Source organism: Nocardia bovistercoris, assembly GCF_015674855.1.
Classification (GTDB): Bacteria; Actinomycetota; Actinomycetes; order Mycobacteriales; family Mycobacteriaceae; genus Nocardia; species Nocardia bovistercoris.
In genome coordinates this window covers 302,193-417,535 of the sequence record NZ_JADMLG010000001.1, presented here as the reverse complement: position 1 = coordinate 417,535, position 115,343 = coordinate 302,193, and the positions used below count along the sequence as shown (strand labels likewise).

Sequence of the window (115,343 nt, the reverse complement as noted above, 5' to 3'; positions counted from 1 at the left end):
GACATCGGTATCGCAGGCGGCCAGGCTGATCACCGGCGGCATCGAGCCGGGTGGGATCGCTTCGGCGACGAGTGTTTCCGCGTCGACCTCGCGGACTGCGCCGTTCTCGTCCTCGAGCAGCAGGTAACCGGGCTTGGCGTGGCCGGACAGGTGCAGCACGTGCGCGGGAGCCTGGGCCAGTTCTGCCCTGATGGCCGCAGTGGTGGCGAACTCGACGATGCGGACTTCGGCGTCGCGGTGGCGGGCGCCTCGTACCGCTGACATCACGTTGCGCAGTTCCCGCTCGTAGTCCAAGAGCGGGCCGCCATCGTTGTCCGGAGCCGCGATCGCCACCAGTATCCGTATCGGGGCCGGGATGCTGCGCGCAGGTGGGGCGGGCAGCCGCCGATAGACCGTGATCAGCGGATGCAGAGCGAGCGACTGTCCAGTGACGGGATCGGGTAGAGCCTCCCAAGGCAGTTCGGGGAACGGTCCCGTGTCGATCCCGAACTTGACCGGTACATGCGCGGCCACCGCGTCGGTGACGATCCGGGTGAGAGCCGCGGCCACCGGCGCGGGCAGGAAGGAATGCGCGATCAGTTCGCCCGCACGCCGCAGCGACGCCGAATGCGCTCCGGTCCGCGACGTCGCGTTCGCGAACTCGCCCCGCGTGATCGCCGAAGACCGCAGCCGTGTTCGTTCGCTGCGCACGTCGGCGATCGCGTTCAGTAGCCCGGGACGCACTCCGGTGTGTGCGGCGGATACGTCTGTACCGTTGCTACGCAACCGCACCCGATCGTCGGTGACCGTCAGCACCACGTCCGCGGCGCTGGTCGGCGAAGGTGGCCTGACGACGGCGATCTCGCTCGGCTCGCCGAGCAACGACCGCAGATCTTCGATTCGCGCTGTCCAGACACTGTCTCGACCCCACCCGTCCGCGGCGTTGTAGCGCTGCGACACGACCCCGATCACGACATCGTCGGACAGTCGCCGCACCGGCGCGCCGCTCATCCCTCGCATCACCGAGGAAGAAACGAAACGTCCCAGCGGGATCTCGTTGTCTCGAGTGGTGCCGCCACCCCAGTATCCCGGCGCGTCCAGGTAACGATGGACGTGCTCGTCGTGGAACACCGAGACTCCGGTCACCACAGCGGGGACCATCAGTTCGATCTGATCGGTCGCGGCCCATCCCGCGACCGATTCCGGCAACCGACCTCGGGAGTGCAGCACGGCCAGATCATGTAGTGCGTCCGTGTGTGCGACCGTGGCCTCGAACGTTGCGATCCCACCCGCCAACGCGTCGATCCGTACGGGCGAGCCTTGCCGGCTCGCGCCGATATCGTCGAGTATGTGAAGGGCGGTGGCAAGCACGCCCGGCGTAACCTGGAAACAGGATCCGACCGGTTCGTCTCCGTCCAGGATTCGCCCCAGGTAGCGCGGTACCCGCGGATCCGGCGCCGCCATCGGAACTGTACTCAATCCCCGGCGCCGAGTGCCGAAAAGGCTTCGGTCACAGGCACTCCGGCGCGTCGACCATCGGCCCACCTGCCACTGCAGACACCTCTAACAAGAACGCGAGAATCTCTCCGCCTGCCGCTGTCGGGCAAGGTCGGTGTCCGATCCGACGGACACCACACTGTACACAGTTTCGACCGGACCGTGCAGCGCGACGGCCTCGGATCGTCGACTTGCACAACATCTTTCTCCGGCGGAGACCGGCGCCCTCGGCTTGCCATGTCACGGTTGCGCTTTCGTGTCCGCCTCGGATGGGTGAGACCATATCGTGCGCGCGGGGCGGCATCACCCGATGCCACACCTCGTGTGGGGTGGGGGATTCGCCGAGCCGGCCTTCGCGTTCGGCCTCGATGACGCGGGCTTCGAGGTTGTCGTGGACCTCTTCGAGCCGTCTCCGGCGGGATTCGTGATCCGTTATTCCGAACACTACGTGGGAATCGAGTTGCTGCTGCCGGACGGCTCACTGTGGTACCACGACCCTTTCGCCCAGAGCGCCTCGCCGCCGTCATCATCGAATAAGGCCGTAACCGGCATAGGTTGGTGCCGCAGCCTTCTCTGAACCAACCTGGCCATACCCAACCCGGTTCCCCGAACGGGGGCTGCGGCACGATCAGGTGACAGTGGTGACCTATCCGTGCAGCAGCCCCATCGGGCCATGAGGAGGCGGGGATATCGCAACTACTGGGCCGCCGGGTTCAGACTTGTTGTCGTTTCATTGCGGAATGGCGTCGTGCCAGACCGCAGCCACCACGCCCACCCTTGGTATGGGGTATGTGACGGTGCGTCCCACTGCGCCAGGCGTCAGACTCCTGCCATCTTGTTTGGCAACCAGGGCTAGAGCCAAGCCTTCGATGTCGTCCGATGCCCCGTCGGTTACGTCGTATGTTGAGACGGATAATTCCAAGTTAGGGTCGCCGCCGAAGCGCTTCGTGAGCATGGTGGCCATATTCCGACTTGCGACCTGATTCGTTGTCTACCAGCATATTTGCACTACTTTTCGGAACGTGGTTGACATCGGCGTCGCGTTGGGTGAAGATTGGTGCAGCGCCAGAGCTGTGCCCGAAGCATTCGAAAGGCCTCGGAGAGAGAACATCTGGCGAACATTTCCCTTTGACGACTCATCCAGTCGGACCAATCTTCGAGTAGGACTGTGGCTTCGGCACCCGAGCGGGTGCCGAAGCCACAGTCGTTCCGGGGGCGGGTCGACCCACACACCTGCGACAGGATCCGGCGCGTCCGGAAACGGCGGATGCGGCCGGCTGGGCGGTTGTCCGCGGCGAGTTCTCTTCTCGCGCATCGGAAACGACACCGAACGATCAGAACCTATGGATGGTTGACTATGTCTTTCGAAGACGTGCGCGATGGCGTGCAGTTCATACGTTTCGCCGACGGCGGCGAGGTGGAGGAAGGACGCCGACCGAGTTGGGACGACGGGATGCTCGCGATGTCACGCTCGGGTTCGCTCGCTCCGTTCCTCCAATGGTCAACCGTGGCCGCTACCGGTGGTTCGATGCTGGGGAAAGCCCTGCGAGGAAAGGCGTTCGCCGCCGGAGGCGAAGTGGAAGAAGAACACGGCCCGAGCGATGACGGCGGCTTCCTTTCCACGGATCGGTCGGGATCGCTGTTCCCATTCCTGCAGTGGCACAACTGGTACAGCATCTACCGCAATACCCGAGAACAGATCGGGGAGGCGGGTGTCGAAGCCGCGATGACGGCGCTGGCAGGCGCGGTGACCGGGCCTGCGGGCGCGGCTGCCGCCGCTGCCTCGACCGCGTTGACCACCGTGGTCGGAAACGTGGTTCAACAGTTCTCGAACCAGGCCGAATCGCTGCGTCGAACCGCTCCGTTGCCCCGAGCGTCGCAACCACGGTTGCGCAGCCTCGAAGGACGGATGAGCGGTCCGGAGATCGACCGGTCGACCACCATCAACGTGATCGAATCCAGGGGCTACGGCCCGGCGGCGCCGAACAACGCGTTGCGTGATCGCGCACTGACCTACCTCTCACACGTGCACTGATCCCCGACCTGACCCGAGTCCGGGGGAGTGCCGTAGCGGCCGTTCCGGGCCGGAAATCAGAAAGGGGGTGAAATATGCACACCGTCTTCGCGGACATCGCCGAATCGATTCCGCTGCCACTGTTCGGACCGTGATCCGTGCAGTGCCGGAGCAGGGTTCGCGGGGCGGATACGCCGATGTGCCGCGTATCCCTGGAAATCCGACCGCCCTCACCTCGAGGCGCGGGCCAATACCCGAACGTATTCGCTACCACGGAGTTTCCGTGAACCCGACTTGGAGAATATCGTGCCAACCTCCGATGAATCCCTCGGCCTCGCCGAACAGATCGTCACGGACACTCAGGCCGTGGTCGCCCGTCTGGCGACGCTGAAGGCGGATATCGACGTCCTGTCGAATCTCGCGCAGGGTCTCGCCATGACCGTCGTCGCGGCTGTTCCGACGCCCGCACCGACCGAAGAGGGCCTCGACGCGACCGTTTCGCTCGGCTCGGCCCCGGAAGTGGTGTGATGCCTGCCTATCCCGTGGCGGGGGAGTTCCCTGATTTCGAACAGTTCATGCTCGATCTGCTCACCCCGGTCGCCACTACCGTCACCACATTGCCCGCCACCTCGGCGGCGCTGCAATCGGCGCTTCCGCTGATCTGGGTCCGCAATTCCGGTGGCACACTGGATATCAACGCGATCACCTACAAGGCGAAGGTCACTGTCGTCGCCTTCGGCACCACACGTGCCCAAGCGCAGCTACTGGCCGTCCAGATTCGCGCCGCGATGCTGGACGCACCGGCCAGCCGCGTCAATGGCGTGCTCGTCGACTACGTCGAGGAGATCGAGGCCGACGAGCCGAAATTCCATGCTCCGATCCTGCGCCGTAGCCGCGGTCTGACCGAGGTACCCGACCTCGACCCCCTCAACCAGATGGTCGAAGTCGCCTTCGCGATCGAAGCCCGCCGCCAGTAGTAGGCGCTCGAAAACCCGCCCCGAATGGGGCTTTTTCACCGACATCGAACCGATGTCGGTGCGTTGACCGTGCCCGCGTGTCGCGGGCGCTCGAATGGAGACACATGCCTTCCACCAACCTCACGGCGCTCAAGTCCGCGCAGCGGTCGCTGCTGCTCAAGCCGCTGGATGCCGCCGTGTTCATCGCCCCGTGGTACACCCCGGCGCCCGCGGCGTTCACCGACAGCTCCGGCAATCTGCAGTCGCTGCCTTCGGCGTTCCAGCCGGTCGGCCTGATCGACAAGAAGACCGGTGTGGCCTTCGCTCGTGGCATCACCGCCGCGCCGATCGAGGCATACGGCGAACTGCAGCCGGTGCGCAACGATGTCACCAGCGATATCACCACCATCGAATTCCAGCCGCAGCAGACCAACGCGCTCACGCTGAAGCTCGCGACCAGCGCCAACCTGGCGCAGGTCAAGGCCGATGCCGCCTCCGGTGAGGTGTTCTTCCCTCAGCCCGCCTCGGAGGAGATCACCTACTACTCGGCGATCATCATCGGCAAGGACGGCAACGACGCCAACCCGATCTACATCTACAAGGTGCTGCCCAAGGTCGCGGTCAGCAAATTCGGCGGGGAGCAGTGGAACCCGACCGAGGTGCTCGCCCAGAAACTGACCATGGTCGCGTTCAAGGACGACACCGCGGGCTACGCGGTGGCCCACGGCTTCGGTGGCCAGGGCTGGAAGAAGCTGGTCGCGCAGTCGGGCCTGAACTACAACGCCACGCTCAGTGTCGCTCCGGCCACCCTGACGGTGGCCACGGGCGCCACCTCCGCTCCGCTGGTCGTGACCGACCAGTTCGGTGGGGTCATCGCGAATTCCGCGGTCACCTTCACCTCCTCGGTGCCCGCGAAGGCGACCGTCGCCGCGAGTGGCGCCATCACCGGCGTCTCGGCGGGCGCGACCGTCATCACGGCCTCCTTCACCCCGCCCGGCGGAACCGCGGCCACCGCGACCTGTGCGGTCACCGTCAGCTGAGGCACTCGAACTCCCGGGGCCAAGACCCGGGCGTGGGGCGTGTCATGTGTCTCCGGTCATGACACGCCCCACAATCTCCCATCCGTTCTTCCGGAGCAGAAAGCGGGTCCAAGTGTCCGCCATTCCCACCCAGTACCCCGTCACGATGACCGACGGCGACAACGACTACGTCGTGTCCAACGCCTCGGAATACGTCAACGCCGTCTACAAGCTCGGACACGAGCCCAAGATCGAAGCCGCGGTCGTCGCAGACGCCGCACAAGGCGCGTCGAAGTCCAAGTAGCACAACATATCCGGAGACAACCATGACCAACTCATCCGATGCTCCCGTCGGGGGCGAAGTCGGCGGCCGCTTCCACGAGCTGCAGGCCGAACTCGCTCCGCGCCGCCGCGCTCCCTACCGCCTGACCGACGAGATCTCCATCGCGCCGGTCACCCGCGGCCAACTTCTGGCCCTGCGGCGCACACACAACGACGACGAGCAGATGGCCGTCGTCCTCGGCGACCAGTACGACGCCGTAGAGGCTCTGTTCGCCGAACGGCCCCTGGATGAGTGGTACGCCTTCCAGAAGGATCTCTACGCCCACCTCTTCGGCCAGGGCTCCTCGGAGCTGCCGGGGGGATCGCAGGGCTCGTAGAGTTCTGGGAACGCTTCGGTGCCGCGCTCGACTACGACTTGCTCGAGCGCGGCATCGACGTCCGGGACTGCTTCGGGCCCGACACTCTGCGCACCCGCGACTGGCGGACGATCTGGGCATTCAAGGACAGACTGCCCCACGGCTCCCAGTACCGGTCGGCGCTGGCCATGGACCGCGAACTCGCGGAACAGATCCTCGCCGCCGAACAAGCCGAGGTCGATCTCGACCTCTACGAGGAGACCGACGAATCAGCCGGTCCGACACCCGAGGGCTACACCGTCGACAGCTATCTACTGCTGTCGATCATCGACGCCCTGCAAGGGGTTCAGGTCGCGGTGATCGCCGCCGCGGGCGGTGACCCGCCGACGATCACACCGATGCCCCGCCCGGTCAGCGCCGTCGATCTGGCGCGGGACCGGCGCCGCGACGAGTCGCTGCGAAACCTCATCGACCAGTTCACCGCACCCGCCTGGGAGGGCTGATGATCTACACCGCCGTACTGCCCGCACAGGCCGCCGCGGGCGCCGACGTCACAGCGTTGGCCGGTGTCTACGCACCGGTCTTCTACAGCGGCGACACCGTCACCGATATCGAAATCGTCGCGCCACCAGCGTATTCCACGGTCACCGGCGCGACCACCAACAATGTCACCATCTCGGTGCGCCAGGTGCGCGCGGGCGCGGTGATCCAAACCTTCGGGTCGGTGACGACGACCTCCGGCGTGAATCTCGTCGCGGAAGTACCGATTTCGGCGCCGATCACCGCGCAACCGGTGTTCCTGCCCGGCGATGTCATCGACGTGCACATGCATCAGAACGGCGCAGGACAAGCGATCGGCGCCGGGTTGTGGGTGTGCGTCTACGTGAGTTGAGCCCCGATGCCCGCACTGCGTTTCGCGGGCGACTCGATCGCGGTCACCGGTGGATGGGGCGGCAGGCGAACCAGCCGTCGAAGACCCCGCTCTCGGCGTGACGCGGCCGGGAGATCGGTACCGTTATCCATCGCCGCAGGTCACGTGAATCCGAAGGATATCGACCGAACCATCGTTGATTCGGGCGAGCTGAGATTCTGTCAGCTTCGACTCGTCATGTGCATTGTCTATTCCTTTGTCTACCGAGACATGGCAATTGTTCGGTGCGTCCCCATAGGCTACCCAAGAGGAGTGATAGCGGGTATTCGCGCTCCCATCCGGCTGCGCTTGTCGATCGGCGGCAGGTGCGGGAGGATCACCGAGCGACAATCCCGGCGCCGTAATTATGCCGCGTACATCGCTGACCGGCTGTCCGATGTATAGAGCTTCAGCCCAAGGTCCGGCTCCGCTGACTTCTCTGACCCGAGAAATCTCGGTGTAGCCGGCGACGTCGATATCGTCCAGGTAGCGGTTCGCGGGATTTCCGAATTCTTGGCATGCGGTCAGTCCGCTGACGGCCACAGTCATCCCGGCCAACGCGGTAACGATCATCGGTATGCGATAGCGGAGATTGATTTGTCGACTCAAGGTCTTCCTTCGGGAAAAGCGCAGGCAGTGCTTGACGGTCTTGCTTCGCAAGCCTAGCCGATCCGCCATTGGATCGACAATTGTCATTTCGTCAGAAGGGGCTATTATGACCGATTACTCGGCGACGTGGCGCAGTCCAGCGCCCAAGTTCAATCGAAATCCTAAGGTCCAGGGGGTGCCGGAGGATGTCGATCCCAAGGTGTTCCGATGGCTCGAGTCCTCGGTCCGGCACGGTGCGGAAGCCGGGATAGATCCGCGTCTGGTCATGGCGATCGTCCTCAACGAAGGTGCGGACTCGAATCTCACCTGGGACGGTAAGCAAGGGGAATTGAAGGATTGGCTGCGCGAGAAGACCTCGCCGCTCCGCGAGGGCAAAGACGGGTATTCCAACTCGCTCGGGCTCACGAATATGAAGAAAGAAACTTTCAACCGGATAAAGGATGAGTACCCTCATGTCTTTGCCGGCCGAGAGTGGTCCGATCTCGCGGACGATCAAGATCTTGCGATTCAGGCTGCCGCGTACAACCTTGCTTGGATAAAGAGAAAATGGACCGACAAAATTCCATCGGACATGAAATCGCGCTACAGCTTGAATGAAGTCCTGGCGGCGGGATACAATGCCGAAGGTTTCTTCGGAGACTACGTGAAACAAGGGGAACTCGGCCATAAGGCCACGATGTACTCCAAGATGTCGCGAAATTCTTTCTATCGTGCCCAGGGGCTGATGGAGAAGGCGTATTCATGGGAGGATGTGGTCGATCCGGGCATGCGCCCCTGGCCGGTCGACCCGGGTCTCGACATCGTTGATATACCGCCATTCGGCGGCTATCCGGAGAAGAAAGAGCCCGGTTTCATAACCGGTCCGGGTAGGACTCTCGACCTGTTCGGCGCCGGAGTGGCTGGGGCGAGTTTTCTTTCTCGGATAATTGGAGAGAACGCACGTGCGTCGCTCGACGTCGGAAATCATATCGGCGCGCAGTCCGGTCGCATTCGAAATTCTGGTGTCGAATTGGCGGACGGCGGAGACGTACGAGGCGCCGGATCGTCCATCGGTGACAAGATCCCGGCCTGGTTGTCGGACGGCGAGTTCGTGATGAACGCCCGTACCACCGCTGTGAACCGACCCTTCCTGCAGGCGCTCAACGCCGATCCGCAGTTCTTGCAGAAGATGCTGGCATCGCAGGCCGATCGAGGTCGGCGTGGTTCCGGGAACGCGTACGCACCGCCTCCGCCGCCGGGCCAGCCCGCGACGGTGAATATTTCGATGTCGAGCGGCGAAGACATCATCAGCAGGTTGAAAGTGCTTGCCATCCAATGGGAATTGTCCCGTTCGTGATGGTGGGTCGACGAATGGATTGAGGTGAATCTGTGGCACCGAATGCCGCGATGATCACGGTGACCGGGGTGGATGGTTCGATATGGACGATCGCCGGTCAGGGTCGTGGTCGAGAGGGCGTGGAATTGGCGACCTCACCGAGCGGTCTGTACGACGCTCCGGTGACGACCATCTGGAATCAGTCGGCCTTTCAGGTCGGCTCGTCGTTCGGGGGATACCGGACCAACAAACGCGATGTCGTGTTCGCGCTCAACATCTCCGAGGCGGCGGGACGGTCGTGGGAGGCGGTGGATTCGGCCTGGCGCAAAGCGTGGGCCTACGACCGGGATTCGACATTGACGATCACCACCGACTTCGGCACGCGATCGTTGAAACTGCGCATGTCGGAGCAGCCGGATTTCAAGCCGGACAAGGATCCGCATCTGAAGCGGTGGGGCAAGGTCGTCATGACCTGTACCGCGGGCAATCCGTGGTGGGTGGAGTCCGATGTCACCGGAGTGTGGACCTCGACCATCTCCACCACCGCCCCGAATACCAGCCAGAGCGGCACCTTGCGTATCGCCAATCCGACCGATCAGCCGATGTGGCTGAAATGGGTGTGTTCCGCGCCGGGCAAGTGGACCCTGCCGGACTACTCGTGGGGCGCTGATTCCGGTGACGCGGCCCGCACCATCATCCTCCCGGTCACCACGACCGGCCAGGACCTGACCATCGACACCGATCCCATGGAGGAGATGATCGTCGCGGCGGACCGGTCGCAGATCTGGGCGTTGATGAACGGCGTCAGCTTTCTGTACCCGGTGCCGCCCTACACCGCGGCCACCGATGTCACCGTGTCGGTGACCGGCGCGCCGCTCGGCGCCTCCGTACTGGTGGTGCAGCCACGCAACTGGTCGCGCCCGTGGGGGCTGCAGTGACCACCGCGGCCGATCTGCCCGCGATCTACGCGGATGCGCGACAGGCCAGGGTGACTCGCAAGCAGCAGCGCTACGGTCGCCCGCTGGTGCGACTGTGGGACGGCGACTGGAATCTGCGCGGCATCTGCGGCGCCGAGATCGACGCGGACTTCCGCTGGGTGCTCAACCAGTCCGGCACCGGCGTGCTCGTGCTGCCCTACGACTACTACCTGGCCGCGTGGGCGGTCGACATCAACGGACGCGCGACGCAGAACGTGCACATCACCGTCGACAAAGACGGTGCGCGCTGGGACGGCAGGCTGGAGAAGGCGGTCATCAAGACCGACGAGCGCGGTGTCACCACGGTGGAACTGCTGTTCATGCACTCCTATCAGGAACTCAAACACATCTACTGCTGGTCGAATCCGTTCCTGCCCGCGGCCGTGCAGTTCCCCCGCGAGTTCATGCTCGCAGGGCCGAGCGTCTGGGTGCTCAAGACCGCGCTGCACTTGAATTTGCTGCGACTGGAATCCGCGCTGTCGGCGCCATTGCCCGATGATCCGATCGACGCGGGCCAGTGGGGCGGGCTCGATCAGTCCAACTGGGCCGTCGTGGTGAAACCCGGTGAGTTCGACTCCGACACCTCGATGTGGACGATCTTCGGTTCCCGATTCCGGAACTTCCACGAAGCCGCCTCCGGCGCCTTGGAATCCGCGCAGCTGGCGGTGATCACCCGCCGCTGGTTGCGCGGCGATCCGCCGCCGTGGCCGGGCGCCGACCTGCGCCACGGCTGCCTGGTCGTCGATATCGTGGACAAGTCCGGATTCTGGACCGGCACCAGCACCGGCGGCGATGTGTGGGACGGGCTCCAGCACACCGTGCAGGTCCTCGACAACACCCTGCTCGACTACAGCCCGGACGTCCTCCCGGATCAGAACGCCCCCGCGCTGTACAAGAATCCGGGATGGATGGGTACGTTGCCGTCCAATCCGTGGGTGGTGTACCGCCAGAACGACCACACCGGAATCCAGACCTCCCAGTTCGTGATCAACCCGTCCTCGGCCACCCAGATTCTCACCGGCGGCCATTCGATGCCGGGCGTGAACGAAGCGATCTCCTCGGCGATCCAGTTCATCGGCATGGTCACCGCGGGCGCGCTCGGCGAGGTGCCCTATGTCGGTCCCATCCTCGCGGGTGTCGCCAACGGCACGACCGCGGTGGTGAACACCATCGCCACCGCGTTGCTCTCGGATACGCTGCTGGCCTGGATGCAGTTCAGTTCGCCACAGCGCGAAGCGAATTCGGGATGGTCGCACTACTACGAGCATTTCGAGAACAGCGCCGACCGCGCCTACACCCTCGGCTCGCTGCTGACCCTCGGCGAAGGGCTGTGGAAGACACGGCGGCACTTCACCCACAAGTTCACCGTCGCGAACGGCGAACCGTACCTGATCGGTGACCAGGGTCAGGGCCACTTCTTCCTGGGTGACCGTGTCGGTTCCACCGTCAAAGGCATGCCGGCGGGCTCGGTCTACGTCGACCAGGTGACCGAGCTCGAACTCGCCTGGTCACGCACGGCCGCCCCCGCCTGGCAGATCACCGTCGGCTCGGACCGCGATCACGACATGCCGTTCGCCAAGTCGATGCGGGTTGTCGCCGACATCGTCGACGACATCCATTCGCTGGCCGTCCAGATGTGATCCGTCCGAGCCTGTCATCCATTCTTCTATTCGTCGGAGAGAACTATGCCCATTCCTTTGCATGAGGACTGCGACCCTGACGACCCGTACGAAGCCTTCGTCTGGGCGCTGGTCGGTTTGCCGGGGCCGCGGAACTCACCGCTTCTCGTGCATCCCGATGTGCTTCGGCAGTGGTCGAAACATCTGTGGGACCTCGGATTCCGTCACTACCCGGACGAACAGACCAAACAATTCCACCCACCCGCCCGCGGTGTCACGCACTGGCTCAACGGCGCGGGACAGTGGGCCGAGATGGGCGCGCAGCGGCCACCGGAGACCACGGCCCCCGATGTCACCCAGCTGACACCGGACGAGCGAGCGTACCTGGTGCGGCAGTTGCGCGAATCCGGTGAGCTGAAGCACCTGGTCGATGCTCGCGATCTCGACTCCGACCACGCGCGGGTCGGCAGTGCCCGAACGTCGCAGGCGGAGGTGACCGATGACGAGCCCCGATAGGAGCGTCCCCTCCGGCGCGTACACCGGAGGATCGATCCGCAGCTTGCAGAGCGTCACCTGGGCCGCGGCGCAGCAATCGATCCTGTCCAGCGTCATGGGGTCCTTCGCGGGCGTCGACGCGGTCGGATCGAACCTGAACTCGGTCACGAACCGTGCTCTGAGCGCGGCGAATTCGGCGCAGGTCGGCGCCTCGGACGCGCGGACGACGGCGACCGCCGCGCAGAACACCTCCGCGTCCAACGCGTCGGCGATCGCGAACCTGCAAACCGGTCAGACCCAGAACGACGTCGGCGGCGCAGCGGTCACCGATGTCTTCGAAATCTGGGACACCACCAAATGGGATGTCGTCAAATGGAACAACGGCGCGACCGCGGTTCCCGACATGGTCATCGTCGACAACCAGGCGGGTATCGCCAAGGGCGGCAACACCGGTACCGGCGGCGATTTCGCACTGTACAAGACGCCGTTGATGACCGACGCGCAGTCGGTGTCGCTGGTGCTCGGCCGTGCCAACCAGGCGGGCTCCTTCACCGGCAGCGGCCTACTCATCCGCGCGGCCGCCGACCTGTCCACGTTCGTCATTGTCCAGATCGGGACGACGAAGGTGTTGTTGCAGCGCGGCACGCTGGTGGGTGGGACCATGACCATCACGAACTGGGCCGAGAAGACGGGGCTGACACTCAGCACGGGGGATACCGTCACGGTCGCCGCGACGGGCTCGGCCTACGAGGTCCTGGTCAACGGCGTCAACCGACTCGGCTACACCGACACCGCGGTCACGTCCCCGGTCGGCGCGAACAACCGCTGTGTCGGGTTCTTCAGCGCCTTCTACGCCGAAACCGGCTGGGGTGGCACGACCATGTATTACGGATTCGATGCCGAATCCTTCGCCGCGGCCGACACCACCTCACCACCCGTGGTCGGAACCGGCTGGTCGCTGTATCGACAGAGCGCCACCGCCGTGACCCAGGGCGCGGGCAGCAATCGGTACGGCACGATCTTCGACACCGTCCGCCAAGCGAACAAGGTCAATGTCCTCGACCTCGCCTCCGGTCAGATCCAGATCACCAAAGCAGGCTGGTACGTCATGAACGTCAGCGCGCAATGGAACCAGCCGTGCGGAACCGGCTACCTCTACAACGTATCCCTTTGGAGCGCACCGAATCCGGGCGGACTGTGGAAACTCGTCCGCGGCGGTGGTGAGACCGAAGGATCCGTGGTCTACCGCTCGGCAGGCACCTTCGTCGTCTTCGCGGGCGAGGGGACCGTCTGGGCGCCGGGCTACTACATCGCGGGTTCGAACGGAATGTTCGGCGATACGTCCGGCACCCGAACCTATTTCGACGGCACGCTCTGCTCCTTCTCCTGACACCCGAACTCATGAAAGGAACCCTGTGACCACATCGAACGATCCCGGATATCTGGGGTATCAGCCGACACTCGAACCGTTGAAGCTGACCACGGGCGCGGGCTTCGTACAAACGATCCAACCATCCGACGGAGCCGTATTCCCTTCAGGCACGACGGTATCCATCGTCCTGACCACACCCGGCGGCGGTGCGCTCGGCACCTGGGCGGCCACCGTCACCTCGACCGCGGCGACCTGGAACGTGGCAGCCGCGACGTGCAACGACATCCCCGCCAATTCGCGCTACACGATGCTAGTGACCTACCCGACCGCACCGGTCACCACCTACGCCTGGTTCGCGGGCGTCGTCGTCAGAACCTAGTACACCACCACGTCCCTCGCGCCTGCGGGGACAGCGAAACAACCTTCCACACAACATCTCTCGAGGAGCCACCATGGCCATCGCCGTCACCTCAACCAAGAACGCCCTGTGCACCGCCTACGCCAACATCGCCACCACCGTCTACGTCTCGGTCCACACCGCCGATCCCGGCACCACCGGCACCAACGAGGCATCCGGCGGATCGCCCGCCTACGCGCGGGTCGCCACCACCTGGTCCGCCCCGGCCAGCGGACAGATCACCGGCAGCCAGGTCACCATCAACCTGCCCGCGGGCACCTACACCCACGCCGGACTGTGGAGCGCCGCCACCGGCGGCACGTTCATCGACAAGGTCGCCATCGCCTCCACCACCCTCGGCGCACAGGGCACCCTGCTCGTCACCCCCACCTTCAGCATGAGCTGAGTGGTAAGTGGTCGCCCTGGAAGATCGGGGCACAACCGAATAGGGAGGCACTATGACAGCGCCGCAACGGCTGCTGGTGGCGAGGCTGCCCACACCGCCGACCGTGGCTCCGGTGTTCCCCGGTCCGTCGACAACGGAGGGAACGGCGCCATCGTCGCCGGTCGCCCACGTCGACGGGAGCCGCGTCCCGGTCATCCCCGCCTTCGTCTCGGCATATTTCTCGGGGACAGCCACACCGACAGTACTGTTCGCACCGTCGGTGCCAACGGCCGTGACCGCGGGCGGTACCGGCCTGCTGACCGTGACCGCGCGGTACGCACAGTCCTTCGCCTCGAATTTCGGTGACACCGGGTTCACGTCGGCACGTGTGACGGGCGGCGCGGGCAGCGGGATCGTGGTGTCCGCGTCGTTCGGCGCGGACACCCGTGCGGTCGGTGCCGATGCCGCCCTCGTCGGTTTCGGCACGCTCTCCGCGACGGCGGCGGGGCACGCCGGTGCGCTGCCCGCGTACTCCGCCCGTGGCACGGCCACGGCATCGGTCAGCAGTTCCGGTCCGTGATCGGCTCACGCACTCCGATCGCTCGTGGCCGGACTTCGGCGTTCGAAACCGCACGGCGCCGCGCGCGACATGTCGTCGGGCGCGGCGCCGACGCGGTGTCGGGCAGGCGTCGTCCGCAGCCGGGGCGTATCGATCGGTCTGTATCGAAAATCTATACGCGATAATATCTTTGGAGGATTCCGCATGGCAGATACCGCGTGGAGTACGGCGAGGCTGCCCGCGTCGCCCTCGGCTGCTCCCACCGTCCCCGCCGCGCCGACGAGCACAGTGGCGCTGCCGTCGGCGCCGACATCTTCGGTCTCGGGTCGAGACATCCCCACCATCCCGCCGTTCATCACGGCGACACTGACAGGGGCGGGAACGCTACTCACGTCGACCAAGGCGTCCGCGGTCCTGCCGATGACGGCCGGTGCGGTCGGCCTGCTCACCGCGGTGGCAGGTCCACGCCCCTCCGTCCCGGCCGCGTTCGCCGACACCGGAACGACGAAAGGCGCTGTCGCCGGCGGAAATTCGACCAAGCTGTTGGTCGCGGCACCGCTCGGCGCGATCGGTCGCGCCACGACGACCAACGCGCTCTCCGACAGCGTCGGTGAACTCTCCGCGGCGGTCACCCCCCATGCCTCCGCCAAGCCGGCCTTCTACGCGATGTCCACCTCGACCGCGAGCGTCACCTTGCCACCCACACCGGTCACCGCCCCATTGACCGGAACCGGAAATCTCACGGCCGCTGTCGTTCCCGGTTTCCGGCCGTCGGGGATGAACAAGAGCGGAACCCAAACCGGGCCCAACGCCCAGAACACCTGGGTACAAGTAGTCGGTTGGACCGCAGACACCACGAGCTATCCGGGCTCGACCGTGACCACCAACGCCTTGGTGAGTCTGGGAGCCAAAGCTTCGGCGACCGTCGCGGCCAACGTCTCCTGGACGCCGAGCGGTTCTTCCAACTCGATCTCCGCGCGCCTGAAGAAGAACGGCACCGTCATCGCCACCGGCTCCGCCGCCAGTCCGGCGGTGGTGAGCACGACTGTCGCGGTCGCGGAGAACGATCTCATCACCCTCGAGGTCAGCGACAGCTACGGTCTCGCCGGGATCGCTCAGGCCACGATCAACGCGAGCGGCACCTATATACGAATCACCTGATACGACAGTCCGTTACAGGTTCGTTCGTAAAACTCGAGCTGTATCCAGGCCCGCGGGAAGCGCCTGCCGCAGAGGGCGGGTGCCTCGGCACGAGCATGATGCCGTGCTCGACCTCTCGGTCGGGTGCGGCGTCTTCTATTCGTTCTGAGCACATCTCATCGGATCGCCGACGACGTCGACCGGCACTCCGGTGGCAGGTCCGATCAACAAGGCAGCACCGCGGCACCCGCGGTCGAGGTGCGTTCAATCCCGGCTCGGTCTTTTCACTGGAGCCCGATAACAAACCGTGAGGTACTCCGATGGCACCGAAAGATCCGGCTGATAAACCGCCCAAGGATGGCAGCAGCAAACCGGCGGAACAGCGACCGACCTCCCCCTTCAGCGGCGCGTCCGCGAAGGGCAGTGCGACTGCCGCACCAAAATCGAATAGTTCACCGCCCCCGTCGGTCCCGTCCAGCACCGGCGGGGCGGGGGGAGGGCAACAATCGCCGCTGGACATGGGCCTGTACCCCGCGCTCACATCACCACCTCAACAGCGGCCCCCCTCCGGCGCGCTACCTGACGTCGTCGGCCTCGTCAACAACGGTCCGGTCGGAAGCGGTGAGACGCTCACACTCCCCAGTGGCACGACCGTCGGGGTCGAGTCCGTTCCGCTTGCGAACGGATTGACAGGCAAGGAGACCACGGTCTCGATACCCGGTGCGAAAACCTCACGATCGCAACCGAACACAGCCGTAACGCCCCAACAGCTCAGTGGCTACTTCGCCACTGACCCCACATACAGTCCCGAACAACGCGACCGCGACATCGCACTGCTCGGTCAGACCGTGATGGGCCCGCAAACCATCGAAGGCGCCAACGCGCTCAACCGGGCCAGAACCGAAGCGGCCAACCGGCTCAACAGTCACTGGAACCAGTCCGCTCTGCCGAAGACCGCCGACGGCACCACCGTGATGCCCGGACTCGGGTACAGCCCAGTCCAGTTGGTCAACGATCTGTCGCTGGCCGGCACCACCGGCACGCTCGACGAGCGCAGCGAAAAGCTACGTAGAGACGCCCAGGACCGGCTCGATCAGCACGCTTACACCCCACGCAAGCGAGACGACGACCAGCACCTCGCCGGCCTGCAATATCTGCCCATCGATGACCCATCCCGCAAGGCATATACGGATTGGCTTCTCGCCGAGGGTGTTCCGGCCGCCAGCATGCAAAATGTTCTATGGCGTAACGCCGTCGAAGCACGGGGCCGCCTGGAGAGCTCAGGCACCCCGATAATGCCCCCCGACCAGCTCAGAGCGCTCGAAGACTCCCCGCGGCTCTACACCTTCGACCCGAACCGGCCCTTCGAACCCGAGAGCAACGAACATAAATTCAACGAGGGGGACTTTCGTCAACTTCTCGGCGACCTGACCGGTCTCGGCGACCTCGATGAAGGACTCCGCGACGGCGACTACGGGCAAGCCGCGTTCGGTGCGGGCATGTCCATTCTCACTTTTACTCCGGGCGTGGTCTTCACACCACTGGCAAAGGGCTTTCGCTGGCTCGGAGGAAAGATCGTCGGTGAAGCCGAACAGGGGCTCGCGGCGGAGGCCGGCGCACTCGGTAGATCCGGCGGCGCCGGTGGTCGCGTCGGTGAGGCCGGGACCGAGGGCACACCAGCGCTGTATGCGCCCTGGGATCCCAAGCCTCAGACCTCGCTGTTCGTGCCCGAGCCCGCCAATCCCTACGGCACCGGTGCGCGTGTCGGTGCGGACGCGCGGGCGGGTGGTGAGGCCATTCCCGCCATCCTCGACTACCCCCGCGGCGAAATGCCCTGGAGCCCGCGGTCGCCATCGCCGGTTCCACGCGATGCCGTCCCCGGACACGTCGCTCCACGACCGAATGCGCCCGGAGGCGGAAGTGGATACGGGCACGGCTCAGACGGCGCGCCTCTCCTCAATGGCGAGAAGCCATTCCTCGGCGCGGAGCCCGTCGCCCCCGCAGGTCCGAAGTGGAGCCCTTATGACACCAGCCCCGGCAATCCCTTCGGCTACGACCCGGTGTGGAACCCCATCGGCCCGATGATGCGGCGACTATGGCAGCAGATACCACGCAGGGCTCCTGGCGAGCACGGCAATTGGTCCCGTGGCAATCCACTTGGTCCCGACGACGTTCCCTTGGACGGTAAACCGATACCCAACGGGTACCGTGTCGACCCCGAGGGGAATTGGTCCGCCATCGATCCGGACGGTGTGTGGGTTGATCTGCCGTTGGGGTCCAAGCCCGTTGTCATGCCGAAAGGGAACATTCAATGGCAGGGTCCATCGGGCGGTTTCGTGACAATGCCGCAGTGGGCCAAAGCGCCATCCGACATCTCCATATTCGGAAAATATGGGGAGCGTGAGGTCTTCAAAGGAGAGATATCCGATGAGGCTGCTCGCAATTTACGTTCAGTGGATGTGGCCCAGAACGCGAATAAAGATATCCGGGACAAAGCTATGTCTGATCTGGAAGACCTGGTCAGTAACCCGGATAAACCTATCAAGATTATAGGCAGCGATGGAAATCCGAGGTCGGTCACGATCGATGACCTATCACGAACCAATCTTCCTAAAACGCTCAGAAATCTCCGGGATACGGGAACATCCAGGACCGATAGAGATCTAATCGAGAGTCTGGCCGAGCAGATCAGTGTTTCGAAGGGGATGGTCACCAAGCTGTCGGAGACGCGGGGGGAGATCGGTGGTGAGATTGTTGCCGAGTACGAGAAAATTAACATTATTCACAGAGGTTCGGGGCCGGGGACTGCGGACCGTATCGGTGTGAAGAAGCTGGATGACGGTAGCTTGCAGGTTGTCGACCTGGAACTCAAGGGCGGCGATGGAATGAGTTCGCGTATTGTCACGATCGATGGAAAGCAGGTCAGGGTTCAACAGGGGACGCCAGAATATCTTCGTGACGAATTCAAAGAAGGCTCCGACGCGTACGAGGCTTTGAAGAAATATGACGAGGACAACAATACGAATCTGCTGAACGAGCTACTGGCCGGCAATGCCACCATCGATTACCGGTTGGTGCGCACCGACCCCGGCGGCAAGATCACCCTCTCGAGTTTCGATCCGGGAGTCGGTAACGACTTCTCGCTCAAACCGCCCGAAACGAGCGGTCCGCAGGCCAATCCTGCGGCTGCTCCGATTGCCGCCGACCTCTCCGCCGGTGGTGCGGGCGGCCTGGTACCTTCGCTGATCGACCTTATCCACAGTTCGCTCGACAGTGTCGTCGACAAGCCCCTGTGGACACTACCCGCCGCGATGCCTGCGGCGTCTGTAGCGCCGCGACCCGAACGCCGGGTGAACCAGCGATTGGTGGTGCAGATCTCGGTGCCGCGCCCACCCGATCTCGGCGCGTCCGAACACGAGAACCGGGTGGCCGCCGGATATGCGGCCAGTTGGCGCTGACGGTGCTTGCGCCCACTGCGGCCGTCCCCGCTTCGACAGCAGACTGCGGCCACGTGGGCTGCCGTCACGACCAACTCACGAGGAAAGTAGCGTTCGTTACATGCAGGTCGATATTCAAGGCGCTGTCCGGATCGCACGTCTGGCCATGGAACCGGGGTGGGACTGGAGCGTCGGTGCGCTCGACCAGTTCTGTGCATCTGCGGGCTGGGAGATCATCGACCGATCCGATCGGGGGTCCGCGACCCTTCGAACGAACTTGAGAGTCGGCCGACCCGAGTCCGATGTGTACGGCAATCCACGCAGAACCAACCTGATCTCCACCTACGTCAGCGATGTTTGCGATCCCGATATGCCCGGGCTGAGCGAGTGGCTGACCGAGGCGTTCGACCAGTTGTGTGCGGCCTTCACAGATGTGCTGGGAGAGCACAGTCGAGGCAAGCCAGGTCGTGAAGCAACAGTTTTCTGGGATAAGCCGAACATGACGATCGAGTTGTCCATGACCTGGCAGTCGATTTCTGTGGATCTGATCAGGCCGGACGGCTTCTACGGTATCGACTACCAGGAATGAGCGGGTCTGCTGGGCATTGTTGCCGAGTACGAGAAAATTGACACTATTCACAGGGGTTCGGGGCCGGGGACTCCACAGTTCGCTCGACAGTGTCGTCGACGTCAGGCTGCCGTCACAGCCAACTCACGAGGAAAGAGCGTTCGTTACGTGCAGGTCGATATTCGAGGCGCTGTCCGGATTGTAGGTCTGGCCATGGACCCGGGTTGGGACTGGAGCGTCGGTGCGCTCGACCAGTTCTGTGCGGCTGCGGGCTGGGAGCACATCAGCCAATACAGTGGGCGGAGCGCGACCCTTCGTACGAATCTGGGAGTCGGTCTACCTGAGTCCAGTGTGTACGGTAACTCACGCAAAATTAATCTGATCTCGACCTTCGTCGCTGATGATGACGATCCCGGTCTGCCCGGGCTGAGCGAGTGGCTGGCGGAGGCGTTCGGCCAGTTGTGTGCGGCCTTTACCATTGTGCTGGGAGAGCGCACTCGGGACGAGCCTGGCCGCAAAGCGACAGTCTCGTGGGATAAGCCGAACATGACGATCGAGCTGTCCATGATCTGGCAGGCGATTTCTGTGGATCTGATCAGGCCGGATGGCTTTTACGGTATCGACTACCAGGAATGAGAGGGTCTGCTGGGTGGGAAGTCGGTGCGGCATTACGTCCACGCGGTAGCGCCGCGAACCAGGTATACGACCGCGCGTGCACTACCTGCGATGCGGCCACCTCTCCGGCCATCTTCCTCATCCGGCGTTGCTGAACGTTGGTGGCAGGAGAAAGTTGATGTGTGACACGGTCGCGGCATTCGAAAAATCCGTGTCGATCGCGGATTCCGGCGCGGATGATATATTGCGTCGGCGCGATTCCGCGTTCGAGCGGGCGATGGCGTATCTGTTCGAGATCTGCCTCGACTCCGAGCTGACGACGGGTTCCGAGTGGGCTGAATTCCGGGGCCGAGTAATAGGTCTCGTGCGGAGCAACGGGTGGGCGTTCCACAACTATATCGATGCCACCACCGAATCGGCACTGCATTCCTCGGTGGACGGCTGGGACTCGTGGACGTCGGCGTGTCGACACCGGTCCTCGGTGCAGTTCGTCATGGACGAATTCGAGGGCGCCGCATCGCTGTACGCCGGTGACTATGACGTCGAGTTATTACAGGAGGCCGACGAGGAACTCCGCGAACGCGCGCACCGTGTCTCGCCGCTGCCTGACGACTTACTCCCGCCCGGTATTCCGGAAACCCACTGGTGGTGGTTGGCGCCGGGGAACCCATGAAACCGGTCAGAAAGGCGGGGACGACGAGTCCGGATCGAGTAGTTCGTGGGTGTGTAGGTAGACCTGCGATGGTGCGACCGGGATCGGGCGGTTGGCAGCGACATTCGACTGGAGCTACCGAAAAACCGCCGCCTGAAACCGTTCTCGATCCCCGCCCGGATCGCACGCCACGCTGGACGGATCCCCCTTGGACCGAACCTCGATCGGTGGAGGCCGACCGCCCAGGCGAAAGGCTGAGGTTGGGCATGTGGTCATCTGGTGCCGCGACCGCGCCCGGCTCATCGACCCTGCCTCAGCGTCGGCACCACGAGGAACAGCCCGACCACGAAAACCAGCGGCCGCCACGGAATCAGCGAGAATGGGATTCGTTCGAGCGTGCGTCGGGCTTCGATGCTGCGGTCGCCGAGCGGTTCCCGGCATATGCGCGCTTGCGCGAGTGAGTGAGTGCCGATCGCGTTCGACTCCTCCCGAGGGATTCCGGACGAGCTTCTCGTGGGATTCGGTCCCTAGTCCGGGTGCCCAGGATGTTCGCCGCGAGCTCACCGACTATCCGCGGGTCGATGATCGAATTCCGGCGTGAATGCGTGAGTTCCTCGGCTGAAGCCGACCGCGGCTCCGGGGCGCCACCTCGCTTCGATATTCGTCGCTGTCGGCTGGGTGACCCTGCTGATCGTCTTCCGCCGCGATCAATGGCTCCGACCGTCACGATCGGCGCCGCCGGAACGGTCCGACACCGGACAACGCGAGCGTGGACGCGATTCGGCAGCACCGATGAGTTTTGTGCCGCGCCGCGGTCGTTACTGCGGGATTCACCGACAGTGGTGGGCCTGTGTTGGGAAGGTTCCAGCGCGGGAGCGAGCACATGGAGGCAGTGATGGGCGCGGACGACACCGGGCGGGAACGCGTGATCCGGACGGGTGAGCGGGTGAGCGGTCCGAGGGTGCTGGTAGCGGGAGCGAGTATCGCTGGACCTGCGTTGGCGCACTGGCTGCATCGGTGGGGCGGCGAGGTGACCGTGGTGGAGCGGGCTCCCGAATTGCGTCCCGGCGGGCAGGCGGTGGACGCGCGCGGCGTGGCCAAGGAGGTCATCGCGCGGATGGGCTTGGACGCGGTGGTGCGCGCGGCGTGCACCGATACCGCGGGCGCGTACACCGTGGACGCGGACGGGACGGTGTTGGAGACGTTCAGTGCCGACGACGACGGTGGTGACGGGTTCATCGCGGATATCGAGATCCTGCGCGGGGATCTGGCCCGGGTGCTGTACGACGACACGCGCGAGGACGTCGAGTACATCTTCGGTGACCGAATCGCCGAACTCACCCAGGACGCGGACGGGGTCGACGTGGTCTTCGCGAGCGGCGCCCGGCGGCGCTTCGACCTGGTGATCGGGGCCGACGGTCTGCACTCGGCGCTGCGCTCGATGGTCTTCGGGCCGCACGAGCGGTTCCTGCACCACCTCGGGCATGTGCTGGCCTTCTACAGCGTGCCCAACGAGTTCGGGCTGGACCGTTGGTTGCTCGAGTACCAGGACCAGGCGTCCGGGCGCACGACCCTCCTGCGCCCGATCAGCGACGCCACCCGGGCCATGGCCATGTTCTACTTCGCCGCAACCGATTTCGGTGTCGACTACCGCGACGTCGCGGCCCAGAAGCATCTGTTGCGCGAGCGGATGGCGGGCATGGGCTGGTCGACGCCGCAGATCCTCGCGCACCTGGACGACGCCCCGGACTTCTACCTCGACCAGGTCGCCCAGATAGTGATGGACCGCTGGTCGAACGGACGGGTCGGACTGCTCGGGGACGCGGCGTTCAGCTCGTCGCCGATGTCGGGACAGGGCACCGGACTGGCTTTGGTCGGCGCCTACGTGCTGGCCGGTGAACTGGCCGCCGCGGGGTGGGATCCTGCCATCGGTTTCGCCCGCTACGAGACGCGGATGCGCTCTTATGTCGAGGCCAACCAGGAAATCGGCAGACTGAATGCCCGCACCCGTACCGTCCCCGGCACGGACACCGAGCCGATGCCCGATTTCGCCGGCGAATGGTTCACCGATTTGGTCGGTCGCGCGATCAACGGCGTCGAGCTGCCCGACTACACGGGGGCGCCGTAGCCGACCACGACGAGTCGGAACAGCCAGGGATCCCGTGCTCGCGATGTCATCGCCGGGACCAAGAGCGGCCGACGTCCAACGGGCCGCTCGCGTACACCAGGTCAGCCGTTCCTCCAGAAGTGCTGGATCAATCGACCGCCCCGGACCCCGGACTTATCAGTCCCGAGATCGCGGAGGCGGTTGATCCGCTCTGCGGAAGGGGATTACGCGTCCGCTACTCCACATCTCGCTCCAACTGCGCGATGGCCGAACGGATCAGGCGTCGACCACTGTCGGGAAGTCGGCCGACCGGCGGCAGCAGCGGTAGCGCCATGGTGTGTGCGATATGAGTTCGCAATGCGAACCGTAGAATTTCTGTCTGGGCGGGCAGCAATTCCCGTTGGGCGGTGTGGAGTCCGTCGGGCGGCGACAGCGCGCGACTCAACGCCGCAAGTGGCGCCAGCGTCGGCGCGCTCATTTCCAATTGATCGGTTGCCTCCAACCGTCCTATCGATGCCAGCAGCGCTCGCGCGACGGGCACTCGGTCGTCTGCGGCTCCGTGCACGACCGGTCTCGCCATGACAGCCTCACAGAATCGCGCCATCCAACTCGAATCCGACATGTCGAGGCGGTCGCCGAGCTTCAGTTGCGCCATTCGCCGCCATGGCCCGTCGGCGTCGTGCCGGTCGCGGCGGGTCAACCATTCCGAGACCAATGGCTCGATATGTATCGAGCGTGCGGCTCGTCTTCCGAGTTGATGCGCCATCAGTACCGACAGTCCCGCGATATCCGCGTGTGCGTCACCGACGGCGGCTGTCACGATGCACGCCGTCAGCAGCGGCAGCAGTTCGCATTCGCCTCTTCCCGCCACGACCTGATCACCGCCGTCGCGAAGCCACGCGAGGAGGATCCCGCCAAGTCTCGGGTCGTGCGGATCGTCGATGGCGACGCCTGCCGCACGGACGATCTGTTCTTCGAGCGGCCGCGACGCGTCACCGTGCAGCAGCCCTTCGCGATACGCGGATTCGAGGGTGGCGAACTGCGCGGTCATCCGGTCGAGCGTCTGAACGGGCCGTTTCGAGTTGGATTTCCGTTGCGACAGGGCTCGAAGACCTGTCGCTACGGCGGCGGGTACATCAAGGACGGTCTTCCGGGTTCCGATCGGTTCGCCGGTTGCCGTCGGCGTCGTCGCGGTGCTCTTCCCCGATATCTCGATGCTCAGATGGTCCCCGACGGTCAACTCGGTGTCGCTGTACACCGTGAGTAGCACATCGGTGAGCCGGGTGCGGGCCAGATAGGGGAACCGGCCGGAGTGGTCGGCCTCGGCGAGCGCCGCGCTGATGCGTACCTGCAGAGCGGAGCCGAGCGCGAGCAGGTCGAATTCCCGTGCTACCAGCGGCCGGTCGATCACCGAGAACCCACCGTGCGGGAGTCGTGTCACGGTGATCGGGTCGGTTGTGCCGAATACGGTCATGAAGGCTGCGGCGTTCTTGTGCTCGGCCCAGGAAGCCCGGTGCGTGGAGAGCAGGCCCATTGCCTGGGAGCGTGGATCGCGGCAGATGAAACCGAAGCATTCGGTGTCGTCGCCCAGGGCGTGCTGAATGTGAACTTGCCGTTCGTCCGTATCCGCTTCCGGCAGACCTGTGTGGGGTCGGCCGTCGGCGCCGACCGTCCACCACAGCGGCTCGGTGAGCGTGGTCAGCGCCGCGCTCACGGCCCCGGCCTTGACGGCCGAACCGGGGACCGCCTGGTCCGCGGTGACTCGGCGCAACGCGCCACCGGCACGTAGGACCAGGCTGTGGTCGGCGAGCGCGGCGGCGACCTCGGTGCGCGCCAATCGGTCCGAAGGCCACCAGCCGCCTGGCTGATGGCGACGAGATACCGCGATTTCGAGGTTGCCGTCCTCCTGCCGTCGGACTCGTTCGACGGTCACGGGCAGACTCCCGCCCAGTTGGTTGACGAGCGCGCGGCGGGCCGACACATCCTCGAGTTCGTCGTGCAACCAGCCGAGCGCCGACCAGGTGTTCTTGTCGACATGGGTCAGCACGACCCGCGCTGTCTCGATGCCGTGCACGCGAAGGTCTCCGGTGGTCGCGTCGACTCCGAGCAGCACGATGTCGTGTTGCGCCACTTCGCGTTCGGCATCGAATGCGACGTCGTTGCGTCGGTCGAGCCAGACCGCCGCGCCCACGGTGTAACGAGCGGTCGTCGGCGGATCCATCGGATACTTGATCGTTTCCCGACCGCTCCCGAGCAACAGACCGCCGTCGGGCAGTATGTATTGGATCGGCAACAACATCGCCGCTGTTCCCGGCGCCTTGCCGAAGGCCGCGCGAACCCCCGGTCGCCAGGTACGCAGTTCGAGAGTCGCGTATCCGGGCGAGTCGGGAATCTTGCGTACGGTGATCTCGTCACCGACGGCGAAGCGTGACCACTCCAACCGTGCCAGTGGCGTACCCGCCTGTGCGAACAAACTGGCTGGAATCTCGACCACCCGACCGGGGCCTAGTTCGACCCACAGACCGCGCTCGTCATGGCTGCCCGCTACGACGAGGTGGATATCGGCGGATTCGTCGTCGGTGCGGTCCAGCAGTTCGGTGGCGGGTAGCGCGAAACGATCCAGTGATCGGTAGCGCAGCGTCGGACCGGCTTCCGAGGCGAACATGACCGGCTCGGTCAGGGCGCAGATCTCGTCTCTGCGCAACGGCTGCGGCTCGACGGTGTCGTCGTCGACCCAGTACCCGGTTCGCGAATCGTGATATTTCCAGTGGTTCTGGCGGCAGCGTTCGGCGATCTCGGTCGCGGTCGCGTTGGCGAAACTCAGGCGCGCCCATGCCACGGGCTTGGTATGTCCGTCCAGGTAGCGGATCTTCGCGCTCAGATCGGAACCATCGATGTCGATGGTCGCGGCGAACGCGTTGCCCGCACCGGGATGGTCGCTCCGGTACAGGACGACGCCGTCCGAGCCGGACTTCGCGAAGAGCACTCGGGGATGTCGTGTGCGCAGCAGCGCCTTCGCGTCCATGCCTTTGTCCAGAGTCGCTTCCAGGTCGGGCAGCCCGGCTACGGTGAACATCCGCGGTCTCTTGGCTTGTGTGATTCCGTTCGGACGGAGCAGCGGATCTTTCGGCAGTGCCACCACCAGGCGGCCGTCTCGCACGTACTGTTCCTGAGCGGGAAGGGCGACGGTGAGAACGATCTCTCGTTTGTCGGACGCTTGGCTGAGCTGTACGAGGGTGCCCTCGGGAAGATGACGGCGTCTCAGGCTCGGCACTCTGTAGAACACACTCGGATTGACCTCGACGGTGATCTCGGAACCCATCGTGGCATAACAGGTTCCGCGGTTGTGGCGGATCCAACTCAGCAAGGTGAGGAACGGGCGCGGCGGACCATTGGTCACCGCGCCGAGCCAGCCTTTGTCGTTCGAGGGCAGCAATCGGACCAACATCATGCGCCTGTGAAAAGCGTCTTTTCCGTGGCGTTCGAAAGCTTGGTCGAGTCGTCCAGGGCTATAGGAGAATCGGCGGCGGTTGACGTGCACCGAGAACGCCGTATGCGCCCCGAGTCGATCCGGCAAGCGGAATTCGAGTGAGGTCCCGTTGCTCGTCTTCCTGATGTAGCCCGCCTTCATGTAGAGCCATTGACCGGCGGAAAGATCCGTCAAGGGAACCCAACTGAATTCGCGGAGCCTGCCGAGACGTGCGATATCGACGTCGAGTTTGGCCAGGATGCGCCGTCGCACCGGGCCGGTGGAATGTCGCTCGGCGTTCAGCAACGCGGTGATGCTGTCCCGGTGCATCCGTCCCGTGATCGAGTGGTCTGTCGTACGGATCCACCCGGCGGCCGCACCGGCGGATTCCGGTGATTGCGTGTGGATATTGAGGACCGTGACCATTTCGTCGCGGACATCGATCAGCACTTCGATCTCGTGGATGACCTTCTTGCCCGCTTCGCGCATGATCTGGCCCTCCACCGAGGGGTGGATGTCTTCCGGCGCGATATGCACGACCACGTGCCCCGGAACGGTGGGGTCGGCCGTGAAGCGCATGGCCCCTACGCGATCGGAATGGAAGAAGGGCGGGATGGCGCCGTCGATCGGATCGGCGCCGAGCCGTAATGCCTCCTCGGGAATGTCGAGCACCCATCCGAATCCCCATTCGAACCGGTGCACCGTCCGGTCGCCGATGGTCTCGTCGCCCACGTAGTAGACCCGACGGGTGCCGAAGTGCTCCCTGGAACCGTCTCCGCTGAGCTTCAGTTCTTCGATGAATTCGATCACGGTGAAAGGTTCGGCACGGGCGAACGATCCGACGTAACCCTGGCCCTCCGGTTCCACGCGTACGCGAGTCAGTTTCTTGTAGGCGTTGCGGGCCGCGATGAGGGGCTCCTCGTCCGGGCGCAGCGGCAACGAATTCCCCCAGGTGCCGTCGGGGCGCAGAGCCGCGATGTCGAGATGCAGCTCCGAATCGCTGAGCTCGCCGGTCAGATGGTGGCGCCCGCGTTCCAGTTCCTCGCGCCAGCGCTCCATCCGCTGTTCCGAGCCGACTTCGGGCCGTGCCGAACGCACCGCCACCGCTGCCTTCAGCTCGAAGGTCCTTGCGACGAAATACGTCCCGGCACCGACGCGCCGTGTGAGCTGGATGCGGGGGTAGTCGAGTCGCACATCCGCTCCGCGTTCGAATTCCTGAGCGTCGCCGACCATCGTCACATTGCCGTGCCGGACCGCGACCCGGATGTAGCGTTTGCCGTCGAAGATCGAGCCGTCGCCCTTCCCTATTTTCGCGATCGTGGTCTTGCCGCTCCAGGATGCCTGCTCATCGCTGATGGCGATGATCGGACGATTCGGGTCCTGCCACACTGATTTCCTGCGATTGCCGACCGTGGCGAAACCGATCAGGTGCCATCCGGTCGCACGCGCGTCGACCTGTTCGTAGAATCCACGCGCCCGAATGACGCGGTATCGCACGGAGAACACCCAGCCTTCGGCCGATCGACTACCGGCGATGTGGTCCCCCGCGTGCCTGCCGCCGACCGAGAACGCCGTCTCGGGCACGGTCACCAATACGACATCGCCGTCGAACCGCAGCCACACACCGTACGCGCGCACTTGGTTATCGGGTCCGCGAATCGTCCTGACGATCATGCCGGTGATCGAATCGGCCACGGTGAGACGCTCTCGCACGGCATCTCGTTCTCGGGCGTCTTCGATCGAGGACATGCCGAGGATCGTGTCACTCGTCGCGGCGACGGATGCGCGCTCCGCGTCCATCGGCTTGCTGTAGTCTCGCTCGATCTCTACGGGACGATCGCGGACGAATCTGTGTACGCTGTGCGGGTCGGCGTAGAGGGTGACCGATTCGGACTTGAGCGAGAGCGAGAGTCCTTCCGCGGTGAACCCACGGAGTACGCCACGACCGAGGTCATTGCCCGCGCAGTTCTTCAGCGTGACTACTTCGCCTTTCGACAGGCGGTGCAGTCGCTCGTATCGTTCGATGCTGTGATCCTCTGGATCGGTGATTCCGTTGTCTTCCGCTGGAAATGCGTCGATCTCACCCCTGCGGGCCTGGAACTCGCCCCAGCGGCCGAGTGTGAACAGCGGTGAGGTGACCGAGTCGTGTGGTTTGCTCACACGGATCCGGTCCGGGTACCCGTCGGGGGTGTCGACGTCGATCCACCAGGTGTTCGCCTCTCGGTGCGCGATCGTCAATCCGCTGTCGTCCTCGAAGAGGCTGAGCCATGTGATGTTTCGGTCGTCGAACGGGTCCGCGGGCAAGTCGAGCAAGCCGTCCGCGGTGGCGATGACATCGACGACCAGTCCGGTCGGCGCGTCGATGAGCCGTTCGGTCAGCTGTGCCCAACTCCGCTGTGTGAAGTCGGATTCGCCCAGCAGGTAGCACCGGCCGGGCGAACCGGCGAAACGAACTCGATCCGTGCCCATTCCGTCGTCACTGAGCGAGTGGTCGACGAAGGTGAGTCGCAGGCGGCCACCCTCGGCCAGTTTCGAGGATTCGGCGGCGAGCAGATCCAGACCGGTGCGATCGAGCGGGAGCCAATATTCGAGGGTCTCGTCCCAGATCGCGAGGGTCGTCCAGGTTTCGCCTTCCGGGGCGGTGAAGGCGCGTCCGAGATCGGGATCCCAACGCGATCGCACGCGCTCGGCCTCACCGGAATTGCCCTTGAACCCGGAATTTCCTTGGGAATTATCGACCCGCTCACCATCGATTTCGAGGCGTAGCCCTGGAAACTGCCGGATAGACCGCACGCGGGCGCGGCGGACCTCACCGGCGACCGGCTGCGCTCGGCGCAGCGGTATCGGTTCGGTGATCTTCGGCTCGTCGGTGCGGCCGGTCAGCTTGATCGCGACCGGTGACCCGACAGCCTGCGGTCGCGCACCGGGTTGGCTCTGATATTCGAGTGGGTAGCCGAGGCCGCAGTTGAACCACATCTGTCCGGTCGCCTTGTCGACCGCGCAGACGATCGCGAAGACCGCGCGGTTGTAGCGCAGAATCTGGGTGAGCGTCTGCGGTCGATCCGCTTGTGGGAGGAATAGATCCCGGACCTCTCCCGAGGTGTGCGTTTTCGACGGGTCGAATCGATGATGGTGACGCACCACCTGTCCGTGATGGTGGTCGACAGCGATGAGGCGGGTCGTTCGTTCGTCGCGCCACACCGCGGTCGCTTCGACTTCGGCGGATGTGGAGTATGTGACGGTCGCGTCAGGACCGTGGTGGTTGGTCGTCCACAGCCGTTCGATCGCGTCACCCAGTGTGGCGGCCTGCGTCGCAATCGTCCGCAGTACCGTGGCCTGAAGGAATGAACGCAGTTCCCCTTCGGTGTCGCGCGAACTGCGTCGGCGATTGGTCGTGTCGTACGGGCTGCGCGGTCCGAACCGGTAGGGATCCAGGATCGCCAGTCGGTGACACAGATTCATGACGCGGTATCGCCAGGAGTCGGCGATCGCATCCCCTGCCCTGAGCCGACGAGAGAGGGCTCGGAACAACAGGTGGTAATAGCGATGCGCGTCTCTGCTGATGTCGAGGATCGCGTCTATCACCGCCGTGCCGACGGCATCGACGCGTGCCTGTGAACCGTGCGCCGCCACCGGTGCGTCGAGTAAGCCGACCATGCGGAAACGTATGGCTCGAGGAAGTTCGATCGGCATGTTGATCGCTTCGATCAGGTCGAGCCATTTCTCGACCCATTCGCCATATGCGCCCACGTCACCGGACTCGGTGTCGGCCAGCAGCGCTTCCAGACGAACGGTCGCCATGGCCTGCCGCGCCCCGCCGCCGTCGAGCCACGGCTCGATCTCCGCGCTGTATTCGGTCCACACCTCGATGTCGTATCGGGGTGAGAGCAGCAACAGATTGCTGTTCAAGGGACGTTCGTGAAGTTCTAGGCTCGCCCTGCGGTGAGATTCCCTATCGCGGAACCAGTTCCATTCGTCGACATCGCGCGGATGCGAGTCATCGGCATCGCGCGGATGCGAGTAGATCTCGTCCAACAAGCGTTGCGCGTCGGAGAGGTTGGCGTCGAATCCCGCACCGGCTCCGCCCACCACGGCCGCCAGTAGTCGCCGTGCGTACGGATCGACGCCGTCGAACCAGCCGTCCCCCGCGGTCGTGGTGCGCGGCAGGCCTCCTGAAGAGGTCTCCTTGATCCAGTACACGGCGATCGCTCGCGCGGCTTGCCGGAAGAGCAGCCGCCATTGATCCGGCGCGTCGTCGAGTCGCTCGCGAGCGCCCGTGCCGTCCAGAATGAACCGAGCCAAACGCCCACCGGGGAGTTCCGGATACTCCCCCTTTCCAGCGCGGTCGATGGCCTCCATCGCGTGATAGGCGAGCCCCTGCAGCGGCAGCGGCAATTCGGTGGGCTTGACGGACTGGGATTGCTTGATGTTGTCGAGGGCGGTACGCAGCGAGCGGTCGCCTGTCACGTCGCGAAGGTGGAAGATCAGCGCGAACAGATGCGTGGGTTCGTCGGCCGGATCGACATGCCGGTTGGCGCGCAGCAGATCGACGGCGAGCAGAGCGGCGCAGCACAACCGGATCAAGGGGGCCGCCTGGGTACTACCGGTGAACTGGGCTGGTATCCGGCTGCCCCACTTGTCGGAGCGCCGGAACAACCATGGCGAGCCGATTAACACCGCGACTTCGTCGGAGGTGGCTCCGATCGCCCCGGTCCTCGGTTTGACCGCGATACGCGGATGTCTCGATCTCAACTGCAGACTTCGGGTGGCGAGCAGCGCGCCGAGATGCGCTTGTGTCGCCTGATAGCTGGGTTCGCACGGCACTCGCACCTCGACCGGTTCGGCGAATGTCGGTGACGGCGGCTGCCACCATCGACGCAGCAGTCCGATCGCCTCGACGGGTGCGAGCGCGGCGATCCTCTCCCAGAGTGTCGCTTGCCAGAGCACCGCTGCCGTATCGCGGGCGCGGGAGCCGTCTGCTCCGACTCGAGCGCAGGCCGCCGCCCGGGCGGGAATGGGGTCGTGCGGACTTGTGCCCGCGCGCCACCTGTTCAGTTCGTTTCCGTTGACGGCCTCCGCCTCGAGGACACGCAGATCCGTACCGACCGGAAACCGGAGTTGGACGAGGGCATGGACCAGATCCGGTTCCAGATCCGCGGCTCGGTCGCCGAACTCCCACAGCTTCTTCGCCAATTCGTCGATTGTGGCCGCGCGGTGGTCGACGAGAGCGACCAAGTGCGTCGCGAAGAGCAGAGGGAGTCGCCCGTATCCGCCCGAGCGCGCATGTTCGAGCAGGGTCGGTGCGCCGTCGACGATCCACCCGCGCACCTCATCGGCGTGCCTGGTCGCGACGTCGATGAGCAGCGCGAGGGTGACGGTGACGGCGGGATAGTCGACGATGTCCTGATACGGATCACCCGGTCTACGGGCGGCGTCCGGCGCATCGCAGGTGTCGGCGATCTCGGCGAGGACGACGAACAGCGCTTGCGGTGACTCGGGCAGGGCGGCGAAGGCCGCACGCAGTCGGTCACCGTCGGTGTGCAGCACCGCGCACAGGTCGTCGTAGAACCCCGCCGCCTGGGCTGTCACCGCCGTGACGTCCGCGAGGCGACGATGCGCGGCGGTGACCCGCGGCAGCGCATAGAGCATCAGGCCCGTGTCCACTCGACGGAGTTCATCGATCGCGTCGATGACGAGGGTCGCGCGCTCCCGCGGCTCCCGCAGCGCGGCGAGCATGTCGAGATAGGCATGGGTCAGGTTCGGTGGGAGCCGAAATGCCGAGCACAAGAACCAATCTGCAAGCATTGCCACCTCCGGATGTCAATCTGGCGTCACGAGCGGTGGCCAGAATCCGTTCCGAAGCGGAGTGATCGACTCTTCCTCGAGCAGCGATGGCGCAACCGTGCCTTCCAGCACCCTACGCAGCTGATCGTCCAGCTGTTCCACGAATGCTCGTATATCGTCGGTTATTCCGCGCCTGGCCAGTACCGCCCAGCAACCCGGTCGCACACGCCCGTTCGGTACGCGCGAAAGATCGACGGCGGACGCGAAGTTCGCGCGCATAGCAGCGACCGTTTGGTCTGCTGTCGCGTCGTGCACGAACGCAGTCGCGTCGATTCCGCTGTGCAGCGCCTCGATTACGTGTGCGACCGTGACGCTCGCGTAGGGAACCCATAATCCGGCGGTAGCGGTGTCGCCGCGCCGGACGAGCCCGAGCACTACGGCGTCGGCGGTGGCGGGATCGATCGATCGGGAGGGAATATCCGTACCGGGGAGCGGTAGTCGACCACCCGCCGCGGTGATCCAACTGTCCATGTCCTCGTCCGTTCGCGCCGCGATGCGCAGCGAGGAAAGACGTTGCGGGTCGATTCTTTTCGCGGCGCATTCGGCCAGCAATGCCGGAAACAGATCCGGTCGAAATTCACGGACCGCCGCGAGCACCTCGTATTCGGCCGTCTTCCAGGGATCTTCGGCATTCAACTCCTCGACCAATTGACGCGCGAAGCCACGGGGCGGCGCGTCGTCCGGAAGTGGTAGGGCATCGCGGTCCTCGCCGGGGAGACCGTACGCACCGTCTTCCAAGAGAGCGGCGACCAGAGCAGTGTGCGCGCCGCCGTCGTGCACCGGGCGGCGCATGCCACGATTCGTCGGGCTGCGCGGCACGGGTAAGCGGAGCAGGAATTCATCCGCGCCCGTCATCTCGGCCAAATCAGCTGCCGAATCGGCGGCGTCTCCCGCCCGCGTCCGCGGAATCCAGCCCACCACAGCGGCGTTCGGCACCCGACTCCGGATGGCATCTATGTACTTCTTTGCCGATGGCATCGGGTAGCCATCCGGAAATGACAGCACGATGCCGATGTCTTCAGTCTCGTCTCGGCGCCGCCAGTCGGCGGACTCGGTGACCAGATGATGGTCCAGTTCGTCGGTATTGGTCGGCGGCGCGGAGTGGGCCACCATCGACCACCAGGTACGCGGTACCCACCGCGGTACATCCCAGCGCGACAGACGGTCCTCGACCCTGTTGAGGGCGCTGCGGAGATCGTTGTCGGCCGCATCCGCTACCAGAGTGACGTGTGGGCCGCGGCGTAGTCCTATGCGAACGTCCAGGCGGCAGCGCAAATGTTCGTGAACAGGCGGGTACTGAATGCCTGCCGATTGTCTTCGGTACGACGCCGGTATTCGAAAGGCATCGAAAGTGGCAGTCGCCGCCGGTCTTGAATCGGATTCGACGTTTTCCCTGTACAACCGGTCGAGGAACAGCCGTAGGTCATTGTGAATCCCTACACTCAGTGGATCCTCGCCGACTACGATCAGAAGGTCATCGACAATGCCGCGGCTATTGGCATTGGTGAGGACATCGCGCCAGATCTCCCGCGCAGTCCCGTTCCACTTCGTATCCGCGTCGAGGTCGTGGCCGGATGGCAACTTGCTCACCAGTTCCCTGATCTTGTCCGGCTCCCGGTATTCGCGGGCTGTCAGCAGCACCTGGTCTCGGAGCTGTTCGAGCTCGGCATCGGTCCACAGACGGGATGGTTGGTTCCGGGACATGACCCTGTTCTACCTGAATTCCGTGCGCCTGCGGATGAAGCAACTCGCGTCACCCGGTTCCCGAACAAACGGTAACCTCGGATTTCCGCCGACGATCGATGCTGTGCGCGAGAGGCTGCCGCCCATGACCAACTTCCTCGACAGACTGCCAGTGGCATGGAGTACACCGGAACCTCCCGAGCTACGCGACCTCCTTGTGGTCGGATTCCGTCGTGTCGAGGCCCTCGAAAGTCTGGCCGAGGAAGCAGGGATCGTTCCGGGAACCTTCCCCTTCGCCTATGATGTCCGATCCACGTGTCACAAGCTGATCGAGACCATGGCCAGTCAGGGCAAGTTGCGAACCTTGGTCGAGAACGCCGCGCAATCGCCGCTCGCCGGAGCGTTCAAGGACCGGTTTCGGGAAATGCTCGGAGCGGAGCCTGCGCTCACCACCGTTGGCGCGTATATCGAGGAGCCGCACCGGGATGACAGCCGACTGGTGGCCAGAAATCTCGAACGTTTGATGGAGAAGCGCAGCCGTCTCATGTCTGTCGAATTAGCACGGCAGATCACCGGATTCGCTCCCGCGGTCGCGCGACTGGTCCTGAACTCGCGGGATCGCAGGGGGTACGGAACCGGCTTCCTGATCACCGCCGATCTGCTGTTGACCAGCCACCACAACTTGATGCTCGAAGCGGGCACGGAACAGCAGGCGCCGGTGATCACGGCTGTCGCGGAATTCGATTGGGATATGTCGCCCCCGGAGAAGCCCTTGGTCCGTGGGGTGAATATCGCGCCGGTGGCCGCCGACGCCGCGGCGGATTGGGCGGTGTTGCGGCTGGCTTCCCCCGTCGATCGCACGCCGTTCACCTTGGGCAGCCGCTCGGGTCCGTGCATCGATGATCTGCTGGTCATAATTCAACATCCGTTGGGTGCGAGGAAGCAGTTCGCGCTCGAACCGCTCGCCGTGTGGGAGGTCGACGAGCGTTATGTGCGTTACCTTGCCGATACGCTCCGCGGCTCCTCCGGCTCTCCGGTGTGCAACGAGAGGATGGAAGTCGTCGCGATCCACAAGGGTGAGTCCGGCCGAGTAGTACCGAGCGCGGATGGGCCGCAGACGATCTGGCGAAACATGGGTGTGCGAATCGAGGCCGCCGCCGCCGCGCTGGATGAGCTCGGGATCTCCTACCGTAGTGGCATGATGACACCATGACCGAACTGCATTCCTGCGTGGAAGTACATCCCCCCGGGGAGTCGTTCGAATCCGGCGCCGGTAAGGCCGCCATCGGCGTCACCGGTTCGCGAAACGAACTCGCGCTGGCCAGGGATCGGAAGTGGCAGGTCGGTCAAGAGTTGCGTATTCGATTCCTCGATGGCGATGCCCGCGGTAGATCACTGGTCGAGCGATACGCCCGGACCTGGCTCGAATATGCCAACCTCCGATTCGTATTCGGCGACCACGCGAATGCCGAACTGCGTATCACCTTCACCGGTTCCGGCAACTGGTCCTACATCGGGACCGCCGCTCAGCGGATACATCCGACCGAGCCGACGATGCAGCTGGGCGGTTTGGCCGACGTCAACCCTCCTGACCTTGCACGTAGGTTCGTGCTCCACGAATTCGGTCACGCATTGGGTTGTGTGCACGAGCATTCCAGTCCCGTCGCTGAGATTCCGTGGGATGAAAGCGCCGTTTACGCCCACTATCGTTCGTCGGGGTGGGACGATGACCAGATTCGGCACAATGTGCTGCACCGTGAGAGTCCGATGGAAACCGATTTCAGCTCCTATGATCCCGACTCGATCATGCAGTATCCGGTACCCGCGGAGCTGACCACGGGTGGCTTCGAAATCCCCTGGAATACAGATCTTTCTGCTGGAGACAAGAATTTCATAGCGCAGCTCTATCCCTTCCGGGAGGAATGACGCACTCGCGATCGCCGACGCGGCCCGACCGGTCGTCATGCGCGCCGAACTCGAAGGTGCGCCGCTGTCTTCGCTGAATAGCCTGTGTGCAATCGGATTCGTGATCCGAGAGGTGCCCGTTGGGACCGCGGGTGCGTGGATGAGTTGTGCGCGAGAGGAATTCCGCGCGGCGGAGTCGCGGGTTCGGTGGCGGTCTCGGATGCCGGAGCGGTGGATCAGGATGCGGTGTCGAGCAGGTCGTCGATTATGCGCCGGGTCAGGGTCACGCTGTCGTCGTCGCCGAGGCGCAGGGAGAGGTTTACGGCATACAGTAGGGCGCTGATCTGGAAGGCGGCGGTTTCCGGGTCGGTGTCGGTGAGTTCGCCCGCTGTGACGGCGTTGCGGAATTGTTTTGCGAGGGTGGCGATCCAGACTCGTCGTTGTTGTCGAAGGGCGTCGCGGACCGGGCCGGGGTGGCTGTCGAAGATCGGGATGTTCGCGCCCCAGAAGCAGCCGCCGGGGAACAGGGGTTGTTCGGCGTAGTCGAGCCACCGGTCGACGAGGGCGCGGATGCGGGGGACGCCCGAAGGAGCTGTTGCGGCGGGGTGGACCACGGCGTCGACGAAGGCTTCTCGTGCTGCTTCGACGGTGGCGAGTTGCAGTCGTTCCTTGGTTCGGAACAGGGTCTGGATGCCCGCCTTGCTGAGGTCGAGGTCCTCGGCGAGGCGGCCGAAGCTGAGTCCGTCCAGGCCGTCGAGCGAGGCGATGTCGACCGCTCGTGCGGTTACCGCACGCCGTGATTTCGCGCCGCGAAGGAGTCGCTGATCGGTGCTCTCTTCGGCTGTTCCGCGCTCGGATTCGACCATACAGCCGATCGTATGCCGTTTTCGGCGGCGTGGGTGGGAGGGTTGAAAAATACATACATGCGACCGTATGTTTACTTGGTCGCATGGGTGGAGCTCGTGGTGTGGAGCCCGAGACCGGTGTCGACGGGAAGGGATGGCTGATGGATGGCGTAGCAGCCGGACGGGCCGTGGACACGGCGCCGCGGACGAATCGGGACCCTTCGACGGCGATCGTGTGGGTGGTGTGCGCCGCGGCGTTCATCGCGATGCTCGACGTGTTCGTCGTGAATGTCGCGTTCACCTCGATCGGTGCGTCGTATCCGGGACGTTCGCTCGCGGATGTGAGCTGGGTGTTGAACGGGTACGCGATCGTCTATGCGGCGCTGCTGATTCCGGCGGGCCGCCTGTCGGATCGGTTCGGGCGCAAAGCCGGATTCCTGGTCGGGCTCGGCATTTTCACGGTGGCGAGCGCGGCCTGCGCGGTGGCTCCTTCGCTGTGGGCGTTGGTGGCGTTCCGGGTGGTGCAGGCGGCGGGCGCCGCGGTGCTGACACCGGCCGGACTGGGTCTGCTGCTCACGGTGTTGCCGCCCGCACGGGTGCCGGGAGCGGTGAAGATGTGGGCGACGACGAGTTCCGTGGCCGCTGCTTTCGGTCCGGTGGTTGGCGGGGCGCTGGTCGAGGCGTCGTGGCGGTGGGTGTTCCTGATCAACGTCCCGGTGGGGGTGGTGGTCGGGGTCGCGGCCGTCCGGTTGGTGCCGGATCTGCGCGAGCGGCTGCGGGTGGAACTGCCCGACATCCTCGGCGCCGTGCTGGTGATCGTGGCGATCGGCGCGCTGTCGCTGGGGTTGGTGAAGACCGGTGAGTGGTCGTTGCCCGCGCTCTGCGCGGCGTCGGCCGTCGCGGTGATCGGTGTGATCCTGTTCGTGGTGCGCATCCTGCGACATCCGAATCCCGTAGTGCCACCGGCGCTTTTCCGGGTGCCGACATTCGTGTGGGCCAATGCCACCGTCTTGGCGTTCTGCACGGCGTTCGGTGCGTGGTTCCTGAGTATCGCCATGTGGTTGGAGAACGTGGCGCATTTCACCGCCGTCGAAACCGGGCTCGCCATCGTTCCTGGGCCGCTCGCCGTGGCGGTCTTCGCCGCCGTCGGCCCGCGGCTGACTACCCGGATGCCGGTGGGTGTCGTTGTGGCGCTCGGGAATCTGTTGTTCGCGGCCGGTGTGGCGCTGGTGCTGACCACCGCGTCCACGCCCGTGCGGTACGGCGTCGAGGTGCTGCCGGGGTGGCTGATATCCGGCATCGGCATCGGCCTCGCGCTGCCGACCATGATCGCCGCCGCCACCGTGGATCTGCCGCCCGAGCGGTCCGCGACCGGCAGTGCCGTGGTTAACACCGCCCGCCAGCTCGGCTACGTGCTCGGCGTCGCGGTGCTGATCGCCGTCCTCGGATCGCTCGATGTCGCCGACCGGGCGCTCGTCGTGTTCCGATTCGGCTGGCTCTTCGTCGCGGTGGTCGCCGTCGTCGGTGCGGTGACGGCGTTGGGCATCACGCCGCGCGACCGGAGGTCGTGACCATGCCGATGACCGAACAGTCCGACCTGTACTGCCTGCCCGAATCGACCTCCGCCGCATTGCTGTTCGACGCGCCGTGGCGTCGGTTCGGCGTGGTCGGCGACAGCTTGTCGGCGGGCATCGGCGATCCCACCCCCGGATACGCGAACCGGGGCTGGGCCGATCGGGTCGCGGACGTGCTGCGGCGGTTGGGTCCGGACGCGCGGTACCTCAACATCGCGGAATACGGGGTCACCACCGCCGAGACGGTGTCCGGGCAACTCGACCGCATGCTCGAGTTCGGACCCGATCTCCTGCACTTGCCGTGCGGTCCGAACGACATTCTTCGGCGCGATCCCGATTTCGACCGGATCGAGAAGGCGATGCGGCACATGTACGAAGTCGCGGCGGGCGCCCGCGCGCTGTTGACGACCTTCACGCTCGGCCGAGCATTCGTGGTGCCCGCGTTCCCGGACTGGCACCGGCGGATCCGGGACATGAACGAGATAACGCGCGATGTCGCCGCCGACTACGACGCCGTTGTCGTCGACATGTGGAATCACCCGTTCAACGATCGGGACAACCTGGTCAGCGCGGATCGTATCCACTTCTCGACTTCGGGTCAGGCGGTCATGGCGACCGAGGTCGTCCGGCGGTTGTCCCACGAACTCGCGAGCCGAAGTGGATAACGTAGCCGCTCGAAGAGACGGACCGCGCACGTTCGAGTAGAGGTGCGGGGTTCGTCTGTCGATCGACGCGCGTGCAGGCGGAGTTCGGCGACGCGGCGGCTTCTTCGGCACGGATATCGGGTGCACGGCTCACGACGGTCGCGTTCTTCGATCGATGCCGCCGATCGCCAGGTGCGGCGCGTGCCTCGTGGCGGTCGCCCCGCCGAGCGCAAGAGTCATTTGCCAGAGATTTACTATCCTGGGTGAACCTGCCGAGAGTTCGTCGCTGCCCATGGCTGCAGGCCGTGTCGGAGGAGTTGGCCGATGATTCGTTCGCTCGTTCGTTTCGGGGTTTGTGTGCTGGTGGTGACCGGATTGTCGGTGGTCGGCGCGCCGTCGCCGGTTGTCGCCGCGGCGACTCGCGAGGTCGTGGTGACCGGCGGTGCGATCGCGGGGGTGGTCTCCGATGGCGTGGTCGAATATTTGGGTATCCCGTTTGCCGGGTCCACCGGCGGTGCTGCTCGGTTCGGCGCGCCGCGGCCGGTGTCGGGGTGGTCGGGTGCGCGGTCGGCGCGCGGTCACGGGCCGCAGTGTCCGCAGAACGGGTATCTGCCCGCGCTGCCCACCGCGGGGCCGACCGGTGAGGACTGTCTGACGATCGACGTCTACGCGCCGGACGGCGCGGTCGGGCGAAATCTTCCGGTGATGGTGTTCTTCCACGGCGGTGGCTACACCACGGGTTCGAACGCGCAATACGATGCGCCGACGCGGATGGTGGCCGAGGGGGATGTCATCGTCGCGGTGCCGAATTATCGGCTCGGACCGTTCGGGTTCCTTTCGCTGCCCGAGCTCGCCGCGGAGTCGGGCGGCGCCACCGGGACGGTCGGCATCCAGGATCAGCAGGCCGCGCTGCGGTGGGTGCGCGACAATGCCCGAGCCTTCGGCGGCGATCCGGGGGCGGTGACGATCTTCGGCGAGTCGGCGGGCGGCGGGAGTGTGTGCACGCATTTCGCCGCGCCGGGTTCCGACGGGCTGTACGACAAGGCCATCGTGCAGAGCGGTTCGTGTGCGCGGTCGCCGTTGGTTCCCGGCGGTCGCGCGGACTCGTTCGCGCGTTCGGCGCGCTTCGCCGACAGTGTGGGATGCGGCGATCCCGCGACGCGACTGGCCTGTCTGCGCGGGTTGCCCGCCGAGAGGTTGCTGGACGCGTCGGCGGGGCAGTCCGACGACTCGACTCCGACGTGGGTTCCCGTCATCGACGGTGTGGTCGTGACGCGGGATCTGGAGGCGGCACTGCGGGACCGGGTGGACCGGATTCCGCTCATCGTCGGCAGCAATGGTGACGAGGGGGCGCAGTTCGTCGCGGAATCCGACTATGCGCGCGGCCGGATTCCGGATGCCGAGAGTTACCAGAGCTATGTCCGGTGGACGTTCGGCACGTACGCCGACGCGATACTCGCGCGATATCCGGTCGCGGACTATCCGTCACCGGCGGCGGCGCAGTCCGCGGTGATCACCGACGGGCTGTTCGCCTGCCCGGCCCTGTGGACCGGCCGCCTCGCCCGTGACGCCGGACATCCGGTGTGGCAGTACGAGTTCGACGAGGCACCCCTCGGGGACGGGAATCCGTTGCTGCCGGGGGCATTCCATTCCGCCGAGCTGTTCTATCTGTTCAACGGCGTGTTCGGCGTGCCGTTGCCGTGGACCGGTGCGTCGGCGGTGTTCGGTGAGCAGATGCGGCGCTGGTGGACCACTTTCGCGCATACCGGCGATCCGAACGCACCCGGTTCGGGCCCGTGGTCGGCGTGGCCGGGGCCGCCAGGAGACGGTGCGGTGCTGATCATGCGGGCGACGGGCAGCTTCATGTCCGATGATTTCCCCGTCCGGCACCACTGCGAATTCTGGGCCGCGCGCCCCATGTGAGCGCTGCGAAAGCCGGGAAACGTGCGGAATCCGGAGGGACGCGGGAAGGCCGGAGGGACGTGCGGGGGAGGTCACAGAAACGCGGAGAGGCCGGGGGCGCGCGGAGAGACCGGAAGGACTTGGGGGTAGCCGTTGTTCGCACGTCGAGATGCGAGTCGTGCCGTTCATTGCGCGAAAGCGGCCCGAGTACCGGTGATCAGCCTGCGGACCGTGCGTCGGGACGGTCGCAGGTGATCACCATCGCCCCGCGAGTGCGTCTTGAAGTGCCGGTACGGGATCCGCCGTGGTGGTCGTATTCGCCACGGCGACAACGGCGAGCGCCGCGGCCAGCAGGAGGGTGAACGCCGCGAGCCCGCGTCCGCGCCGTCCTGCGGCCGACCTCGCGGTGACGCGCCAGAATTTCGCGCCGACCACGCACAGGGCGACTGCCGTCGCGGCGGCGAGTACCGCCATGACCAGGTGGTATCGGGTGAAGTCTGCGACGATGACGGTGAGGGCGGGAGTGTGGTCGCCCGCGGCGAGTTGCTGGTCGAGTTGGTTCAGGGTGTCGGTGAGTCGTGGGTCGGGCGCGGTGTCGGTGAGCATCGGCAGCAGGGAGGCGAAAGGAGCGGTCGCGCCTTGGATATTGGCCAAGGTGAGGATCAGCGCGAAGGCGCCGCAGCAGGTGAGGAGCGCGGCCGCCGATGTCGAGAACAACCGTGAGCGACGGGTTTTCGCCATCGTTCGCCACAGCGCGATTCCCAGTGTGGCGCACACGATCACGAGGAGCGCGGCCATGACCGCCTTGGTGATGTGGTAGTGGAACCAGTAGTCGACGATATCGCCCAGTCCGGTGGGGAAGCCGGATCGCGGGGAGTTCCAGTACGCGGCGAATTCGGCGCGGAAGGCGGCGCGGAGGTCGCTCTCGTCGGTGAAGCGCATCCCCGATCGCGCGGCCGCGGCGGGCGCGGGGGCGAAGACGAACGCGAGGGCGAGGACGATCGCCTCGGTGAGGAGTATCGCGGTCGCGACGCCGAGTCCTCGCGTCGGTGACGGGGCTGGTCGCTGCGGCAAGGTGATGGGCCTTTCTGTCGCGCGCGATCCGACTCGGGAGTCGCGCACCTCGTCGGCCGAATGCGTTCGGAAATGGTCGCGCAACAGGACATCCCATCTGTCCGTGTCGTCGCTGTCAACGTCGGGGTCGCTCGTGACGCGGGTGCGTGCGCCGAATGGGAGGGTCATCGCCGAATCAAACTGTGATGTATGTCACAATTCGGTAGCATTATGTAGGAAGTGCTCTGAATCTTTTCATATGCTTTGCGAAGTCTTTACCCTCGGGGGTGACCGCTGTGCCACCGGGTCGTGTTCCACGATCGCCACTCGCTTTCGATGCCAGTACATGTTGACCGATGAACCGTCTCTTCGGGGCGGCGAAGGAGAGATATGTCCACCGACACCGATTCCGCCGCACCGACGACGCGCCTGAATGCCCTGCTACGCCACGACCTACCGGCGTCGGTCGTGGTCTTCCTCGTCGCGCTTCCCCTGTCTCTCGGCGTCGCCGTGGCTTCCGGCGCGCCGGTCGCCGCCGGGCTGATCGCGGCCGCGGTCGGCGGGGTGGTCGCGGGGGCGGTCGGCGGGTCGGCGGTGCAGGTGAGCGGGCCGACGGCGAGTCTCACCGTGGTAGTCGCCGAATCGATCCACCATTTCGGTTGGGCCGTCACCTGTTTCATCACGGTCGGGGCGGGAGTGTTACAGATCCTGTTCGGGCTCAGCAGGATCGCGCGCGCCACCCTCGCCATCGCGCCGGTGGTGGTGCACGGCATGCTCGCGGGCATCGGCGTGATCATCGCGCTGCAGCAGGTGCACGTGCTGCTCGGCGGGGATTCGCTGAGCTCGTCCTACGAGAGCCTGATTCGGCTTCCGCACCAGGTGATGTCGGTGCACAGCGGTGATCTGTGCGTCGGGCTCGTCGTGATCGCGATCCTGATCGGATGGAAGTTCCTGCCGCGCTCGGTGCGCGCGGTTCCCGGACCGCTGGTCGCGGTGGTGGCGGCGACCGTGCTGTCGCTGCTGCTGCCGACGCACGTGGAGCGACTGGTGCTCGACGGGTCGCTGGTCGATGCGATCGGGCTGCCCGCGCTGCCGCACGGCGACTGGTTCGCGGTGGGTGTCACGGTGGTCACGGTGGCGCTGATCGCGAGCGTGGAGACGCTGCTCTCGGCGGTGGCGGTGGACAAGTTGCGACCGGCGACGCCGACGAATTTCGATCGCGAACTGGTCGGGCAGGGTGCGGCCAATGTCACCTCGGGCCTGTTGGGCGGGCTGCCGATCGCCGCGGTGATCGTGCGCAGCATCACCAACGCGAACGCGGGCGCGCGCAGCCGGGCGGCGACCGTCACCCACGGCGTCTGGATCCTGCTGTTCGCCATCGCCTTGGCGGGCGTGGTGCAGCAGGTGCCGAAGGCGGCGCTGGCCGGTCTGCTCATCCTGATCGGCGTGCAGTTGGTGAAATTGGCGCACATCCGGCTGGCGCGGCGCACCGGCGACCTCTACGTGTATCTGGCCACGGTGCTCGGGGTGGTGTTCTGGAATCTGTTGATGGGCATGGTGATCGGGCTCGTGCTGTCCTTCGCGGTGCTGCTGTGGCGGGTGGTGCGGGTGAACATCGCCGCCGCGCCCGCCGCCGACGGGCACTGGGTGGTCACCATCGACGGCACCTGCACCTTTCTTGCCCTGCCGACACTCACCGCCGAACTGGCCGCGGTGCCGCATCGCGTGCCGGTGACCGTGCAGATGACGGTGGATTTCCTCGACCACGCGTCATGGGAACTCATCACCGAGTGGGCGCGCAGGCGCGAAGACGACGGCGGCACGGTGGATTTCGTGGAGATGGGCACCGCGCGCATGGCCGCCGCCACGGACGGCCCGCCCGAGCGGGGGCACGCGCGACAGGTGCTCGAGCGAGTGATCAAGCCGCGGCGGCGATCCGGTGACCCGGCGAATCCGATCGCGGCGGGTATCGCGGAATACCATCGCGGGCACCGGCATCTGATGCGCGGGCATCTGCGCGGGCTGCACGACCGTCGCGAGGCCGATTCCTTCTTTCTGACCTGCGCCGATGCCCGCATCGTGCCCAACGTGATCACCGACAGCGGCCCCGGCGACCTCTACACGGTGCGCAATGTCGGCAACCTCGCGCCGGTGGGCGGCGGTGACGTGTCGGTGGAGGCGGCGCTGATCTACGCGCTGGAGCAACTCGAGGTGCGCGCGGTGGTGGTGTGCGGGCATTCCGGATGCGGCGCGATGGACGCGCTGCACCGCGAGGTCGCGGCCGGTCCCGGGCTCGATGACTGGTTGGCGCACGCCCGGCCGAGTCTGGACCGGATGCGGCTGGGTCATCCGGTGGCCGCGGCGGCCGCTCTCGCCGGTTTCGGTGTGGTCGACCAGTTGGCGATGGTGAATGTGGCGGTGCAGCTGGAGGCGCTCTCGGCGCACCCCGCGGTGCGGCGCGGGGTGCGTGAGCGCGGGGTCGAGGTGAGCGGGCTGTTCTTCGATCTGGCGACGGCACGGGTGATCGAGGTGACCGTCGATGGCATCGCGGAGTTCGAGGACGACGGCGAGCGGGTGGCGGTCGAACCCGTGTGAGCGACGCATTCGGGTCGCGGGCCGAATCCTTCGGTCCGGCGGCGCATTTCGAACGGAGTGTGGGAACGGACACAGTCGCGCGGGGCTATGGCCTCCCGCACTCCACGGCCTCTTCTCAGGTTTTGCTAAGTCTTTACCAATACGCTTGACGAGGTTTACATCTCGATTCGTCGCCGCGTCGAGACCTGCTTCACCGCGAGATGCCGGTTCGCGGTCCATTGCCCTGCTGGACATGTCGATCGTCAACCGATCTCGGCGCCGTGCCGAAGGGAGCCGCGCGCTCCCCAGCGCCGCCGAGTCGGCGAAGGAGAAAAAATCATGGCTGTCGAGAACGATCTCGCCCCGCCGCCGTCAGCGCACCGGAGCCGTCCCTCCGTGGCTCGATCCGATCGTCTGACATCCGTACTGCGTCACGATCTGCCCGCCTCGATCGTGGTCTTCCTCGTCGCGCTGCCGCTGTCCCTCGGCATCGCCCTCGCCTCGGGCGCGCCGGTGGCCGCCGGGCTCATCGCCGCCGTCATCGGCGGCATCCTCGCGGGCACCCTCGGTGGCTCCACCTTGCAGGTCAGCGGACCCGCCGCCGGTCTGACGGTGGTCGTCGCCGAATCCATCAACCAGTTCGGCTGGCGGGTGACCTGCTTCATCGTCGTCGCCGCGGGCATCCTGCAGATCCTGTTCGGCCTGAGCCGCGTCGCCCGCGCGGCGTTGGCGGTCGCGCCGGTGGTCGTGCACGCGATGCTCGCCGGCATCGGCATCACCATCGCGCTGCAGCAGGTGCACGTCCTGCTCGGCGGCGCCTCGCACAGTTCGGCCTGGAACAACCTGCGTGAACTGCCGGGACAGCTGATGTCGCTGCACGGCGGCGACGCGCTCGTCGGCGCGGTGGTGATCGCCATCATGCTCGGCTGGCGCTACGTGCCCGCCCGCGCGCGGGTCGTGCCGGGCCCGCTGGTCGCGATCGTGGTGGCCACCGTGCTCGCCATGGTGCTGCCCATCGAGGCGGAGAAGTTGGTGCTCAACGGTTCGCTGTTCGATGCCATCGCGCTGCCGCGGATACCGGACGGCGGCTGGTCGGCGGTCGCGGTCATGGTGCTCACCATCGCGCTCATCGCCAGCGTCGAGAGCCTGCTCTCGGCGGTCGCGGTCGACAAGATGCACACCGGTCCGCGCACGAACTTCGACCGGGAACTCATCGGCCAGGGCTCGGCCAACGTGCTCTCCGGCCTGGTCGGCGGCCTGCCGGTGACCGGCGTGATCGTGCGCAGCGCCACCAATGTCACCGCGGGCGCGCGCAGCCGCGCCTCGGCCGTCATGCACGGCGTCTGGGTGCTGCTGTTCTCGGTGGCGCTGGTCGGGATCGTGGAACAGATCCCGAAGGCGGCGCTGGCGGGTCTGCTGATCGTGATCGGCATCCAGTTGGTGAAGCTGGCCCACATCAAACTCGCGCGGCGCACCGGCGACCTGCTGGTCTACGCGGTGACCGTGCTCGGCGTCGTCTTCCTCAACCTGCTCGAGGGCGTCATGATCGGCCTCGCGCTGGCCTTCGGGCTGCTGCTGTGGCGGGTGGTGCGGGTCGCCATCGTCGCCACGCCGATCCCGGCCTCGCAGCGCTGGCTGGTCACCATCGACGGGTCGTGCACCTTCCTCGCGCTGCCGCGCCTGTCCGCCGAATTCGCCAAGGTGCCCGGCGACGCCGACGTCACCGTCGAGATGACCGTCGACTTCCTCGACCACGCCGCCTTCGAGGCCATCGAGGACTGGGTGCGCCAGCAGGAGAGCAACGGCGGCAGCGTGGACTTCGTCGAGATCGGCAGCGCCCGCATGGCGCACGCGACCGCGGGCCCGCCATCGCGCGGATTCGGCCGCGCGGTCTTCGACGAGATCCTCGGCCCGTGGCGGCGCGAGGACCGGCATCCCGACCCGGTCGCGGCGGGCGTCGCGGCCTACCACCGCAGCCACGCGCACGTCGTTCGACCGCACCTCGACGAGCTTCGCGACCGTCAGGACCCGGATTCGTTCTTCCTGACCTGCGCCGATTCCCGCGTGGTGCCGAACGTGATCACCAACAGCGGCCCCGGCGACCTGTTCACCGTCCGCAACGTCGGCAATCTGGTGCCCACCGAGGGCGACGCCTCGGTGGAGGCGGCGCTGCTGTTCGCACTGCGGGAATTGAACGTGCGCTCGATCGTGGTGTGCGGCCACTCCTCGTGCGGGGCCATGGCCGCGCTGCATTCCGGGGCCGAAGCCGATCCCGGCATCGGCACCTGGCTGGCGCACGCCGGGCCGAGCCTGGAACAGTTCCGGGTCGGACATCCGGTCGCGGTCGCGGCCGAGGCGGCGGGCTTCGGCGCGGTCGACCAGCTCAGCATGGTGAACGTGGCCGTGCAGTTGCAGACCCTGCACCGCCATCCCGCGGTCCGCGCGGCCGTGGCCGAACGCGGCGTCACGGTGTCGGGCCTGTTCTTCGACATCGCCAGCGCCAGGGTCATCGAGGTCACCGTCGACGGGATCGCCGCCATCGATGACGGCGCGCGACCCGCGACGGCCGAACTGGTCTGACCCGAGCGCCCGCCCCGACTCGCCGCGCGCCGGGGCGGGCGCGGGGTCCGTAGGCTGGCGCAATGAGTACCGAGGTCGATCCTCCCGCGGCGAAACGCCCGGCGGGCGTGCGCGCCTTCCGCGCGGCCGTCGCGCGGCGGCCTACGCTGAACTTCGCCTACCGGATCGGGGTCGCGGTCGCGGGCATCGCGGTGCTGATCGTGGGAATCCTCGCGATTCCCTACCCCGGACCCGGCTGGGCGATCGTCTTCGCCGGACTCGGCATCCTCGCCACCGAATTCGCGTGGGCGCGGCATGCGCTCGGCTGGTTGCGGGACCGGTACCGGCAGGTCATGGCCTGGTACACCGCGCGCGGCCTGCTCGTGCGGGTCGGCGCGGCGGCGGCGACGGCGGTCCTCGTCGTCGCCACACTGTGGGTTTTGGGAACATTCGGAATCGTCGGCGGCTGGATCGGAGTGGAATCGACATGGTTGCGCAGTCCCCTCGCGTGGTGAACTCGGTGCACGGGGAAGCCATGACCCGGCCCGAGTGGCTGGCCGAACGCATCGCGGAGATGGGGCGGTCGTGGGGGACCGAGACGCCGCGCGTGGCGGGCACGCTGTGGTGGTGCATGGTGGCTTCGGCGCTGGTCGAGCAGTTGGCCCGGGCGTATGTCGACGGCGTGCCCGCGCCCGTGCCCGCGCTGGATCGCCTCGACTGCGAGGTGCGACCCGACGGCGGCGTCGAACGGGTTCGTGTGCTGCCGGGGACCGAATCCGCCGATGCGGCGGCCCCGGCCCTGCGGGCGACGCTGGAGGCGGTGATCCCCGCGGTGGCCGAGGTGTCGGGTGCGGGCGTCGCATCGCTGTGGGCCGTCACCGCCGACGCCATCGGCAACCGCGCGCTCGACGCGGGTGACGCGGCGGCCGGTGTACGGCTGGCGCGCGAGGTCGGCGGCAAACTGCCCGCGCCCCGGTTCGTCGAGGTCGGTGCGCGCACCTTCGTCCGGCGAATCTCGTGCTGTCTGGTGTTCGAGGCGCCCGGTTGCGATATGTGCACCAGTTGCCCGAAGCGTCCGGCCGAGGAACGGTTGTCGATGCTGCGCGAGTTGGCCGGGGGAGACTGAGCACACCCGTACGGCGTGAGTGCGCCGCGCGGCGGGACGGTTAGCATGGTCGCGCCGGGGCGAACACGTTCCCGGTCGATGACGCGCGCGGGATGGACCCGCCAACGAAACGCCAAGGAGTGCGCCGCCGTGACCACCTCGACCCCGATCAGCCAAGCCGCCCTCGTCCGGGTGCAGGCGGGTACCACGGCGGGCGCCGCGGTGCGGGAAGCGGGTCTGGCCACGAAGGGGCCGCAGACCATCGTCGTGGTGCGCGACGCCGAGGGCGCGCTGCGGGATCTGTCCTGGACCCCCGACGTGGATGTCGAGGTCGAGCCGGTCGCGGCCGACACCGCCGACGGGCGCAGTGTGATCCGGCATTCCGCCGCGCACGTGCTTGCCCAGGCGGTGCAGCAGGAGTTCCCCGACGCGAAGCTCGGCATCGGCCCGCCCGTCAAGGACGGCTTCTACTACGACTTCCAGGTCGAGCGGCCGTTCACCCCCGAGGATCTGGCCAGGCTGGAATCGCGGATGAAGAAGATCATCAAAGGCGCGCAACGCTTTTCGCGCCGCGTGGTCGAAGTCGAGGACGCCAGGGTCGAATTGGCGGGCGAGCCGTTCAAAATCGAACTCATCAGCGACAAGTCGGGTATCGACGACCCCGAGGTGATGGAGGTCGGCGGTAACGAGCTGACCATCTACGACAACCTGGATCCTCGCACCGGAGAACGGATCTGGGCCGACCTGTGTCGCGGCCCGCACATCCCGACCACCAAGTTCGTTCCCGCCTTCAAACTGACCCGCAGCTCGGCCGCCTACTGGCGCGGCGATCAGGATCGCGAGGATCTGCAGCGCATCTACGGCACCGCCTGGGAATCCCAGGAGGCCATGGACGAGTACCTGCACCTGCTCGCCGAGGCGGAACGCCGCGACCACCGCAAACTCGGTCTGGAACTCGACCTGTTCAGCTTCCCCGACGAACTCGGTTCCGGGTTGCCGGTGTTCCACCCCAAGGGCGGCATCATCCGCAAGGAGCTCGAGGAGTATTCGCGCCGCCGCCACGTGGACGCCGGCTACGAGTTCGTGAACACCCCGCACATCACCAAGGGGCATCTGTTCGAGGTCTCGGGACATCTCGACTGGTATCGCGAGGGCATGTTCCCGGCGATGCACCTCGACGCGGAGTTGAACGAGGACGGCACGGTTCGCAAACCCGGCCAGGACTACTACGTCAAGCCGATGAACTGCCCGATGCACAACCTGATCTTCCGCGCCCGCGGGCGTTCCTACCGCGAATTGCCGTTGCGGTTGTTCGAATTCGGCTCGGTGTACCGCTACGAGAAGTCCGGCGTGGTCCACGGGCTGACCAGGGTGCGCGGGATGACCCAGGACGACGCGCACATCTACTGCACCAAGGAGCAGATGCATTCCGAGCTCACCGACACCCTGCGGTTCGTGCTCGATCTGCTGAAGGATTACGGCCTCGACGACTTCTACCTCGAGCTGTCGACCAAGGACCCGAAGAAGTTCGTCGGTTCCGACGAGATCTGGGAAGAGGCCACCGAGACGCTGTCGAAGGTCGCCTCGGCCTCCGGACTCGACCTGGTCCCCGATCCGGGCGGCGCGGCGTTCTACGGCCCGAAGATCTCGGTGCAGGCCAAGGACGCGCTCGGCCGCACCTGGCAGATGTCGACCATCCAGCTCGACTTCAACCTGCCCGAGCGCTTCGACCTCGAGTACACGGCCTCCGACGGCACCAAACAGCGTCCGGTCATGATCCACCGCGCGCTGTTCGGTTCCATCGAACGCTTCTTCGGCGTGCTCACCGAGCATTACGCGGGCGCCTTCCCGGCCTGGCTCTCGCCGGTGCAGGTGGTCGGCATCCCGGTCGCGGAGGCCTTCGCCGAGCATCTGGACCGGGTGATCGAGCGGTTGCGCGACGCGGGGGTGCGGGCGCAGCTGGACCGCGGTGACGACCGCATGCAGAAGAAGATCTTCAACAACACCGCGCAGAAGGTGCCGTTCATGTTGCTCGCGGGCGAGCGCGATGTGAACGCGGGCGCGGTGAGCTTCCGGTTCCGCGACGGCACCCAGGTCAACGGGGTTCCGGTGGCCGACGCGGTGGCCACCGTCGTCGCCTGGATCGGCGAGCGCAGGAATGCCTCGCCGACCGCGGAGGGTTTCGAGATCGTGTCGGCGGAGCGGATATGAGCGAGCGCACGCAGGCCGACGGCATCGTGGATCGCGGCGCGGGCGAGCCGGACCGGCTGCAGCGCCTGTGGACCCCGTACCGGATGTCCTATATCGCCGAGGCCGCATCGACCCGCCCGTCCGCCGACTCCACCGGCCATCCGTTCACCGACATCCCGAGGATGTCGGACGAGGACGGCCTGATCATCGCGCGCGGCGAACTCGTGTACGCGGTGTTGAACCTGTATCCCTACAATCCCGGACACATGATGGTTGTCCCGTATCGCGTGGTGGCCGACCTCGAGGATCTCACCGAGGCCGAGAGCGGCGAGTTGATGGCGTTCACCCAGCGTGCGATCCGGGTCATGAAGAGTGTGTCCAGACCGCACGGCTTCAACGTCGGTCTGAATCTCGGCGGGGTGGCGGGCGGTTCGCTAGCCGATCATCTCCATCAGCACATCGTGCCGCGCTGGGGCGGTGACGCGAACTTCATCACCGTCATCGGCGGGGCGAAGGTCATGCCGCAACTGCTCCGGGAGACGCGAGCGCTACTAGCGGCGGCCTGGAAGGAGACGGAATGAGCGCGGTGTTCGGTCGCGCCCGGCGGGGGACCGACCGGTCGTGCTGAGCTTCCTCGGCCGCGAGACGTTCGCGAAAGCCACAGCGCCGCTGGGCAAGGCGCTGGTCAAGACCGGACTGACCCCCGACGCGGTGACCGTTCTCGGCACCACCGCGTCGATCGCGGCCGCGGTCACCCTGTTCCCGAGCGGACATCTGTTCTGGGGAACCATGGTGATCTGGTTGTTCGTCATGTTCGACATGCTCGACGGCGCGATGGCGCGGGCGAGGGGCGGCGGCACCCGCTACGGCGCGGTCCTCGACGCGACCTGCGACCGGCTCGCCGACGGCGCGATCTTCGGCGGGCTGGCCTGGTGGGCGGTCTACCACGAGAACAATCGAGCGCTGCTGTTCGCGACGCTGGTGGTGCTGGTGACCTCGCAGGTCATCTCGTATGCCAAGGCGCGCGCGGAGGCCAGCGGGCTCTCCGCCGACGGCGGCCTGATCGAGCGGCCCGACCGGCTCGTGATCGTGCTCGTCGGCGCCGGTTTCACCGGTATCGGGGGATACTGGGATATCGAATGGCTCACCTGGGCCGTCCACGTGGCGATGTGGGTTCTGGCCGTGCTGAGCATCGTGACGGTGGTGCAGCGGATTTCGGCGGTGCGCCGCTCGCACGGCGCCCGCGAGCTGATCGCGCCCGCACCGCCGCCGAGTGCGAGCAGCGGCGCCGGGCAGGCGGACCGGCCGTCGTGAGAGCGCCGGGGATCGGTGTGACGGGAGGTCGCGGGGGATGAGCGGATTCGGTCCGGCCGTGGCCGATCGCGGGTACGCGGCGGGCTGGCGACTGGTGCGGGCGCTGCCCGAGCCGACGGCGCGCAAACTCTTCGACTTCGGCGCCGACCGGATGGTGCGCAAGGGCGGTCCGGCGCAGTTGCGGCGCAATCTGGCCAGGGTGCTCGGCATCGCGCCGGAGGCGGTGCCCGCGGAGTTGATGCGCGCGAGTATGCGCTCCTACGCCCGGTACTGGCGTGAGGCGTTCCGGTTGCCGTCGATGGATCACAGCAAGATCGACTATCACGTGGACGGGCTCGCTCACCTGGACGACGCATTGGCCGCGGGGCGCGGTGTGCTGCTCGTGCTGCCGCATTCCGGGAACTGGGATATGGCGGGAGTCTGGTTGGTCCAGCACTACCGAGGTTTCTCGACGGTGATGGAACGGTTGAAGCCGGAATCGCTGTTCGATCGTTTCGTCGCCTACCGGGAAAGTCTCGGCTTCGAGGTGTTCGCGCTGACCGGCGGCGCGCAACCGCCGTTCCCGCAGTTGGCCGCACGCCTGCGCGACAACGGAATCGTCTGCCTGATGGGTGAGCGCGATCTCACCGGTCGCGGTGTGCCGGTCACCTTCTTCGGCGAACGCACCTGGATGCCCGCCGGTGCGGCGAAATTGGCGATCGAGACCGGCGCGGCATTGCTGCCGGTCCACGCGTGGTTCACCGGCGAGTCCGGCGGCCGCGAGAACTGGGGTCTGAAGGTCGAGCCCGCGATCGACGTGTCCGTCGGCGTCGGTGCGGCCACGCAGGCGCTCGCGGACGCGTTCGCGGCGAATATCGCCCGGTATCCGCAGGATTGGCACATGCTGCAACCGCTGTGGGAGTCCGATCTGTCCGACGCGCGGCGCGCGCGCATCGCGGCGGCGCGGAGCCGGATCGAGAACGGGCCGGTCGGTGCGGCGGGAGAGGGGACGCCGTGAAGATAGGCATGGTCTGCCCGTACTCCTTCGACGTCCCCGGCGGCGTCCAGGCCCACGTGGTGGAACTGGCCAGGGTGTTCATCGAACGCGGCCACAAGGTCAGCGTGCTCGCGCCCGCGTCGGAGGGGACGCCGCTGCCGGATTTCGTCGTCTCGGCCGGGCGGGCCGTGGCGATTCCCTACAACGGGTCGGTGGCGCGGCTGTCCTTCGGCCCCATGTCCTACGCCAGGATCCGGCGTTGGATCGACGGCAACGACTTCGACGTGCTGCACATCCACGAGCCGAACGCGCCGAGCCTGTCGATGCTCGCGCTGAAGATCGCCGAGGGGCCGATCGTGGCCACCTTCCACACCTCGACCACCAAATCACTGGTGCTCAGCACCTTCCAGGGTGTGCTGCGGCCCTATCACGAGAAGATCAGCGGCCGGATAGCGGTGTCCGAGCTCGCGCGGCGCTGGCAGGTTGAGGCGCTGGGCTCGGACGCGGTGGAGATTCCGAACGGGGTCGACGTGCCCGCGTTCGCGCGAGCGCCGAAGCTGCCCGGCTATCCGCGCGCTGGTCGCTCGGTGTTGTTCCTCGGGCGCTACGACGAACCGCGCAAGGGGATGGCGGTGCTGCTCGGCGCGCTGCCCGAATTGGTGCGCAGGCATCCCGAACTCGAGGTGCTGATCGTCGGTCGCGGCGACGAGGAGCGGTTGCGCCGCGAGGCCGGTCCGCTGGCACGGCACCTGCGCTTGCTCGGCCAGGTCTCCGACGCGGAGAAGGCGTCCGCGATGCGCAGCGCCGACGTGTACGTGGCGCCCAATCTCGGTGGTGAGAGCTTCGGCATCATCCTGATCGAGGCGATGGCCGCCGCGACGCCGGTGGTCGCCAGCGAACTGGACGCGTTTCGCCGAGTGCTGCGCGACGGAACGGCGGGAGTGCTTGTGCCGGTGGGGGATTCGACGGCGCTGGCGGAGGCCGTCGACAGCGTGCTCTCCGACGAGCGGCGCCGCGCCGAACTGGTGCGCACCGCGACGCGGGTGGTCGGCGAATACGACTGGCCGGTGGTGGCCGAGCAGATCCTGCGGGTCTACGAGACGGTCACCGTAGGCGACGTGCGGGTGCGGGCGGCCGGATGATCACGTTCTCCGCGACCACGGTCCTCGTCCTCGCGCTGATCGCGGCGGTGATCGTCGCCATCGGCATGTGGGCGTACTCGACCGCGAACCGACTCGACCGGTTGCATGTGCGCTCGGACCAGTCCTGGCACGCGCTGGAAGCAGCGCTGGCGCGGCGCGCGGTGGTGGCGCGCGCGGTGGCCATGGCGATCGCGGGACCGGTCTCCGACGCGCAGGTGGCCGAGCAGGCCAAACGACTCACGACGCTGGCCGATCGGGCCGAACGGGCCGAGCGGGCGGAACGCGAGACCACGGAGAACCAGCTGTCGGTGGCGCTCTCGGCGGTCGATATCGCGCAGTTGCGTCCACAGTTGGTGGCCGAGCTGGCCGATGCCGAGGCAAGGGTGCTGATCGCGCGCCGCTTCCACAACGACGCCGTGCGCGACACCCTCGCCCTGCGCACCCGCCGACCGGTGCGCGTGCTGCATCTGGGCGGAACCGCGCCGCTGCCAACGTATTTCGAGATCACCGAGCGGGTGACCCCGGCCGCGTCGACGGGGTTGGCCGTCGACACCACCCGCACCTCGGCCAGGGTGGTGCTGCTCGACGAACGCGACCGGGTGCTGCTGATGCGCGGTCACGATCCGCGCAATCCCGACCTGTCCTTCTGGTTCACCATCGGCGGCGGTGTCGAGCCGGGGGAGAGCCTGCGCGGCGCGGCGGTGCGGGAGCTGTGGGAGGAGACCGGGCACACCGCCGATCCCGAGACCTTGCGCGGTCCGGTGTGGCGCCGGGTCGCGGTGTTCCCGTTCGACGGCGAGCTGATTCGTTCCGAGGAACTGTTCTTCGTGCTGCGGGTGCCCGCTTTCGAACCGCGCGCGGGCAATCGGACGGCGGTGGAGCGGCGTTCCATCACCGGGCACCGCTGGTGCGAGTCGGCCGATATCAGGGAGCTCGACGCGTCGGGGGAGACCGTCTACCCCTATCACCTCGACGAGTTGTTGGCCGAGGCCGTCGCGGTGGCGTCGGGGGGCGCGGAACCCGAGGTCCGTTCGATTCGGTGAGCGTCCGCGCCGTCGAGAGCCGCGGCCGGATCACTGTGATGTGTTTCACCTTCGTGCTAGCTTCGTGACTGGATCGTGGTCGCGCGGGTAGCCATGGGAACAGGGTGAACCCGGATCGTCCGGCATCGGCGGGCTTCGTCCGTGCCGGTGGATCCCGTGAGGTGTGGAGGTAGCCAGTTCATGTCGTATCTGCTGTTCGATTTCCTGTTGCCGATACTCGGTCCCGCGCAGGCGCAGTACTGGGCCGAATTGCTGGTCGTCGCGCCGCTCTGATCCGGTCCTCGGATCGCGCGAATCCGCTGCCGGGCACGCGTATTCGCTCCGCGATTGCGGGGGGCCGGTGTGGCGGGCGTCACCATGGTGAGGTGACGCGCCGCACGCATCGCGTCGTTCGTCGGAGTGACGCGCGTCTCGGTCGCCGATTCGACCAGACCAGTGGTGCTCGACTGGCTATCAAGTGGCCTTTCGAGCGCGCCTAGACTTGGGGGTCGATTTCCGACCAGCGACCCGATTGGCGCCGATGACCCAGGAGTTTGCCGTGACCACGCCCGAAACCACCACCACCGTCGGTACCGCGCGCGTCAAGCGCGGCATGGCCGAGATGCTCAAGGGCGGTGTGATCATGGACGTGGTCACCCCCGACCAGGCCAAGATCGCCGAGGACGCGGGCGCGGTCGCGGTGATGGCCCTCGAGCGGGTGCCCGCCGACATCCGCGCCCAGGGCGGCGTGTCGAGGATGAGCGACCCGGACATGATCGACGGCATCATCGCCGCGGTGTCCATCCCGGTGATGGCCAAGGCAAGGATCGGCCACTTCGTCGAGGCCCGCATCCTGCAGAGCCTCGGCGTCGACTACGTCGACGAGTCCGAGGTGCTCACCCCCGCCGACTACGCCAACCACATCGACAAGTGGAGCTTCACGGTGCCCTTCGTGTGCGGCGCCACCAACCTCGGCGAGGCGCTACGGCGAATCACCGAGGGCGCGGCCATGATTCGGTCCAAGGGTGAGGCAGGCACCGGCGACGTCTCCAACGCCACCACGCACATGCGCAACATCCGTCAGGAGATCGCCCGCCTGACCGCGCTGCCCGCCGACGAACTGTACGTCGCGGCGAAGGAATTGCAGGCGCCCTACGAACTGGTCCGCGAGGTCGCCGAAACCGGCAAGCTCCCGGTGGTCCTGTTCACCGCGGGCGGTATCGCGACCCCCGCCGACGCCGCGATGATGATGCAACTCGGCGCCGAGGGCGTTTTCGTCGGCTCCGGAATCTTCAAGTCCGGCAACCCCGCCGAGCGCGCCGCGGCCATCGTCAAGGCCACCACCTTCCACGACGATCCCGATGTGCTCGCCAAGGTCTCGCGCGGCCTCGGCGAGGCGATGGTCGGCATCAACGTCGAGGACATTGCCCAGCCGCACCGCCTCGCCGAACGCGGCTGGTGAACAAGGTGATCGGGGTCATGCCGCCCTTATAGCGGCGTGACCTCTTGACCCTGATGGTTCGCCTGCCGGGGACCGCCGTGCCGACGAGGATCGCCGCATTCGCCCCGGCGGACGACGATCGGCATCACTCTCTACCCGGTCACGCCCTGGCCGAGGTCTGTATCCGGGTGCCCGATCGCGCGGCCGGTCGGGGTGTGGCCGCCGTGCCCGCGGCGAAGTTCTTCGGGCCGGCTCACAGCGGCCTTACTGTTCCCACAGAACGCCTGCATAACTTCGGCGTTCGTGGCCGTGGCCGTCGAGGGACGGCGCCGGGTGATTCCGGTTCGGCACGAACGAAAAGGACGAGCAGGTGCAGCTTTCCAGGTCAGGACGTCTCGTGGTGGCGGGGGTCGCGGTGGTCGCCGCGTTGGGTCTCACCGCGTGTGGCGGCGGTGACGATTCGAAGGAGGCGAAGCCGGCTCGCGTGCCGTCCAGTGCCAGGGCCGGGGCGAATCTGCCCGCGGTCCCGTCCTCGGCGCAGCTCGACGCGGACTTCCAGAAGGCGATCGATCCGAGTGTGCCCGCGGCGGAGAAGTTGGAGATGGTGCAGGGCGTCGACGCCGATCCCGACCTGCCGAATCGGCTCGCCGAGGCGTACAAGAGCGCGGGCGCGAGCGTGGTCATCACCGATGTGACGGCCTTCGGCGACACCCTCAACGCCAAGGCGAAGGTGACGCTGAACGGTCAGGAGAACATCGCCGACGTGCCTTTCGTCGCCGAGAACGGCCGGTGGAAGGTGCAGAAGGCGTGGGCCTGCCAGATACTGACGACACTGGGGCAGCAGTCGGTCGCCTGCGCCTGAGGTGACGCGGCACGGCCGCCGATGCGCGCACCGTCGTGGTGCGAGAGGGTTCGCGTCGGCGGCCTGTGCCGTATCGGTTTGCGGCCGTACCGCATTGAATTTGCGGCCGTACCGCATTGAGGCCGCGCGCGCCGAGCGGTACGTGTCGGATGGAATTCAGCGCTCGATGATCAGCGGAGCAGGCACGATCCGTCGATGCGCGCACCGTGGTGGTGCGGGATGGTTCGCGTCGGCGACCTGTGCCGTATCCGCCCCGCGGCAGGTGCGCGGTCGCGCTTTCGAGCTTGGCGATGCGCGCGCTGTATCGCCCTGCGGCCGTGGCGCATCGAGCTCGGACGCATCGCACGGAATCAACGTTCGGACACCAGTAGGGCGGGGCGGTCGGGGTGGTCCCATCGCAGGTGGTAGGTCGGGGTTTCGGGATGCTCGTGCGCGAAAGCCAGGAGCGGGGCGATCGTCCACAGTTCGTCCTCGGTGGTGCGGCGGCGTAGCGCGGACTCCGACATGTCCAGGCGCACAGTGACATCGAAGTCCAGTCCGCGTCCGAGCAGCATCGGTCCCGCGACCACGAGCACCGTGCGGGGATGCGCGGTGCGCACGGGTGTGCGGGCCGAACGGTCGTGGCGTTCGTCCCAGAGCGCGGGCAGCCATCTGTCGTGTGTACGCAGGGCGTCCAGCACCTCTCGGCGCAGCGCGGGGAAATCGAACCACGTGTCGCGGTAGGACATTTCGTCGGTGCGGCCGAATTCCAGGCGCAGCGACGCGGGGCGAACGAAGTCGTGGGTCGAGATCACCTCTGCGGCGCCGCCGCGTTCGCGCACCTCGGCGGCGAGGAGTTCGGCGAGTGCGACCGGGGCGGCGGCGTCGGCGCCGTCCACGGCGATCAGGCGGTGGCCGGCGCGGGCGTCTAGGTCGTCGGCGATGGAGGCGACGAGGCGCTGCGGGGTGATGGCGACGAAGTCGGGCACCGGTCCATCTCAGCAAATCAGATGGAGCCCCGGTCGGTCGGCAAGGTGGCCTCGCCAGTAGCGGTGCGGTCGCCGATCGAGCGGGCGAACGGGGCGAATCCGACGGGTCGGGATAATCTCAGCGCATGGCGACAATCGAAGAGGCGCTCGAGATCGAACGGCTGGAGCGCGACATCTTCCGCGGCGCGTCCCCGAAGACACAGCTTCCGCGCACATTCGGCGGGCAGGTTGCCGGCCAGGCGCTGGTCGCGGCCGTGCGCACCGTCGAGCCGCGCTACCAGGTGCATTCGCTGCACGGATACTTCCTGCGGCCTGGCAATCCCGACCAGCCCACCGTGTATCTGGTGGAACGCATCCGCGACGGGCGATCCTTCTGCACACGTCGGGTCACCGGAGTCCAGGACGGCGCCGCGATCTTCACCATGTCGGCCTCCTTCCACGTCGGCGACCCCGGTCCGCAGCACCAGGACGTGATGCCGGTCGTGCGCCGCGCCGACGAACTGCCCGACGCCCAGACCAGCATGGACCCGGAGCGGCTGTGGGCCATGCGGGAGTGGGAGCACTGGGATATCCGCCCGGTGCCGCAGGAGGAGGTGACGGCGCGCGACGGTGTGGTCGCCAAGCAGCAGGTGTGGTTCCGCTACCGGCACGCCCTGCCCGACGATCCGCTGTTCCACGTCTGCACGCTGGCCTACATGAGCGATATGACACTGCTCGGCTCGTCCAAGGTCATCCACCCCGACGAGCAGACCCAGAACGCGTCCCTCGATCACGCCATGTGGTTCCTGCGGCCGTTCCGCGCCGACGACTGGCTGCTCTACGACCAGTCGTCGCCCTCGGCCGGATTCGGTCGCGCGCTCACCGGCGGCAAGATCTTCGACCGGCGCGGCGCGCTGGTGGCCGCGGTCGTCCAGGAGGGCCTGATCCGCACCTTGCGCGAGGAGTGAGCGCGCCGCGCGGGTGCGTGAGCGGGGCCACAGCGGCGCCGATCGTAGAGTGTGGCCGGTGAACGCATCCCCGACCACCGCCGAACGCGCGCGCCCGGTCGTCGGCGTGCTGGCGCTGCAGGGCGATGTGCGCGAACATCTCGCCGCTCTCACCCGCTGCGGCGCCGAACCGGTGCTGGTGCGCCGCGCCGCCGAACTCGCGGCCGTCGACGGACTCGTGCTGCCCGGCGGCGAATCGACCGCCATCAGCAAGCTGCTCGTCGCGTTCGACCTGCTCGAGCCGCTGCGCGCCCGGTTGCGCGACGGGATGCCCGCCTTCGGGTCCTGCGCGGGCATGATCCTGCTCGCCACGGAAGTGCTCGACACCAGGCCGGACGCCAGGCATCTGTCGGGCATCGATATGACGGTGCGCCGCAATGCCTTCGGACGCCAGGTCGACTCGTTCGAGACCGATCTCGACTTCGCCGGAATCGACGGCGGGCCGATGCGCGCGGTGTTCATCCGCGCGCCGTGGGTCGAGCGCGCGGGCGCGGGCGTCGAAGTCCTGGCGAGGGTGCCGGACGGGCCGAGCGCGGGCCGGATCGTCGCGGTGCGGCAGGGCCGGGTGCTCGCCACCTCCTTCCACCCCGAGGTCACCGGTGATCTGCGGGTGCACGCGATGTTCGTCGACATCGTGCGCGCCGCGCGCGCCGAGGTGGGCTAGCGCGGCCGGACGGTCGGCGAATCCGCGTGGCCCGCGTCCTCTACGCTGGAGGAGTTGTCCGCTCGGCCCGCACGGCGGCGACCCTTCGGGGCCGCACCTGCGCCGCGGGTAACGTACTCACGTCACAACGTGTCACCGACCTGAAGGAAGTAGGGCATGAGCGGCCACTCCAAATGGGCCACCACCAAGCACAAGAAGGCCGCGATCGACGCCAAGCGGGGCAAACTCTTCGCGAAGCTGATCAAGAACATCGAGGTGGCGGCCCGCACGGGTGGCGGTGACCCGGAAGGCAACCCGACGCTGTACGACGCCATCCAGAAGGCGAAGAAGTCGTCGGTCCCCAACGACAACATCGAGCGCGCCCGCAAGCGCGGCGGCGGCGAGGAAGCAGGCGGCGCCGACTGGCAGACGATCATGTACGAGGGGTACGGCCCGAACGGCGTCGCCGTGCTGATCGAATGCCTCACCGACAACCGCAACCGCGCCGCGGGCGAGGTGCGCGTCGCGATGACCCGCAACGGCGGCAATATGGCCGATCCGGGTTCGGTCGCCTACCTGTTCCACCGCAAGGGCATCGTCACCCTGGAGAAGAACGGCCTGTCCGAGGACGACGTGCTGCTCGCGGTGCTCGACGCGGGCGCCGAGGAGGTCAACGACCTCGGCGACACCTTCGAGGTGGTCAGCGAGCCGACCGACCTGATCCCGGTGCGCAAGGCGCTGCAGACCGCGGGCATCGACTACGACTCGGCCGAGTCCGGCTTCCAGCCCTCGGTGAGCGTCCCGGTCGACGTGGACGGCGCGCGCAAGGTCTTCAAGCTGGTCGACGCGCTCGAGGACAGCGACGACGTGCAGAACGTCTACACCAATGTCGACCTGTCCGACGAGGTGCTCGCGCAGCTCGAAGAGGACTGATTCCGAGGTGATCCGGGGGTGGTGCGCCCCCGGATCCGATGGTCACTCGGGGCGCAGGTTCTCGTAGTACGCGCGCATGGCGGGGAAGTAGTCGTCGAAATCGGGTTGTGCGGCGCCCTCGTGCGCGGCGACGAACGCGTCGAGGTAGTACTCCCAGCCCGGTCCGGTGTGCGACACCGATCCCAGGTCGGACTTGTCGAAGTGCTGGGTGAATCGCATGTCGGTGCCGCTGTCGGTTTCGGTGAGTTCGACCTCGAGCCACCACGACCCGTGCTCGTCCACCGCCGAGATCCCAAGTCGCCGTGGCGGTTCGCACGCGTCGACGCGCATGTTCATCCAGGGCTGTTCCTCCTCGTAGGTCATCTGGACTTCGATGGTTCGGCCCGGCCCCGCCTCGCCCTTCCACGGGCCGAACCAGCGCGCGGTGCGCTCGGATTCGGTGAGGCTCGCCCACACGTCGGTGATCGGTGCGCGGAAGCGGCGGGTGATGACGAGGTCGGCGCCCGCCTCGGTGCCGAACAGCCTGCCTGCGGGTGTGCTCATGCGGTGTGCTCCTGTGTCGTGTCCGGTGTGGTGCTGTTCGGCGTGACGGCGCGGCGCTCGCGGCGGGTGCGGTAGACCTCGGTCTCGAACGCGTCGAGGCGCGCGGACCACGGCTCGCGCCCGCGTACCCGGCCGATCCACGCGAGGAGTTCGGCGAGCGGTTCGGCGTCGAGCACGTAGTAGCGCTCCCTGCCGCGCACCTCGTCGCGGACGAGCCCGCATTCGCGCAGCACGCGCAGATGCCTGCTGATCGCGGGCCTGCTGATGTCGAACCGGCTCGCGATCTCGCCCGCGGTGAGCCGCCGCCCGTGCAGCAATTCCATGATCTGCCGCCGCACAGGGTCCGAGATCGCGCCCGCCACGTCGTCCACGTCAGAAGCGTAACTACATGGTTACGTATTTGTCCAGGCGGGCACGCCCACCGGAGAATGGGGTCATGGTCAGCCTGACGTTGGTGCGCGGTGACATCACCGAGGAAGCGGTCGACGCGGTGGTCAACGCCGCGAACTCGTCGTTGCTCGGCGGCGGGGGCGTCGACGGCGCCATCCATCGCGGGGGCGGTCCCGAGATTCTCGAGCAGTGCCGCGCGCTGCGCGCCGAACGCTATGTCGACGGGCTGCCGACCGGGCACGCGGTGGCGACCACCGCGGGTCGCCTGCCCGCCCGCTGGGTCGTCCACACCGTCGGCCCGGTCTGGTCGCGCACCGAGGACCGCTCGGCGGACCTGATCGCCTGCTATCGCGAATCCCTGCGCGTCGCCGACGAATTGGGTGCGCGCACGGTCGCTTTCCCGGCCATCTCGACCGGGATATACGGCTGGCCCATCGACGACGGCGCACGCATCGCGGTCGGCACCGTGTCGGCCGCCGTCACCGCCGTCGAAGAGGTGCGGTTCGTGCTCTTCGACGAGATCGCCTACGCGGCCTTCGAGACATCGCTGCGCGACGCGCGCGACCGGTAGCCGAAACCGCGTCCGTTTCCACTAGACTCTCGAACAATTGTTCGTCTCTGCGAGAGGGGTTTGCGTGCGGGTGATGGGCGTCGACCCCGGACTCACCCGGTGCGGCATCGGCATGGTGGACGGCGGGATCGGGCGCAAGGTGACCGCGGTCGATGTCGGGGTGGTGCGCACCCCGCAGGATATGGATCTGGCCAATCGCCTGCTCAGAGTCGCCGATGCCGCCGAGCGGTGGATGGACGCGCACCGACCCGACGCGGTCGCGATCGAGCGGGTCTTCTCCCAGCACAACGTCCGCACCGCGATGGGCACGGCGCAGGCGGGCGGGGTCGTCGCGCTGGCGGCGGCTCGGCGCGGGATCCCGGTGGCCTTCCACACCCCGAGCGAGGTGAAGGCGGCCGTGACCGGGAACGGCTCTGCCGACAAGGCACAGGTCACGGCCATGGTCACGCGGATACTCGGACTCCGGGTCGCGCCGAAACCGGCGGATGCCGCCGATGCGCTGGCCTTGGCGATCTGCCATTGTTGGCGGGCGCCGCTGCTCGACCGGATGGCGAAGGCCGAGGCGCAGGCGGCCGCCGCCCGGGCGCGCTACACCGAGCGGCTGGCCGAACAGCGACGAGCGGGCGGCACGCGAAACAGCGGTGGCGGACAACGGAAGGCGGTGGGCGAGTGATCGCGTCGGTGCGTGGCGAGGTGCTCGAGATCGCGCTCGATCACGTCGTGATCGAGGCGGCGGGCGTCGGCTATCGGCTCAACGCGACCCCGTCCACCTTGGCGACGCTCGCCCGCGGCGAGGAGGCCAGGCTCTACACCGCCATGATCGTGCGCGAGGATTCGATGACCCTCTACGGGTTCGCCGACACCGAGGCGCGCGAGTTGTTCGGACTGCTGCAGACGGTGTCCGGGGTCGGCCCCCGCCTCGCCATGGCCGTCCTCGCGGTTCTGGAACCCGAGGCGCTGCGCAAGGCGTTGGCGGAGAGCAATGTCGCCGCGCTCACCCGGGTGCCAGGCATCGGCAAGCGCGGCGCCGAACGCATGGTGGTCGAACTGCGCGACAAGGTGAATCTGGTGCCGGTGCACTCCGGTCCGCCCGGATCGGCGGCGCCCGCGGTCGCGCCGGTGCGCGATCAGGTGGTCGAGGCGCTCACCGGCCTGAGTTTCCCGCTCAAACAGGCCGAACAGGCCGTCGACAGCGTGCTCGCCGAGAATCCCGCCGCGGGTACTTCCGCCGCGCTGCGCGCCGCGCTCAGCCTGCTCGGTCGCAACCGGTAGGCCGCCGTGGATTTCGACGACGCCGACGAATCACCGGTCACCGCCGGATATCAGCGCTCCGACGGCGAGGTCGAGGCCGGACTGCGCCCGAAATCCCTGGACGACTTCATCGGCCAGCCTCGCGTGCGCGAACAGCTCGCGCTCGTGCTGCGCGGCGCCAAACAGCGCGGCGCAACCCCCGACCACGTCCTGCTGTCCGGCCCGCCCGGACTCGGCAAGACGAGTATGGCCATGATCATCGCGGGCGAACTCGGCACCGCGTTGCGCATCACCTCGGGACCCGCCCTGGAACGCGCGGGCGATCTGGCCGCGATGCTCAGCAATCTGGTCGAGGGCGATGTGCTGTTCATCGACGAGATCCACCGGGTCGCCAGGCCCGCGGAGGAGATGCTGTATCTGGCGATGGAGGACTTCCGGGTCGACGTCGTGGTCGGCAAGGGACCGGGCGCCACCTCGATTCCGCTGGATATCGCGCCGTTCACCCTGGTCGGCGCCACCACGCGCTCGGGCGCGCTGACGGGTCCGCTGCGCGACCGGTTCGGTTTCACCGGTCACATGGACTTCTACGAACCCGACGAGCTACTGCTCATCCTGCAGCGTTCGGCGGGCATTCTCGGCGTCGGCATCGATGTCGAGGCCGCCGCCGAGATCGCGGGCCGTTCCCGCGGCACTCCGCGCATCGCCAACCGCCTGCTGCGCCGGGTCCGCGACTACGCCGAGGTCAAGGCCGACGGGCACATCACCCGCGAGATCGCCTGTGCCGCACTCGTGGTCTACGACGTGGACGCCCTCGGACTCGACCGCCTCGACCGCGCGGTACTCGGCGCGCTGGTGCGCGGCTTCGGCGGGGGACCGGTCGGCGTGTCCACGCTCGCGGTCGCGGTCGGGGAGGAGGCCGCCACCGTGGAGGAGGTGTGCGAACCGTTCCTGGTGCGCGCGGGCATGGTCGCGCGCACCCCGCGCGGACGGGTCGCGACGGCGGCCGCCTGGGAGCATCTCGGACTGGTGCCGCCGCCGGATCTGGTGTTCGGATCCATCGAGGTGCGCGGTCGCGAGCCGCATCCGACACTCGACCTGTTCGACTGATTCGCGTTCGGTCGGCACCGGTTGTGCGGGGCGAAAGTCCGGCCGCGCGGCCGAGTCGGCCGAGGCGGGATAGAGTCGATCGGGTGGCATTGGTCCAGACAGTTCTCGAGCGAGTGCCCGAGCCGTACCGTTCCCAGATGATCCTGCACCGGGAGAAGCTGAAGTTCGCGGCGGTCGGGGCGATCACCTGGTTTATCGATACCGGTGTGGTGTACGCGACGAAGTTGACGGTACTGGGCGAGAAGCCCCTCACCGCAAGACTTCTCGGCGTACTCATCGCCACCGTCGCGTCCTACGTGCTGAACCGGGAGTGGTCCTTCCGCACCCGAGGCGGCAGACAGCGCAGCCACGAGGCCGCCCTGTTCTTCGCCATCAGCGCGCTCGGCATCGGCGTGACGATGCTGCCGCAGGCGATCTCGCTCTACTTGTTCGACATCCGGGTGCCACATGTCGGACCGGTGACTCAGGCCGTCGCGAATTTCATCACCGGCCAGATCCTCGGCGTCCTGCTGGCGATGGTGTTCCGTTTCTGGGCGTTCCGCCGCTACGTGTTCCCCGACGATCTGCAAGAGGCCGAACTGCACAGCATCCAGGGCTGACGGGCGCTCAACGGCGGCGCCCGGCGAATTCGAGTGCGGTGACGACCAGCTCGAGGAACGCCTCGACCTCGTCGCGCTGGTAGCCGCGGGTGCCGACGCGCGCGTCGGTGAAATGCACGGCTCTGACATCGGCCACGGTCAAAGTGCCGGGACCGTCGGCGGCGAGACTGGCGGCGACCAGGTCGAGGAAGGCTTCGACCTCCTCCTCGTGATAGCCGCGCCGTCCGACCGTGGCACTCGAGAACCGCACGCGGTGCACGTCCCGAGGCGTCAGGATCGCCCCGCCGGTGGCGCGGGATTCGCGCACGGGAGCCGGTCGGACGCCGCGCGCGCGGTGCTCCAGTTCGGCGCGGACCCGGTCGAGGAATTCGTCGACCTCGTCGGCCTGATAGCCGCGCGCCCCGAACCGGGGCGACTCGAAGTCGACGCGTCGGATGTCGTCGGCGGTGAGCCCGCTTCCGCCTTCCAGGGTCGAGGCGACGCGTTCGAGGAATTCGTCGACCCGGTCGGCGTCGTATCCGTGATGGCCGACCGACGGCATCGCGAAGTGGATACGGCGGGCGTCCTCGGGCGTCACACGCCACATTGTGTCAGCCGGATCGACTGTGGCCGTGGGGTTCTCCCGGTTTCGTACTGCTCGGTTCCTAGAGAACACTCGGCCCCCACGCGATGAATCGGTTGCTGTGCCCACACAGTAACCGCGACGGCGGTGCGATATCAGCGGTCGCGGATATCCGGCTCGGCGCGCACGCCGTCGATGAGCAGTCGCCGGATGGCCTCGTTGAGCGCTTCGACTCGCGCGGTCTCGGAATTGCGCAGCCCGTGCACGACACCGATCACCAACATGCCGGTGACGGCGCGGGCGGTGTTCCGCGTGTCGAGATCCGCGCGCAGGTAGCCGAGTTCGACCCCGTGTTCCAGGTAGGCGGCGGTGAGGGAGTCGGCGGTGTCGAGCAGCCCATACAGGCGGGCGGTGAGTTCGTCGTCGATGCCGGTGGCGTGGAACAGCAGCAGCTGGGGGACGCGCGGGTCGTCGAGCAGGATGCTGGTCAGCGCGGCGCCGATGCGGTCGGTCTGGGCGCGGTACTGCGCGAGGGTGGTCGCGGCGTCGGGGGCGTTGTCGGTGCCGAGCGCGGTGATGATCCGTTCGGCGAGTTCGTCGATGACGTGGTCGATGATGTCGCGCTTGTTGCTGAAGTACCGGTAGAAGGTGCCGTGGCCGATGCCGAGCCGACCGGCGATGTCGGCGATGCCGGTGGCGTGGTAGCCGCGCTCGGCGAAGCAGGTGAAGGCGGTGTCGATGATGTCCCTGCGCATCTCGGCCTTGCGCCTGTCGGCTCGCGCACCGCCGGTGGTGCGGGACGCCCGCGTCGATGGCTCGGTCACCCCGCCGATGATACAGTCGTCACAAACGGAATGATGTGTCATTCTGTGACAAGCGGTTCATCTTCTGGAGGTTCGGCGTGGCGCCTCGGTACGACGCGGTAATAGTCGGCGCGGGTTTCGGTGGAATCGGCGCGGGCATCGAGCTCGACCGGCTCGGCCTGAGCAATTTCGTGATCCTGGAGCGGGAGGCCGATCTCGGCGGCACCTGGCACGTCAACCGCTATCCCGGCCTTGCCGTCGACATCGCCTCGGTCACCTACTCGTACTCCTTCGAACCGAATCCGTACTGGTCGAGGCTGTTCGCTCCCGGCGCCGAGCTGAAGAAGTACGCCGACCACGTCGCCGACAAATACGGCCTGCGCCGCCGGATGCGCTTCGGCGTCCGCGTCGACGGCGCCCGCTGGGACGAGGCGCTACAGCAGTGGGAGATCGCGCTGGCCGGCAACGAGACCGTGACCGCCCGCTATCTGGTCACCGCCACCGGATTCCTCTCCCAGCCCTACACCCCGCCCTTCCCCGGCATCGACACCTTCGCGGGCCGGATCGTGCACACCACCGCGTGGCCCGACGATCTGGATCTCACCGGTCGCAGGGCGGCCGTCATCGGCACCGGCGCGACCGCGGTGCAGTTGGTGCCCGAACTCGCGCGCGAGGTCGCGGAGCTGACGGTCTTCCAGCGCACCCCGATCTGGGTGGTGCCCAAGGTCGACCTCGCCATCCCGGCCGCCGTGCAGAAGCTGTTCGCGGCGGTGCCCGCCACCCAGAAGGCCGCGCGCGCGGTCAACTCCGGCCTGCTCGAGGCGCTCATGGTGGTCGGGGTGCTGCACTTCCGCCAGGCCAAGCCGCTGAACCGGGCGGTGGGCGTACTCGCCAAAGCGCATCTGCGGGCACAGGTGCGCGACAAGCGGGTTCGCGAACAGCTCACCCCGGACTACGACTTCGGTTGCAAGCGCCCGACCTTCTCCAACCACTACTTCACGGTGTTCAACCGCCCGAACGTGCGCCTGGAGACCGAGTCCATCGACCGCATCGAACCCGACGCCGTGGTCACCACCGACGGGCGGAGGACCGAGATCGACACCCTCGTCCTCGCGACCGGCTTCAACCTGTGGGACGTGAACTTCCCTGCCTTCGAGGTCATCGGCCGCGACGGCGTCGACCTCGGGAAATGGTGGCGCGACAACCGATTCCAGGCGTACGAGGGCATCACGATGCCGAAGTTCCCCAACCTCGTCAGCCTCAACAGCCCCTACGCCTACAGCGGGCTGTCCTACTTCACCACCATCGAGGCCCAGATGAAGCACATGGGCAGGCTGTTCGGCGAGATGCTGCGCCGCGGCGCGCGGACCTTCGAGGTCACCGGCGCGGCCAACGACCGATTCCTCGCCGAGGTCACCGAACGCCTCGACGATTCGGTCTTCTACGGCGGCGACTGCGCGACCGCCCGCAGCTACTATTTCAACCCGCACGGTGAGGCGGCGCTGCTGCGGCCCAACAGCACGATCGGCACGCACCGGCAGGCCGCGCGGTTCCCGCTCGACGACTACACCTTCGACGCCGCTACCGCCGCGCGAACCAGATCCGCCTGACGGGGCGCCCGCGCGCCCCGGTCCCCGGCCCGTTCGAGGGGTGGTCGGGCCGCTCCGGGGCGCGCGGAACCCGACCGCGCCGGGTGCGGGCGTCCCGACCTGCGGGTCGCCGGGGGTGTGCGGGTGTGGCGCCCACGATGTGAACTGGCAGACTGTGTGGGTACCTGTCCATCCCACCCACCGACACTAGGGACTGACTTCGACGATGGAACTCCTGTTTCCGCTGCTGCTGGTAGCCCTGCTCGTGCCGATGTTCCTCGGCGTCCGCCGTCAGAAGCGGGAGGCCGAGAAGGTCTCCTCGATGCAGGAGAGCTTGAAGATCGGCGACGCGGTGACCACCACGTCGGGGCTGTACGGCACCGTGGTCGACCTGGACGACGAGACCGTCGACCTGGAGATCGCCGAGGACGTCGTCACCACCTGGCTGCGGCAGTCCATTCGCGACCTGCGCACCGTCGACGAGTCCGCCGCGGCGCTCGAGCCCGACGCGGAATCCGCGGCGGACGAGTCCGCGACCGATTCGGCCGAGGAGACCCCCGCGCCGAGCGAAACCCGGCTGACCAAGGACTGACCGTCCGATTCGGCACCGCCCGCGCCGCGACCCACCGGCGCCGTCGGCACGCGCGGTCGGGACCGCCGTACTCGCCGTCCGATAGCGGGCGTATCGTCACGCCACCGGGGACGCCGCGGCGACGCGCGCCCGTCAGTTCCATCCTCGACTTCCGCCTCTAGGAGATACGTACTGTGCCACCTTCGCAGGGATCGGCGCATCCGTTCCGGTTGCTCGGCGTCTACGCCGCGCTGCTGGCCGTGATCTACGCACTGGTGTTCTTCACCGGTGACAAGGCCCCGACACCCAAACTCGGCATCGACCTACAGGGTGGCACCCGCGTCACGTTGACCGCGCGCACCCCCGACGGCAGCAAGCCGTCCCAGGACAGCCTGCGCAAGGCGCAGGACATCATCGAGAGCCGCGTCAACGGCCTCGGCGTCTCCGGTTCGGAGGTCCTGATCGACGGCGACAACCTGGTGATCACGGTGCCCGGCGACGACGGTCAGCAGGCGCGGTCGCTGGCGACCACCGCCAAGCTGTACATCCGGCCGGTGCTGAAGTACCAGAACCCGACCGGCGGCGGCGCGAACAACGGAACCGGCGCGTCGCAGGTCCCCACCACCGCGCCACCGACATCTCCTGCCGCACCGCCCGCGGGCGAAGCGCCCGCACCGCCCGCCGACGCGCCGCCGGTGGACGCGCCGCCCGCCGCGGAGGCGCCCGTGCCACCGGTCGGGGAGGCTCCGGCGCCCGTCGCGCCCGTGGCCGAGCCCGCGCCGCAGCCCCGGGTCTTCCCCGCGCAGGCGCCGACCTCGCCGCCCGCCGCTCCCGGCGACAAGGGGCCGTTGACCCCGCAGGAGCAGGCGCAGAAGGAGATCACCGACGCCAAGGCCACCAGGCAGAGCAGCGACCCGACGGTGCAGCAACTCGCGATGGCGACCATCGACTGCGCGAAACCCGATCCGCTGGCGGGCAACGACGACCCGACCCTGCCGCTGGTCACCTGTTCCCTGCCCGGTTCGCAGAACCCCGAGGTGTACCTGCTCGGTCCGAGCCGCATCGACGGCCAGGAGATCAAGGACGCCACCGCGGGCCTGAACTCCCAGCAGGCCAGGCACGAGGTGAACCTGGAGTTCAAGGGCGGCGGCAGCGACGAGTGGGCCAAGCTGACCGGTGAGATGGTCAACCAGCGCGTCGCCTTCGTGCTCGACTCCCGCGTGGTGTCGGCGCCGGTCGTGCAGCAGGGCCCGCAGCAGGGCGGCCGCACCACCATCTCCGGCAGTTTCACCGCCTCCAGCGCCAAGGAGTTGGCGAACACCCTCAAGTACGGTTCGCTGCCGCTGTCGTTCCAGACCTCGGAGGCCGAGACCGTCTCGGCGACCCTCGGGCTCTCCTCGCTGCGCGCGGGCCTGCTCGCGGGCGCGATCGGCCTGATCGTGGTGCTGCTGTACTGCCTGGCCTACTACCGCATGCTCGGCTTCCTCGCGGGCTTCTCGCTGATCGCCTCCGGTGTCGCGGTGTACGGCATCATCGTGTTGCTCGGCCGCTGGATCGGATTCACGCTCGACCTCGCGGGCATCGCCGGTCTGATCATCGGCATCGGCCTGACCGCCGACTCCTTCGTCGTGTTCTTCGAACGCATCAAGGACGAGATGCGCGAGGGCCGCAGTTTCCGTTCCGCGGTGCCGCGCGGATGGGCGCGCGCGCAGCGCACCAACCTCTCGGGCAAGACGGTCAGCCTGATCGCCTCGGTGGTGCTCTACATCCTCGCCGCCGGACAGGTGAAGGGCTTCGCGTTCACCCTCGGCATCACCACCGTGCTCGACGTGATCGTGCTCTACCTCGTCACCGCCCCGCTCATGATGCTGGCCTCGCGGTCGCCGTGGTGGTCCAAGCCCTCGGTGAACGGACTCGGCGCGATGCAACAGATAGCTAGAGAACGCGGTGCAGGCGGCGTTCTGGTGAAGGAGACCTCCCGATGAGCACTCCAACCCTGGAACGCTTCGAGGACGAGCCGGAGCGGGCGAGCGCGCCTCGGCACAGCATCTTCGAACGCCTCTACACCGGCACCGGCGGCTTCGAGATCGTCGGCAAGCGGCGGATGTACTACGCGCTGACCGCGGCCTTCCTGTTGATCTCGCTGCTGAGCATCGCGGTGCGCGGCTTCACCCTCGGCATCGATTTCGCGGGCGGATCGCGCATCAAGCTGCCCGCGGGCGACCATGTCAGCACCCAGAGCGTGGAGGACGTCTACTCCGATACCTTCGGCCACGCGCCGGTCTCGGTGCAGAAGGTCGGGGCAGGTTCGTCGGCGACCATCCAGGTCCGCTCCGACACCCTCGACGCCCAGCAGACCGCGCAATTGCAGAACGCGCTGTTCGACAAGTTCCAGCCGAAGGATTCCAGCGGCACGGTGAGCCGCAACGCCATCAGCATCGCCGAGATCAGCGAGACCTGGGGCAGCCAGATCACCCGACAGGCGCTGATCGCGCTGGTGGTCTTCGTGGTGTTGACGATGATCTACATCGCGATCCGCTTCGAACGCGACATGTCGATCGCGGCGGTCGCCTCGCTGTTCTTCAACCTCATCGTGACGGCCGGGGTGTATTCGCTGGTCGGCTTCGAGGTGACGCCCGCGGCGGTGATCGGCCTGCTCACCATCCTCGGATACGTGCTCTACGACAACGTGGTCGTCTTCGACAAGGTCGAGGAGAACACCAGAGGCGTGCTGCACCTGACCAAGCGCACCTACGCCGAACAGGCGAATCTGGCGGCGAACCAGACTCTCATGCGTTCGATCAACACCACCGTGATCGGCATCCTGCCCATCATCGGCATGCTGGTGATCGCGGTGTGGCTGCTCGGCGTCGGCACGCTGAAGGACCTCGCGCTGGTGCAGCTGGTCGGCATGGTGGTCGGCGCCTATTCCTCGATCTTCTTCGCGGTGCCGGTCCTGGTGTCGATCAAGGAGCGGTTCGGTCCGGTGGCCGCGCACACGAAGAAGGTGCTCGCGCGCCGTTCGGGTGCGGCGTCGGCGCGGGCGCGCGCCGAGGCCGAGCGCCGCGTGACCGCCGCGACCGGCAGGCGTGACGCCGAGGAATCGGGACGGGACCGGTACGAGAGCGCCGCGCCGCGTCCCGGCGCGCGCCCGAGCGGCAAGCGGCACAAGCGCAGACCCTGACGCGGCGACCGCGTGCGCGGTCGGGCACTGAATTCGCGGTGAGCACTCAAACCCAAACGTAGGGAGTCTTCGTTCATGCGACCACGTCCCGGCGCGACGGCGCGTCTGATCGCAGCGGCCGCCGCGGGCATCCTCGCCATCGGCACGGCTGCGGGGTGCTCGTCGGAGAATCAGGTCCCCTCCATCGGCTACGCCGTCGATGTGGCTGTCACCAGCTACAACGGCGGCGCCACCGCGGGCGCCGTCGGCGGTTCCGCGATGGTGTTCAGCCGGGTGCTCACCGGTTTCTTCTACACCGGACCGGACGGTCAGCAGGTCGCCGACACCGACGCGGGCACCGCGAAGGAGGTGCCGGGGGAGGCCCAGACCATCCAGTACCGGCTGAATCCGGACGGCGTCTACTCCGACGGCGTCCCCACCTCCTGCGACGACCTGGTGCTGGCCTGGGCCGCGCGCAGCGGCCGGTTCACCAAACCCGGTGACCGCGGCCAGGTTCCGGCCTTCGACGCGGCGACGACGGCGGGCTACGCCGATATCGAGCGGGTGGATTGCCAGCCGGGTTCCAAGGACGCCACGGTGGTTTTCCGTCCCGACCGGAGGTATACGCCGTGGCGCAACCTGTTCACCGCCGGTGAGCTGATGCCCGCGCACGTCGCGGCGCGCGCGGCGAACGTCCCGAATGTGGTGTCCGCCTTGCAGACCGGCGATCCGGGCGCGGTGCAGCGGCTGGCCGATTTCTGGAACACCGGGTGGAATCTGGGCGAGGGCGATCTCGATGCCTCGCGCTTCCCGTCCTCGGGGCCGTACCGGCTCGAATCCTTCGACGCGAAGGACGGTCTGGTGCTCGTCGCGAACGAACGCTGGTGGGGCAACAAGGCCGAGACCGGGCGGATCGTGGTGTTCGGACGCGCCGCGGATCTGAAGTCGAAGGTCGCCGACAAAGCCGTGAGCGTGCTCGACATCGGTGCGGGATCGGTGCGTGATCTCGATCTCGGCGCCTTCTCCGTCGATACCGTGCCGGGGCGCGGCGCGGAGCAGCTGGTGCTGTCCACGGGCGGCGTGTTCGGCTCGGTGCAGGCCCGTCGCGCGTTCGCGCTGTGCGTGCCGCGCCAGGAACTGTTCGACCGCCTCGGCAAGACACCGGACGCGCCGAGTTCGGGACTGGGGTCCGCGCCCTTGAATTCGCGGTCCGTGCAGCAGGATTCGCTGTTCTACGGTGCGGTCACGGGCGCGGCCGACAAGTACCGAAGCCCCGACGCCTCGGGTGTCACCGCGCAGTTCGCCAGCGCGGGCGTGCCGAATCCGACCGTGCGGATCGGATACCTCGGCCCCGACGAGCGCAGGGCGGCCACCGTGGCCGCCGTGGCCGCGGCCTGCAAACCCGCCGGTGTCACCGTGATCGACGCGGGCGCAGCCGATTTCAGTCCGGCCCAGCTCGCCGAGGGCAAGGTCGACGCCGTACTCGGCAGCACCGCCGCCGCGCCGGGTCCGGCCGGATCGCTCAGCGCGGTCGCCGCCACCGGCGCGTTGCGCACCGGTAGCGGACTCAATTTCGGGAGGTTCGGCAACGGCCGTTACGATGCGATCACCGATCAGCTTGCGGCCGACGACAACTCGGCCGCCCAGCTGGGTCTGCTGACCGAGGCCGAGAACCTGCTGTGGTCGGAGATGCCGAGCATTCCGCTGTTCGCCACCCCGAGGACCATCGGTTTCGCGAACGGCCTGCGCAACGGCATCGCCGGTGCGACGCAGGGTGGCAGCGGCTGGAACATGGATCGCTGGGTGCTGAAGAGGTGACAGGTGTGTGTGGGTGAGTGACCATGGAGAGGTGTCGATGAGTAAGCACGCGGCGATCGAATCCGACGACGCAGTCGCCGAACGGACCGCGAAGGCCGCCGGACAGGTCGAACGTCTGACCAGGTGGCGCGATGATTTCCCGACTCCCGGCGTCCGCTTCGCCGACCTCACCCCGGTCTTCGCCGATCCCCACGCCTTCCGTGCGGTGATCGACAGCCTCGCCGCCTGCGCCCCCGATGCCGATCTCGTCGCGGGCGTCGACGCACGCGGCTTCCTGCTCGGCGCGGGCGTCGCGGCCACGCTCGGCACCGGCGTGCTCGCGGTCCGCAAGGCGGGCAAGTTGCCGCCGCCGGTGCTCTCGCGCGAGTACACGCTCGAATACGGCACCGCGCGCCTCGAGATCCCCGGCGACGGCATCGATCTCGCCGGTCGGCGCATCCTGCTGCTCGACGACGTGCTCGCCACCGGCGGCACGCTGGCTGCGGCGGCGGAGTTGTTCGACCAGGCCGGAGCCGAAGTCGTCGCGGCCGCGGTGGTTCTCGAACTCACCTTCCTCGGCGGCCGGGATCGCCAGGGCGATTACCCGCTGACCGCCGTCGTTCGGGTGTAGGTCGTTCGGCGCAGGTGTGATCGGAATATCACTGGCGCCGAGGCCTCGGCTCTGGCTAACCTGGACGAGTCTTGTTCCCGTTGATCGGAGTCATGCCGTTGCTCTCATGAGGTAGCGCTCTCGGGCGGCCCGCGAATCGCGCGCCGCGTATCCGTCGCACACCTCAGGGGTTCACATGGCCTTTCTTTCGCTGTCCGATCTCACCTTCGCCTGGCCCGACGGCACCCCCGTCTTCGACGGGCTCGACGCCGTATTCGGCGCGGGACACATCGGGCTGGTCGGCGCCAACGGTTCTGGCAAATCCACCTTGCTGCGGTTGGCGGCCGGTGAACTCACGCCTGCGCGCGGTTCGATCACCGTTTCCGGTCGCCTCGGCTACCTGCGCCAGGACCTCGGGTGGGCGCCCGGCCAACGGGTCGATGCCGTGCTCGGTATCGCCGAGATACGGAAGTCGTTGCACCGCATCGAATCCGGCGGCGCCGACGAGCGGGATTTCGAGACGGTCGGCAGTTCGTGGGATGTCGAGGAGCGCGCGATCGCGCTGCTCGGCCGACTCGGACTGAACTACCTCGCCGACTCGGTCGAACAGCTCGACCGCGCCCTGGAGACCCTGTCCGGCGGCGAGACGGTGCTGCTCGGGCTGGTGGCCCAACTGCTGTCCGAACCGGATGTGCTGCTGCTGGACGAGCCGACCAATAATCTGGACCGGTTCGCGCGAGCGCGCCTGTACGAGGTGGTCGACCAGTTCTCCGGAGCCGTGCTCACCGTCAGTCACGACCGCGAACTTCTCGATCGCATGTCCGGAATCGCGGAACTGCGCCAAGGCGAACTGCGGATGTTCGGCGGCGGCTACAGCGACTACGAACAGATCGTCGAAGCCGAGCAGGAGGCCGCGCGCGCCGCCGTGCGCGAGGCGCGCGGAGATGTCCGCAGGCAAGCCAGGGAGCTGGTCGAGACACGGGTCAAACTCGACAGGCGGCTGCGCTACGGCCGCAAGATGGAGGAGAACAAGCGGGAACCCAAAATCGTGATGGGTGCGCGCAAGCGGGCCGCACAGGTGTCGGCGGGCAAGTTGCGCAATACCCATATCGACAAGCTGGACACCGCGAGGCAACAGCTGACCCGCGCCGAGGAATTGGTGCGTGACGACCGCGAGATCCGTGTCGACCTGCCGGAGACGCGCCTGTATCCGGGGCAGGACGTCGTCGACCTCGTCGACGTGGCGCTGGCCTGTGGGCCACGGGTGACGCTGCGGGTCAGCGGGCCGGAACGGATCGCGCTGACCGGGCGCAACGGCATCGGCAAGACCACCCTGCTGCGCCGCGTCGCCGAAACACCGCCCGCCGTGCCGTGGCGGATGCTCGCCCAGCGGCTCGACGTCTTCGACGAGAACCGCTCACTGTTCGAGAACGTCGCGGCCGCCGCGCCGCATGCCACCGCCGAACGGATCAGAGGTCAGCTGGCCCGCTTCCTGTTTCGCGGCGCGGCGGCCGACGTCGCGGCGGGCGCGCTCTCCGGCGGCGAACGGTTGCGCGCGGCGTTGGCCATGCTGTTGCTGGCCGAACCCGCCCCGCGGCTGCTGCTGCTCGACGAGCCGACCAACAATCTCGACCTGCCGAGCCTGGAACACCTCACCCAGGCGCTGGCCGGATTCGAGGGCGCGCTCATCGTGGTCAGCCACGATCCGCGCTTCCTCGAAGAGATCGGCGTGACCAGGTGGCTCGACCTCACCGCCGACGGGCTGCTCGAGGGTGTGCCCGCCGAGGAGGACGGTGCGGACGATCTTCCCGATGGGTAGTGCCGCGTACGCACCCCGCGCTCGGTACGGGTCAGAACTCCCGGACGGGCAGGGCGAGGGTGTCGAAGGCGGCCTCGAGGAAGTCGTCGGGTAGGCCGGTGCCCGACCAGGTCCAGTCCGGCGGGCTCATCGCCTCGGCGACTTCCTCGACCGCCCAGCCCGCGCGGTCCGGTTCGTCCATCGGGATGCGCAGGGCGATGACAGCCCACGTGGTCAGTTCGTCGATGCCGAGGTACTGCCACCATTCGGCGTCACTCCAGCCGAGTCGTTCGGTGGCGTGTTCGGTCCAGGCCGCGCGGTACAGCAGGGTCAGCGTGGTGCGGGGGTCGGCGTCGGCGGCGGCGACGGCCGCGCGGACGGTGCGCACCAGCCGCAGTTCCTGGGAGCGTGGGTGCCGGGCGAAGAAGCCGAGGTTGTCGCGCAGGGTGGCGCGGAAAGCGCGGCCGCGCCCCAGGTGCCAGCGTTCGGGCGGCGCCCAGAGCCTGCCGGGGCCGTCGCCGAGTCCGGCCGCGCGCGCCCTGGTGGCGATGTCGCCGAGTACCGCGTCGCGCCAGCCGAGTCCGTAGACGGCTTGCGCCGCGACGATCGCGTGCACCTGTTCGTCGGTCGCCGCCGCGTCGAGCACGTCCGCGTCGCAGCTGCCCCAGAGTGCGGCCAGCGCCGCCATCACGGCCTGCCTGCACTGCGCATCGAGCTCACGTCGGGGAATGTCGGTCCATGGCAGCAATGCCAGGTAGGTCCGGTCCCACAGTTCTCGCACGGCTGAATTGTTCACCACGACTTCGCCACCGCGCCAATCAACCCGGCCGTGTCGTGCCGCCGGGGCGTCGAGCAACCCTTGACGCCGCAGTTTTGGTTGAATACACTAAAAGTGGCGAGAGAGAGGAAAGACGCCATGGGATACGGACATTGGGACGACACCGCCTACCGCGCGGCCAAGACCTACCGCGCGAGCCGGGGAGTCGAGGACTTCGGCTACACCGCGAGCATGCGTGACAAGCCCTACACCGACTGGGCCGCGCATCCCGACCTCGACCCGCTCGGCGTGCGGGCGCGCGAATGCCGCGACTCGGCCGAACACGGCGCCGCCCTTCCGGTCGCGGTGCTCTTCGACGTGACCGGCTCGATGGGCCGCGTGCCGAGAATCATGCAAGCCAAACTCGGCACCCTGCACGGATTGTTGCGCGCCAAGGGGTACGCGGAAGATCCGCAGATCCTGTTCGGCGCGATCGGCGACGCCGACACCGACCGGGTCCCGTTGCAGATCGGGCAATTCGAATCCGACAACCGCATGGACGAACAATTGCGCAATATTCTGCTCGAAGGCGGCGGTGGCGGCCAGAAGTCCGAAAGCTACGAATTGGCCGCCTATTTCATGGCCACCCATATTGTCACCGACGCCTGGGAGAAACGCCGCAAACGCGGCTATCTGTTCCTCATCGGCGACGAATTGAACAAACCCCGCCTGGCCTCGCGACACATCCGGTCCGTCATCGGCGACCACGTCCGCACCGACGTCGAGGTGGCCTCGATCTACCGGGAACTCGCCCGGCGCTGGCACGTCCACTACATCCTGCCCGACCAGTCGAGCTACTACGACGACCCGGAAATCGCCGAACACTGGCGCGGCCTGCTCGGCCAGAACTTCCTGAAACTCGACGATCCCGGCGCGGTGTGCGAACTCATCGCCCTCACCATCGGACTGGGCGAGGACAAGGTCGACCTGTCCTCGGGCTTGGCCGACCTGCGCGACCTGGGATCGGTGGTTGAGGCCGAATCGGTCGGGAAGGCGCTGGGCGGAGGTCCGCGCGCGCTGCCGGGAGGCGCGGCGTGAGTGCGCCTCCCGGCGCCGATGTGGACAGCCGTGTCGGCGCGGGCGATCGGTGCGGGAACGAGGGCAGGGTGCGCCGCAGCGATACCGGCGCGGCCGGTTTCCGGGCGGACCGGCGGGACGATCGTCGCGAGGAGGTGGTCGATGGCGACGCTGGGATACGCACCGGGAATGTGATCGTGGTCGACCTCGGATTCGGTGATGCAGGCAAAGGTGCGACCGTGGACTGGTTGTGCGCGGTGGAGTCCGCGCGTCCGGTCGCCGCGGTGGTGCGGTTCAACGGTGGCGCGCAGGCGGCGCACACGGTGCTGGCGGATGGAAAGCGGCATACGTTCGCGCAATTCGGGTCTGGCACCTTTTCGGGGGTGCCCACCCTGCTCTCGCGGCACATGCTGGTGGAACCGATAGCGCTGGCCGCCGAGGCCGCGCGACTGGCCGAACTCGGCGTCCCCGACCCGTTGCGACTACTGCGGATCGACGGCGGGGCACTGCTCACCACACCGATCCACATCGCCGCCAACCGTGCCCGCGAGGATGCGAGGGGTTCCTCGCGGCACGGGTCCTGCGGGCGCGGCATCGGCGAAACCGCGTCCTACGCACTGCGCTACGACGCTCCTCGGGTCGCGGACTGTCTGCGGCCCGAGGCGCTCGACCGGAAGCTGCGCGCGCTCGCCGACCACTACGCTCCGCTCATCGCGCCGAGTCCGCACCGGTACGAGCCGATCCAGGATCTGGTGGCGATGTACCGCGAATTCGCCGCCGCCGTAACGATCGTCGGGCCGGACTGCCTCGCGGAGTTCGCCGCCCGAGGGCGCCTGATCTTCGAGGGCGCCCAGGGCGTGCTGCTCGACGAGTGGCGCGGTTTCCACCCGCACACCACGTGGTCGACGGTGGAGCCGCGCCGGGCGAGGGCGATGCTGCGTGAGATCGGCGCGCGCGCCTACACTCTCGGCGTCACCCGCACCTATGCCACCCGGCACGGCGCCGGACCGTTTCCCACCGAGGATCCCGCGCTCGATATCCCGGAGCCGCACAACCCCTTCGGTCGGTATCAGGGCGAATTCCGGCGCGGGCACGCGGATCCGATCCTGCTCCGCTACGCGATCGCGGTCTGCGGCGGCGTCGACGGCCTCGCGCTGACCCACCTCGACGCGCCCGCCGCGGTGCGCGCCGCCACTCACTACCGCACGCCGACGGGTCGCGTCACGGACCTGCCGGTGGGGCGGTGGCGGGATCTGGCCCATCAACGGCGGCTGACCGAACTCCTACGCACCGCCAAACCAGTAACGGTCGAATTGCCCGACGACCGAGTCGGGTGGTGGGAATCGGAATGCGGAATTCCGGTGGCACTCACTTCCGACGGCCCGAATCGCGGCGCCCGCACGATGCGCACCCGCGCACTCGCCGCGATCAGCGGGTGAAATATTTCCTTTTCGTTCCATAGCGGCCGGAGTAATATCCGAGATGCTGATTTCCTGTGCAGACCGGCTCGGCTGCCCGTCGGAATATGCCCGACCCGCTGCTCGGCCCGGACAATCATTCGGTCGACGAAAGAGCAGTGCGGTGTTATCGCGACATATTCACAAAGACGATCTCGCGGCGCGATTGCGCGGCCCGGCGGAATCCGAACTCCGCATGCGAAGAGATATCGCATGGCTGAAAGAGGCGATGGCGACGCTGCTCGACGAACGCGGCCTGCCATTGCCCGAAGAACACCACAACTGACCTCGCGCGGGGGACGCCGCGCCGTGTGCGTGTCCGGCGGTGCGGTGCCGACCGCGCCGCCGATCGTCGCCGCGACATGATCCACTGCCCGCGCGTGCCCAGCGGTACCCCGAACAGCCACGCGGGCCGACCACCCTCGCTCCTGCTCGTCGGCCACTGCCCGTTCGGGAGGGAATCCACTGCCCGTTCGGGAGGAACTCTGCCCCTCTGCCTTGCCTCCGGTCGCCATGGCCCGGGGAGGGAGCGCTGTGCGATTGCGTAGCGGTGGCAGGATGGTGCGCCGTGGAGCAATCGGTGGTGTCGGTCGATGTGGTGGCCCTGCGGTTCTGGAGCGACGATCCCGGTCTGACTCTCGGCGTGGCCGCTCGCGCGCATCCGCCGTTCGAGGGGGAGCTCGCCCTGCCGGGTGTGTTGCTCGCTCGCGGGGAACGGCTGGCGTTGGCGGCGCGGCGCGCGGTGCACACCAAACTCGGGGTGCCGGAGGCGGCGATCGGTGCGGTGGGGCAGCTGGTGACCTTCGACGAACCCGCCCGCGATCCGCGCGGACCCACCCTGTCCATCGCGATGTGGGCGGTGGTCGGGCCGCATGAACCGAATGCGACGCGATGGGTGTCCTTCGACGAGGTCCCGCCCCTCGCCTTCGACCACACCCGCATCGTCGGCGCGGCGCGCGGACACCTGTCCCGCCTGCTCTGGAAGGACCTCCCGTTCACCCGCGCGCTGACCGGCGAAGAATTCCCCGCGACCCGCGCCGTCGAACTGAGCACGGCACTGCACGGCGCCCGCCCCGATCCCGCGAACCTGAACCGCACCCTCGCCACGATTCCCGGTCTGGAGCGCACCGCCGAGCGCCGTCGCACCAAGGCGACCGGACGCCCCGCCGCCGTGTGGGCGTTCGCGGAGGTATAGCGGTCCGGGGGGCTTTCATCCGGTGTCGGAACCCGCGAACCCGGCTTCGGCGTGACAGCTGCCGTTCATCACGGATATACCGCCGGTGACCGGCTCGTATAGCTGAGCGCTATCGAGAGTTCAGGTCCGGTTCAGCCGGACTACGCGCGGTTTCGCGGGCGATGAAACGTCCGTGAACACCGGGCGAGGGTGCTATCGGCGCCCGGTGCGCGCACCGCATGGTTGCGGCATGGACCGCAGGCAGCTGCTGGCGACGACCGTCGCGGTGACGGGGGCCGCGCTGCTGTCACCTGTCGCGGCGGTTCTGCCCTCGGGCGTCGCGCGCGCGGCGGCCCGGCGCCCGAAGGTGGTGCTGATCGGCATCGACGGCCTCCTGCACACCAGGATCGAACCGTCGACCGCCCCGAATCTGACGCGCCTCGGCGCCGATGGCCTTTTCGCGCGCGGTTCGCTCGGTGCGCACATCAGCATTTCCGGCCCGTCGTGGGCGACGGTGCTGACGGGGGTATGGGACAGCGCGCACGGCATCACCGGCAACAGCTTCGACGCGCGCCCCTTCGCCGCGCATCCCACCGTCTTCACCCGCCTGCGGCGCGCGCGGCCCGAACTGAAGACCCACAGCATCGCGACCTGGGACATGATCGCGGTCATGGCGGGCAGCGGCGACCCCCGCGCGGGCGTGGTGGTCACCACCGCGCCGTTCCCCGGCGACGGCGACGAGTCGAGGACCGACGCGCGCACCGCCGCCGACGTGGTCACCGCGGTCACCCGCTACGCGCCCGATTTCCTCTTCACCCATCTCGACCAGGTCGATCACGCGGGCCATTTCGCGGGCGGCGCGCGTTCGCCCGCCTATGTCGCCGCCATCACGCGCGTCGACGAGTTGGTCGGACGGATCGTCGCGGCCGTCGACGCCCGCGCCGCCGCCGAACCCGACGAGGCGTGGACGATTCTGGTGACCACCGATCACGGCCATCGGCCCGAGGGCGGGCACGGCGGCCGCACACCCGACGAGACCGCGACCTTCGTGATCGCCCGCGGTCCCGACTTTCCGGCGGGCGCGCTCGCCGAGGACATCACCCTGGCCGATCTCACTCCCACCGTGCTCGACCTGTTCGCGGTCCAGGCCGAGCCCGCCGTCGACGGCCGCTCCTTCCTGCGTCGATCCGCCGCGCGACCGGCCGAGAGTCGCTAGTATCGCGCTCCGGCGACAGGGGGCCGACACTTGTCGGCGCACCGGACTAAAGTTGTGGTCTGAGCGGTTGCAGCGTTCGGGCACGTGGTCCGGGCGCGGCTGTGGAGAGGCGGTGGCATGACCCAGCATCTGGATGAGGCGAACGTCGAGCAATCGGCGGGGTCGAGTGCTGCCCCGGCGGCCAAGGAGAATCCGCAGACATCGAGGTCAGCGGCCGGTTCGACGCCACGTCCGCCGGGTTCCTCGACGGCTGTGCCCACCTCGGCCTCGCGCCGCGTGCGCGCCAGGCTCGCGCGCCGCATGACGGGTCAGCGCGGCATCGCCGCGGTCAAACCGGTGCTGGAGCCGCTGGCCACCGTGCACCGCGAGCTGTATCCGAAGGCCAACCTCACGCTGTTGCAGCGCGCCTTCGACGTGGCCGACGAGCGGCACTCGCACCAGTTCCGCAAATCCGGTGATCCCTACATCACCCATCCGCTCGCGGTCGCCAACATCCTGGCCGAACTCGGCATGGACACCACAACGCTGGTCGCGGCCCTGCTGCACGACACCGTCGAGGACACCGGCTACTCGCTCGACCAGCTGACCACCGACTTCGGTCAGGAGGTCGCGCACCTGGTCGACGGCGTCACCAAGCTGGACAAGGTCAATCTCGGCGCGGCCGCGGAGGCCGAGACCATCCGCAAGATGATCATCGCCATGGCGCGCGACCCGCGCGTGCTGGTGATCAAGGTCGCCGACCGGTTGCACAACATGCGCACCATGCGTTTCCTGCCGCCGGAGAAGCAGGCCAAGAAGGCCAAGGAGACCCTCGAGGTCATCGCCCCGCTGGCGCACCGCCTCGGCATGGCCACGGTGAAGTGGGAGCTCGAGGACCTCGCGTTCGCGATCCTGCACCCGAAGAAGTACGACGAGATCGTGCGCCTGGTGGCCGATCGCGCGCCCTCGCGTGACACGTATCTGGCGAAGGTGCGCGCGGAGATCGTGAATACCCTTGCGGCGTCGCGGATCAACGCGATCGTCGAGGGTCGCCCGAAGCACTACTGGTCGATCTATCAGAAGATGATCGTCAAGGGTAAGGACTTCGACGACATCCACGATCTGGTCGGTATCCGGATCCTGTGCGACGAGGTGCGCGACTGCTACGCCGCCGTCGGTGTGGTGCATTCGTTGTGGCAGCCGATGGCGGGCCGGTTCAAGGACTACATCGCCCAGCCGCGCTACGGGGTGTATCAGTCGTTGCACACGACGGTGGTTGGTCCGGACGGCAAGCCGTTGGAGGTGCAGATCCGTACCCAGGACATGCATCGGACCGCGGAGTTCGGTATCGCCGCGCATTGGCGGTACAAGGAGACCAAGGGCAAGCATTCCACCGACAGCACCGAAGTCGACGACATGGCGTGGATGCGGCAGTTGTTGGACTGGCAGCGTGAGGCGGCGGATCCGGCGGAGTTCCTGGAGTCGCTGCGGTTCGATCTGAAGTCGCCGGAGATCTTCGTGTTCACGCCGAAGGGTGATGTGATCACGTTGCCGCAGAAGTCGACTCCGGTCGATTTCGCGTACGCGGTGCACACCGAGGTGGGGCACAAGTGCATCGGCGCGCGGGTCAACGGGCGGCTGGTGGCGTTGGAGCGTCAGCTCGAAAACGGTGAAGTGGTCGAGGTTTTCACCTCGAAGGCGCAGAACGCGGGCCCGAGCCGGGATTGGCAGAACTTCGTCGTCTCGCCGCGTGCCAAGGCCAAGATCCGGCAGTGGTTCGCCAAGGAGCGGCGCGAGGAGGCGCTGGAGAACGGCAAGGAGCAGATCTCGAAGGAGGTCCGCCGGGTCGGGTTGCCGTTGCAGCGGTTGATGAGCGTCGACGCGATGACGGCGGTCGCCCACGAACTGCACTACTCCGACATCTCCACCCTCTACACCGCGGTCGGCGAGCACCAGGTTTCCGCGCATCACGTCGTGCAGCGCCTGATGGCCCAGCTCGGCGGCATCGGCGACGTGGAGAACGAACTCGCCGAACGGTCGACCCCGTCCACCACGCCCGCACGGCAGCGCACCACCGGCGACGCGGGCGTGCTGATCCCCGGCGCCGAGGGCACCGTGGCGAAGCTGGCCAAGTGCTGCACCCCGGTGCCCGGTGACGAGATCATGGGATTCGTCACCCGCGGCGGCGCGGTGAGCGTGCACCGCACCGACTGCACCAATGCCGGATCGCTGCAGGCGCAGTCCGAGCGCATCATCGACGTGGAGTGGGCGCCGTCACCGTCGTCGGTGTTCCTGGTCGCCATCCAGATCGAGGCGCTGGACCGCACCAGGTTGCTCTCCGATGTCACGAAGGTGCTGGCCGACGAGAAGGTCAACATCCTGTCGGCCTCGGTCACCACGCACGGCGATCGGGTCGCGATCAGCAAGTTCACCTTCGAGATGGGTGATCCGAAGCATCTGGGGCACCTGCTGAACGTGGTGCGCAATGTGGAGGGCGTCTACGACGTATACCGGGTCACGTCGGCGACCTGATCGAGCGGGTCGCGGGTGATCGACGAAAGCGGCGCCGCCGTAGCGAATCGGTCGGAAACTTGCCGAGCCTACACCCGTGGCGCGCCGATGTGCGAGTGGTTCGCATCGGCGTTTCGCGGAAACTTTTCTTCGCTTATCCAGTCATAGCCGTAATCTGTTACCGTCTATTGGGTTTCATGGTTGGAACAGGCGCGGCAACACGAGATTGATTGCGGATCGCTATGACTGATTATGCGGCACGGATGTCGGGGGTGCTGGTCGCGCTCGCCGTGGTCGTCGCGTTCCCGGCGACGGGCCCGGTCTTCGCGAATCCCGTTGCGCCGTCTACGGATCTGGCGATCCGCAGCTGTCCGGCGCTGTTCGCGCTCGGTGTCCAGGGCACGGGGGAGTCCTCCCCGGACGCCGCGCCGACCACCGACACCGGCATGCTGTCGACGGTCTTCCGTCCACTCATGGCCGCGGCTCCCGACGCGGGTCTGGTCGATCGCGCCTACGTGCCCTACGAGTCGTCCTTCGGCGGCATCGACGCGAAAAGCGTGACACCGTACGCGGACTCGGTCACGGGCGGTCTGGTCCGGTTGCGCACGATGGCCAAACAGGTCGCCGACCGGTGTGCCGAAACACGTTTCGCGATCGTGGGCTACTCGCAGGGCGCGCACGTCGTGTCGCTGTTCGCGCAGGAGGTGGGTCGCGGGTCCGGTGTGATCGCGGCCGACCGGGTCGCGGGGGTCGCGCTGTTCGCCGATCCGACCCGCAATCCGGGCGCGCCGCTGTTCCCCGGCGCCCCCGGCAAACAAGCCCCCGATCCGGCGCCGGGCACTCCGGGCGAGCGGGTGGCGGGTGTGCCCGCGCTCGCGATGGCGCCCGCCGCGGGCGGCGGCATCGGCCCGGAGCGGGACAAGGCCCCGAATTTCGCGGCGCTCACCGGTCGGGTGGCGAGTTTCTGCGCCGCGGGCGATCTGGCTTGCGACGCGCCGACCGGCGCGCCGATCCTGCGCGCCGTCGCGAATGTGGCGGGGCAGAGCACGCTCAGCGGCGGCGACCCGATCGCCGCGCTGACCTCGATCTCGCAGGCGCTGGCCTACACCTCCATCAAGACCGTCACGAAGGTCGCCTCCGAGGACGTGCACGGCACTTCGCTGTCGACGCTGTCGGTGGCTCCGGGCAAGTCGATCTCCCAGCGCGTCGCCGACGCTTCCGATCCGCGCGCGCCTTTCGATCCGGCGCTCGCGGTGCAGGCGCTGCTGCGGATGGGCATGATCGGCCTGAACGCCGTGGCGACGGTGGTGCGCACGGTGCTGAGTCCGGCCGCGATCTCCGAACTGGCCACGGCGGGACTGGCGAATCCGGTGGCGGGCCTGCTGATGTTGGGTACCAGGCTGGCGGGCGCGATCCCCGAACTGATTCCGCCGACGACGATATCGCGCCTGGTCAACCAGGCTTACGAGGCGGTCGTGCAGACGGTGACGGACAATCGGGAGCTGCTCGATCTCACCACGTGGGTACGCTATTGGGACACCGTGCAGCGACACGGTGCGTACGGCACCTCGGCGGTGGCGGCCAATGGGGACACACCCACCCGGTATGTCGCGGACTGGTTCGCCGCGCTGGCACGAGATCTGGCCGGCGCGTTCGGCGCGGGCGCCGCCGTCCAGGGAGCCGCGGGCACCGCTCAGGGTAACAAGCCGGCACCCGGATTCTCAGGTGCTGGTTCCGGCGCGTCGGCTACACCGAATTCCTCCGGTACGGGACAATTTCCGTTCGGGACAGGAGCCGATGGCGCCTCATCCGGCGGCGCGACCTCGATTCCGCCCACCGAGCGACCCGGTACCGCCAACACCTACCCGTTCGCCACGAACTGATCGCCGAGAGGTGCGACGATGCGACACCACGTGCCCTGCGCTGCGGGAATGGGGGAATGTTGAAACCGTACAATGAGCTGTCGCGCTGGTACGGCGCGCTCGAACCCGACGCTTCGACGCCCCCGCCGCGGCAGGCCGGTGCACGGGAGACCGATTCGCGGCAGACCGATGCTCGAGAGGGCGACGTACCCGAGGCCGACGCGCACGAGTCGCGCGCGCACGAATCGGACGCGCGGGAATCCGATCCTCGGGTGACGGACATCAGAACCGGAAGACGTACGAAGGACGACGTATCGCCGGACGCCGGGACCGGAATCCGATCGACGCGGAGCGGAGCGCCGGACGCGCCCGCGGTATCGGGGCCGGCCTCGTATCCGGACCACCTCGGCGAGGAAGACGATCTCGAGCAGGCGCGCGCGCGTGCCGAGGTGCCGACCGACCTGCCCGCGCGGCGCAGCGAATTCGTCGGCGGCTGGTCGGACTGGGTGGCCGCCGATCACGCGCCGGGACCCGACGACGACTACGAACCCCGCCCGATCGGATCCGTGCGGTTCCCGTGGCCCGAGGACGACGTCGTGGCGAGCGACGAGCGTCCGCACAGCGGAACCAAACCCGCGCTGCGCACCGCGGCGCGCGCGCATCCGACGACCCGCCGGGCCAGGGTGCTGCTGATGCTCGCGCTCGCGGCGCTGTTGCTCGTCGCGGCCGTGCTCGGCGCGCTGTGGCTGCTCGGCCCTGGTCAGCGCGGGGCCGCGGCGCCGCGGCCGATGCAGTTCACCGCGGGCAGCGTGCAGTCCGACGCGGCCGCGGACTGCCCGACCGAACGCAGCGTCGGCGTGCTGCGCGGCGCTACCGACGGCGGCACCGAATCCGGGCCCGACGCGGTGCTGGCGTTCCAATACGCCTACTACGTCGAGCGTTCCGGCGAACAGGCGCGCGCGGTGGTCGCGCCCGATGCGCCGATATCGCCCGCCGCGGTGATCCAGCGCGGCATCGATACGATTCCGGTCGGCACCTCGCATTGCGTGCGGGTCATCACGATCACCGAGAACAGGTACTCGGTCGAGGTCACCGAGTATCGGCCGGGTGGTGTGCCGGCCACGTACAACAGGCAGACGGTCACCACCGCGGTGGTCGGCGGTCGCACCCTGATCACGGGTATCGCGGCCGGGTGAAGGAGAGCTGAGAGCGATGGGAGAGGACTGGAGCCGCTGGCTCGACGAGGCGCCCGAGGAACGGGGCGAATCGTCGGGTCGACAAGTGCGGTCCAAGGCTCCGGTGGTACGACTGCGGCGCAGGCGTGACGACGAGGGTGACACGGAGACGACGCGGCGGCCGATTCTGGTGGTCGGCGGTTGCGGCGGTGCGGGAACGACCACAACGGCGCTCGGTCTCGCGGGCGAACTCGGGGTGTCGGGGAATCCGACGATCGCGGTGGACGCCACCGCGGCGGGCAGCGATCTGGCCCTGCGCGGCGCGGACGAGCACCTGCATCCGATCAGCCTGCAGTCGTGGCTGTACGGACGCGGCGACGACGAGCCCGCGCCGTTGAAGGAGTGCCTGTCGCTGGCCACTTCGGGGATCGGCCTGCTGTGGCGCGACGCCGCGCCGCTGCGTCGCCGTGCGACCTATCTCACGGTTGCGCGCGCGGTCCGCGAAGCCGGGTATACGGGCGTCTACGACGGCGGGAGCCCGATTGCCGGGCGGCAACTGCTGCCGTTGCTCGATGACGCGGATGTGGCTTTGGTGCTTGCGATCCCGGCGCGCACCGATGCCGCGAACCGCCTGCGGGTGACCTTGGAATGGCTCGATGACCAGTTCGGTTCGACGGCGGAGGGGCACGGCGACGGGATCGTCGGCGATACCACCATCGTGGTCTCGCATCAGCTTCCCGACGCGGACTCCAGGGTTGCCGATCATTTGCGAGAACATCTTTCCGGATGGGTGCGCGATATCAGGGAGATTCCCTACGACCCGCACCTGGCGCGCGGGGAGCTCGTGCGACACGCGTCGCTGGCGGAGTCGACGCGCCGCGCGTACGCGAAGTTGCTGGCCGGGGTGGCATCATGACCGCCGCAATGAAACTTCGACGCAAGCACGATCCGCAGCCTGCCGGGGTGGTGGCACCGCCGGAGTCCCGTCGCGCCCCGGTGTGGGACCGCCCGGTGCCCGGGGTCGGCCGCGCGCCGCTGGTGTGGTTGCTCGGTGTGCACGGCGGCGCGGGAGCCACTACGCTCGCGCATGTGCTTGCGCCAGCGGCGGATTCGAGCCGCCGCTGGCCCGGCGTCTTCGAGCGCGAATCGCCCTTCGTCGTGCTCGTGGCCAGGGAGACCGTCCCGGGGTTGACACGCGCCCATGATCTGTTGCGCCAGCACCACTTCGGGTTCGGCGGGCCGTCGCAGGTGATCGGGTTGATCACCGTCGCCGCGCGCCCCGGCCGCATCCCGGCCGAGATCCGCCGCTACCGCGACGTCGTCGGTTCGCTGGCCGGTCCGATGTGGCAGGTGCCCTGGTACGAGGAATGGACGCTGGTCGAGGCCGAACAACTGCCGGTGTGGTCACCCGGCGATCCGCTGCCCGAGCGCAAGCGCAAGATCGACCCGCTCGACGAGGTCCCGGTCGAAGTGCGCGAGCTCGGCGCCGATATCGTTGCCGTTGTCCGCGAAAAGCTCGATGCCAGTTCGTCTTTCGATGAGGAGGAGCCGTGATGGCGCGCACCGGATCGACCGTGACCTTCGAGAAAGGCTGCCGATGAGCATGATTCTCCTCGCCGTGCACGACACGTACGGCGCCGTTCTCGCCCAGGTCGGCAATCCGACGCCGGAAGCCCCTCCCGGTTCGGAGAAGATCCTGCAACTGGTGCGCTACCTGACCTGGTTCGTGCTGCTGTCGGGCATCTGCGGAATCGTCTACGCGGGCGGCAAGTTCGCGTGGGAGCGGTGGTCCGGCGGCGGTCTCGAATCGCCGAAGATGGTGGCGGGCGCCATGATCGGCGGCGTCGTGGCCACCAGCGCGGGCACCATCATGAACGCCGTCATCGGAACCTGAGGTCGACATGTCCAGTGTGCGCGTCTCGGCGATCGAGACACTCGCCTACAAGCGGATGCCGTCGGAAGTGCTCGAACCGCTCATGCAGCTGCTGAACTGGCTGCTGTGGTTCGTGCTGCTGATCTGCCTGGCCTGGCTGATCATGGCCGCGGGCCGGATGTGGAACGCCGTGCGCGGCGATATGGCGGTCAACGACGCCACCCACGGCGTGCTGATGAGCCTCATCGGCGCCGTGGTGGCCACCTCGGCCTCCGGCATCGCGTTGGCCATCCTGCCGGCGTGAACGACCGGTACCTGATGCGGACGGCTCCGATATGAACTCCACAGTGATGCGCTCGCGCGCGGTCCGCGTGGTCGGCGCGGCACTGGTCGCGGTGGCGGGCTGCGGTGCGGGCGAGAGCGCGAACGGGCCCGATCTCGCGGCGGCGCCGACGCAGGTGCGCTGGCAGGACTTCCAGGGCGTCGACCTGCCGAGGACCGCGCAGGGGCCCGCCTCGGTCACCGACGGCGCCGCCGTCGACTTCGAGCACTCGCCCCCCGGCGCCGCCGTGGCCGCGATCACCCACACCGTGCGCCTTTCGGTGGCCGCGGACAGCCAGTGGCCGAAGGTGGTGGCCGGGGAAGTGGTGCCGGGGCCCGCGCGCGACGAGTGGTCGGTGAACCGATTACAGCTGTCCATCACCGGACCTGCCGCGGCGGAGTACGCGCCGCGGCTGCTCGGGTACCGGATCACCGACTACAGCGACAGCCGCGGCACCGTCGAGGTCTACACCGAGTATTCCGACGGTTCGAAGGCGGTGAATCACACCACCGTCGAATGGTTCCAACAGGATTGGAGACTGCGACTGCCCGACCCGGAATCGACGGCGCGGCCCGTCGAGGCCATCGATGAACTACCCGACGACATCGTGACATTGGAGGCACCGAAGTGAGTCAGAAGGAGCCCTACGCGCGTGAGCGCGTCTCCTTCGGTGTCATCGCGTCCGCGGCGCTGCTGGCACTGATCATCGTGGTCGGCGTCGTGATGTACATCGGCCGTGACGATTCCGACGGCGAGGCGGCCGCCCCCGTCGCGGTCGCGGCGGGCGGCGAGGGCTTCGCCGCACCTGAGCTCGACATTCTCGGCAGGCGCGTCGACATCCCGAACAATCCGGCCGGGCAACCGCTTTCGCAGGATCCGGCGCGGCAGCGCAAGGCCACCGATATCGACTGGCTGAGTGCGGCGCCGGAGGGCACGCGGTCGCCGTTCGGCTGGCAGCGGGTGTACGGCGCCTCGGTGCCGTTCTCCACCTCCGACGGCCCGACCCGCATCGAAGACGGTCTGGCCGTTGGGTATTCGCATACGCCGCAGGGCGCGGTGCTGGCCGCGGCGCAGATCACCTACCGCATCAACGCCCGCCCCGCCGACCGCGACCTCTACCTGCGGCAGGTGCGGGTCTCGGCGCAGCAGATCACCGCCTACGACAAGGCGCTCGGCGAAGACCGGTTGCCCAAGCAGCAGCCCGAGCGGATCACCCGCTACTTCGTCGCCTCCGACGCGTTCAAGGTGGAGAACTACGCCGACGACCTGGCCATCGTGCGGCTGGCCTCGCGCGGTCCCGTTGTCGACGGCAAACAGCTCTGGGCCGCACTGCGTCTGGTCGTGGTGTGGGACGCGGGCGACTGGCGGCTCAAGCCGTCGGCGTCCAACGGTTCGCAGACCGAGTACATCGAATCGATCGAAGGGTGGACCGCGTGGTGAACAGTTCCCGAGCGGACCGCCCCGGTCCGCGTACCCCGGATACGTTGTCGCGCAGGCGGACATCGTCCGCGCCGCGCGGTGACGCACGCCATACCGGAGCGGGCGCACCGGATTACGCGATCGGTGCGGGCGCGAGACTCCGGCGGGAGACAATGGAACGCCCGTCGACCTCGGCGGGCATCGGCCGGACAATCGTTCGGCGACAAGACGATCGGACCTCGCGGCCGCTCTCGCGCGCCGCGCGGGCACGGACCGGGTCCCTGCGCAGCTTCGAGGGGTGGACACAATGGTGAGGCGGCTACTCACGATCTTCGCGGTCATCTTCACCGTGATGATCGCGACACCGACGGTGGCCTACGGCCAGACCTACGGTTTCGACGACACCTGCAACGAGATCCACGACACGCTCGATGACGTCGGCCTGCCCGGCATCTCCCTCGGCGACGCGGCCTCGGCGGCCTGCAAGGCGGGCAACGCGGCCTCCCATCCGGGCGACGCGGCCACCGCCGTCAAGGACAAGGCGTGGGATTCCACCTTCGGCAAGGTGGTCGACTCGTTGATGAAGGGCCTCGGCGAAGCCATCATCCTGGCGTTGACGTTCTGGATGAAGGTGCCCAACGAGGCGGCCAGCGACAACGGTTCGCTGTTCACCACGATCAACGACTACACGTATCAGATCCAGATATTGCTGCTGATCGCCTCGGTCATCCTGACCGGCGCGCGACTTGCCGAGGCCAGACGCGGGGCGGCGGTCGGCGAGGCGATCGAATCGTTCCGCATGTTCGCCAGGGTGGTGTTCAGTTCCTGGATGCTCGGCGCGGTCGTGGTCGCGGGCACCCAGGCCTCGGACCGCTTCAGCGAGTGGGTGATCACCGACGCCACCAACGGCAATGCCAAGGATCTCGCCGAGTTGATGGTCAAGACCAGCAAGTTGCAGGCGTTCTCGCCCGGTCTCGTGCTGATCATCGCGATCGTCGGGCTGCTCGGAGCGCTCGCGCAGATCGTGCTCGCCATCATCAGGCAGGGGTTGCTGCTCGTCGCCGCCGGCGTGCTCCCGCTGGCCGCCGCCGCTTCCGGGATGAACATCGGTAAGCAGTCCTATTCGAAACTGGTCGGCTGGATCATCGCGTTCATGCTCTACAAACCGGTGGCCGCGATCGTCTACATGATCGCGTTCACCACCGCGGGCCACGTCGACGGGCTCACCTCCACCGGCGGACTGCCCGAAGGTGAGGAAGCCCAGCGCATGCTGGTGGCGATCGTGCTGCTGTGCAGCGTCGCCTTCGTGCTGCCCGCGCTCATGCGCCTGGTCACCCCCGCGGTCGCGATCGTCGGCTCCGGCGGTTCCGGTCTGACCGCGGCGGGCGGCACCCTCGTCGCCGCCGCGGCCCTCGGCGCCGTCGGCACCAAGGCGGTCGCCGTGCGCGCCACCGCGGGCGCCGGATCGCCGGGCTACGTCGGCGGTGGCGGCGCCGGTCCGCGTCCGGGCGGCGCCGGTCCGCGCGGCGGCGGTCCGCGCCCGGTGCCGCCGCCGTCCGGCGGCGGTGGCGGCGGGGGTCAACCTCCGCGCGCCTCCGGCCAAGAGGGCGCGTCCGGAGTACCGTCCGGTGCGTCCAGGGCGGTCGGGCGCGCGAGCGCGGCGCGGGCCGCGACGAGCGGCCTCGGCAAGGCCGAACAGACCATGGGTGACGTCGCCGGTGACCGCTGGACGAACCGGTCGCCCGACCTCGGGAGGAGCACCATTCCGCGATGACTGTGACCGACACCTACGAGCGCCGCTCGTACGGCCTGTGGCAGAAGCCCCGCAGCGCAGGTCTCTTCGGCCTGCGCTGGGAAGAGACCGTGATCGGTTTCGTGGTGGTGATCACGGCGCTGATCACCGCCATGGTCGGCGGTTTCCAATGGGGTTTCATCGTCGGCGGCGTCGGCGTGGTGATCATGGTTCCCCTGGTGTGGCGCACCGGCGGCCGCTCCGGATACGAGACGGGATTGATGATGTTCAACTGGATGCGTTCGCGCGGCAACGGCGAGCACGTGTACCGGGGCGGCCGGTTCTCCCGCGTGCCCGGCGGCGTCACCCGGCTGCCGGGTCTGCTCGCGCCGTCGAAGCTGTACGAAGGCATCGACGCGGGCGGCTACAGCTTCGGCATGATCCACCTCCCGCAGTTCGCCCAGTACACGGTGGTGCTGCGGGCGTGGCCGCAAGGACACGAGGCGGTCGACCAGCCCGTCATCGACCGCTGGGTCTCCGCGTGGGGCACCTTCCTCGCCTCGGTCGGCCAGACCAGCGACATCGTCGCCGTGGTCCCGGTGATCGACACCGTGCCCGAGACCGGCAACCGCCTGCTCACCGAGGTCTCGACGATCACCAGGCCCGAGGCGCCGGATCTGGCCCAGCAGGTCATGTACGAGCTGGCCACCGAACTGCCGCAGGAACGCGTGCAACTGCTGCCTCGGGTCGCCATCACCTTCAAGGCCACCACCGCCGAGCGGCGCAAGAACCCGGCCGAGGAGGCCGTGGAGATCGGGCGCAGGCTGCCCGGCATCTGCGCGGCGCTCGCCGAGGCCGGTGTGCGCGCCCAGCCGATGTCGGCCGACGAGGTGATCTCGTTCATCCGGCGCAGCTACGATCCGGCCTCCCAAGCCGACCTCGAGGTCGCCGCCTCCGAACCCGAAGGGCACGGGCTGGACTGGGCCGACGCCGGTCCGGTCTCGCACGACGAGAAGTGGGACCACTTCATCCACGACGGCGGCCGCTCGGTCACCTGGGAGATGGACGCCGCGCCCGAGGGCGCGGTGGACGAGCGGGTGCTGCAGCGGCTGCTCGCGCCGAATCCCGAAGTGCCGCGCAAGCGCATCGCGATCGTGTACCGCCCGCATTCGGCCGCCGACGCCGCCGAGATCGTGGACGACGACTTCAAGAACGCCCTGGTGGCCCAGCAGAGCGAACGCGGTGTCGTCTCGGCAGCCGCGACGTTGCGCGTCGGCGCCACCCAGCAGGCGCGCGAGGAACAAGCACGGGGTCACGGCGTGACCCGCTTCGGGGCGCTGGTGACCATCACCGAACCCCTGCGCGGCGACCTGCCGCGCATCGAAGCCATTACCCGCGACCTGTCCACGCAGGCGCGGTTGAAGATCCGGCGGTGTTACCGCTATCAGGCGGCGGCCTTCGCGGCCTCGCTCGGCTGCGGGGTGATCCTGCCGGAGCACGCGACAATTCCGAAGGCATTGGCGGGGTGAGCGATTCATGGCACGCGAGTACGAGCCACCGGTTCAGGAGCGCGGCGGCGTCCGGCGCGAGCGGGACGAGGTCCCCTTCGAGCCCGGCATCGACGCCTCTTTCGGCGACCGGGGCGACGGCCCCTTCGGTCCCGCAGTCGAGGAGCGTCCGCCGGGTCGCCCGCGCGGCGGCCAGCGCACCAGCGGTTCCGACGATCTCGTCGACCGGGCGCGCAGGCTGGCCAGGGGCGTGAGCGGCGACTCGCGCGTCGACACCGGATCCGCCTCCGACCGGGAGCACAGGGCCGCGGGCGAGGAGCGGCGACCGCGTCCCGGCGCCGGGCGCGCGGGCGGCGCCCGCTCCGATCGGACCGAGCACGGGCGTCCGCACGTCGAGCCCGGTCGCGGCGCGAATCGCGGTGCGCCGCGCCAGGACCGGACCGGCGGATACCGTCCCGACCGTGCGGGCCTGCCGCGCGCCGAGCGTCCCGCCGCGCCGCCGGAACGGGTGACGCCGCGCCAGGAGCGCGGGGGTCCGCTGCGCGGCGCGCCGAGGCAGGGGCGTCCGCAGCCGCGCCAGGACAAGGTGGACCACACCGCCGACCGCGCCATGGGCACCCCGCCGCTCGACAAGGCGGCGCGGCGCGCGAAAGCCAAGGCGGACAAGCGCAAACAGTCCGGTCCGCCGCTGCTGGACGCGGCGACGAGAGCCAAACTCGAGCAGATCAGCCGCGAGGGTTCGGGGGTGCGCGCGGCGTGGGCCACCTTCCGCGTCCGCACCGACGACATCCGCAGGCGCAACTACGCCGCGCGCGCCGAGCAGACCATCGAGGACGGATTCGACCGCAGCACAGCGCAATTGACCGACCGCGGCTACGCGGGCGCGGGCGGCGGCCGGATGAACGTGGTCGGCAGGCCGGTGGAGTACCGCGCCACCACCGCGCAGGTGGCCGGGCTGTGGCCGTGGTCGGTGGGCGCGGGCGCGCCGCTGATCGGCACGCCGCTCGGTTCGCACCTGCACACCGGCGCACCGGTCTGCTTCGACCCGATGAACTGGTTCCTGCGCGGCAGTTTCATCACCGCGCCGAGCCTGTTCGTGCTCGGCCTCAACGGTTTCGGCAAATCCTCGCTGGTGCGCCGGATCGTGCTCGGCGGCATCGCGCAGGGCATCACCCCGCTCATCCTCGCCGACGTGAAACCGGACTACCGCCGGATGGTGGAGTTGGTCGGCGGTCAGGTCATCGACCTCGGCTACGGGCACGGCAAACTCAATCCGCTGGCCGCGGGCGTCCTCGGTTCGGTGGTGCCGCGCCTCGACGAATTCCCGGTGCTGCAGACACAGGTGCTCCAGGACCTGCGCGCCAGGCAGGTCACGCTCATCGCGGGCCTGGTGGAACTGGTGCGCGGCGCGCGGGTGCGCGACTACGAGGAGACGCTGATCTCCACCGCCCTGCGCATCCTCTACCAGCCCGGCAGCGGTTACACCCCGGACCAGCCGCCGATCATGGAGAACCTGCTCGAGGTGATCGTCGCGGGCGGCGAGGAGTTGATGCTCGACGCGGGCGCCGACGACCCGAACGAATACCAGAACGCCATCAAGGGGCTGCGCCGTTCGCTGCGCGCGCTCACCCAGGGTCCCTTCGGCGCGATCTTCAACGGCCAGACCTCGGTGCCCATCGACACCGGCTCGGTCGCGGTCTGCATCGACGTCTCGCACATCCCCACCGGCGACAAGAAGCTCAAGGCCGCGGTCATGCTGGCCTGCTGGGCCGACGGATTCGCCTCGGTGGAGGCGGCGCACGTGCTCGCCGACGCGAAACTCGGCCCGCAGCGCTACTTCCAGGTCGTGATGGACGAGCTGTGGCAGGTGCTCGGCCTCGGCGACTTCATGGTCGACCGCGTTGACGAGCTGACGCGCCTGCAGCGCAGCATCGCCACCGCGCTCATCATGATCAGCCACACCATCAAGGACCTCCAGTCGCTCGGCACCGAAGCCGCCATCGCCAAGGCGCTCGGCTTCCTGGAACGCGCCCGCGCCAAGATCTTCGGCGCGCTGCCCGCCGAGGAGGTCAAGCGCCTCGATTCGACGGTGCCTTTCACCTCCGCCGAGGAGGAGATGGTCACCGGATGGTCGGCGCCGCAAGCACTCACCGGCGAGGCACTCAAGCCGGGGCAGCAGCGGCCATCGCCGCCCGGCACCGGCAAGTTCCTGCTCAAGATCGGTGAGGACCGCCGTCCCGGCATCCCCTTCCACATGGAATTCACGATGTCGGAGAAGGAAAGCGGCATCCACGACACCAATCAGCGCTTCAGTGAGTTCACCGAATCCACCAGGCGCGACAAGGATTCGCCGAGCGGGAGCGCGGCATGAGCGAGCGGGCCGCGCACCGGAGGGGGACGGGCGGGAGACGTGGTGCGCGATGATGCCGCAGCGCTCCTATCGCAGGGTCTCGCCCGAGGTGCGTAAGGCCGCTGTCGAGCAGGTGATCGCGCTCACCGAGAGTCTCAGCAGCGAGTCGGAGGCGTGCCGGGTGGTGGCCGATCAGATCGGCGTGCACACCAATTCGGTGCGCAACTGGGTCCGCGCCGCGCAGGGGTCGAGTCCGGAACGAATGGACGCGACCGCGCTGCGCCGCGAAGTGGCGCTGCTGCAACAACAATTGGCCGCCGCAGCGGAGATGAACCGCGCGCTGGCCGACACCCTCAACGAATCCCGCCGCCGCACGTGAGCGCCAAAGGCGTCCTGTGGGCCGCGATGGGCGCGGTGATCGGGCTGATGGCCGTGGTGCTCGTCATCGTCATGCCCGCTGTGGACGATCCGTGCGAGGGCGCCTCGGTGCTCGGCTCGCGCTCGGCGCTGCCCTCGCTCGGCGGCAGCGTCCCCGGCGACGCCACCGCGGCCGCGAACGTGACCACCGGCGCGACCGCGCGCGCGACCGCCACCGCGACACCGTCGCTCGCCGCGGGCGCGGGCCCGCTGCGCCGCACGCTGCCGCTGGCGACCGGTACTTTCTCGATTTCGGACACCTTCGGTTCGCGCGGCGGCGAACACAAGGGCGTCGACATGGCGGCCCCCGACGGCACGCCGATGTTCTCGGTCTCCGACGGCCGCGTCGTCGCCGCCGGTCCCGCTTCGGGTTTCGGCAACTGGATCGTGGTGGATTCCGTCGACACCAACGGCCGGTCCTATTCGGCGGTGTACGGGCACATGTGGGACAGCGGTGTGCTGGTGCGCGTCGGCGACACGGTGCGCGCGGGCCAGCAGATCGGGCTGGTCGGTTCCGCGGGCCAATCCAGCGGTCCGCACCTGCATTTCGAGATCGTGCCGGGCGGGCGGTTCACCGGCGGCCGCCAGATCGACCCGATGCCATGGCTCGACGGCGCGCCGACCCCCGACCTCGGTGGCGCGCAGTGGTATTCGACCGATCCGCGGTGCAATCTCGGCTTCGGCAGCGCGGGCGGCGCACTCGCACCGGGCAAGGTGCCCGCCGAACTCGAGGTCTGGTACCGGCGCGCGGGTTCGATCTGCCCGCAGATCACCTCCTCGGTGCTGGCCGCGCAGGGCCGCCAGGAATCCGGATTCCGGCGCGGGGCCACCTCGCCCGCAGGCGCGCAGGGCCTTGCCCAGTTCCTGCCCGGCACCGCCGCGTCCATCAATCCCGACGACGGCAGACCGTATGTGATCGACGCCGACGGCAACGGCGTCGCCAGCGTGTGGGACGACGGCGACGCCATCATCGGCCAGGGCCGCTACATGTGCGCGATCGCGCACAAGATCCAGCGGTGGCAGGCCGAAGGATCGGTGCAGGGCGATCTCACCGCGCTCACCCTGGCCGCATACAACGCGGGCGAGGGCGCGGTGCTCGCCTCGGGCGGCATGCCCAACCAGTACGCGGCGCACTATTCCGAAACCCAGCCCTACGTGCGCAATATCCTCGCGATGGAGCCGCAGTACCGGGCTGCGGGGTCCACCGGCCGGTTCACGCCGGGGGAGGGCGATCAGGGCGAACAGATCGTCGAGGCGGCCCACGAATGGCTCGGCACACCCTACGTGTGGGGCGGCGGCGGACCGCAGGGCCCCACCGGCGGCGGACTCGACGGTCCCGGCCTCACCTCGGCCGCGGTCTTCGCCGCCTCCTCCGGTTCGGTGACCTTGCCGCGCACCGCCGAACAGCAGTGGGAATCGGGCAGCGAGGTGTCGATGAGCCGGGCGCGACCGGGAGATCTGGTGTTCAGTTCGTTCGGTCCGCGCGGGCCCGCGCAGGTCGGCGTCTACGCCGGTCAGGGGCGCATGATCCAGGCCGTGCCCGCCGCGCCGGGACGCGGCGGCGGTGGCGTCGGTGAGGTCGCGGTGCCGGGTGACGCCCGGCTGAGGAGGGTGCTGTGAGCGCTGTCGAGTTCAGCGGCCGCGAATACCCGGTCCCGCGTGGGCGGTTCGGGTGGCATCGCCGGTCACGGCGGTTAGCCTTGAGTAATCAGGGAACGACGCGCGCGCGACTGGTGGTGATGCTGGTGTCGATCGTGTTGGTGCCGCTCGCGGGTTGCGGAAGCGGCGACGAAGAGGGCGTCTCGTCGAACGGCGCGGCGTCGACGACCAGAATTCTGGAGGCCGCGCCCGCACCCGATCCGGTCACCCCCGACGGTGTCGCGGTGGCGGCGCTGACCGAGATCTACAGTTGGCGCCCGGCCGAGGAGTCCCAGGACGCCTCGTTGGCGCGGGCGCGAAAGTGGTTGGGGCCGAGCCTGATCCGAGTGGTCGACACCGCCGCCGCGGACGCGCCGAAACCGACCCTGCAATGGTCGGACTGGGCGGCGGCCAAGGCGACGGTGCGCGCGTTCACCTTCGCCTCGGGCGAGCGACCGCCCTCGGGCGGCGATCCGAACCTGGAGCAGTACAAGATCGGGATCGAACAGACCGTGGTCTACCCGAACGGGCGCTCGGAGCAACTGCCGCCGACCACGGTGATCGCGACCGTGGTGCGCACCGCCGATGGCTGGCGGCTCGACGCCTTCCGCTGATCCACCCAGACATTCACCACCGCACGGCAATTCGAGGAGGCACAGATGGCGAAGAAGAAAAAGGTACAGGATCCGGCCGCCACCGGACCCGATTACAGCCTGTACGCCGTCTACGCGGGCTTCGCGGTGTTCGGAACGCTGTATATCGCACTGCATCTGGGCAGTATCTTCACCACGCCGAGGCAGAAGATACCGCTCAACCCGATCGACATCCTCGCGCGCATGGTGCGCGGCGACCTGCACTGGCCCATCGCCTCGACGGTGCTGGTACTGCTGGTGATCGCGGCCGTGATCGGCTACCTCGTCCTACGCAGGCGCGCCGCGACCAGGGCGACCATCGGCAGGCTGCCGGTGGACGACAAGGCCGACGTGATGGGCAACGGCGGCGCCATCGCGTCGCTGACCGAGTCCGGCGTGCGGGACAAGGCGAGGCAACTCGGCATCCGGCTCGGTTCCGAGGACACCCCTGGCGTGCCGATCGGGATCGGCGTGGCCGACGGCCAGATGCTCTACGGCTCCTACGAAGACCTGCACATCGACATCTGGGGCCCGCGCCAGGGCAAGTCGACCTCGCGGGTGATCCCGGCGATCCTCACCGCCATCGGGCCGGTGCTCGCGACCTCGAACAAGCGCGACGTGGTCGACGCCACCCGCGACGTGCGGGCCGAGAAGGGAAGCCCCACCTTCGTCTTCGACCCGCAGGGCGTGGCCGCAGAGGAACCGACCTGGTACTGGGATCCGTTGAAGTGGGTCGACCCGAGCAGCCCCGGCTACGAGATGCGCGCCGCCAGGCTCGCGGGCCATTTCGCCGACAGCGACGACGGCTCCGACGCCAAAGGTGACGCGTTCTTCGACCCCGAAGGCGAGGATCTGCTCGCGGGCCTGTTCCTGGCCGCCGCCGTGAAGAACCACCCGATCACCAAGGTGTGGGAGTGGGTCACCCATCCGACCGACGAGACGCCGATCGCGGTGCTGCGCGCCGCCGGTCACGAATTCAGCGCCGACGGTCTCGCCGGGCAGTACCACGCCGACGAACGCACGCGCAGCGGTGTTTTCAGCACCGCGAAGAAGATGGTCCGCTGCCTGAAACTGACCAACGTGCACGACTGGGTGACACCGGGCACGACCACCCTCGCCAGCGGACATCAGGTGCGGCGCGGGCTGTTCGACGAATTGCAGTTCATCGAAGCCAACGGCACCCTGTACAGCCTGTCGCTGGAAGGCCGAGGCTCGGCCGCGCCGCTGGTGAGCGCGCTCACCGAGGCCGTGATCGACGTGGCCATGCGCAAGGCGTCGCGCTCGCGCGGCGGGCGCCTCGAGATCCCGCTGCTCGCGGTGCTGGACGAGGCCGCGAACGTGGTGCGCTGGAAGGATCTGCCCAAGCAGTACAGCCACTTCGGCTCGCGCGGCATCGTGGTCATGACCGTGTTGCAGTCCTGGGCGCAGGGCGCGCGCTGCTGGGGTGACGACGGCATGTCGGCGCTGTGGTCGGCGGCCAACATCAAGGTGCTCGGCAGCGGCGTCGACGACACCAACTTCCTGCGCGACCGCTCCGAGGCGCTCGGCGAATACGACGCGATCTCCCAGTCGGTGTCGGAATCGTCGAGCGGCAAGAGCTATTCGCGCTCGCTCGGCTCGTCGAAGACGTTCTCGGTGAACGGTCTGGCGACCTTGCCGCGCGGGCGGGTCATCGTCTTCTCCTCGGGCGCGCCGCCCGTTCTGGTGCGCACGGTGGCCTGGTGGGAAAGCGAATACGCCGCCGATGTCGAGCGGTCCATCGCCAAACACGACCCGTCGGAGAAGGTCAGGATTCCCGCCATCACCGATCTGGCGGCCAAGGCGCAGGCGGGGGCGGCGGATCCGGTCTCATTGCACAAGGACCCGTCGAGCAGTGCGCTGCCGCGCGGATACCGGCAGCCGGAGGAGGTGCAGCCGCAGTGAGCATTCAGCAACCGAAATTCGCCGATGTCACCGGATTCGTGGAGGGCTACCTCGGCCAGATCTATCAGCGCCAGGTCAACGACTCCCACACCAGGGTGTGGTGTGAGCAGTGGTGGCGACATCCCGAGGCCGCCGCACGCCTGGACGCGCTGTGGCGGTCGTGGGAGCAACTGCATCGCGACGAGCGCGGCGGCCTGAGCCACTGGCTGCTGCAACACGCCGACCCGCACATGGATCGCCTGTTCGATCCGCGCGGCACCTTCAAATACTGCAGTGTGCGCCACGGTCACGTTGACCGGATCGAGCCGCTGAAGACCGAGCCGTCACCGCCAGAACTGGTGAAGGGGATGGCCGAGGGAGGTCCCGACTGGTTCTATTCGACCGTGGTGGAATTCGTCGAGGAGTACCTGACGAAGATCTATCGCCGACAGGTGGTCGACGTGAGCGGCATCGTGTGGTGCCCGCAGTGGTGGCGCCACCCCGAGGCATTCGTCCGGCTCGAGGCGCTGTGGCGCGCGTGGGAATACTGGCGCACCAACGCTTCCGTCGGCCTCAGTACGTGGTTCCTCGAACACGCCGACCCGCAGATGGCGAAGCTGTTCGACACCTCGGGCCCGTTCAAGTACTGCGACGTGCGGAGCGGACATCAGAGCAATCCGTCGCCGCTCCCGATCACGTCCGAACTGGAGGGCATGTTCACCGAGCCCCCCGGCCTCGGCGAGGTCATTCGGTGACCTAGCGCGTGCGTTCGAGCCCGCGGGCGAGTTCTTCCTCGCGGGTCAGCCCGGAGCGCGGCGCTTCCTTCTGGCGCGCGTTGGCGGCATCCTCCACGGAGGCGCCCTGACCGACCTCGACCAGCATGCGCACCGCAGCGAGTTCGGGCGCGACGCCGATGCGCGCCAGATGCGCCGCTATCGCGGTGCGGCGTTCGGGCGAGTCGTAGCGGATCTGCGGCATGGCCGCCGCGGCGGAGGAGGTCGCCATCCGGCTCACCTCGTTCTCGGGGCCGCGCTCCTTGGACAGCGAGAGCCCGACACTCGGCGTCGGAATCTTCATCATGCGTTCGAGTTCGGCGTTGCGCGGATCCTTGGCCTTGGCCTCGCGGGCCTCGCGGATCTGGAGCTCCCTGGCTTCCTTCTGCCGCGCTTCGGTGATCTTCACGCGGGCCTCGGCCTCTTTCTGGCCGCGTTCACGGGTGCGCAGGGCGATGAGGGTGGCGAGCGACAACATCGTCTTCATGATGGCCGCTGTCTCGCCGGTGATGTCGTCCAGTTCTTCGGCCATTGCTGCTCCCCGAATGCGCAGTGTCACTACGGATGGTGGTCACTATGGATGGTGTTGTCGTTACGGACGCCGCCGGACGGACGCGTGATCCGCGACGGCGCCCCGCCTGCATGACGTGGGACGTCGGGAGCACCCGTGCCGTGACGTATCCCCCGGATGTAGGGGACAGTCCGTGAGGATGGTCACGCCCACGCGAACTCCTCCTTCGAGATTACCTCGAAAAGTTCGAACACAAGTGTGTACGGACGAGCCTCGAACAGCATATAGCGCGTGTTTCGCGTGCGCACGGAATGTGTCGCGCCTCGCTCGGCGCGGGCGGCGCCTCAGCGGTCCAGGCGAACCGACTGGATCGTCACCTGTGTATTGGGTTTGCCGTCGCCGGGACCGTTGGAATTGTCCTGACCACCCTGCGCGATCTTGTCCAGGGTCTTCAGCGAGTTCTCGTCCACGGTGCCGAAAATCGTGTACTGGGGCGGAAGTTCGGAATCGCCGTACACGATGAAGAACTGGCTCCCGTTGGTGGCCATGCCGTCGAGACCCGTCGATCCGGCGGAGCTGTTGGCGTTGGCCATGGCGAGGACCCCGCGCTTGTAGGCGACCGAGGCCGGGATGGTCGGATCGTTCGGCGCGTACTGATCGGTCGGGTACTCGTTGTCGAATTCGTAACCGGGACCGCCCATTCCGGAGGCGACCGGATCGCCGCACTGGAGCACCTTCAGCCCGTCGGTGGCCGTCATCCGGTGGCATGAGGTGTCGTTGAAATAGCGCTGGTCAACCAGATTCATGAAACTGTTCACCGTGCAAGGTGATTCGGCGTTGTTCAAGGTGAGGCCGAGCGGGCCCGCGCTGGTCTCCACGCTCAGGCTCACCTTCGCGTCGTTGCCCGTGGTCGGCACCTGCGTGCGCTCCGGCTTGTGCACCGGCTTGTCGGCGGGCCTGCGGCCGTCGCGGTAGTCACAGGTGACTTGCGCGGGCTTGGCCTTGGCCGCGGGCGGGGGCGCGGAGGTGAGCGAGGCGTCCTTCGGTTCGGCGGCGGTGTTGTCGGCGTCGTCGCCTTTGGTGAGGAAGTAGACGCCGGTGACGGCGGCCACCACGATCACGACGCCGAGAGCCGAACCGGCGATCGACAGTCGCTTGCGCTTGCGTGCCCGCTCGGCACGCGATGCCAGCTGGCGCTCCAGCTTGCGTTTCGCCGCTGCTCGTCGCTGTTCGTTGCTCGGCACTGACACGTCCTCCCGTGATCCGGTCCTGTCGGTGCAACAGTGTGCCATCCCTACCTTAGAGTTCCCTCGCGTTCCTCCCGCCCGAGGTCGAACGGGCCGGACTCGGGCGCGTCGAGAACCGGTTGGACTCGAGGGGGCGCGGTGGTGGAAACTGGACCATCGTGACCAAGACCAGCAGCTTCACCGCCCCGAAGGGGGTTCCCGACTACGTCCCGCCCGCGTCGGCCGAATTCGTCGCGGTGCGCGACGGGTTGATCCGCGCCGCGACCCTTGCGGGCTACGGGCATGTCGAGCTGCCGATCTTCGAGGAGACCGCGCTGTTCGCGCGCGGCGTCGGCGAGTCGACCGACGTGGTCAGCAAGGAGATGTGGACCTTCGCCGACCGCAACGGCCAGAGCTTCACCCTGCGCCCTGAGGGCACCGCGGGCGTGATGCGCGCGGTCATCCAGCACGGCCTCGACAAATCGGCGCAGCTGCCGGTGAAGCTGGTCTACGCCGGCCCCTTCTTCCGCTACGAACGCCCGCAGGCGGGCCGCTACCGGCAGTTGCAGCAGGTCGGCGTCGAGGCCATCGGTGTCGATGATCCGGCGCTGGACGCCGAGGTCATCGCGGTCGCCGACGCGGGTTACCGCGCCCTCGGCCTGCGGGACTTCCGCCTCGAGATCACCTCGCTCGGCGACGAGACGTGCCGCCCGCAGTACCGCGAACTGCTCCAGGAATTCCTGTTCGACCTGCCGCTGGACGAGGAGACGAGGCGCAGGGCCGCGATCAACCCGCTACGGGTACTCGACGACAAGCGGCCCGAGGTCAAGCAGCTGACCGAGCGGGCGCCGCTGATGATCGACCACCTGTCCGAATCGGCCAAATCGCACTTCGAACAGGTCCTCGGCTACCTGGACGCGCTCGGCGTGCCCTACGTGGTGAATCCGCGCATGGTGCGCGGTCTGGACTACTACACGAAAACCACCTTCGAATTCGTCCACGACGGACTCGGCGCGCAATCCGGCATCGGCGGCGGCGGCCGCTACGACGGACTGATGGCCGAACTCGGCGGCGCGGCGCTCTCGGGCATCGGCTTCGGCCTCGGCGTCGACCGCACGGTGCTCGCGCTGCGCGCCGAGGGGCGACCCGCGGGCGATACCGCCACTTGCGCGGTCTTCGGCGTCCCGCTCGGCGACGCGGCCAAGCAGCGGCTCATGGTGCTGGCGGCGCAACTGCGCGCGGCGGGCATCGGCGTGGATCTGGCGTACGGCGGTCGCGGGATCAAGGGGGCCATGAAGGCCGCCGATCGCTCCGGCGCGAAGTTCGCCCTCGTGCTCGGTGACCGGGATCTGGCCGAGAACACCGTCGGACTGAAGGACATGGCGACCGGTGATCAGCGGCAGGTTCCGCTGGACGAGGTCGCCGCGATCCTGGTGGCGGATCTCGCAGGCTAGCGCCTCGGTGCAGGCCGCTTGAACCGCAGTGGATCGATGGCCCCCGACCGCATGGCGGATCTCGCCGGTTGGCGCAGAGGTGCCGGCCGCGCCGGATGAGGTCGCCGCGATCCTGGTGGCGGATCTCGCCGGCCGGCGCGGTAGGTGGCGGCGTTGGATGAGGTGGTGCGATCCGGGGGCGGAGTTCGCCGGTTGGCGCCACGGTGTCGTCCACGCTGGACGAGGTGGTCGCGATGGTGGTGGCTGAGTTCGCCGGCTAGCGCGGCGGTACCGGCCACTCGCCGCCCCCGCGGTGAGTAATCTGGCCCGCGCGCCCATGGGGCACATCCACCGCCACGGTGCCGCCCGCTTGAACCGCAGTGGATCGATGGTCCCCGACCGCATGGCGGATCTCGCCGGCTAGCGCCACGGTGCTGGCCGCGTTGGATGAGGTGGCGCGATCCTGGTGGCGGTTCTCGCTGGCCGGCGCGGTAAGTGGCGGCGTTGGATGAGGTGGTGCGATTCGGGGGCGGAGTTCGCCGGCTAGCGCGGCGGTACCGGCCACTCGCCGCCTCCGCGGGGAGTAATCTGGCCCGCGCGCCCACGGGTCATATCCACCGCAGGCCGATACCTCGGGCCCGCGGCCGGCGGGTGCGCGAAGTGTGGAGGTAGTGGCGGTGCAGGGGAGTTCGGCGGACCGGGGGAGTGCGGGGGACGCGCGGGCCGTCGCGGCGGTCGGACTGGACCTGGTCGCTCCCGAGGTCTATGCCCCGATGCTGCGCAAACTGGCGTTGGCCTCGACCGGCGCCGGGATCGGCGCGGCGTTGCTTGCGGCCACCGTGGCGCACTGGCCGATCGCGGTGCTCGTCGGCATTGTGATCGGGGCGCCGACCCTCGGGTACGCGCTGGCCGCGCGGCGCAGGCGGATGTGGCTGTCCGGGAGCGTGATCCATTCCCGGCGGCTGTTCGGAGAGCACCGGGTCGACCTCGCCGCGGCCACCGGGGTCGAACTCCTCGTGTATCCGGCGCGGCTGAGTCGGGTCGCGCTGCGCGTCACCGCCGGAGCGGAGACCGGCACCGTGCCGCTGGCCATGTACACCGACGCGGGCAGCGGTCGCGAATTGCACCCGCTGGGCCTGCGCAAGCTGGCCGACGCGCTGGCGACCAGTGAGTCGGCCGCGGCGGTCGCGGTGTCCTCGGTGCTGATCCGCCAGCTGCGGGCCGAGGCGCGCGATGCCGGACTCGAGCAGCGCCCGCTGTACGCGGCGGTGCGGCTGGCCAGGGCCCAGGACGTGGTCTCGCCGCTGGTTCTCACCGATCGCGAGGTCGCCGACCTGGGCTGACCCGAGGGCCGGTCGGACTACTGTCGCGTAGCTCACGCATGGCTTTCGGGGTCGGTGAGACTCGATAGGGTTGATGGCGGAGTTGTCCACCGATACGAGGAGTCCCCGTCGTGAGCACCGTTCGGAACGCGCCCGTCACCGTCGCCGTGACCGGAGGGGCGGGCCAGATCGCCTACGGTCTGCTGTTCCGCATCGCGTCCGGTGCGCTGCTCGGCTCCGATACGTCGGTGCGGCTGCGGTTACTCGAGATCCCGGCCGCGGTCGCCTCCCTGGAGGGCGTGGCGATGGAACTGGAGGACGGCGCGTTCCCGCTGCTGGAATCGGTCGACATCAGTGATGATCCCTGGGTCGGATTCGACGGCGCGAACATCGCCCTGTTGGTCGGCGCGCGCCCGCGCACCGCGGGCATGGAGCGCGGCGATCTGCTGGCCGCCAACGGCCCGATCTTCACCGCGCAGGGCCAAGCGCTCAACGGTGTCGCGGCCGCCGACGTGAAGGTGCTCGTGGTCGGCAATCCGGCCAATACGAACGCCTTCATCGCCATGAGCAACGCCCCCGACATCCCCGCCGAGCGCTTCACCGCGATGACGCGCCTCGACCACAACCGCGCCATCGCCCAGCTGGCGAAGAAAACGGGTGCGCCCGGCGCCAGGATCGCGCGCGTCGCGATCTGGGGCAACCACTCGGCCACCCAGTATCCGGACATCACCCACGCCACCATCGACGGCCGCCCCGCGCTCGAGCTGATCGACGATCCGGCCTGGGTGCGCGAGGATTTCATCCCCACCGTCCAGCAGCGCGGCACCGCCATCATCCAGGCAAGGGGCGCGTCCTCGGCCGCGAGCGCGGCCAGCGCCGCCATCGACCACATCCACGACTGGGCACTCGGCACCCCGGCGGCTGACTGGACGTCCATGGCGGTCCCGAGCGACGGATCCTACGGCGTCCCCGAAGGCATCATCAGCTCGTTCCCCGTCACCTGCGCCGATGGCGGCTATTCGATCGTCGACGGCCTCGACCTCGACGAGTTCTCCCGCGCGCGCGTCGACGCGAGCGTCGCCGAACTCGAACAGGAACGTGACGCCGTCGTCGACCTCGGCTTCGCCAAGCGCGGCTGAGCGCACTTCGCCCGATCCAGGGGCCGGCCACGCGATGCGCGTACTTCCTCGGCCCTTGCGTCCCGGTCGGCTCGCTCGAGCCGACCGGGGACGGTGCCCCGTGGTTATCCGCCTACGGTCCAGGTCTCACGGCCGTTGAGCAGGGCCTGGAGCGAATCCGGACCCACCGGCTTGCGTTCGCGCGCGGTCGCGTTCTGCGCGCGCACACCGTCGTCGTAGGTGGGGCGGCTGACGCTGCGGAAGATGCCGGTCACCACGTGGTCGAGGTTCTGGTCCGAGAGCCGCGACAGCGCGTATGCGTATTCGGGGTCGTCGGCGTAGGCGTCGTGCACCACGATGTCGGCCTCGGCCACGTCGGTGGTGCGCGCCACCGTGAGGCCGAAGCCCTTGCGCACCACCGCGAATTCGCCGTCGGCGCCGAAACGCACCGGTTCGCCGTGGCGCAGCGGGACGAGGTGGTCGGCGGCGTTGTCGCGGCGCAGCGCGTCGAAGGAGCCGTCGTTGAAGATCGGGCAGTCCTGCAGGATCTCCACGAACGAGGTGCCGCGGTGTTCGGCCGCCGCGCGCAGCACCTCGGTCAGGCCCGCGCGGTCGGAGTCCAGTGCGCGCGCCGCGAAGGTGGCCTCGGCCCCGAGGGCGATCGAGAGGGTGTTGAACGGATGGTCCACCGACCCCATCGGCGTCGATTTGGTGATCTTGCCCGGTTCCGAGGTGGGCGAGTACTGGCCCTTGGTCAGCCCGTAGATCCGGTTGTTGAACAGCAGGATCGTCATGTTCACGTTGCGGCGCAGCGCGTGGATGAGATGGTTGCCGCCGATGGAGAGCGCGTCGCCGTCACCGGTGACAACCCACACCGATAGATCGGGTCGGGTGACCGCGAGTCCCGTAGCGATGGCGGGCGCCCGACCGTGGATGGAATGGATGCCGTAGGCCTCCAGGTAGTACGGGAAGCGGCTCGAGCATCCGATGCCGGACACGAACATCAGGTTCTCGCGGCGCAGGCCGAGTTCGGCGAGGAATCCGCGCACGGTGGCGAGGATCACGTAATCGCCGCAGCCGGGGCACCAGCGCACCTCCTGATCGGAGGTGTAGTCCTTGACCTTCTGCTTCTCCGGTGAGGTCGGCACGCCGGACAAGCCGGTGAGGCCGAGATCGGTCCCGATGAGCGAGGTTTCGACGATGGTCATCTCACTGTCCCCCGGTGGTGGGTGCGGCGGCGGCATCGCCGTCCGGTGTCGTGCGGTAGGTGGCGCGCGCCCGCGCGGCGAAACCTTTGTCCTGCTCCAGCTCCGCGAGCGAGCCGTCGAGCGCCGCGTCGATGACGCCGACGAGTTCCTGGGCGGAGAAGGCGGTGCCCGCGATCTTGGTCCACGGCTTGACGTCGACGAGGTACTTCGCGCGCAGCAGCAGGGCGAGCTGGCCGCCGTTCATCTCCGGGGCCACCACGACGCGGTAGCGGCGCAGCACCTCGCCCAGGTTCGCGGGCAGCGGATTGAGGTGCCGCAGATGCGCCTGCGCCACCGGGACGCCGCGGCGGCGGGCTCGGCGGCAAGCCTCGCCGATCGGGCCGAACGAACTGCCCCAGCCGAGCACGAGCAGTTCGGCGCGCCCGTCCGGATCGTCGACCTCCACGTCGGGGACGGCGATCCCGTCGATCTTGGCCTGCCGCAGCCGCACCATGAGTTCGTGGTTGGCGGGATCGTAGGAGATGTTGCCGCTGCCGTCGGCCTTCTCGAGGCCGCCGATGCGGTGGGCCCTGCCCTTGGTGCCGGGCACCGCGAGCGGACGCGCCAAGGTCTCCGGGTCGCGGGCGTATGGCTGGAAATCCGACTCGTCCTCGGCGTCGGGTTCGTAGGCCGGATCGATGGGCTCGAGCGTCGCGACGTCCGGGATCGACCAGGGTTCCGAACCGTTGGCGATCGCGCCGTCGGACAGCAGCAGAACCGGCGTGCGGTAGGTGAGCGCGATGCGCGCGGCCTCGACCGCGGCGGCGAAGCAGTCGGCGGGTGAGCGTGGCGCGAGAACGGCCACCGGCGACTCGCCGTTGCGTCCGTACAGCGCCTGCAACAGGTCGGCCTGTTCGGTCTTGGTCGGCAGGCCGGTGGACGGCCCGCCACGCTGCACGTCGACGATCACCAGCGGCAGTTCCGTCATGACCGCGAGGCCGATGGTCTCGCTCTTGAGCGCGAGCCCCGGCCCTGACGTGCTGGTGACCCCGAGCGCGCCGCCCACCGCCGCGCCGAGCGCCGCGCCGATGCCCGCGATCTCGTCCTCGGCCTGGAAGGTGGTGACGTCGAAATTCTTGTGCTTGCTCAGCTCGTGCAGGATGTCGGAGGCCGGGGTGATCGGGTAGGTGCCGAGGAATACCGGCAGCTCGGCGAGCCTGCCCGCCGTCACCAGGCCGTAGGCGAGCGCGGTGTTGCCGGTGATCTGGCGATAGGTGCCCGGCGGCAGGGTGGCGGGCGCGATCTCGTAGGTGGTGGCGAACGCCTCGGTGGTCTCGCCGTAGTTCCACCCGGCCCGGAACGCCAGCACATTGGCTTCGGCGATATCGGGTTTGGCGGCGAACTTCTCCCGCATGAACTGTTCGGTGCCGCCGATCGGGCGTCCGTACATCCAGGAGAGCAGCCCGAGCGCGAACATGTTCTTCGCGCGCTGCCCGTCCTTCTTGCCGACGCCGGTGGACTCGGTGGCGCCGAGGGTCAGCGAGGTCATCGACACCCGATGCACCGTGAAATCCGCGAGGCTGCCGTCGTCGAGCGGGTCGGCGGCGTAGCCGACCTTGGTCAGGTTGCGCTTGGTGAACTCGTCGGTGTTGACGATGATGGTGGCGCCGCGCGGCAGCTCGTCCACGTTCGCTTTCAGCGCGGCCGGATTCATCGCGACCAGCACGTCGGGTTGGTCACCCGCGGTGAGGATGTCGTAGTCGGCGATCTGGATCTGGAACGACGACACGCCCGGCAGCGTGCCCTGTGGCGCGCGGATCTCGGCCGGGAAATTGGGCTGGGTGGCGAGATCGTTGCCGAATGCCGCCGCCTCGTGGGTGAATCGGTCGCCGGTCAGCTGCATGCCGTCGCCGGAGTCACCCGCGAACCGGATGACGACTTTCTCCAACTTCGCTGTGCCGATATCACTTTGGTGCGAGACCATGTGCCTGCTTCACTTCCTCGTCGCGTGAGAGGGTGCCAGTGGCCAAAGTACTCCGACACCGGCCCGGCGTGCGGGCGAAGCGCGGGTTGGATGTGGAAATCCGATCGCGCGTTCCCGGACGGGCCGCTACCGGGCGAACAACGTCTGCTGAGCGTCCTCGACCTCGTCCGGAGCGACGGGCGGGCTCGGCTCGGTGCGCGCGGGCGGGGTCAGGCCGTGGTGTCGCAGCAGCGGCGTGACCCGGTCGCGCAGCAGGCTCGCGTAGTCCGGGTGCACGTAGGCGCCGTTGCCGTAGAGCCGCCGATACCGGCGCAGCAGGGCCGGATGGTGTTCGGCCAGCCAGGTCAGGAACCAGCCGCGGGTGGCGCCGCGCAGGTGCATCGGCATGGTGATCGCCGAGCGCGCGCCCGCGGCGGCGATCTCGCCGAGCAGTTCGTCCAGGTCGGCCCGGCTGTCGGTGAGGTAGGGGATGACCGGGGCGACCATCACGTTCACCGCGAAACCGGCTTCGGCCAGCGCGGCGACCATGTCCAGTCGCGCGCGGGGGGAAGGCGTGCCGGATTCCAGGCCTCGGTGCAGGTCGGGGTCGAGGATGGCGATCGATACCGCGATGCGCACCGACACCTGGCGCGCGGCTTCGGTGAGCAGCGGCAGATCGCGGCGCAGCAGGGTGCCCTTGGTGAGTACGGAGAACGGCGTGCCGGATTCGGTGAGCGCGCCGATGATGCCCGGCATGAGCCGGTAGCGGCCCTCCGCCCGCTGGTACGGGTCGGTATTGGTGCCGAGCGCCACCGGTTCCCCGCGCCAGGACCGGCGCCGCAGTTCCTTGCGCAGCACGGCGGCGACATTCGTCTTGACCACGATCTGGGCGTCGAAATCGCGGCCCGCGTCCAGGTCCAGGTATTCGTGGGTCGGGCGGGCGAAGCAGTACCTGCACGCGTGCGAACAGCCGCGCATGGGATTGACGGTCCAGGTGAACGGGAGGCCCGCGTTCGCGTGCACCTTGTTCAGCGCGCTCTTGCAGAGCACCTCGTGGAAGGTGATGCCGTCGAATTCGGGGGTGCGGACGGAACGGACGAAGCCCGACCTGGCCAGGCCGGGCAGTGCGCCGTCGTCGGCGTCCACACTCTGGTTCTGCCACCGCACACCCTCAGTCGAACATGTGTTCTATTCGGGTGTCAAGCGATCTCGCCCGCCGCGCTGCGGAGGAACGGCCGGGGATCGGCGAAGAACGAGACCAGGTCGCGCACCGTCTCGTCGGTCGATCGCGGTCGGTAGCCGAGGTCGCGTTCGGCCTTGCCGTGGTCGACGACCGGCGCCGAGATCAGCGCGCCGAGCGCGGCGCGCGAGACGATGTCGGTGCGCAGCATCCGGCCGATCGGGGCGAGCACCGGAATGAGGCCGCCGACCACCTTGGGGGAGATCGTGAACCTCGGTCCCTTCGTGCCGCCGTGCGCCGCGGCGAGGCGGCACAATTCGAGCATCGAGATCATTGCCCCGCCGAGCAGGTAGTTGTGCCCGGTCCGCCCGTGTTCGCCCGCCAGGATCAGGCCCTCGGCGACGTCGCGGACGTCGACCAGGTCGAATCCGCCGCCGATCATCGCCGGGATCCGGCCCGCGGCGGCGTCGCGCATGGTGCGGTTGATCCGCGACAGCGGCGCGCCGAAGTCGGCCGGGCCGAAGACGCCGGTGGGGTTGCACAGCACCGCGTCGAGTCCGCGGTCGATCACGGCGCGCAGCGCCACCTCGCCCGCCCATTTGGACCGGTCGTAGACGGGCAGCTTCGGATCGGTGGAGCGCGCCGAGTTCTCGTCGATGTGGCCGCCGCAGGCGTACTGGTCGAAGGCGTGGATCGAGCTGGCGTGCACCAGGCGGCGGACGCCGACCGCGAGCGCGGCGTCGGCGACCACCCGCACGCCCTCGGTGTTGACCCGCCACGCCAGGTCGTTGCGGTCGGCCAGGGTGATGACCGCGACCAGGTGGTAGACGATTTCGGCGTCGGCCAGCGCGGCGCGCATCGAGTCGGGGTCGAGGACATCGCCCGCCACCCAGGTGACATCCGACCGTGCCGCGCCGTCGGGGACGACCCGGTCGATCGCGACGACCTGATGGCCTCGCTCGACCAGCAGGGGGAGCAGATTCGTGCCTAGGTAGCCGGCTGCGCCGGTCACTGCGACCTTCATGTCACCGACATTAGTAGAACGTGTTCTTGTTTGTAACAGGTTCTAGTTTTTTCGCCGAAAGGTGGTGCGCGGAAAATCGTGGCGAGATCGTCGCTGCGCGCGCGGCCCGGCGTCGGTTATATTGAGGCCCAACCGTAACGATCTGCCGTGCTGGGAGTGCGGGGCTGTGGGAAGCGGTGCAGGGCACTGATGTTCACGACGATTTGGGGGGCAACTCGATGAGTGACGATCTCTCGGTAGACACCGAGGCGGTCCAGGCGTTCGCCGCCGAGAACGCGGGGATCTCGACGCAGCTCGCCGCCGCGGGCAATTTCGACGCGGTAGGGCAGGTCGCGGCACTCACCCCGGTATTCGGTCTCATCGGCGGCGACTATCTGTTGAGTTTCGCGGCCGCACAGGTTCTGCAGGCCAAGGACATCAACGATCTGTCCGCCAAATTCAACAATCTGTCGTCCAAGGCGTTCACGGCGGCATTCCGGTTCGAGGACACCGATCAAGGCAACGCGGGCGAGATCAACGCCAACGGCGCCGAGATCTGAGCAAGGGGGATGGATTCGATGGAAACCGGACTCAGTGGCGTGATCGCCCCCGTCGACGAAGGTGTCGCGGCCGTCGCGCACGCCGCCGACGACGCCAATCAGATCGTCGCTGCGGCCATCCAGAGCGTGCCGCAGGCGATCCAGGATCTGCCGCTGCCGCAGCTGCCCGAGGACATGGCGCCGATCGAAGCGCCGGAATTCGTGCTCGCCAGGAAGATCAGCGAGGACTCCCATAACGGAGCCGCCGTACCCGCAGGCCTGTCGGGCCTCGGCGGCGGCGCGGGCGCACCCGAGGCCCACTCGGTGCTCGGCGGCGCGCCCACCGATGTGTCGAGTCTGCTCGGCGGCGCCGACACCGCCATCAGCCACGCGGTCGCCCAGGCCAACACCGCGGCGCAGGGTGCGCTCGCGCAGGCCAACGGGGTGCTCGGGGGCGCGCTGGGCGGCGGTGCGGCGCAGGCCGCGCAGGCGGGTCAGCAGGCCGCGAGCGCACTGCCCTCGGTCTCGATGCCCGCACTGCCCGCCGACCCGGTCGCCGCGCTGATGAGCGGCCTCGCGCTGCCCGCGCTGCCCGGCGTCGATCAGCTGTTCAAGCCGATCCTCGACCTGCTCAGCAGTTTCGGCACCGGAATCCTCGGCGCGCTCGACCCGACCAAGATCATCAGCGCGTCCTCGGAGATCATCGAAACCGCCATGCAGGTCGGCAAGGGCAGCATGGCCACCGTCGAACAGGTGTGGGAGGGCCAGGCGGCGCGCAGCGCGCAGGCCGCCAGCCAGGAGGCCACCGCGCAGGGGCAGGAGACCAGCAAGCGCGGCTTCGACATCTCCGGTCTCACCGAGGCGGCCGCCTCCACCGTGCAGACCGGTAACGGCCAGCTCGTCGGAGTCGCGAGCTCCTTCGCGACCCAGGCCGTCGCGCTCGCACCGGTGATCTTCACCCCGCCCGCCCAGACGGCGCTGATCGCCACGGCGACACAGCATCTCGGCAATGCCGTCGGCATCGTGAACGCCACCCGAGGCGATCTGGCCGGTAAGACCGCCGAACTGAACGGCATGGTCGCCCAGCTGCTCGGTCAGAGCGGTCTGCCCGCACCGGAAGAGGTGGCCCAGGCCGCCATCCAGAACATCGGCGAACCGCTGCTCAACGAGGCGCAGGACTCCGCGACCAAATCTGCGGGCATCGGCTCGGACTCGTCGTATTCGCCGCAGCTCGGCTCGAATTCGCCGACCACCCCGCAGTCGGCCGGACACGGCAGCGGCACGGGCACCGGCGTGCTCGGCCCGCTCGGCACCGCGCGCACCGGCGGCGGTTCGGGCGCGCGGGTCGGCGGTGGCGGTGGTTCAGGGGCGGGTGCGGGCTCGGGTTCCTCGGCCAAACTCGGCGTCGGAACACCGGGCGCGACGGTCTCCCCGCTGCGCGGCGCCACCGGCATTCCGGGCGCGTCGATGGGTACCGGCGCCATGGGCGGGTCCACCGGCACGGCGGGTTCCGGCAACTCCTTCATGGGCGGGCCCGGCGCGGCCGCCGGGCAGCGCGGCGGTGAGGACGATCAGCACTCGCGCACGGTGGCGCCCTACCAGAGCCGCACGGGCAACGACGATCTGACGGGTCCGCTCGGCGAGTCCACCCCGGATGTCATCGGTGCGCCGCACTCCGACGAACTGCTGTCCGACTACGAGCAGGACCAGTTCTGAACCGCTGGCAGGTGTAGCTAGAACAGCGCTGTAGCAAGAACAGAGAAGTGGGGGGGGGCGGGGGGGGGGGGGGGGGGCGGCGCGCGGGGGGGGGGGGGGGGGGGCGGCGGCCGGGGGGGCGCC

The 115,343-nt window shown here is 67.9% G+C and carries 100 protein-coding genes (1 of these 100 only partly in view); 82 read left to right on the top strand and 18 right to left on the bottom strand.

The window, feature by feature from the left end; translation table 11 throughout:
* Positions 1–1,209, bottom strand: partial view of a tetratricopeptide repeat protein gene (locus IT779_RS01875; protein ID WP_196147361.1) — the beginning only. The gene continues 2,985 nt to the left of window position 1, outside the view; 1,209 of the gene's 4,194 nt are visible here — the first part of the coding sequence; the start codon lies at positions 1,207–1,209; its stop codon lies off the left edge, out of view.
* A 577-nt stretch (positions 1,210–1,786) separates the two neighbouring features.
* Here IT779_RS01875 and IT779_RS01870 point away from each other — a divergent pair.
* The 9 genes from IT779_RS01870 (at position 1,787) to IT779_RS01830 (ending at position 6,995) form a co-directional block, all read left to right on the top strand.
* The gene (locus tag IT779_RS01870) at positions 1,787–2,053 is read left to right on the top strand and encodes a hypothetical protein (protein WP_196147360.1); all 267 of its coding nucleotides are present in this window, start codon (positions 1,787–1,789) and stop codon (positions 2,051–2,053) included.
* A gap of 780 nt (positions 2,054–2,833) precedes the next feature.
* A complete protein-coding gene (locus tag IT779_RS01865) occupies positions 2,834–3,511 on the top strand; it encodes a hypothetical protein (RefSeq protein ID WP_196147359.1) in 678 nt (225 codons plus the stop codon).
* Between the two features lie 285 nt (positions 3,512–3,796).
* On the top strand, positions 3,797–4,018 hold the full coding sequence (locus IT779_RS01860; protein WP_196147358.1) for a hypothetical protein: 222 nt from the start codon (positions 3,797–3,799) through the stop codon (positions 4,016–4,018).
* On the top strand, positions 4,018–4,467 hold the full coding sequence (locus tag IT779_RS01855) for a hypothetical protein (protein WP_196147357.1): 450 nt from the start codon (positions 4,018–4,020) through the stop codon (positions 4,465–4,467). The genes IT779_RS01860 and IT779_RS01855 overlap by 1 nt, the downstream gene beginning before the upstream one ends.
* 104 nt (positions 4,468–4,571) lie before the next feature.
* Positions 4,572–5,486 (top strand): phage tail tube protein, encoded by a 915-nt coding sequence (locus IT779_RS01850; protein WP_196147356.1) that lies wholly within the window; start codon positions 4,572–4,574, stop codon positions 5,484–5,486.
* Positions 5,487–5,631: 145 nt separating this feature from the next.
* Positions 5,632–5,769: a hypothetical protein gene (locus IT779_RS01845; RefSeq protein WP_196147355.1), complete on the top strand. Its 138-nt coding sequence runs from the start codon at positions 5,632–5,634 to the stop codon at positions 5,767–5,769.
* A 22-nt stretch (positions 5,770–5,791) separates the two neighbouring features.
* Complete coding sequence (locus tag IT779_RS01840) at positions 5,792–6,124, top strand: hypothetical protein (RefSeq protein WP_196147354.1); 333 nt, start codon at positions 5,792–5,794, stop codon at positions 6,122–6,124.
* A gap of 38 nt (positions 6,125–6,162) precedes the next feature.
* Positions 6,163–6,606, top strand: a complete 444-nt coding sequence (locus IT779_RS01835) for a hypothetical protein (RefSeq protein WP_196147353.1) — start codon at positions 6,163–6,165, stop codon at positions 6,604–6,606.
* Positions 6,606–6,995, top strand: coding sequence for a hypothetical protein (locus IT779_RS01830; RefSeq protein ID WP_196147352.1), 390 nt, complete (start codon positions 6,606–6,608; stop codon positions 6,993–6,995). Before IT779_RS01835 ends, IT779_RS01830 begins: the two co-directional genes overlap by 1 nt.
* Before the next feature lie 123 nt (positions 6,996–7,118).
* On the opposite strand, the gene IT779_RS01825 is transcribed toward IT779_RS01830, so the two are convergent.
* Positions 7,119–7,709, bottom strand: a complete 591-nt coding sequence (locus IT779_RS01825; RefSeq protein ID WP_196147351.1) for a hypothetical protein — start codon at positions 7,707–7,709, stop codon at positions 7,119–7,121.
* A 19-nt stretch (positions 7,710–7,728) separates the two neighbouring features.
* Between IT779_RS01825 and IT779_RS01820 the strand changes: the two genes are divergently transcribed.
* From IT779_RS01820 to IT779_RS01755, 14 genes are all read left to right on the top strand, one after another.
* The gene (locus IT779_RS01820; protein ID WP_196147350.1) at positions 7,729–8,958 is read left to right on the top strand and encodes a hypothetical protein; all 1,230 of its coding nucleotides are present in this window, start codon (positions 7,729–7,731) and stop codon (positions 8,956–8,958) included.
* A 32-nt stretch (positions 8,959–8,990) separates the two neighbouring features.
* Entirely contained in the window at positions 8,991–9,875 is an 885-nt protein-coding gene (locus tag IT779_RS01815) for a phage tail protein (protein ID WP_196147349.1), read from the top strand.
* Positions 9,872–11,554 carry a Gp37-like protein gene (locus IT779_RS01810; protein ID WP_196147348.1) on the top strand — a complete coding sequence of 561 codons (1,683 nt, stop codon included), beginning with the start codon at positions 9,872–9,874 and terminating at the stop codon, positions 11,552–11,554. The genes IT779_RS01815 and IT779_RS01810 overlap by 4 nt, the downstream gene beginning before the upstream one ends.
* 45 nt (positions 11,555–11,599) lie before the next feature.
* Positions 11,600–12,049, top strand: a complete 450-nt coding sequence (locus IT779_RS01805; RefSeq protein WP_196147347.1) for a phage gene 29 protein family protein — start codon at positions 11,600–11,602, stop codon at positions 12,047–12,049.
* Positions 12,033–13,418 (top strand): DUF7257 domain-containing protein, encoded by a 1,386-nt coding sequence (locus IT779_RS01800; protein ID WP_196147346.1) that lies wholly within the window; start codon positions 12,033–12,035, stop codon positions 13,416–13,418. Before IT779_RS01805 ends, IT779_RS01800 begins: the two co-directional genes overlap by 17 nt.
* 25 nt (positions 13,419–13,443) lie before the next feature.
* Entirely contained in the window at positions 13,444–13,779 is a 336-nt protein-coding gene (locus tag IT779_RS01795) for an LtfC-like domain-containing protein (RefSeq protein ID WP_196147345.1), read from the top strand.
* Positions 13,780–13,852: 73 nt separating this feature from the next.
* Positions 13,853–14,203, top strand: coding sequence for a phage tail fiber protein (locus tag IT779_RS01790; protein WP_196147344.1), 351 nt, complete (start codon positions 13,853–13,855; stop codon positions 14,201–14,203).
* Positions 14,204–14,255: 52 nt separating this feature from the next.
* Positions 14,256–14,762, top strand: coding sequence for a hypothetical protein (locus tag IT779_RS01785; RefSeq protein WP_196147343.1), 507 nt, complete (start codon positions 14,256–14,258; stop codon positions 14,760–14,762).
* A 183-nt stretch (positions 14,763–14,945) separates the two neighbouring features.
* The gene (locus IT779_RS01780) at positions 14,946–15,902 is read left to right on the top strand and encodes a hypothetical protein (protein WP_196147342.1); all 957 of its coding nucleotides are present in this window, start codon (positions 14,946–14,948) and stop codon (positions 15,900–15,902) included.
* Positions 15,903–16,201: 299 nt separating this feature from the next.
* The gene (locus tag IT779_RS01775; RefSeq protein ID WP_196147341.1) at positions 16,202–19,339 is read left to right on the top strand and encodes a hypothetical protein; all 3,138 of its coding nucleotides are present in this window, start codon (positions 16,202–16,204) and stop codon (positions 19,337–19,339) included.
* A gap of 100 nt (positions 19,340–19,439) precedes the next feature.
* On the top strand, positions 19,440–19,907 hold the full coding sequence (locus IT779_RS01770) for a DUF6301 family protein (protein ID WP_196147340.1): 468 nt from the start codon (positions 19,440–19,442) through the stop codon (positions 19,905–19,907).
* A 147-nt stretch (positions 19,908–20,054) separates the two neighbouring features.
* Positions 20,055–20,522 (top strand): DUF6301 family protein, encoded by a 468-nt coding sequence (locus tag IT779_RS01765; protein ID WP_196147339.1) that lies wholly within the window; start codon positions 20,055–20,057, stop codon positions 20,520–20,522.
* A gap of 256 nt (positions 20,523–20,778) precedes the next feature.
* Positions 20,779–21,174 carry a hypothetical protein gene (locus tag IT779_RS01760; RefSeq protein ID WP_196147338.1) on the top strand — a complete coding sequence of 132 codons (396 nt, stop codon included), beginning with the start codon at positions 20,779–20,781 and terminating at the stop codon, positions 21,172–21,174.
* Positions 21,175–22,036: 862 nt separating this feature from the next.
* On the top strand, positions 22,037–23,281 hold the full coding sequence (locus IT779_RS01755; protein WP_232541347.1) for an FAD-dependent monooxygenase: 1,245 nt from the start codon (positions 22,037–22,039) through the stop codon (positions 23,279–23,281).
* Between the two features lie 214 nt (positions 23,282–23,495).
* Here the strand turns inward: IT779_RS01755 and IT779_RS01750 are convergent, their stop codons facing one another.
* On the bottom strand, positions 23,496–32,534 hold the full coding sequence (locus IT779_RS01750) for a hypothetical protein (RefSeq protein ID WP_196147337.1): 9,039 nt from the start codon (positions 32,532–32,534) through the stop codon (positions 23,496–23,498).
* A 15-nt stretch (positions 32,535–32,549) separates the two neighbouring features.
* Positions 32,550–34,277: a hypothetical protein gene (locus IT779_RS01745; RefSeq protein ID WP_196147336.1), complete on the bottom strand. Its 1,728-nt coding sequence runs from the start codon at positions 34,275–34,277 to the stop codon at positions 32,550–32,552.
* Between IT779_RS01745 and IT779_RS01740 the strand changes: the two genes are divergently transcribed.
* Positions 34,276–35,469, top strand: coding sequence for a trypsin-like serine peptidase (locus IT779_RS01740; RefSeq protein ID WP_196147335.1), 1,194 nt, complete (start codon positions 34,276–34,278; stop codon positions 35,467–35,469). The two genes, IT779_RS01745 and IT779_RS01740, sit on opposite strands and share 2 nt — an antisense overlap.
* Positions 35,466–36,182 (top strand): zinc metalloprotease, encoded by a 717-nt coding sequence (locus tag IT779_RS01735; protein ID WP_196147334.1) that lies wholly within the window; start codon positions 35,466–35,468, stop codon positions 36,180–36,182. The genes IT779_RS01740 and IT779_RS01735 overlap by 4 nt, the downstream gene beginning before the upstream one ends.
* A 215-nt stretch (positions 36,183–36,397) precedes the next feature.
* Here IT779_RS01735 and IT779_RS01730 read toward each other — a convergent pair whose 3' ends face one another.
* Entirely contained in the window at positions 36,398–37,027 is a 630-nt protein-coding gene (locus IT779_RS01730) for a TetR/AcrR family transcriptional regulator (RefSeq protein WP_196147333.1), read from the bottom strand.
* A gap of 140 nt (positions 37,028–37,167) precedes the next feature.
* On the opposite strand from IT779_RS01730, the gene IT779_RS01725 reads away from it, so the two are divergent.
* The 3 genes from IT779_RS01725 (at position 37,168) to IT779_RS01715 (ending at position 41,147) form a co-directional block, all read left to right on the top strand.
* Entirely contained in the window at positions 37,168–38,577 is a 1,410-nt protein-coding gene (locus IT779_RS01725) for an MFS transporter (protein ID WP_196147332.1), read from the top strand.
* Positions 38,578–38,579: 2 nt separating this feature from the next.
* Positions 38,580–39,245 (top strand): SGNH/GDSL hydrolase family protein, encoded by a 666-nt coding sequence (locus tag IT779_RS01720; protein WP_196147331.1) that lies wholly within the window; start codon positions 38,580–38,582, stop codon positions 39,243–39,245.
* 303 nt (positions 39,246–39,548) lie between these two features.
* Positions 39,549–41,147 (top strand): carboxylesterase/lipase family protein, encoded by a 1,599-nt coding sequence (locus IT779_RS01715; protein WP_196147330.1) that lies wholly within the window; start codon positions 39,549–39,551, stop codon positions 41,145–41,147.
* Positions 41,148–41,381: 234 nt separating this feature from the next.
* Here IT779_RS01715 and IT779_RS01710 read toward each other — a convergent pair whose 3' ends face one another.
* Entirely contained in the window at positions 41,382–42,368 is a 987-nt protein-coding gene (locus IT779_RS01710) for a hypothetical protein (protein ID WP_196147329.1), read from the bottom strand.
* Positions 42,369–42,569: 201 nt separating this feature from the next.
* Here IT779_RS01710 and IT779_RS01705 point away from each other — a divergent pair, with 201 nt between their 5' ends.
* The 12 genes from IT779_RS01705 to IT779_RS01650 all read left to right on the top strand — a co-directional run bounded on the left by IT779_RS01705 (position 42,570) and on the right by IT779_RS01650 (position 57,364).
* On the top strand, positions 42,570–44,774 hold the full coding sequence (locus IT779_RS01705; protein ID WP_196147328.1) for a SulP family inorganic anion transporter: 2,205 nt from the start codon (positions 42,570–42,572) through the stop codon (positions 44,772–44,774).
* A 318-nt stretch (positions 44,775–45,092) separates the two neighbouring features.
* A complete protein-coding gene (locus tag IT779_RS01700; RefSeq protein WP_196147327.1) occupies positions 45,093–47,333 on the top strand; it encodes a solute carrier family 23 protein in 2,241 nt (746 codons plus the stop codon).
* Between the two features lie 62 nt (positions 47,334–47,395).
* Entirely contained in the window at positions 47,396–47,827 is a 432-nt protein-coding gene (locus IT779_RS01695) for a TIGR02611 family protein (protein ID WP_196147326.1), read from the top strand.
* Complete coding sequence (locus tag IT779_RS01690) at positions 47,800–48,438, top strand: (2Fe-2S)-binding protein (protein ID WP_198428040.1); 639 nt, start codon at positions 47,800–47,802, stop codon at positions 48,436–48,438. Before IT779_RS01695 ends, IT779_RS01690 begins: the two co-directional genes overlap by 28 nt.
* Positions 48,439–48,516: 78 nt before the next feature.
* Complete coding sequence (gene thrS / locus IT779_RS01685; protein ID WP_198428039.1) at positions 48,517–50,628, top strand: threonine--tRNA ligase; 2,112 nt, start codon at positions 48,517–48,519, stop codon at positions 50,626–50,628.
* Positions 50,625–51,188 (top strand): HIT family protein, encoded by a 564-nt coding sequence (locus tag IT779_RS01680; RefSeq protein ID WP_196147324.1) that lies wholly within the window; start codon positions 50,625–50,627, stop codon positions 51,186–51,188. The genes thrS and IT779_RS01680 overlap by 4 nt, the downstream gene beginning before the upstream one ends.
* 40 nt (positions 51,189–51,228) lie before the next feature.
* A complete protein-coding gene (gene pgsA / locus IT779_RS01675) occupies positions 51,229–51,921 on the top strand; it encodes a phosphatidylinositol phosphate synthase (RefSeq protein ID WP_196147323.1) in 693 nt (230 codons plus the stop codon).
* Between the two features lie 37 nt (positions 51,922–51,958).
* Complete coding sequence (locus IT779_RS01670) at positions 51,959–52,918, top strand: phosphatidylinositol mannoside acyltransferase (protein WP_196147322.1); 960 nt, start codon at positions 51,959–51,961, stop codon at positions 52,916–52,918.
* A complete protein-coding gene (locus IT779_RS01665) occupies positions 52,915–54,039 on the top strand; it encodes a glycosyltransferase family 4 protein (RefSeq protein ID WP_196147321.1) in 1,125 nt (374 codons plus the stop codon). The genes IT779_RS01670 and IT779_RS01665 overlap by 4 nt, the downstream gene beginning before the upstream one ends.
* Complete coding sequence (locus IT779_RS01660) at positions 54,039–55,082, top strand: NUDIX hydrolase (RefSeq protein ID WP_196147752.1); 1,044 nt, start codon at positions 54,039–54,041, stop codon at positions 55,080–55,082. Before IT779_RS01665 ends, IT779_RS01660 begins: the two co-directional genes overlap by 1 nt.
* 538 nt (positions 55,083–55,620) lie before the next feature.
* Positions 55,621–56,523, top strand: coding sequence for a pyridoxal 5'-phosphate synthase lyase subunit PdxS (pdxS, locus tag IT779_RS01655; RefSeq protein ID WP_332838606.1), 903 nt, complete (start codon positions 55,621–55,623; stop codon positions 56,521–56,523).
* Between the two features lie 349 nt (positions 56,524–56,872).
* Entirely contained in the window at positions 56,873–57,364 is a 492-nt protein-coding gene (locus IT779_RS01650; protein ID WP_196147319.1) for a hypothetical protein, read from the top strand.
* 350 nt (positions 57,365–57,714) lie between these two features.
* On the opposite strand, the gene IT779_RS01645 is transcribed toward IT779_RS01650, so the two are convergent.
* Positions 57,715–58,332 (bottom strand): nucleoside/nucleotide kinase family protein, encoded by a 618-nt coding sequence (locus IT779_RS01645; RefSeq protein WP_196147318.1) that lies wholly within the window; start codon positions 58,330–58,332, stop codon positions 57,715–57,717.
* Between the two features lie 125 nt (positions 58,333–58,457).
* Between IT779_RS01645 and IT779_RS01640 the strand changes: the two genes are divergently transcribed.
* From IT779_RS01640 to IT779_RS01630, 3 genes are all read left to right on the top strand, one after another.
* Complete coding sequence (locus IT779_RS01640) at positions 58,458–59,279, top strand: acyl-CoA thioesterase (RefSeq protein WP_196147317.1); 822 nt, start codon at positions 58,458–58,460, stop codon at positions 59,277–59,279.
* A 58-nt stretch (positions 59,280–59,337) separates the two neighbouring features.
* On the top strand, positions 59,338–59,982 hold the full coding sequence (pdxT, locus tag IT779_RS01635; protein ID WP_196147316.1) for a pyridoxal 5'-phosphate synthase glutaminase subunit PdxT: 645 nt from the start codon (positions 59,338–59,340) through the stop codon (positions 59,980–59,982).
* A gap of 156 nt (positions 59,983–60,138) precedes the next feature.
* Positions 60,139–60,894, top strand: coding sequence for a YebC/PmpR family DNA-binding transcriptional regulator (locus IT779_RS01630; RefSeq protein WP_196147315.1), 756 nt, complete (start codon positions 60,139–60,141; stop codon positions 60,892–60,894).
* A gap of 42 nt (positions 60,895–60,936) precedes the next feature.
* On the opposite strand, the gene IT779_RS01625 is transcribed toward IT779_RS01630, so the two are convergent.
* Both IT779_RS01625 and IT779_RS01620 read right to left on the bottom strand, forming a co-directional pair.
* Positions 60,937–61,437 carry an SRPBCC family protein gene (locus tag IT779_RS01625; protein WP_196147314.1) on the bottom strand — a complete coding sequence of 167 codons (501 nt, stop codon included), beginning with the start codon at positions 61,435–61,437 and terminating at the stop codon, positions 60,937–60,939.
* Positions 61,434–61,808: a metalloregulator ArsR/SmtB family transcription factor gene (locus tag IT779_RS01620; RefSeq protein WP_196147313.1), complete on the bottom strand. Its 375-nt coding sequence runs from the start codon at positions 61,806–61,808 to the stop codon at positions 61,434–61,436. The genes IT779_RS01625 and IT779_RS01620 overlap by 4 nt, the downstream gene beginning before the upstream one ends.
* 65 nt (positions 61,809–61,873) lie before the next feature.
* Here IT779_RS01620 and IT779_RS01615 point away from each other — a divergent pair, with 65 nt between their 5' ends.
* The 5 genes from IT779_RS01615 (at position 61,874) to IT779_RS01595 (ending at position 65,355) form a co-directional block, all read left to right on the top strand.
* A complete protein-coding gene (locus IT779_RS01615; protein WP_196147312.1) occupies positions 61,874–62,398 on the top strand; it encodes an O-acetyl-ADP-ribose deacetylase in 525 nt (174 codons plus the stop codon).
* A 64-nt stretch (positions 62,399–62,462) separates the two neighbouring features.
* Positions 62,463–63,071 carry a crossover junction endodeoxyribonuclease RuvC gene (gene ruvC, locus IT779_RS01610; protein WP_196147311.1) on the top strand — a complete coding sequence of 203 codons (609 nt, stop codon included), beginning with the start codon at positions 62,463–62,465 and terminating at the stop codon, positions 63,069–63,071.
* Positions 63,068–63,670 (top strand): Holliday junction branch migration protein RuvA, encoded by a 603-nt coding sequence (ruvA, locus tag IT779_RS01605; RefSeq protein WP_196147310.1) that lies wholly within the window; start codon positions 63,068–63,070, stop codon positions 63,668–63,670. Before ruvC ends, ruvA begins: the two co-directional genes overlap by 4 nt.
* A gap of 6 nt (positions 63,671–63,676) precedes the next feature.
* Positions 63,677–64,756 carry a Holliday junction branch migration DNA helicase RuvB gene (gene ruvB, locus IT779_RS01600; protein WP_196147309.1) on the top strand — a complete coding sequence of 360 codons (1,080 nt, stop codon included), beginning with the start codon at positions 63,677–63,679 and terminating at the stop codon, positions 64,754–64,756.
* Between the two features lie 83 nt (positions 64,757–64,839).
* Entirely contained in the window at positions 64,840–65,355 is a 516-nt protein-coding gene (locus tag IT779_RS01595) for a GtrA family protein (RefSeq protein WP_332838605.1), read from the top strand.
* Between the two features lie 7 nt (positions 65,356–65,362).
* Here IT779_RS01595 and IT779_RS38410 read toward each other — a convergent pair whose 3' ends face one another.
* Together IT779_RS38410 and IT779_RS01585 are read right to left on the bottom strand one after the other, a co-directional pair.
* Entirely contained in the window at positions 65,363–65,941 is a 579-nt protein-coding gene (locus tag IT779_RS38410) for a DivIVA domain-containing protein (RefSeq protein WP_196147308.1), read from the bottom strand.
* A 131-nt stretch (positions 65,942–66,072) separates the two neighbouring features.
* Complete coding sequence (locus IT779_RS01585; RefSeq protein WP_232541404.1) at positions 66,073–66,672, bottom strand: TetR/AcrR family transcriptional regulator; 600 nt, start codon at positions 66,670–66,672, stop codon at positions 66,073–66,075.
* Positions 66,673–66,818: 146 nt separating this feature from the next.
* On the opposite strand from IT779_RS01585, the gene IT779_RS01580 reads away from it, so the two are divergent.
* The 7 genes from IT779_RS01580 to IT779_RS01550 all read left to right on the top strand — a co-directional run bounded on the left by IT779_RS01580 (position 66,819) and on the right by IT779_RS01550 (position 76,269).
* The gene (locus IT779_RS01580) at positions 66,819–68,330 is read left to right on the top strand and encodes a flavin-containing monooxygenase (protein ID WP_196147306.1); all 1,512 of its coding nucleotides are present in this window, start codon (positions 66,819–66,821) and stop codon (positions 68,328–68,330) included.
* Positions 68,331–68,535: 205 nt separating this feature from the next.
* Positions 68,536–68,901 carry a preprotein translocase subunit YajC gene (gene yajC / locus IT779_RS01575; RefSeq protein ID WP_196147305.1) on the top strand — a complete coding sequence of 122 codons (366 nt, stop codon included), beginning with the start codon at positions 68,536–68,538 and terminating at the stop codon, positions 68,899–68,901.
* A 173-nt stretch (positions 68,902–69,074) separates the two neighbouring features.
* On the top strand, positions 69,075–70,865 hold the full coding sequence (gene secD, locus IT779_RS01570) for a protein translocase subunit SecD (protein WP_196147304.1): 1,791 nt from the start codon (positions 69,075–69,077) through the stop codon (positions 70,863–70,865).
* On the top strand, positions 70,862–72,064 hold the full coding sequence (gene secF, locus IT779_RS01565) for a protein translocase subunit SecF (protein WP_196147303.1): 1,203 nt from the start codon (positions 70,862–70,864) through the stop codon (positions 72,062–72,064). Before secD ends, secF begins: the two co-directional genes overlap by 4 nt.
* A 75-nt stretch (positions 72,065–72,139) precedes the next feature.
* Positions 72,140–73,861, top strand: coding sequence for an ABC transporter substrate-binding protein (locus IT779_RS01560; protein ID WP_196147302.1), 1,722 nt, complete (start codon positions 72,140–72,142; stop codon positions 73,859–73,861).
* A 37-nt stretch (positions 73,862–73,898) separates the two neighbouring features.
* Positions 73,899–74,471, top strand: coding sequence for an adenine phosphoribosyltransferase (locus IT779_RS01555; RefSeq protein ID WP_196147301.1), 573 nt, complete (start codon positions 73,899–73,901; stop codon positions 74,469–74,471).
* Between the two features lie 175 nt (positions 74,472–74,646).
* Positions 74,647–76,269: an ABC-F family ATP-binding cassette domain-containing protein gene (locus tag IT779_RS01550; RefSeq protein ID WP_196147300.1), complete on the top strand. Its 1,623-nt coding sequence runs from the start codon at positions 74,647–74,649 to the stop codon at positions 76,267–76,269.
* Positions 76,270–76,300: 31 nt separating this feature from the next.
* Here IT779_RS01550 and IT779_RS01545 read toward each other — a convergent pair whose 3' ends face one another.
* A complete protein-coding gene (locus tag IT779_RS01545; protein WP_232541346.1) occupies positions 76,301–77,029 on the bottom strand; it encodes a hypothetical protein in 729 nt (242 codons plus the stop codon).
* Positions 77,030–77,164: 135 nt separating this feature from the next.
* On the opposite strand from IT779_RS01545, the gene IT779_RS01540 reads away from it, so the two are divergent.
* From IT779_RS01540 to IT779_RS38675, 22 genes are all read left to right on the top strand, one after another.
* A complete protein-coding gene (locus IT779_RS01540) occupies positions 77,165–78,103 on the top strand; it encodes a hypothetical protein (protein WP_196147298.1) in 939 nt (312 codons plus the stop codon).
* A gap of 155 nt (positions 78,104–78,258) precedes the next feature.
* On the top strand, positions 78,259–79,521 hold the full coding sequence (locus IT779_RS01535) for an adenylosuccinate synthetase (RefSeq protein WP_196147750.1): 1,263 nt from the start codon (positions 78,259–78,261) through the stop codon (positions 79,519–79,521).
* A gap of 43 nt (positions 79,522–79,564) precedes the next feature.
* Entirely contained in the window at positions 79,565–79,825 is a 261-nt protein-coding gene (locus IT779_RS01530) for a hypothetical protein (protein ID WP_196147297.1), read from the top strand.
* A gap of 282 nt (positions 79,826–80,107) precedes the next feature.
* On the top strand, positions 80,108–80,734 hold the full coding sequence (locus IT779_RS01525) for an NUDIX hydrolase (RefSeq protein ID WP_196147296.1): 627 nt from the start codon (positions 80,108–80,110) through the stop codon (positions 80,732–80,734).
* Positions 80,735–80,963: 229 nt separating this feature from the next.
* The gene (locus IT779_RS01520; RefSeq protein ID WP_196147295.1) at positions 80,964–81,929 is read left to right on the top strand and encodes an alkaline phosphatase family protein; all 966 of its coding nucleotides are present in this window, start codon (positions 80,964–80,966) and stop codon (positions 81,927–81,929) included.
* Positions 81,930–82,046: 117 nt separating this feature from the next.
* Complete coding sequence (locus IT779_RS01515; RefSeq protein ID WP_196147294.1) at positions 82,047–84,440, top strand: RelA/SpoT family protein; 2,394 nt, start codon at positions 82,047–82,049, stop codon at positions 84,438–84,440.
* A 221-nt stretch (positions 84,441–84,661) separates the two neighbouring features.
* Complete coding sequence (locus IT779_RS01510; protein ID WP_196147293.1) at positions 84,662–86,302, top strand: cutinase family protein; 1,641 nt, start codon at positions 84,662–84,664, stop codon at positions 86,300–86,302.
* Between the two features lie 56 nt (positions 86,303–86,358).
* Positions 86,359–87,477 (top strand): hypothetical protein, encoded by a 1,119-nt coding sequence (locus IT779_RS01505; protein WP_196147292.1) that lies wholly within the window; start codon positions 86,359–86,361, stop codon positions 87,475–87,477.
* A gap of 16 nt (positions 87,478–87,493) precedes the next feature.
* Positions 87,494–88,372 (top strand): MinD/ParA family ATP-binding protein, encoded by an 879-nt coding sequence (locus tag IT779_RS01500; RefSeq protein ID WP_196147291.1) that lies wholly within the window; start codon positions 87,494–87,496, stop codon positions 88,370–88,372.
* Positions 88,369–89,010, top strand: a complete 642-nt coding sequence (locus IT779_RS01495) for a hypothetical protein (RefSeq protein WP_196147290.1) — start codon at positions 88,369–88,371, stop codon at positions 89,008–89,010. Before IT779_RS01500 ends, IT779_RS01495 begins: the two co-directional genes overlap by 4 nt.
* Positions 89,011–89,053: 43 nt before the next feature.
* Positions 89,054–89,350, top strand: a complete 297-nt coding sequence (locus tag IT779_RS01490; protein ID WP_196147289.1) for a hypothetical protein — start codon at positions 89,054–89,056, stop codon at positions 89,348–89,350.
* Between the two features lie 7 nt (positions 89,351–89,357).
* Complete coding sequence (locus IT779_RS01485) at positions 89,358–89,633, top strand: hypothetical protein (RefSeq protein WP_196147288.1); 276 nt, start codon at positions 89,358–89,360, stop codon at positions 89,631–89,633.
* A gap of 31 nt (positions 89,634–89,664) precedes the next feature.
* A complete protein-coding gene (locus tag IT779_RS01480) occupies positions 89,665–90,282 on the top strand; it encodes a hypothetical protein (RefSeq protein WP_232541345.1) in 618 nt (205 codons plus the stop codon).
* Positions 90,279–91,091 (top strand): hypothetical protein, encoded by an 813-nt coding sequence (locus IT779_RS01475; protein WP_196147287.1) that lies wholly within the window; start codon positions 90,279–90,281, stop codon positions 91,089–91,091. Before IT779_RS01480 ends, IT779_RS01475 begins: the two co-directional genes overlap by 4 nt.
* A gap of 286 nt (positions 91,092–91,377) precedes the next feature.
* Positions 91,378–92,844, top strand: coding sequence for a hypothetical protein (locus IT779_RS01470; RefSeq protein WP_196147748.1), 1,467 nt, complete (start codon positions 91,378–91,380; stop codon positions 92,842–92,844).
* Positions 92,841–94,331, top strand: coding sequence for an SCO6880 family protein (locus IT779_RS01465; protein ID WP_196147286.1), 1,491 nt, complete (start codon positions 92,841–92,843; stop codon positions 94,329–94,331). Before IT779_RS01470 ends, IT779_RS01465 begins: the two co-directional genes overlap by 4 nt.
* 7 nt (positions 94,332–94,338) lie before the next feature.
* Positions 94,339–96,681 carry a hypothetical protein gene (locus IT779_RS01460; RefSeq protein ID WP_196147285.1) on the top strand — a complete coding sequence of 781 codons (2,343 nt, stop codon included), beginning with the start codon at positions 94,339–94,341 and terminating at the stop codon, positions 96,679–96,681.
* Positions 96,682–96,730: 49 nt separating this feature from the next.
* Positions 96,731–97,039, top strand: a complete 309-nt coding sequence (locus IT779_RS01455) for a transposase (RefSeq protein ID WP_196147284.1) — start codon at positions 96,731–96,733, stop codon at positions 97,037–97,039.
* Complete coding sequence (locus IT779_RS01450) at positions 97,036–98,697, top strand: peptidoglycan DD-metalloendopeptidase family protein (protein ID WP_196147283.1); 1,662 nt, start codon at positions 97,036–97,038, stop codon at positions 98,695–98,697. The genes IT779_RS01455 and IT779_RS01450 overlap by 4 nt, the downstream gene beginning before the upstream one ends.
* A gap of 80 nt (positions 98,698–98,777) precedes the next feature.
* Complete coding sequence (locus IT779_RS01445) at positions 98,778–99,329, top strand: hypothetical protein (protein ID WP_232541344.1); 552 nt, start codon at positions 98,778–98,780, stop codon at positions 99,327–99,329.
* Positions 99,330–99,374: 45 nt separating this feature from the next.
* Positions 99,375–101,270 carry a type IV secretory system conjugative DNA transfer family protein gene (locus IT779_RS01440; protein WP_196147282.1) on the top strand — a complete coding sequence of 632 codons (1,896 nt, stop codon included), beginning with the start codon at positions 99,375–99,377 and terminating at the stop codon, positions 101,268–101,270.
* Positions 101,267–102,004 carry a DUF4913 domain-containing protein gene (locus tag IT779_RS38675; RefSeq protein WP_332838603.1) on the top strand — a complete coding sequence of 246 codons (738 nt, stop codon included), beginning with the start codon at positions 101,267–101,269 and terminating at the stop codon, positions 102,002–102,004. Before IT779_RS01440 ends, IT779_RS38675 begins: the two co-directional genes overlap by 4 nt.
* A 1-nt stretch (position 102,005) precedes the next feature.
* Here IT779_RS38675 and IT779_RS01425 read toward each other — a convergent pair whose 3' ends face one another.
* Positions 102,006–102,554, bottom strand: coding sequence for a hypothetical protein (locus IT779_RS01425; RefSeq protein ID WP_196147281.1), 549 nt, complete (start codon positions 102,552–102,554; stop codon positions 102,006–102,008).
* 323 nt (positions 102,555–102,877) lie between these two features.
* Entirely contained in the window at positions 102,878–103,777 is a 900-nt protein-coding gene (locus IT779_RS01420) for a peptidylprolyl isomerase (RefSeq protein ID WP_196147280.1), read from the bottom strand.
* Between the two features lie 161 nt (positions 103,778–103,938).
* Here IT779_RS01420 and hisS point away from each other — a divergent pair, with 161 nt between their 5' ends.
* From hisS to IT779_RS01405, 3 genes are all read left to right on the top strand, one after another.
* Positions 103,939–105,213: a histidine--tRNA ligase gene (gene hisS, locus IT779_RS01415; protein WP_196147279.1), complete on the top strand. Its 1,275-nt coding sequence runs from the start codon at positions 103,939–103,941 to the stop codon at positions 105,211–105,213.
* Between the two features lie 656 nt (positions 105,214–105,869).
* Positions 105,870–106,535, top strand: coding sequence for a hypothetical protein (locus IT779_RS01410; protein WP_196147278.1), 666 nt, complete (start codon positions 105,870–105,872; stop codon positions 106,533–106,535).
* Positions 106,536–106,645: 110 nt separating this feature from the next.
* A complete protein-coding gene (locus IT779_RS01405) occupies positions 106,646–107,653 on the top strand; it encodes a malate dehydrogenase (RefSeq protein WP_196147277.1) in 1,008 nt (335 codons plus the stop codon).
* A 104-nt stretch (positions 107,654–107,757) separates the two neighbouring features.
* On the opposite strand, the gene IT779_RS01400 is transcribed toward IT779_RS01405, so the two are convergent.
* From IT779_RS01400 to IT779_RS01385, 4 genes are all read right to left on the bottom strand, one after another.
* Positions 107,758–108,840: a 2-oxoacid:ferredoxin oxidoreductase subunit beta gene (locus IT779_RS01400; protein WP_196147276.1), complete on the bottom strand. Its 1,083-nt coding sequence runs from the start codon at positions 108,838–108,840 to the stop codon at positions 107,758–107,760.
* 1 nt (position 108,841) lies between these two features.
* Positions 108,842–110,803 (bottom strand): 2-oxoacid:acceptor oxidoreductase subunit alpha, encoded by a 1,962-nt coding sequence (locus tag IT779_RS01395; RefSeq protein ID WP_196147275.1) that lies wholly within the window; start codon positions 110,801–110,803, stop codon positions 108,842–108,844.
* Positions 110,804–110,929: 126 nt separating this feature from the next.
* Positions 110,930–111,949 carry an Rv2578c family radical SAM protein gene (locus IT779_RS01390; RefSeq protein WP_196147274.1) on the bottom strand — a complete coding sequence of 340 codons (1,020 nt, stop codon included), beginning with the start codon at positions 111,947–111,949 and terminating at the stop codon, positions 110,930–110,932.
* Between the two features lie 32 nt (positions 111,950–111,981).
* Positions 111,982–112,986, bottom strand: a complete 1,005-nt coding sequence (locus IT779_RS01385; protein ID WP_196147273.1) for an NAD-dependent epimerase/dehydratase family protein — start codon at positions 112,984–112,986, stop codon at positions 111,982–111,984.
* Between the two features lie 218 nt (positions 112,987–113,204).
* Here IT779_RS01385 and IT779_RS01380 point away from each other — a divergent pair, with 218 nt between their 5' ends.
* Entirely contained in the window at positions 113,205–113,525 is a 321-nt protein-coding gene (locus IT779_RS01380) for a type VII secretion target (RefSeq protein ID WP_196147272.1), read from the top strand.
* 9 nt (positions 113,526–113,534) lie between these two features.
* Positions 113,535–115,220: a hypothetical protein gene (locus IT779_RS01375; RefSeq protein ID WP_196147271.1), complete on the top strand. Its 1,686-nt coding sequence runs from the start codon at positions 113,535–113,537 to the stop codon at positions 115,218–115,220.
* The last annotated feature ends 123 nt before the right edge of the window (positions 115,221–115,343 follow it).

Bases quoted from the DNA above. Each gene is read 5' to 3' on its own strand.
- IT779_RS01870 (WP_196147360.1), top strand. From the start codon at position 1,787: ATGCCACACCTCGTGTGGGGTGGGGGATTCGCCGAGCCGGCCTTCGCG.
- IT779_RS01865 (WP_196147359.1), top strand. From the start codon at position 2,834: ATGTCTTTCGAAGACGTGCGCGATGGCGTGCAGTTCATACGTTTCGCC.
- IT779_RS01855 (WP_196147357.1), top strand. From the start codon at position 4,018: ATGCCTGCCTATCCCGTGGCGGGGGAGTTCCCTGATTTCGAACAGTTC.
- IT779_RS01850 (WP_196147356.1), top strand. From the start codon at position 4,572: ATGCCTTCCACCAACCTCACGGCGCTCAAGTCCGCGCAGCGGTCGCTG.
- IT779_RS01845 (WP_196147355.1), top strand. From the start codon at position 5,632: ATGACCGACGGCGACAACGACTACGTCGTGTCCAACGCCTCGGAATAC.
- IT779_RS01840 (WP_196147354.1), top strand. From the start codon at position 5,792: ATGACCAACTCATCCGATGCTCCCGTCGGGGGCGAAGTCGGCGGCCGC.
- IT779_RS01830 (WP_196147352.1), top strand. From the start codon at position 6,606: ATGATCTACACCGCCGTACTGCCCGCACAGGCCGCCGCGGGCGCCGAC.
- IT779_RS01825 (WP_196147351.1), bottom strand. From the start codon at position 7,709: ATGACAATTGTCGATCCAATGGCGGATCGGCTAGGCTTGCGAAGCAAG.
- IT779_RS01820 (WP_196147350.1), top strand. From the start codon at position 7,729: ATGACCGATTACTCGGCGACGTGGCGCAGTCCAGCGCCCAAGTTCAAT.
- IT779_RS01805 (WP_196147347.1), top strand. From the start codon at position 11,600: ATGCCCATTCCTTTGCATGAGGACTGCGACCCTGACGACCCGTACGAA.
- IT779_RS01800 (WP_196147346.1), top strand. From the start codon at position 12,033: ATGACGAGCCCCGATAGGAGCGTCCCCTCCGGCGCGTACACCGGAGGA.
- IT779_RS01790 (WP_196147344.1), top strand. From the start codon at position 13,853: ATGGCCATCGCCGTCACCTCAACCAAGAACGCCCTGTGCACCGCCTAC.
- IT779_RS01785 (WP_196147343.1), top strand. From the start codon at position 14,256: ATGACAGCGCCGCAACGGCTGCTGGTGGCGAGGCTGCCCACACCGCCG.
- IT779_RS01780 (WP_196147342.1), top strand. From the start codon at position 14,946: ATGGCAGATACCGCGTGGAGTACGGCGAGGCTGCCCGCGTCGCCCTCG.
- IT779_RS01775 (WP_196147341.1), top strand. From the start codon at position 16,202: ATGGCACCGAAAGATCCGGCTGATAAACCGCCCAAGGATGGCAGCAGC.
- IT779_RS01770 (WP_196147340.1), top strand. From the start codon at position 19,440: ATGCAGGTCGATATTCAAGGCGCTGTCCGGATCGCACGTCTGGCCATG.
- IT779_RS01760 (WP_196147338.1), top strand. From the start codon at position 20,779: ATGGCGTATCTGTTCGAGATCTGCCTCGACTCCGAGCTGACGACGGGT.
- IT779_RS01755 (WP_232541347.1), top strand. From the start codon at position 22,037: ATGGAGGCAGTGATGGGCGCGGACGACACCGGGCGGGAACGCGTGATC.
- IT779_RS01750 (WP_196147337.1), bottom strand. From the start codon at position 32,534: ATGCTTGCAGATTGGTTCTTGTGCTCGGCATTTCGGCTCCCACCGAAC.
- IT779_RS01740 (WP_196147335.1), top strand. From the start codon at position 34,276: ATGACCCTGTTCTACCTGAATTCCGTGCGCCTGCGGATGAAGCAACTC.
- IT779_RS01745 (WP_196147336.1), bottom strand. From the start codon at position 34,277: ATGTCCCGGAACCAACCATCCCGTCTGTGGACCGATGCCGAGCTCGAA.
- IT779_RS01735 (WP_196147334.1), top strand. From the start codon at position 35,466: ATGACCGAACTGCATTCCTGCGTGGAAGTACATCCCCCCGGGGAGTCG.
- IT779_RS01730 (WP_196147333.1), bottom strand. From the start codon at position 37,027: ATGGTCGAATCCGAGCGCGGAACAGCCGAAGAGAGCACCGATCAGCGA.
- IT779_RS01725 (WP_196147332.1), top strand. From the start codon at position 37,168: ATGGATGGCGTAGCAGCCGGACGGGCCGTGGACACGGCGCCGCGGACG.
- IT779_RS01720 (WP_196147331.1), top strand. From the start codon at position 38,580: ATGCCGATGACCGAACAGTCCGACCTGTACTGCCTGCCCGAATCGACC.
- IT779_RS01715 (WP_196147330.1), top strand. From the start codon at position 39,549: ATGATTCGTTCGCTCGTTCGTTTCGGGGTTTGTGTGCTGGTGGTGACC.
- IT779_RS01710 (WP_196147329.1), bottom strand. From the start codon at position 42,368: ATGACCCTCCCATTCGGCGCACGCACCCGCGTCACGAGCGACCCCGAC.
- IT779_RS01705 (WP_196147328.1), top strand. From the start codon at position 42,570: ATGTCCACCGACACCGATTCCGCCGCACCGACGACGCGCCTGAATGCC.
- IT779_RS01700 (WP_196147327.1), top strand. From the start codon at position 45,093: ATGGCTGTCGAGAACGATCTCGCCCCGCCGCCGTCAGCGCACCGGAGC.
- IT779_RS01695 (WP_196147326.1), top strand. From the start codon at position 47,396: ATGAGTACCGAGGTCGATCCTCCCGCGGCGAAACGCCCGGCGGGCGTG.
- IT779_RS01690 (WP_198428040.1), top strand. From the start codon at position 47,800: ATGGTTGCGCAGTCCCCTCGCGTGGTGAACTCGGTGCACGGGGAAGCC.
- thrS (WP_198428039.1), top strand. From the start codon at position 48,517: ATGACGCGCGCGGGATGGACCCGCCAACGAAACGCCAAGGAGTGCGCC.
- IT779_RS01680 (WP_196147324.1), top strand. From the start codon at position 50,625: ATGAGCGAGCGCACGCAGGCCGACGGCATCGTGGATCGCGGCGCGGGC.
- IT779_RS01670 (WP_196147322.1), top strand. From the start codon at position 51,959: ATGAGCGGATTCGGTCCGGCCGTGGCCGATCGCGGGTACGCGGCGGGC.
- IT779_RS01640 (WP_196147317.1), top strand. From the start codon at position 58,458: ATGGCGACAATCGAAGAGGCGCTCGAGATCGAACGGCTGGAGCGCGAC.
- IT779_RS01630 (WP_196147315.1), top strand. From the start codon at position 60,139: ATGAGCGGCCACTCCAAATGGGCCACCACCAAGCACAAGAAGGCCGCG.
- IT779_RS01625 (WP_196147314.1), bottom strand. From the start codon at position 61,437: ATGAGCACACCCGCAGGCAGGCTGTTCGGCACCGAGGCGGGCGCCGAC.
- IT779_RS01615 (WP_196147312.1), top strand. From the start codon at position 61,874: ATGGTCAGCCTGACGTTGGTGCGCGGTGACATCACCGAGGAAGCGGTC.
- IT779_RS38410 (WP_196147308.1), bottom strand. From the start codon at position 65,941: ATGTGGCGTGTGACGCCCGAGGACGCCCGCCGTATCCACTTCGCGATG.
- IT779_RS01585 (WP_232541404.1), bottom strand. From the start codon at position 66,672: ATGCGCAGGGACATCATCGACACCGCCTTCACCTGCTTCGCCGAGCGC.
- yajC (WP_196147305.1), top strand. From the start codon at position 68,536: ATGGAACTCCTGTTTCCGCTGCTGCTGGTAGCCCTGCTCGTGCCGATG.
- secF (WP_196147303.1), top strand. From the start codon at position 70,862: ATGAGCACTCCAACCCTGGAACGCTTCGAGGACGAGCCGGAGCGGGCG.
- IT779_RS01560 (WP_196147302.1), top strand. From the start codon at position 72,140: ATGCGACCACGTCCCGGCGCGACGGCGCGTCTGATCGCAGCGGCCGCC.
- IT779_RS01555 (WP_196147301.1), top strand. From the start codon at position 73,899: ATGAGTAAGCACGCGGCGATCGAATCCGACGACGCAGTCGCCGAACGG.
- IT779_RS01550 (WP_196147300.1), top strand. From the start codon at position 74,647: ATGGCCTTTCTTTCGCTGTCCGATCTCACCTTCGCCTGGCCCGACGGC.
- IT779_RS01540 (WP_196147298.1), top strand. From the start codon at position 77,165: ATGGGATACGGACATTGGGACGACACCGCCTACCGCGCGGCCAAGACC.
- IT779_RS01530 (WP_196147297.1), top strand. From the start codon at position 79,565: ATGCTGATTTCCTGTGCAGACCGGCTCGGCTGCCCGTCGGAATATGCC.
- IT779_RS01520 (WP_196147295.1), top strand. From the start codon at position 80,964: ATGGACCGCAGGCAGCTGCTGGCGACGACCGTCGCGGTGACGGGGGCC.
- IT779_RS01515 (WP_196147294.1), top strand. From the start codon at position 82,047: ATGACCCAGCATCTGGATGAGGCGAACGTCGAGCAATCGGCGGGGTCG.
- IT779_RS01510 (WP_196147293.1), top strand. From the start codon at position 84,662: ATGACTGATTATGCGGCACGGATGTCGGGGGTGCTGGTCGCGCTCGCC.
- IT779_RS01505 (WP_196147292.1), top strand. From the start codon at position 86,359: ATGTTGAAACCGTACAATGAGCTGTCGCGCTGGTACGGCGCGCTCGAA.
- IT779_RS01500 (WP_196147291.1), top strand. From the start codon at position 87,494: ATGGGAGAGGACTGGAGCCGCTGGCTCGACGAGGCGCCCGAGGAACGG.
- IT779_RS01495 (WP_196147290.1), top strand. From the start codon at position 88,369: ATGACCGCCGCAATGAAACTTCGACGCAAGCACGATCCGCAGCCTGCC.
- IT779_RS01490 (WP_196147289.1), top strand. From the start codon at position 89,054: ATGAGCATGATTCTCCTCGCCGTGCACGACACGTACGGCGCCGTTCTC.
- IT779_RS01485 (WP_196147288.1), top strand. From the start codon at position 89,358: ATGTCCAGTGTGCGCGTCTCGGCGATCGAGACACTCGCCTACAAGCGG.
- IT779_RS01480 (WP_232541345.1), top strand. From the start codon at position 89,665: ATGAACTCCACAGTGATGCGCTCGCGCGCGGTCCGCGTGGTCGGCGCG.
- IT779_RS01470 (WP_196147748.1), top strand. From the start codon at position 91,378: ATGGTGAGGCGGCTACTCACGATCTTCGCGGTCATCTTCACCGTGATG.
- IT779_RS01465 (WP_196147286.1), top strand. From the start codon at position 92,841: ATGACTGTGACCGACACCTACGAGCGCCGCTCGTACGGCCTGTGGCAG.
- IT779_RS01460 (WP_196147285.1), top strand. From the start codon at position 94,339: ATGGCACGCGAGTACGAGCCACCGGTTCAGGAGCGCGGCGGCGTCCGG.
- IT779_RS01455 (WP_196147284.1), top strand. From the start codon at position 96,731: ATGATGCCGCAGCGCTCCTATCGCAGGGTCTCGCCCGAGGTGCGTAAG.
- IT779_RS01440 (WP_196147282.1), top strand. From the start codon at position 99,375: ATGGCGAAGAAGAAAAAGGTACAGGATCCGGCCGCCACCGGACCCGAT.
- IT779_RS01425 (WP_196147281.1), bottom strand. From the start codon at position 102,554: ATGGCCGAAGAACTGGACGACATCACCGGCGAGACAGCGGCCATCATG.
- IT779_RS01400 (WP_196147276.1), bottom strand. From the start codon at position 108,840: ATGACCATCGTCGAAACCTCGCTCATCGGGACCGATCTCGGCCTCACC.
- IT779_RS01395 (WP_196147275.1), bottom strand. From the start codon at position 110,803: ATGGTCTCGCACCAAAGTGATATCGGCACAGCGAAGTTGGAGAAAGTC.
- IT779_RS01385 (WP_196147273.1), bottom strand. From the start codon at position 112,986: ATGAAGGTCGCAGTGACCGGCGCAGCCGGCTACCTAGGCACGAATCTG.
- IT779_RS01380 (WP_196147272.1), top strand. From the start codon at position 113,205: ATGAGTGACGATCTCTCGGTAGACACCGAGGCGGTCCAGGCGTTCGCC.
- IT779_RS01375 (WP_196147271.1), top strand. From the start codon at position 113,535: ATGGATTCGATGGAAACCGGACTCAGTGGCGTGATCGCCCCCGTCGAC.